At 52.8% G+C, this 114497-nt stretch carries 113 protein-coding genes, 1 tRNA gene, 1 pseudogene and 1 riboswitch (2 of these 116 only partly in view); of the genes and pseudogenes, 48 read left to right on the forward strand and 67 right to left on the reverse strand.

Annotated elements, in window-relative coordinates; genetic code table 11:
• The 3 genes from RHJ31_RS08050 to RHJ31_RS08060 all read left to right on the forward strand — a co-directional run.
• Positions 1–687: the 3' portion of a photosystem II manganese-stabilizing polypeptide gene (locus RHJ31_RS08050; RefSeq protein ID WP_149818320.1), read on the forward strand. 132 nt of this gene lie to the left of the window's left edge; the window shows 687 of its 819 coding nt (coding positions 133–819); its start codon lies beyond the left edge, outside the window; it ends in the stop codon at positions 685–687.
• 13 nt (positions 688–700) lie between these two features.
• On the forward strand, positions 701–2293 hold the full coding sequence (locus tag RHJ31_RS08055; protein ID WP_302676233.1) for an ABC transporter ATP-binding protein: 1593 nt from the start codon (positions 701–703) through the stop codon (positions 2291–2293).
• Positions 2294–2400: 107 nt separating this feature from the next.
• Entirely contained in the window at positions 2401–4281 is a 1881-nt protein-coding gene (locus tag RHJ31_RS08060) for a PhoX family phosphatase (RefSeq protein WP_302676234.1), read from the forward strand.
• Here the strand turns inward: RHJ31_RS08060 and RHJ31_RS08065 are convergent.
• The gene (locus RHJ31_RS08065) at positions 4278–5558 is read right to left on the reverse strand and encodes an FtsW/RodA/SpoVE family cell cycle protein (RefSeq protein WP_302676235.1); all 1281 of its coding nucleotides are present in this window, start codon (positions 5556–5558) and stop codon (positions 4278–4280) included. The two genes, RHJ31_RS08060 and RHJ31_RS08065, sit on opposite strands and share 4 nt — an antisense overlap.
• Positions 5559–5651: 93 nt before the next feature.
• On the opposite strand from RHJ31_RS08065, the gene trpA reads away from it, so the two are divergent.
• Complete coding sequence (trpA, locus tag RHJ31_RS08070) at positions 5652–6446, forward strand: tryptophan synthase subunit alpha (protein ID WP_302677804.1); 795 nt, start codon at positions 5652–5654, stop codon at positions 6444–6446.
• Here trpA and RHJ31_RS08075 read toward each other — a convergent pair.
• The 12 genes from RHJ31_RS08075 to RHJ31_RS08130 all read right to left on the reverse strand — a co-directional run bounded on the left by RHJ31_RS08075 (position 6443) and on the right by RHJ31_RS08130 (position 18732).
• A complete protein-coding gene (locus RHJ31_RS08075) occupies positions 6443–8167 on the reverse strand; it encodes a ShlB/FhaC/HecB family hemolysin secretion/activation protein (RefSeq protein WP_302676236.1) in 1725 nt (574 codons plus the stop codon). The genes trpA and RHJ31_RS08075 overlap by 4 nt on opposite strands.
• Positions 8168–8364: 197 nt before the next feature.
• Entirely contained in the window at positions 8365–10323 is a 1959-nt protein-coding gene (gene nblS, locus RHJ31_RS08080) for a two-component system sensor histidine kinase NblS (RefSeq protein WP_302676237.1), read from the reverse strand.
• Between the two features lie 46 nt (positions 10324–10369).
• A complete protein-coding gene (locus RHJ31_RS08085) occupies positions 10370–12901 on the reverse strand; it encodes a mannose-1-phosphate guanyltransferase (RefSeq protein ID WP_302676238.1) in 2532 nt (843 codons plus the stop codon).
• Between the two features lie 175 nt (positions 12902–13076).
• The gene (gene atpA / locus RHJ31_RS08090) at positions 13077–14588 is read right to left on the reverse strand and encodes a F0F1 ATP synthase subunit alpha (RefSeq protein WP_302676239.1); all 1512 of its coding nucleotides are present in this window, start codon (positions 14586–14588) and stop codon (positions 13077–13079) included.
• A 40-nt stretch (positions 14589–14628) separates the two neighbouring features.
• Positions 14629–15186 carry an ATP synthase F1 subunit delta gene (atpH, locus tag RHJ31_RS08095; RefSeq protein ID WP_302676240.1) on the reverse strand — a complete coding sequence of 186 codons (558 nt, stop codon included), beginning with the start codon at positions 15184–15186 and terminating at the stop codon, positions 14629–14631.
• Positions 15183–15713, reverse strand: coding sequence for a F0F1 ATP synthase subunit B (locus RHJ31_RS08100; RefSeq protein WP_302676241.1), 531 nt, complete (start codon positions 15711–15713; stop codon positions 15183–15185). Before RHJ31_RS08100 ends, atpH begins: the two co-directional genes overlap by 4 nt.
• An 11-nt stretch (positions 15714–15724) precedes the next feature.
• Entirely contained in the window at positions 15725–16141 is a 417-nt protein-coding gene (locus RHJ31_RS08105; protein ID WP_206199672.1) for a F0F1 ATP synthase subunit B', read from the reverse strand.
• A gap of 61 nt (positions 16142–16202) precedes the next feature.
• The gene (atpE, locus tag RHJ31_RS08110; protein ID WP_009767951.1) at positions 16203–16451 is read right to left on the reverse strand and encodes an ATP synthase F0 subunit C; all 249 of its coding nucleotides are present in this window, start codon (positions 16449–16451) and stop codon (positions 16203–16205) included.
• Between the two features lie 74 nt (positions 16452–16525).
• Complete coding sequence (atpB, locus tag RHJ31_RS08115) at positions 16526–17284, reverse strand: F0F1 ATP synthase subunit A (RefSeq protein ID WP_149818298.1); 759 nt, start codon at positions 17282–17284, stop codon at positions 16526–16528.
• 41 nt (positions 17285–17325) lie between these two features.
• Positions 17326–17796 (reverse strand): ATP synthase subunit I, encoded by a 471-nt coding sequence (locus RHJ31_RS08120; RefSeq protein ID WP_149818296.1) that lies wholly within the window; start codon positions 17794–17796, stop codon positions 17326–17328.
• 15 nt (positions 17797–17811) lie between these two features.
• A complete protein-coding gene (locus RHJ31_RS08125) occupies positions 17812–18267 on the reverse strand; it encodes a Mini-ribonuclease 3 (RefSeq protein WP_206199670.1) in 456 nt (151 codons plus the stop codon).
• A gap of 54 nt (positions 18268–18321) precedes the next feature.
• The gene (locus tag RHJ31_RS08130) at positions 18322–18732 is read right to left on the reverse strand and encodes an STAS domain-containing protein (protein WP_225901526.1); all 411 of its coding nucleotides are present in this window, start codon (positions 18730–18732) and stop codon (positions 18322–18324) included.
• A 128-nt stretch (positions 18733–18860) separates the two neighbouring features.
• Between RHJ31_RS08130 and RHJ31_RS08135 the strand changes: the two genes are divergently transcribed.
• The 5 genes from RHJ31_RS08135 to hemB all read left to right on the forward strand — a co-directional run bounded on the left by RHJ31_RS08135 (position 18861) and on the right by hemB (position 23234).
• Positions 18861–19178: a hypothetical protein gene (locus RHJ31_RS08135; protein WP_206199669.1), complete on the forward strand. Its 318-nt coding sequence runs from the start codon at positions 18861–18863 to the stop codon at positions 19176–19178.
• Positions 19179–19196: 18 nt separating this feature from the next.
• Positions 19197–20642, forward strand: coding sequence for a deoxyribodipyrimidine photo-lyase, 8-HDF type (locus RHJ31_RS08140; RefSeq protein WP_315862946.1), 1446 nt, complete (start codon positions 19197–19199; stop codon positions 20640–20642).
• 72 nt (positions 20643–20714) lie between these two features.
• Positions 20715–21539: a type I methionyl aminopeptidase gene (map, locus tag RHJ31_RS08145; protein ID WP_206199667.1), complete on the forward strand. Its 825-nt coding sequence runs from the start codon at positions 20715–20717 to the stop codon at positions 21537–21539.
• A 5-nt stretch (positions 21540–21544) separates the two neighbouring features.
• Complete coding sequence (locus tag RHJ31_RS08150) at positions 21545–22093, forward strand: NUDIX hydrolase (protein WP_149818284.1); 549 nt, start codon at positions 21545–21547, stop codon at positions 22091–22093.
• Positions 22094–22247: 154 nt separating this feature from the next.
• A complete protein-coding gene (gene hemB, locus RHJ31_RS08155; RefSeq protein WP_149818282.1) occupies positions 22248–23234 on the forward strand; it encodes a porphobilinogen synthase in 987 nt (328 codons plus the stop codon).
• Here hemB and RHJ31_RS08160 read toward each other — a convergent pair.
• From RHJ31_RS08160 to RHJ31_RS08170, 3 genes are all read right to left on the reverse strand, one after another.
• Positions 23231–23779, reverse strand: coding sequence for an NADPH-dependent FMN reductase (locus RHJ31_RS08160; RefSeq protein WP_302676243.1), 549 nt, complete (start codon positions 23777–23779; stop codon positions 23231–23233). The genes hemB and RHJ31_RS08160 overlap by 4 nt on opposite strands.
• 61 nt (positions 23780–23840) lie before the next feature.
• Positions 23841–24881: a hypothetical protein gene (locus RHJ31_RS08165; RefSeq protein ID WP_302676244.1), complete on the reverse strand. Its 1041-nt coding sequence runs from the start codon at positions 24879–24881 to the stop codon at positions 23841–23843.
• 59 nt (positions 24882–24940) lie between these two features.
• Entirely contained in the window at positions 24941–25522 is a 582-nt protein-coding gene (locus RHJ31_RS08170) for a PAP/fibrillin family protein (RefSeq protein WP_302676245.1), read from the reverse strand.
• A 105-nt stretch (positions 25523–25627) separates the two neighbouring features.
• Between RHJ31_RS08170 and RHJ31_RS08175 the strand changes: the two genes are divergently transcribed.
• Both RHJ31_RS08175 and RHJ31_RS08180 read left to right on the forward strand, forming a co-directional pair.
• The gene (locus RHJ31_RS08175; protein ID WP_302676246.1) at positions 25628–26767 is read left to right on the forward strand and encodes a glycosyltransferase family 1 protein; all 1140 of its coding nucleotides are present in this window, start codon (positions 25628–25630) and stop codon (positions 26765–26767) included.
• 171 nt (positions 26768–26938) lie between these two features.
• Positions 26939–32029: a DEAD/DEAH box helicase gene (locus tag RHJ31_RS08180; protein ID WP_302676247.1), complete on the forward strand. Its 5091-nt coding sequence runs from the start codon at positions 26939–26941 to the stop codon at positions 32027–32029.
• On the opposite strand, the gene RHJ31_RS08185 is transcribed toward RHJ31_RS08180, so the two are convergent.
• From RHJ31_RS08185 to RHJ31_RS08195, 3 genes are all read right to left on the reverse strand, one after another.
• Positions 32021–33175 (reverse strand): class I SAM-dependent methyltransferase, encoded by a 1155-nt coding sequence (locus tag RHJ31_RS08185; protein ID WP_302676248.1) that lies wholly within the window; start codon positions 33173–33175, stop codon positions 32021–32023. The genes RHJ31_RS08180 and RHJ31_RS08185 overlap by 9 nt on opposite strands.
• Entirely contained in the window at positions 33175–36117 is a 2943-nt protein-coding gene (gene pruA, locus RHJ31_RS08190; RefSeq protein ID WP_302676249.1) for an L-glutamate gamma-semialdehyde dehydrogenase, read from the reverse strand. The genes RHJ31_RS08185 and pruA overlap by 1 nt, the downstream gene beginning before the upstream one ends.
• 67 nt (positions 36118–36184) lie before the next feature.
• Positions 36185–36364 (reverse strand): hypothetical protein, encoded by a 180-nt coding sequence (locus RHJ31_RS08195; protein ID WP_302676250.1) that lies wholly within the window; start codon positions 36362–36364, stop codon positions 36185–36187.
• Positions 36365–36493: 129 nt separating this feature from the next.
• Between RHJ31_RS08195 and priA the strand changes: the two genes are divergently transcribed.
• On the forward strand, positions 36494–38920 hold the full coding sequence (priA, locus tag RHJ31_RS08200; RefSeq protein ID WP_302676251.1) for a primosomal protein N': 2427 nt from the start codon (positions 36494–36496) through the stop codon (positions 38918–38920).
• On the opposite strand, the gene cruF is transcribed toward priA, so the two are convergent.
• The 8 genes from cruF to RHJ31_RS08240 all read right to left on the reverse strand — a co-directional run bounded on the left by cruF (position 38876) and on the right by RHJ31_RS08240 (position 44798).
• Positions 38876–39790 (reverse strand): gamma-carotene 1'-hydroxylase CruF, encoded by a 915-nt coding sequence (cruF, locus tag RHJ31_RS08205; RefSeq protein WP_302676252.1) that lies wholly within the window; start codon positions 39788–39790, stop codon positions 38876–38878. The genes priA and cruF overlap by 45 nt on opposite strands.
• Positions 39791–39869: 79 nt before the next feature.
• A complete protein-coding gene (locus tag RHJ31_RS08210) occupies positions 39870–40556 on the reverse strand; it encodes an energy-coupling factor transporter transmembrane protein EcfT (RefSeq protein WP_302676253.1) in 687 nt (228 codons plus the stop codon).
• A 10-nt stretch (positions 40557–40566) separates the two neighbouring features.
• Complete coding sequence (locus tag RHJ31_RS08215) at positions 40567–41280, reverse strand: TrkA family potassium uptake protein (protein WP_302676254.1); 714 nt, start codon at positions 41278–41280, stop codon at positions 40567–40569.
• Positions 41281–41419: 139 nt separating this feature from the next.
• Positions 41420–41698, reverse strand: a complete 279-nt coding sequence (locus tag RHJ31_RS08220) for a glutaredoxin family protein (RefSeq protein ID WP_206199655.1) — start codon at positions 41696–41698, stop codon at positions 41420–41422.
• Positions 41695–42162: a VOC family protein gene (locus tag RHJ31_RS08225; RefSeq protein WP_302676255.1), complete on the reverse strand. Its 468-nt coding sequence runs from the start codon at positions 42160–42162 to the stop codon at positions 41695–41697. The genes RHJ31_RS08220 and RHJ31_RS08225 overlap by 4 nt, the downstream gene beginning before the upstream one ends.
• A 109-nt stretch (positions 42163–42271) precedes the next feature.
• Positions 42272–42586, reverse strand: coding sequence for a hypothetical protein (locus RHJ31_RS08230; RefSeq protein WP_149818256.1), 315 nt, complete (start codon positions 42584–42586; stop codon positions 42272–42274).
• A gap of 48 nt (positions 42587–42634) precedes the next feature.
• Positions 42635–43960 (reverse strand): aspartate aminotransferase family protein, encoded by a 1326-nt coding sequence (locus tag RHJ31_RS08235; RefSeq protein WP_302676256.1) that lies wholly within the window; start codon positions 43958–43960, stop codon positions 42635–42637.
• Between the two features lie 4 nt (positions 43961–43964).
• Positions 43965–44798, reverse strand: coding sequence for a DUF975 family protein (locus RHJ31_RS08240; RefSeq protein WP_302676257.1), 834 nt, complete (start codon positions 44796–44798; stop codon positions 43965–43967).
• Positions 44799–45051: 253 nt separating this feature from the next.
• Between RHJ31_RS08240 and RHJ31_RS08245 the strand changes: the two genes are divergently transcribed.
• The 19 genes from RHJ31_RS08245 to RHJ31_RS08335 all read left to right on the forward strand — a co-directional run bounded on the left by RHJ31_RS08245 (position 45052) and on the right by RHJ31_RS08335 (position 65940).
• Positions 45052–45462, forward strand: a complete 411-nt coding sequence (locus tag RHJ31_RS08245; protein ID WP_302676258.1) for a DUF4351 domain-containing protein — start codon at positions 45052–45054, stop codon at positions 45460–45462.
• 3 nt (positions 45463–45465) lie between these two features.
• Positions 45466–46347, forward strand: coding sequence for an Rpn family recombination-promoting nuclease/putative transposase (locus tag RHJ31_RS08250; protein ID WP_302676259.1), 882 nt, complete (start codon positions 45466–45468; stop codon positions 46345–46347).
• A 3-nt stretch (positions 46348–46350) separates the two neighbouring features.
• Entirely contained in the window at positions 46351–47268 is a 918-nt protein-coding gene (locus RHJ31_RS08255; protein WP_302676260.1) for an Rpn family recombination-promoting nuclease/putative transposase, read from the forward strand.
• 3 nt (positions 47269–47271) lie between these two features.
• Positions 47272–48189 (forward strand): Rpn family recombination-promoting nuclease/putative transposase, encoded by a 918-nt coding sequence (locus RHJ31_RS08260; protein ID WP_302676261.1) that lies wholly within the window; start codon positions 47272–47274, stop codon positions 48187–48189.
• A 3-nt stretch (positions 48190–48192) separates the two neighbouring features.
• Positions 48193–49122: an Rpn family recombination-promoting nuclease/putative transposase gene (locus tag RHJ31_RS08265; protein ID WP_302676262.1), complete on the forward strand. Its 930-nt coding sequence runs from the start codon at positions 48193–48195 to the stop codon at positions 49120–49122.
• Positions 49123–49125: 3 nt separating this feature from the next.
• Positions 49126–50079, forward strand: coding sequence for an Rpn family recombination-promoting nuclease/putative transposase (locus tag RHJ31_RS08270; protein ID WP_302676263.1), 954 nt, complete (start codon positions 49126–49128; stop codon positions 50077–50079).
• Positions 50080–50082: 3 nt separating this feature from the next.
• Positions 50083–51012 (forward strand): Rpn family recombination-promoting nuclease/putative transposase, encoded by a 930-nt coding sequence (locus RHJ31_RS08275; protein ID WP_302676264.1) that lies wholly within the window; start codon positions 50083–50085, stop codon positions 51010–51012.
• A gap of 3 nt (positions 51013–51015) precedes the next feature.
• A complete protein-coding gene (locus RHJ31_RS08280) occupies positions 51016–51993 on the forward strand; it encodes an Rpn family recombination-promoting nuclease/putative transposase (protein ID WP_302676265.1) in 978 nt (325 codons plus the stop codon).
• A gap of 3 nt (positions 51994–51996) precedes the next feature.
• Complete coding sequence (locus RHJ31_RS08285) at positions 51997–52878, forward strand: Rpn family recombination-promoting nuclease/putative transposase (protein ID WP_302676266.1); 882 nt, start codon at positions 51997–51999, stop codon at positions 52876–52878.
• Between the two features lie 3 nt (positions 52879–52881).
• Positions 52882–53799, forward strand: a complete 918-nt coding sequence (locus tag RHJ31_RS08290) for an Rpn family recombination-promoting nuclease/putative transposase (RefSeq protein ID WP_302676267.1) — start codon at positions 52882–52884, stop codon at positions 53797–53799.
• Positions 53800–53802: 3 nt separating this feature from the next.
• A complete protein-coding gene (locus tag RHJ31_RS08295; protein ID WP_302676268.1) occupies positions 53803–54684 on the forward strand; it encodes an Rpn family recombination-promoting nuclease/putative transposase in 882 nt (293 codons plus the stop codon).
• Between the two features lie 3 nt (positions 54685–54687).
• Positions 54688–55581, forward strand: a complete 894-nt coding sequence (locus tag RHJ31_RS08300) for an Rpn family recombination-promoting nuclease/putative transposase (protein ID WP_302676269.1) — start codon at positions 54688–54690, stop codon at positions 55579–55581.
• A 3-nt stretch (positions 55582–55584) separates the two neighbouring features.
• Positions 55585–56490, forward strand: coding sequence for an Rpn family recombination-promoting nuclease/putative transposase (locus RHJ31_RS08305; protein WP_302676270.1), 906 nt, complete (start codon positions 55585–55587; stop codon positions 56488–56490).
• A gap of 3 nt (positions 56491–56493) precedes the next feature.
• On the forward strand, positions 56494–57447 hold the full coding sequence (locus RHJ31_RS08310; RefSeq protein ID WP_302676271.1) for an Rpn family recombination-promoting nuclease/putative transposase: 954 nt from the start codon (positions 56494–56496) through the stop codon (positions 57445–57447).
• A gap of 3 nt (positions 57448–57450) precedes the next feature.
• Positions 57451–58380 carry an Rpn family recombination-promoting nuclease/putative transposase gene (locus RHJ31_RS08315; protein ID WP_302676272.1) on the forward strand — a complete coding sequence of 310 codons (930 nt, stop codon included), beginning with the start codon at positions 57451–57453 and terminating at the stop codon, positions 58378–58380.
• Positions 58381–58598: 218 nt separating this feature from the next.
• On the forward strand, positions 58599–63710 hold the full coding sequence (gene hpsA, locus RHJ31_RS08320) for a hormogonium polysaccharide biosynthesis protein HpsA (RefSeq protein ID WP_302676273.1): 5112 nt from the start codon (positions 58599–58601) through the stop codon (positions 63708–63710).
• Between the two features lie 16 nt (positions 63711–63726).
• Positions 63727–64386: a hypothetical protein gene (locus RHJ31_RS08325; RefSeq protein ID WP_302676274.1), complete on the forward strand. Its 660-nt coding sequence runs from the start codon at positions 63727–63729 to the stop codon at positions 64384–64386.
• An 18-nt stretch (positions 64387–64404) separates the two neighbouring features.
• Entirely contained in the window at positions 64405–65397 is a 993-nt protein-coding gene (locus RHJ31_RS08330; protein ID WP_302676275.1) for a prepilin-type N-terminal cleavage/methylation domain-containing protein, read from the forward strand.
• Between the two features lie 12 nt (positions 65398–65409).
• Positions 65410–65940 (forward strand): type II secretion system protein, encoded by a 531-nt coding sequence (locus tag RHJ31_RS08335; protein ID WP_310445783.1) that lies wholly within the window; start codon positions 65410–65412, stop codon positions 65938–65940.
• Positions 65941–65987: 47 nt separating this feature from the next.
• On the opposite strand, the gene RHJ31_RS08340 is transcribed toward RHJ31_RS08335, so the two are convergent.
• The 5 genes from RHJ31_RS08340 to RHJ31_RS08360 all read right to left on the reverse strand — a co-directional run bounded on the left by RHJ31_RS08340 (position 65988) and on the right by RHJ31_RS08360 (position 71564).
• Positions 65988–68201, reverse strand: coding sequence for a heavy metal translocating P-type ATPase (locus RHJ31_RS08340; protein WP_310445784.1), 2214 nt, complete (start codon positions 68199–68201; stop codon positions 65988–65990).
• Between the two features lie 29 nt (positions 68202–68230).
• Positions 68231–68425 carry a heavy-metal-associated domain-containing protein gene (locus tag RHJ31_RS08345; protein WP_302676278.1) on the reverse strand — a complete coding sequence of 65 codons (195 nt, stop codon included), beginning with the start codon at positions 68423–68425 and terminating at the stop codon, positions 68231–68233.
• Between the two features lie 75 nt (positions 68426–68500).
• A complete protein-coding gene (locus tag RHJ31_RS08350) occupies positions 68501–69829 on the reverse strand; it encodes a cytochrome c biogenesis protein (protein ID WP_302676279.1) in 1329 nt (442 codons plus the stop codon).
• 13 nt (positions 69830–69842) lie between these two features.
• Positions 69843–70859 (reverse strand): oxygen-dependent coproporphyrinogen oxidase, encoded by a 1017-nt coding sequence (hemF, locus tag RHJ31_RS08355; RefSeq protein ID WP_302676280.1) that lies wholly within the window; start codon positions 70857–70859, stop codon positions 69843–69845.
• A 63-nt stretch (positions 70860–70922) separates the two neighbouring features.
• Positions 70923–71564, reverse strand: coding sequence for a cofactor assembly of complex C subunit B (locus RHJ31_RS08360; protein ID WP_302676281.1), 642 nt, complete (start codon positions 71562–71564; stop codon positions 70923–70925).
• Between the two features lie 87 nt (positions 71565–71651).
• Here RHJ31_RS08360 and RHJ31_RS08365 point away from each other — a divergent pair, with 87 nt between their 5' ends.
• Positions 71652–72167, forward strand: a complete 516-nt coding sequence (locus RHJ31_RS08365) for a L,D-transpeptidase (RefSeq protein WP_225901523.1) — start codon at positions 71652–71654, stop codon at positions 72165–72167.
• On the opposite strand, the gene RHJ31_RS08370 is transcribed toward RHJ31_RS08365, so the two are convergent.
• Positions 72164–73528: a CPBP family intramembrane glutamic endopeptidase gene (locus RHJ31_RS08370; RefSeq protein WP_302676282.1), complete on the reverse strand. Its 1365-nt coding sequence runs from the start codon at positions 73526–73528 to the stop codon at positions 72164–72166. The genes RHJ31_RS08365 and RHJ31_RS08370 overlap by 4 nt on opposite strands.
• 125 nt (positions 73529–73653) lie before the next feature.
• On the opposite strand from RHJ31_RS08370, the gene pheS reads away from it, so the two are divergent.
• From pheS to acnB, 3 genes are all read left to right on the forward strand, one after another.
• Positions 73654–74664 (forward strand): phenylalanine--tRNA ligase subunit alpha, encoded by a 1011-nt coding sequence (gene pheS / locus RHJ31_RS08375; protein ID WP_302676283.1) that lies wholly within the window; start codon positions 73654–73656, stop codon positions 74662–74664.
• Between the two features lie 12 nt (positions 74665–74676).
• Positions 74677–75312, forward strand: a complete 636-nt coding sequence (locus RHJ31_RS08380) for a ParA family protein (RefSeq protein WP_302676284.1) — start codon at positions 74677–74679, stop codon at positions 75310–75312.
• 130 nt (positions 75313–75442) lie between these two features.
• Positions 75443–78049: a bifunctional aconitate hydratase 2/2-methylisocitrate dehydratase gene (gene acnB, locus RHJ31_RS08385; protein WP_302676285.1), complete on the forward strand. Its 2607-nt coding sequence runs from the start codon at positions 75443–75445 to the stop codon at positions 78047–78049.
• An 8-nt stretch (positions 78050–78057) separates the two neighbouring features.
• On the opposite strand, the gene crcB (RHJ31_RS08390) is transcribed toward acnB, so the two are convergent.
• The 11 genes from crcB (RHJ31_RS08390) to RHJ31_RS08440 all read right to left on the reverse strand — a co-directional run bounded on the left by crcB (RHJ31_RS08390) (position 78058) and on the right by RHJ31_RS08440 (position 87842).
• A complete protein-coding gene (gene crcB / locus RHJ31_RS08390) occupies positions 78058–78435 on the reverse strand; it encodes a fluoride efflux transporter CrcB (RefSeq protein WP_302676286.1) in 378 nt (125 codons plus the stop codon).
• Positions 78422–78856, reverse strand: a complete 435-nt coding sequence (crcB, locus tag RHJ31_RS08395) for a fluoride efflux transporter CrcB (protein ID WP_302676287.1) — start codon at positions 78854–78856, stop codon at positions 78422–78424. The genes crcB (RHJ31_RS08390) and crcB (RHJ31_RS08395) overlap by 14 nt, the downstream gene beginning before the upstream one ends.
• Positions 78853–79500 carry a universal stress protein gene (locus RHJ31_RS08400; RefSeq protein WP_302676288.1) on the reverse strand — a complete coding sequence of 216 codons (648 nt, stop codon included), beginning with the start codon at positions 79498–79500 and terminating at the stop codon, positions 78853–78855. Before RHJ31_RS08400 ends, crcB (RHJ31_RS08395) begins: the two co-directional genes overlap by 4 nt.
• An 892-nt stretch (positions 79501–80392) precedes the next feature.
• Entirely contained in the window at positions 80393–80632 is a 240-nt protein-coding gene (locus RHJ31_RS08405; RefSeq protein WP_302676289.1) for a hypothetical protein, read from the reverse strand.
• Positions 80633–80706: 74 nt separating this feature from the next.
• Positions 80707–81180: a hypothetical protein gene (locus tag RHJ31_RS08410; RefSeq protein WP_310828385.1), complete on the reverse strand. Its 474-nt coding sequence runs from the start codon at positions 81178–81180 to the stop codon at positions 80707–80709.
• A 22-nt stretch (positions 81181–81202) separates the two neighbouring features.
• A complete protein-coding gene (locus RHJ31_RS08415) occupies positions 81203–81493 on the reverse strand; it encodes a hypothetical protein (protein ID WP_302676291.1) in 291 nt (96 codons plus the stop codon).
• On the reverse strand, positions 81477–82055 hold the full coding sequence (locus RHJ31_RS08420) for a hypothetical protein (RefSeq protein ID WP_302676292.1): 579 nt from the start codon (positions 82053–82055) through the stop codon (positions 81477–81479). Before RHJ31_RS08420 ends, RHJ31_RS08415 begins: the two co-directional genes overlap by 17 nt.
• Positions 82056–82093: 38 nt before the next feature.
• Entirely contained in the window at positions 82094–82309 is a 216-nt protein-coding gene (locus RHJ31_RS08425) for a hypothetical protein (RefSeq protein WP_302676293.1), read from the reverse strand.
• A gap of 325 nt (positions 82310–82634) precedes the next feature.
• The gene (locus tag RHJ31_RS08430) at positions 82635–84230 is read right to left on the reverse strand and encodes a hypothetical protein (RefSeq protein WP_302676294.1); all 1596 of its coding nucleotides are present in this window, start codon (positions 84228–84230) and stop codon (positions 82635–82637) included.
• A 10-nt stretch (positions 84231–84240) separates the two neighbouring features.
• Positions 84241–85731, reverse strand: coding sequence for a hypothetical protein (locus RHJ31_RS08435; protein ID WP_302676295.1), 1491 nt, complete (start codon positions 85729–85731; stop codon positions 84241–84243).
• Between the two features lie 1805 nt (positions 85732–87536).
• Positions 87537–87842, reverse strand: a complete 306-nt coding sequence (locus RHJ31_RS08440) for a hypothetical protein (RefSeq protein WP_302676296.1) — start codon at positions 87840–87842, stop codon at positions 87537–87539.
• 212 nt (positions 87843–88054) lie between these two features.
• Between RHJ31_RS08440 and RHJ31_RS13260 the strand changes: the two genes are divergently transcribed.
• Positions 88055–88609, forward strand: coding sequence for a tyrosine-type recombinase/integrase (locus tag RHJ31_RS13260; RefSeq protein WP_399376026.1), 555 nt, complete (start codon positions 88055–88057; stop codon positions 88607–88609).
• A gap of 505 nt (positions 88610–89114) precedes the next feature.
• On the opposite strand, the gene RHJ31_RS08445 is transcribed toward RHJ31_RS13260, so the two are convergent.
• Together RHJ31_RS08445 and RHJ31_RS13190 are read right to left on the reverse strand one after the other, a co-directional pair.
• Positions 89115–89327 (reverse strand): hypothetical protein, encoded by a 213-nt coding sequence (locus RHJ31_RS08445; protein ID WP_302676297.1) that lies wholly within the window; start codon positions 89325–89327, stop codon positions 89115–89117.
• Positions 89328–89379: 52 nt separating this feature from the next.
• Positions 89380–89634 carry a helix-turn-helix transcriptional regulator gene (locus tag RHJ31_RS13190; protein ID WP_315862891.1) on the reverse strand — a complete coding sequence of 85 codons (255 nt, stop codon included), beginning with the start codon at positions 89632–89634 and terminating at the stop codon, positions 89380–89382.
• A gap of 170 nt (positions 89635–89804) precedes the next feature.
• Here RHJ31_RS13190 and RHJ31_RS08450 point away from each other — a divergent pair, with 170 nt between their 5' ends.
• Positions 89805–90119 carry a hypothetical protein gene (locus RHJ31_RS08450; protein WP_302676298.1) on the forward strand — a complete coding sequence of 105 codons (315 nt, stop codon included), beginning with the start codon at positions 89805–89807 and terminating at the stop codon, positions 90117–90119.
• Positions 90120–90471: 352 nt separating this feature from the next.
• Positions 90472–91602, forward strand: a complete 1131-nt coding sequence (locus RHJ31_RS08455) for a transposase (RefSeq protein ID WP_302676299.1) — start codon at positions 90472–90474, stop codon at positions 91600–91602.
• Positions 91603–91673: 71 nt separating this feature from the next.
• Here RHJ31_RS08455 and RHJ31_RS08460 read toward each other — a convergent pair.
• Positions 91674–92654, reverse strand: a pseudogene (locus tag RHJ31_RS08460) (cation:proton antiporter); the annotation flags it as partial.
• A gap of 138 nt (positions 92655–92792) precedes the next feature.
• On the opposite strand from RHJ31_RS08460, the gene RHJ31_RS08465 reads away from it, so the two are divergent.
• Positions 92793–93584, forward strand: coding sequence for a proteasome-type protease (locus RHJ31_RS08465; protein WP_190278070.1), 792 nt, complete (start codon positions 92793–92795; stop codon positions 93582–93584).
• A gap of 12 nt (positions 93585–93596) precedes the next feature.
• The gene (locus RHJ31_RS08470) at positions 93597–94004 is read left to right on the forward strand and encodes a ferredoxin (RefSeq protein WP_149820658.1); all 408 of its coding nucleotides are present in this window, start codon (positions 93597–93599) and stop codon (positions 94002–94004) included.
• On the opposite strand, the gene RHJ31_RS08475 is transcribed toward RHJ31_RS08470, so the two are convergent.
• The 3 genes from RHJ31_RS08475 to RHJ31_RS08485 all read right to left on the reverse strand — a co-directional run bounded on the left by RHJ31_RS08475 (position 93886) and on the right by RHJ31_RS08485 (position 95960).
• Positions 93886–94467 (reverse strand): helix-turn-helix domain-containing protein, encoded by a 582-nt coding sequence (locus RHJ31_RS08475; RefSeq protein ID WP_302676301.1) that lies wholly within the window; start codon positions 94465–94467, stop codon positions 93886–93888. The two genes, RHJ31_RS08470 and RHJ31_RS08475, sit on opposite strands and share 119 nt — an antisense overlap.
• The gene (locus RHJ31_RS08480; protein WP_302676302.1) at positions 94464–95636 is read right to left on the reverse strand and encodes an ABC transporter ATP-binding protein; all 1173 of its coding nucleotides are present in this window, start codon (positions 95634–95636) and stop codon (positions 94464–94466) included. Before RHJ31_RS08480 ends, RHJ31_RS08475 begins: the two co-directional genes overlap by 4 nt.
• 63 nt (positions 95637–95699) lie before the next feature.
• Positions 95700–95960: a ParB N-terminal domain-containing protein gene (locus RHJ31_RS08485; protein WP_206199621.1), complete on the reverse strand. Its 261-nt coding sequence runs from the start codon at positions 95958–95960 to the stop codon at positions 95700–95702.
• A gap of 145 nt (positions 95961–96105) precedes the next feature.
• Here RHJ31_RS08485 and RHJ31_RS08490 point away from each other — a divergent pair, with 145 nt between their 5' ends.
• A complete protein-coding gene (locus tag RHJ31_RS08490) occupies positions 96106–97440 on the forward strand; it encodes an alkaline phosphatase PhoX (protein ID WP_310445787.1) in 1335 nt (444 codons plus the stop codon).
• Between the two features lie 93 nt (positions 97441–97533).
• Here the strand turns inward: RHJ31_RS08490 and RHJ31_RS08495 are convergent, their stop codons facing one another.
• The 6 genes from RHJ31_RS08495 to RHJ31_RS08520 all read right to left on the reverse strand — a co-directional run bounded on the left by RHJ31_RS08495 (position 97534) and on the right by RHJ31_RS08520 (position 101448).
• A complete protein-coding gene (locus RHJ31_RS08495; RefSeq protein WP_206199619.1) occupies positions 97534–97977 on the reverse strand; it encodes a DUF4278 domain-containing protein in 444 nt (147 codons plus the stop codon).
• A gap of 39 nt (positions 97978–98016) precedes the next feature.
• Positions 98017–98129, reverse strand: a riboswitch (Glutamine riboswitch).
• A 174-nt stretch (positions 98130–98303) separates the two neighbouring features.
• A complete protein-coding gene (gene rpmA, locus RHJ31_RS08500) occupies positions 98304–98567 on the reverse strand; it encodes a 50S ribosomal protein L27 (RefSeq protein WP_206199618.1) in 264 nt (87 codons plus the stop codon).
• Between the two features lies 1 nt (position 98568).
• On the reverse strand, positions 98569–98904 hold the full coding sequence (gene rplU, locus RHJ31_RS08505; protein WP_206199617.1) for a 50S ribosomal protein L21: 336 nt from the start codon (positions 98902–98904) through the stop codon (positions 98569–98571).
• Between the two features lie 118 nt (positions 98905–99022).
• On the reverse strand, positions 99023–99427 hold the full coding sequence (locus tag RHJ31_RS08510) for an FHA domain-containing protein (RefSeq protein ID WP_206199616.1): 405 nt from the start codon (positions 99425–99427) through the stop codon (positions 99023–99025).
• 42 nt (positions 99428–99469) lie between these two features.
• Positions 99470–99916 (reverse strand): Rrf2 family transcriptional regulator, encoded by a 447-nt coding sequence (locus RHJ31_RS08515; RefSeq protein WP_302676304.1) that lies wholly within the window; start codon positions 99914–99916, stop codon positions 99470–99472.
• Entirely contained in the window at positions 99913–101448 is a 1536-nt protein-coding gene (locus RHJ31_RS08520; RefSeq protein WP_302676305.1) for a SagB/ThcOx family dehydrogenase, read from the reverse strand. The genes RHJ31_RS08515 and RHJ31_RS08520 overlap by 4 nt, the downstream gene beginning before the upstream one ends.
• 121 nt (positions 101449–101569) lie before the next feature.
• On the opposite strand from RHJ31_RS08520, the gene RHJ31_RS08525 reads away from it, so the two are divergent.
• Positions 101570–102100: a pentapeptide repeat-containing protein gene (locus RHJ31_RS08525; RefSeq protein ID WP_302676306.1), complete on the forward strand. Its 531-nt coding sequence runs from the start codon at positions 101570–101572 to the stop codon at positions 102098–102100.
• Here the strand turns inward: RHJ31_RS08525 and cbiE are convergent.
• Positions 102091–103338: a precorrin-6y C5,15-methyltransferase (decarboxylating) subunit CbiE gene (gene cbiE, locus RHJ31_RS08530; protein ID WP_302676307.1), complete on the reverse strand. Its 1248-nt coding sequence runs from the start codon at positions 103336–103338 to the stop codon at positions 102091–102093. The genes RHJ31_RS08525 and cbiE overlap by 10 nt on opposite strands.
• The gene (locus RHJ31_RS08535) at positions 103335–103949 is read right to left on the reverse strand and encodes a cobalt-precorrin-8X methylmutase (RefSeq protein WP_302676308.1); all 615 of its coding nucleotides are present in this window, start codon (positions 103947–103949) and stop codon (positions 103335–103337) included. The genes cbiE and RHJ31_RS08535 overlap by 4 nt, the downstream gene beginning before the upstream one ends.
• A gap of 36 nt (positions 103950–103985) precedes the next feature.
• Here RHJ31_RS08535 and RHJ31_RS08540 point away from each other — a divergent pair.
• Positions 103986–104070 (forward strand) — tRNA-Ser (locus RHJ31_RS08540).
• 150 nt (positions 104071–104220) lie between these two features.
• On the forward strand, positions 104221–104517 hold the full coding sequence (locus RHJ31_RS08545; protein WP_302676309.1) for a hypothetical protein: 297 nt from the start codon (positions 104221–104223) through the stop codon (positions 104515–104517).
• Here RHJ31_RS08545 and murQ read toward each other — a convergent pair.
• The 5 genes from murQ to RHJ31_RS08570 all read right to left on the reverse strand — a co-directional run bounded on the left by murQ (position 104514) and on the right by RHJ31_RS08570 (position 108235).
• Entirely contained in the window at positions 104514–105440 is a 927-nt protein-coding gene (gene murQ, locus RHJ31_RS08550; protein ID WP_302676310.1) for an N-acetylmuramic acid 6-phosphate etherase, read from the reverse strand. The genes RHJ31_RS08545 and murQ overlap by 4 nt on opposite strands.
• A complete protein-coding gene (locus RHJ31_RS08555; protein ID WP_302676311.1) occupies positions 105437–106006 on the reverse strand; it encodes a glyoxalase-like domain protein in 570 nt (189 codons plus the stop codon). The genes murQ and RHJ31_RS08555 overlap by 4 nt, the downstream gene beginning before the upstream one ends.
• 469 nt (positions 106007–106475) lie before the next feature.
• Entirely contained in the window at positions 106476–107504 is a 1029-nt protein-coding gene (gene pdhA, locus RHJ31_RS08560) for a pyruvate dehydrogenase (acetyl-transferring) E1 component subunit alpha (protein ID WP_206199607.1), read from the reverse strand.
• 128 nt (positions 107505–107632) lie between these two features.
• A complete protein-coding gene (locus RHJ31_RS08565; RefSeq protein WP_302676312.1) occupies positions 107633–107875 on the reverse strand; it encodes a hypothetical protein in 243 nt (80 codons plus the stop codon).
• Positions 107876–107902: 27 nt separating this feature from the next.
• On the reverse strand, positions 107903–108235 hold the full coding sequence (locus tag RHJ31_RS08570; RefSeq protein WP_206199605.1) for a DUF565 domain-containing protein: 333 nt from the start codon (positions 108233–108235) through the stop codon (positions 107903–107905).
• Between the two features lie 57 nt (positions 108236–108292).
• Here RHJ31_RS08570 and RHJ31_RS08575 point away from each other — a divergent pair, with 57 nt between their 5' ends.
• On the forward strand, positions 108293–109252 hold the full coding sequence (locus RHJ31_RS08575) for an alpha-E domain-containing protein (protein WP_302676313.1): 960 nt from the start codon (positions 108293–108295) through the stop codon (positions 109250–109252).
• Positions 109253–109277: 25 nt separating this feature from the next.
• On the opposite strand, the gene RHJ31_RS08580 is transcribed toward RHJ31_RS08575, so the two are convergent.
• Together RHJ31_RS08580 and coaD are read right to left on the reverse strand one after the other, a co-directional pair.
• Positions 109278–109916 (reverse strand): ATP synthase F0 subunit B, encoded by a 639-nt coding sequence (locus tag RHJ31_RS08580; RefSeq protein ID WP_206199603.1) that lies wholly within the window; start codon positions 109914–109916, stop codon positions 109278–109280.
• On the reverse strand, positions 109871–110377 hold the full coding sequence (coaD, locus tag RHJ31_RS08585) for a pantetheine-phosphate adenylyltransferase (protein ID WP_206199602.1): 507 nt from the start codon (positions 110375–110377) through the stop codon (positions 109871–109873). Before coaD ends, RHJ31_RS08580 begins: the two co-directional genes overlap by 46 nt.
• A 691-nt stretch (positions 110378–111068) precedes the next feature.
• Here coaD and RHJ31_RS08590 point away from each other — a divergent pair.
• A complete protein-coding gene (locus tag RHJ31_RS08590) occupies positions 111069–111761 on the forward strand; it encodes a hypothetical protein (protein WP_302676314.1) in 693 nt (230 codons plus the stop codon).
• A 40-nt stretch (positions 111762–111801) separates the two neighbouring features.
• Here the strand turns inward: RHJ31_RS08590 and RHJ31_RS08595 are convergent, their stop codons facing one another.
• Entirely contained in the window at positions 111802–112527 is a 726-nt protein-coding gene (locus tag RHJ31_RS08595) for a hypothetical protein (RefSeq protein ID WP_206199600.1), read from the reverse strand.
• 145 nt (positions 112528–112672) lie between these two features.
• Between RHJ31_RS08595 and RHJ31_RS08600 the strand changes: the two genes are divergently transcribed.
• Complete coding sequence (locus tag RHJ31_RS08600; RefSeq protein ID WP_206199599.1) at positions 112673–113353, forward strand: response regulator transcription factor; 681 nt, start codon at positions 112673–112675, stop codon at positions 113351–113353.
• A 1-nt stretch (position 113354) separates the two neighbouring features.
• Here the strand turns inward: RHJ31_RS08600 and RHJ31_RS08605 are convergent, their stop codons facing one another.
• A complete protein-coding gene (locus tag RHJ31_RS08605; protein WP_302676316.1) occupies positions 113355–114263 on the reverse strand; it encodes a ChaN family lipoprotein in 909 nt (302 codons plus the stop codon).
• A 113-nt stretch (positions 114264–114376) separates the two neighbouring features.
• Between RHJ31_RS08605 and RHJ31_RS08610 the strand changes: the two genes are divergently transcribed.
• Positions 114377–114497 carry the 5' end (the start) of a bifunctional oligoribonuclease/PAP phosphatase NrnA gene (locus RHJ31_RS08610; protein WP_149820708.1) on the forward strand. It continues 1139 nt past the right edge of the window, so the window shows 121 of its 1260 coding nt (coding positions 1–121); it begins with the start codon at positions 114377–114379; its stop codon lies beyond the right edge, outside the window.

The following is a 114497-nucleotide window of genomic DNA, read 5'->3' on the forward strand; positions in this document are numbered from 1 at the left end:
TGCCCCACGCTTGATGATACGGCACGCGGTGCCTACCCCATTGATAGCTCCCAAACCTATCGCATTGCCCAACTGTGCTTACAGCCCACGACATTTTTGGTCAAGGAAGAGCCTAAGAACAAACGCCAAGAGGCCGAATTTGTCCCCACAAAACTGGTGACCCGCGAAACCACGAGCTTGGATCAAATTCAAGGGGAACTCAAGGTCAACAGCGATGGCAGCCTCACGTTCATAGAAGAGGATGGGATTGATTTCCAACCAGTGACCGTGCAAATGCCCGGTGGCGAGCGTATCCCACTGCTGTTTACGGTGAAAAACTTGGTGGCGAGCACTCAGCCCAACATTAGCAGCATCACCACTTCAACGGATTTCAAAGGGGAATTCACCGTTCCTTCCTACCGCACTGCCAACTTCCTCGATCCCAAAGGACGGGGCTTGGCCTCTGGTTATGATTCGGCGATCGCCATTCCCCAAGGTAAAGAAGAAGAGCTGGCTCGCGCCAATGTCAAACGCTTCTCCCTGACCAAGGGTGAAATTTCTCTGAATGTGGCGAAAGTGGATGGCCGCACGGGTGAAATTGCTGGCACCTTTGAAAGTGAGCAACTCTCCGATGATGATATGGGTGCCCACGAACCTCACGAAGTGAAAATTCAAGGGGTCTTTTACGCCCGCATCGAACCTGCCTAGGATCGACCAGCCCATGGCGACTCTTTTAGAACTCAGGGAACTGCGGGTCGCCTACCCTACAACGGAGACATCATCTGCTGCAACATTTGTGGTGGATGGTGTTTCTTTTTGTGTGGCCGCTGGGGAGCGGTTTGGCTTAGTGGGGGAGTCAGGTTGTGGCAAATCCACGATTGGTAAGGCCATTTTGCAATTATTGCCGACTGGGTCACAGGTTGCTGGGGCGATCGCCCTTCAGGGGCAATCCCTTTTGGGGCTGACCACTTCCCAATTGCGGCGACTGCGGGGCGAGCAAATTGGTTTGGTCTTTCAAGATCCGATGACGCGCCTCAATCCCCTCATGAGCGTCTATGACCACTGCGATGAGCTATTGCGGAGTCATTGCTCTGCTTGGAGTCGCTCCCAACGGCGGCAGCGCATTGTTGAGGTGTTGGATCGGGTGAAAATTTCGGCCAATCGCCTGCATCAGTATCCCCATGAGTTTAGTGGCGGGATGCGGCAACGGGTGGCGATCGCCCTTGCGTTGCTCTTGAACCCACCCCTGATCATTGCCGATGAACCAACAACGGCGCTAGATGTGACTGTCGCGGCGGAAATTCTCGATGAACTCACGCGCCTGTGCCAAGAAGAGCAGCGGGGACTGCTGCTGATTTCCCACGATCTGGCATTGATGGCCAAGTATTGCGATCGCCTTGCGGTCATGCACCAAGGCAAGATTGTTGAACGGGGAGCGGCTCGTCAAGTGCTGCAACAGCCCCAACACCCCTATACCCAGTCCCTACTTGCGGCCACCCAACTCACCGCTAAAGAAACCCCACCCTTGGACACTGCCCCAGAACTGCTGCGGGTTCACAATTTACAGCGGCACTACCGCTTGGGGGGATGGCTACAACCGCAAACCACGATTCGAGCGGTAGATGGCGTCGATCTGACGTTGCGCCGGGGAGAAACCCTTGGCCTTGTAGGCGAATCCGGCTGTGGTAAAAGTACGCTCTCGCGCTTGATTCTGCAACTGATTCCCGCCAACGCCGGTGAAGTGGTCTTTTTGGGGCGCAATTTAACTCAATTACCCGCGGCACAACTGCGCCCAGTCCGCCGCGATCTGCAAATGATTTTCCAAGACCCCCATGCCTGCCTTAATCCCAAAATGACCGTGGAGCAAAACTTGCTGGAGCCACTGCTAATTCATCGGCTGATGGCCAAAGAGGCTGCCCAAGAACGGGTACGCGAGATGCTGGCACAGGTGGAATTGACCCCCCCTGAAGCCTATGTTCATCGCTATCCCTATGCCCTATCGGGGGGACAACGCCAACGGGTGGCGATCGCCCGTGCCCTGATTACCCATCCCCAACTGGTGGTCTGTGATGAGCCGGTGAGCATGCTCGATGCCCATATTCAACGCCAGGTGCTGGCGCTGATGCAGCAGTTAAAAGAGCAATTCCAACTCACGTATCTCTTTATTACCCACGATCTGGGGGTCGCCCGCTATTTTTGCGATCGCATTGCCGTCATGTACGCTGGCAAGATTGTTGAACTGGCGCCCACCGCCCAATTGTTTGCCCAGCCGCAACATCCCTACACGCAAAAATTGTTGGCCGCTGCTCTGTAGCTGGTCTTAACCACTTTTCCCCCATTTCTTAGGCAAACCCTAACCCAACTTCCCTAAGTTATAAACTGGCTGCCCACAGTGGATGAATTTGGAACGAGATACGCTTCATGGCTGAATATTTTGGTGATCTGTTACCCCGTGTCCTAAGCCGACGCACCGTACTAAAAACTGCTCTTTTTGGCGCGGCGGGTTTAACCCTTGCAACCCTGACCAAAGGGTGTGCCACTGCACCGGCTTTAGGCTTTCCAACGATTTACCCCAACACCGACGATAAAATTACGCTGCCTGAGGGCTTTGAGCATGGCGTCGTGATTCGCTGGGGCGATGCCCTCGATGGTGGTGAAAACTTGAATTGGAATCGCATTCACCAAACAGTCACCGCAGCTGATGTCCAGCGGCAGCAGCAGTGCTTTGGCTACAACTGTGATTTTGTTGGCTATCAGACCACACCCGATGGCAAGCATTTGCTCGTTGTGAATCATGAATACACCAATCCCGAACTCATGTTTCAAACGGTGGGCGATCGCCCCAATCAATGGCAAGCCGCACTCCAGCGGGAAGCCCATGGCCTCTCCATTGTCGAAATTGCCAAAAATGCCAATGGCGGCTGGCGGTATGTAAAAGCTTCTGCCTACAACCGTCGAATTACGGGTTCAACCCCCTGCGAAATTTCTGGCCCTGCCAAAGGCCATGCCCTTTTGAAGACGGCTGCGGATCCCACGGGGACACGGGTCAACGGCACCCTCAATAACTGCGCAGCGGGCAAAACCCCTTGGGGCACGGTACTCACCTGCGAGGAAAACTTCCATAGCTATTTTGGCGGCAGCGATGGCAACCTGACAGGGATCGTCAAGGATCTACACAAACGCTACGGTGTTCCCAGTGAGCGAGCCAATCGCTATGGCTTCTATTTCTATGAGGATCGCTTCAACATTGAGAAGGATCCCCAAGAACCCTTTCGCTTTGGCTGGGTCGTAGAGGTAGATCCCCTCTCCCCCAATCGGCCGCCGATTAAACGCACAGCCCTAGGACGGTTCCGCCACGAGGCTGCCACAACAGTGATTGCCCCCGATGGCCGAGTTGTTGTCTATATGGGGGACGATCAGCGCTTTGAGTATGTCTACAAGTTCATCACCAAGGGTAAATATCAACCCAACAATCGCGCCGCCAATTTGACCCTCCTCGATGAAGGGGAACTCTATGTTGCCCGCTTCAAGGATGATCTCAGTGGCCAGTGGCAACTCATTGCCCGGGTGGAAGGCAGGAAAATTACCCCCAACCCCAGTTTACCCGCTGCCTTTCAAGCCGATCCGGCGCTTTGTTTTATCAACACCCGCGCCGCCGCCGATGCCCTAGGGGCAACAAAAATGGATCGCCCAGAGGACTTTGAGTGGAATCCGGTCACCAAAAGTGTTTGGCTGGCCCTGACCTACAATGAGCGCCGCAAGGAGACCGATGGGGTAAATCCCCGCGCTGAAAATGTCATGGGTCATGTGGTTGAGATTGTGGAACAGGGTAACAATCCCGCTGCATTGCAGTTTCAGTGGCGTTTACCTTTGCTTTGTGGAGATCCCTCCGCCCCAGAGAAGAACCGCCAGTTAGTGCTGTATGGTGAACCCACCAACGCAGAGGTACCGCCAATCTCAGCACCGGATAACTTGACCTTCGATCGCGCCGGCAATGTCTGGATTGCCACCGACGGGAACCCAGGATCAAGCCGCCTTGGCAAAAATGACGGCGTTTATGTCCTCAATCCACAGCGCCGCGAACTGAAGATGTTCCTCTCTGGCGTGCCCGGCTGTGAAATTTGTGGGCCAGAGTTTAGTAGTGACTACCGCACCTTTTTCTGCGCGATCCAGCATCCGGGGGAAGGGGCAAAATCCACGGCTGATCTGTCAACACGCTGGCCCTATGGAGAAGAGGTGGTCGTGCCTCGGCCTGCCGTCATTGCTGTATGGCGCTCAGATGGCCGGGAAGTGTCAGCCTAGGGTTTGCGGGAAGAATAGCGATTGATCCCTTCAGGACGCAGGGGTACGACTGGGGCAGCCCGGCGGCGGTGGGTTCTAGACGTTTTGGCGCGAGTGTTTGTGGCAGCGGGGAAGGCAATCACCTCTGCCTGCTGTCCTTCACGGGCACAGCGAATCAACAGGCCAGCGATCGCCATACTGGCCATAATTGAGCTACCGCCATAGCTAAAGAGGGGAAAGGGTAATCCTGTTGTCGGTAGGATACCAATGGCGACACCTATATTAATCAGGGCCTGTAGGAGCATGATCACCGTTGCCCCCAAGGCAATGAGCTGGATCAGGGGATCCCGCGCCTGATTCACTACCCGCATGCCCAGCCAACCGTAGGCCGCCAGCAGTCCTAGGAGCAAGAGGCACCCCAATAGCCCCATTTCCTCGGCATAGACCGCAAAAATAAAATCCGTGTGCTGGATGGGCAAATAGGAGAGCTTTTGCTGTGAAAAGCCATAGCCCGTGCCCAAAACGCCCCCCGAAGCAACCGCCAAGAGACTCTGCACCAGTTGGTAGCCATCCCCCATCGCATCCGCCCAAGGGTTGAGGAAGGACATCACCCGCCGCCGTTGATACTCGTTAATGCTCATGCTGAGGACTGCCAAGCCCAAGCCACTCATGGCTGTTAACAGCAGGGGCGCCAAGGGTAAACCTGCCCCAAAGGCCATCAGCCACAATGTCATGCCGCAGAGGGCGGTGGTACTGAGGTTCGGTTGGATTAAAATTCCCAGCAGCGTCACGGCAAAGGCCGTTAACCAAAAACAGCGTGCCTTGAGATGCAGCCGCCGCCACGAACTAAACACCCAAGCCGCTTGCAGGACTAAAAAAGGCTTCATCATCTCCGAGGGCTGGAGTTGAAAAGGACCAAGACTAATCCAGCGGGTGGCGCCCATCACCGTTGTCCCGACCCCCGGTAGGCGTGTTGCCCAGATCAGCAGCAGAAACAAAAAGAACCCTGGAATGGCCATCTGGAGCGATCGCCGCAGGGGTAGCCGTAGAAACAATTGAAACCCTGCCCAGCCAAGGGCAAGCCACAGCAACTGGCGCGTAAAGTAGTACAGCCCATCCCCTGTTTCGGCCAAACCCACGGGAAAACTAGCGGAAAAGAGGACGACCAACCCAAGACCAATCCACACTAGGGTCAACCAGTGGAGCAATCGTGCTTCTAGAGTCCACTGCCGCAGGTCGCCAACCGCTTCGCTGCGCCGCAGGCGATCGCCAAAGGGGAGAAAACGCCACCAACTCACGCTTAGATGACCCTCACTGGCATCGGCCACTATAGGAACAGTATCTAATCTGGCACAATTATTATGCATCTTTTAGAGCGACTGCCTGTGACTGTGCCTACAATTTCTGAACGCTTTGAGCAATGTCGTGCCCGCCAACGCTGTGCCCTGATTCCCTTTTTGACCGCCGGTGACCCTGATTTAGAAACGACGGTTGCTGCCCTCAAGGCCTTAGATGCCCATGGTGCAGATCTGATTGAACTGGGAATGCCCTATTCCGATCCCTTGGCCGATGGTCCTGTGATTCAGGCAGCCGCTACCCGCGCCCTGCAACGGGGAACTCGCCTCGAAGCAGTCTTAGAAATGACAACGGACTTACACTGCCAACTGAGGGCACCACTCATTTTATTTACCTACTACAATCCCATCTACCATCGAGGGGTCTCTTCATTTCTGAAAGCCGTTGCCCAAGCCGGGATCAAGGGCTTAGTGATTCCGGATTTGCCCCTTGAGGAAGCAGAACCCGTTCTTGCAGAAACAGCGCATCTAGGCTTGGAATTGACACTACTGATTGCGCCCACCACATCGCCCGAACGGATGCAGGCGATCGCCACCGCCTCCCAAGGTTTTATCTACCTTGTCAGCACCACGGGCGTCACAGGGATGCGCCAAAAAATGGTCAGTCGCGTTCAGGAACTATTGGGCACACTGCGGCAAATTACCCCCAAGCCCATTGGTGTCGGGTTTGGCATTGCCAGTCCAGAGCATGCCCGTCAAGTGCGCGATTGGGGCGCCGATGCTGCCATTGTTGGCAGTGCCTTTGTCAAACGGCTGGCAGAACCAGAGCAGGGAGTTGCCGCTGTCGCCGAGTTTTGTCAGTCACTCCGCACAGCCCTCGATACGCCCTAGGGACGCACCGTCAACGTAAAGTAAATGCCATCGGACTGCAAACTGCGGGTTTGACCGGGCAGATCAATCAATGGTGCCGCGTACTGGAACTGAATGTCTAAGTTGGGTGTTGGTTGCACCAAGAGTCCCATGCCTAAACCGGCAATCACATTGTTAGGCACTGCACCCGCAGGATTACGGCTATTGTTCCAGACCACCCCCAGATCAAACAGGGGCCCAATGGAAATAATTGGGCGACGATTGGCAGTGCGCAGGACGGGAAAACGGGCTTCCCCAGAGAACCGCAGGCCATTATCCCCAGAGAGGGCATTGGTTGAGTAACCCCGCACCGACAGGGGGCCACCAATGACAAATTGGTGAAAGGGGAGCAGGCTATTGGGACTCAGTTGCACATCCGTACGCAAAATCAAGAAGTTATCTGCCCAGAGGCGTTGCAGCCGCTGTCCCTGTCCCAGCCAGCTAAAGAAAGTACCATCAGGGGTTGGACTGGGGTTTTCGGTGGCGCCAAAGATCGGCAGGCCAAAGTTGAACTGCGAACGAAAGACCCATGCCCCTTGGGGATCACGGCGGATATATTCTTGGCTCACTTCCAGCACTCGGGTGGCACTATAGCCCGATGGATCAGAACCAATGGAAATGGGGGTTGGCACTCCCAAAACAAAAGTCTGTGCCGACTGCATCAGGAAGCCAATGCCAAAGGCTAGTTCCTCACGGATATTGCGAATCACCGGTTGGCGAAAACTGGCTTCGTAAATAGAAGACTCACTGCGAATATTCAAGCCAGCAAGGGCGGGGGGGCGGGTAATTTCGCTGTCTGCTTGTACGGTGCGAATGGTGAGTGTGCCATTCATGGCATTGAGGGGCAGACTGTAGCCAAACTCCACAGTGTTGGACGCTCCCCAGTCAAACGTGCCTAGGTTATTACCGATGGCGTAGGAACCGTAGACGCTATCGCCGCGACCACTGAGGTTGTTGTATCCCAAAAAGGCCGTGGCCCGATCCGGGGCGATCGCTGGCGGCGTATTGTTATCCAAACCAAAAGCCGCATTAAACCAGCGGGCAGGTACCACCCGTACCACCAAAATACTGTCCTGGGGCGTCGTGCCGGGTCGCAGACTGGCAGAAAGATTGGCAAAGAGAGGATCTGTTCGCAGCAGGCGCAACTGCTCTTCCAGACGATTGGAGTTAAGGGGCACGCCGGCACCGAGGGCAATACGACTGCGAATATAGCGTTGGATAATTCCTTTATTCCCTTCAATACGAATGTCCTCTAGGCGGCCTTCAAGCACTTGAATCGTGATTACCCCATCCCGTGCCACCTGCTCGCCTAAAACGGCGCGAGAGGTCAAATAGCCCCCCTCAAGATAGAGTTTTGTAATCGCATCGGCAGCGCCTTGTAGCTCCGCAAGCGTCACCTGACGCCCTTCCAAGGGCTTAATAATCGGATCAAATTCCGCAGGCCCAAAGATAGTACTCCCTTCAACAACAATTTTTTGTACAGGTATTAAAACATTTTCTGACTCGGAGCCTGGGCTAGGGGGTGAAGGGGGCGGTTCAAGAGCGGGTGGCGAAGGGGAGGGTAGAGGGGGTGGTTCCGGTAGGGGGGGCTGAATATCCTGTTGGGTGGGGGTGATAACTGGAATCGCTAAAGCAGGTAACACCGCTCCCGTACTGCCGAGAACAGAGAGAAGGGCAACGGGTGCAAATAAGTTTGTTTTCACGTCCTCAACCCCAATGCTTAGTTATTTGGTTTTAGATAGGGCAGCAAAATCAATACAAAAATTTGTCTCTTTTCCTGAGGGTCAAGCCCAAGGAACCATTGGCGTGAGGAGTTATTGATTCTTGCCTTCAGATTTTAGCGGATCATTTGTGGTTGTTGGCAACGATCGCCCCCATCAACACTGACTCCGAACCTGTTTCAAGCGGGGGGAAGTGCCGTTTCAGCAGTGCCATCAGGGTTATTAACGAGGGAGGATTCATCAATGGCCAAATCAAACCAAAAGGTACTGCCGACCCCCAATTCACTAATTAAATGAATTTGTGTATTGTGCTTGTGGATAATATCTTGGACAATGGCCAACCCCAGCCCTGTTCCCTCTAGGGTATGCACGCGATTCTCAACGCGGAAAAACCGTTCAAAGACGCGGGGTTGATCCTCTGGGGCAATGCCCATACCCGTGTCGGCGACTTCAATGCGCACCCGTTCCTGCTCTGGATCGCTGGGGGGATGCCAGACATAGGCACGAATGGTTACCCGTCCATTTTCGGGGGTAAACTTCAAAGCATTCCCCACCAAGTTAGTGAGGGCACCAATGAGTAGATCGTAGTTGCCCCAAACCGGTGGCAAGGGGTTTTCCACTTCGGCAGTGAGGGTAATGGACTTATTGGCAGCATTGAGTTGGTAGGTGCGCATGATCTGATCAATCACCTGCGCCATCTGTACCGAGCCAAATTGATAGGGGCGACCCGATTCGAGGCGAGAAATATCGAGGAAATCATTCACAAGGCGGGTCAGGCGATCGGTCTCGTGATTCGCGGTTTCCAGAAACTCCTGCTGCTCTTTTTCACTAAGACTGCTGCCGTACTCTTGAATGGTTTCGATGATCGATTTGATATTGAATAGAGGTGTGCGCAATTCGTGGGAAACATTGCTAATCAATTGCGCTTTGGCTTCGTTGAGTTCCACCTCGCGGGTGATGTCCTGAATCGTAATCGCAATGCCCTTGGGTTTTTCCCGTTGCACATCCATCACCGTTGTCAGCAAAATGCGTACCGATCGCGAGCTGGGTTCTTGGAGCGTGACGCGAAATTCTCCCCCTTCCGATTCGCCCTTGGAGGCTTTGTAGAGAGGGCAGGTGAGTTTTTCACACACCGGTGCTGGAAAACAGTTCAGGGCATTTTGACCAATGACGTTCATCCCTTCCCAATTGAAGAGGCGCTGAGCCGTGGGGTTGACAAGAATAATTCGCATGTCGGTATCCAGCAGAATCGCCCCATCGGCAATGGTGGAAACCAAGGTATCCAGCTTGGCTTTTTCCGCTTGCAGTTCTTCAATGTTTTGCGCTTCGTAGGAAGCAAGCCGCTCTGCCATGTCATTAAAGCTAGCAATCAACTCCCCCAGTTCACCGCCAAAGGGCAGGTTAATGCGTTGCTTAAAATTTCCTGCGGCAATGTTTTTCACCCCCTGTACCAACTCTTTGATGGGTTGGGTAATGGTCAGGGCATTGAACACCCCGCCCAAGATCACCATGATCCAGAGGGAGACAAAGACGGCGATCGTGAGATCCCGCGTGAGATTGGCAGAGGCAATAAGCGTTTGGTTGGGATTAATGCCCAAAGCCACAACTCCTAGATTTTCACCATTAAATATCAATGGCACAAAGACATCGGCCACAAGGCCGTCGGGGGTTTGGTGTTGGCGCACAAGGGGTTCTTGGCTGGCACGGTAGGTGTCCGGCAGTTGAATACGGCGGCGCAGGGTCAGCGCACTTTCCACTTGGGGGGCAGAGTAGGGGAGGCCATAGTAAATTTCGCCATCGGGATCGGCATAAAGGATGTAGCGAATACTGGCACTGCGCTCATAGAACTTACGGGAAAATTCGGCAACAGCGGCGGTATCCCCCTTGGCCACGAGGGGAGCCACATCGGCAGCTAAGAGCAACCCCAAATCGCGGCCATAGCGGGTGTCATTGAGGTGGGCATTGGTTTGAATGGTATTCACCGCCCAAAAGGTGAAACCACTCATGATGATCGAGACCACGAGGGTTGCTGTGGCCATGAGGCGGGTTTGAATTTTGAATTCCGACCACCAACGGGCAATGCCCCGCAATTTATCGCTCAAGTCCCCTTGGGTTTTCTCGGTTTTCAACACCACCATTGCGCCTAACGTACGAAAAATTTTCCCTGATTCTACGGGATTTTGCTCACATTTTTATTGTGGCATCTGAGAGGGGTTCCAAGCGGGCAAACTCTTCAATGCGGCGGCTATAGCGTTGCAGCATCTGCTCACTCCAAGTGGCATCGGGACTATTGACGTAGAGGTGTACCAATGGCTCACTGGCATCGGGCAGAATCAGTACCCAGTGGTCAGTATTGGGTTCACCAATTTTGACGCCATCAATGAGACTCAAGTGATTGCGGGGATGGGTTTCCACCAAGTGGCGCATCAATGACCCTTTGGCAATCCAAGGACAGCGAATCGGGCGATGATAGTAGTGGACGCGGGGCAGTTCTTGGCGCATGACGGTGAGGGGTTTGCCAATCAGTGCCAGCAGTTCGATCAGGGTGGCGATCGTAAACATGGCATCAAATCCCGGATGCAGTTGTGGGAAAATAAATCCCGTTTCCGCAGAACCGCCGAGAACCACACCGCTGTGGTGTTGGCAGGCTTCCATGAGATCAGTGGGGTTGGTGCGACTGCGAATCACTTGTCCGCCCTGTTGATGGGCGATCGCCTCCACCGCACTAGAAGTTGTGACCGGCACCACGACAGTGCCCCCCGGATGGGTCAAGAGGATCAAGTAGGTCATCAACGCTGTGAGTTCTTGATCACTGAACACCTGACCAGCATTGTCCACTAAGGTCAACCGTTCACCATTGGCGGAGACTTGCACCCCCAAACTGGCAGATAGCGCTGTCACCACCTGTCCCAGTTCCCGCAGGAGTCGCTGTCGCTCGAGAATATTGAGGGGGGTTGGGTGCAGGGTGGCATTGAGAACAACCGCATCACAGCCAAACTTACTGAGGATTTGGGGTAAGACAACCCCAGAAACGGCATAGGCATAGTCAATGACAATTTTGGCGGGGCTACCATAAAACAGTTGGGTATTTAGCCACTTTTCAAAGCCTTGGGCATAGGCGGCCACGCAGTTGTTGGGATGGGTCATGACACCGACATCCGTAAGTAGGGCGCGGCGAATATCTTCGCGGAAGTAGGCGGTTTCAATTTGCCGCTCTTTGGCTTTGCTCAGGTTGATGCCCTTATGGTCAAAAAACTCAATCAAGAGTTGATCGGCGCGATCGGGATGGGCACGCACATGAATTCCGCCGCTGACTGAAAGGGTTTGGGCAGCAAAGCGGGCAATCGGTAGGGCGATCGCCTCCAAATTGAGGACATGAATCCCCACCGACATCAAACCCGACATCAGAGCATGGGACACCATCCGCGACACATTGCGCTGATCTCGCGACACCAGCACACTAGTTCCGGGCTCAAGGATTGAAGCATAGGCGGCCGCCAGCCGCACAGCAAACTCCGGTGTAATGTCCACATTGGCCACACCGGCTACCCCCCGCTGGCCAAAGAGATAGCGTTGCCCCGTTGTGCCCCAGATCAGGCTTTCATTGACAATTGCACCCGCTTCAATGCGTTTGCCCGGCCAAAGCCGCACCCCCTGACTGAGGCTAGCTTCCTCCCCGACCACACAGCGACTGCCAATAATTACCCCTTCGTGCACCCTCACATGGCGATCGACATGGACATGGCGAGCCAAAATGCAGTGCTCTAATTCACTGTCATCCCCAATAAAACAGCCACTCCAAGCCACCACTGAGCGCAACCGACTGCCATTACCAACAATCACGTTATCTCCCAAGATCGTCCCTGCCCCAAGGGTGACCCCCGCACCAAAGCGGCAGTTATTGCCCAAGACGAGCGGCGCCTGTAGCTGAACTGTTTGCGGCAATGTGGTGTTGTGCCCTACCCAAATTTGCGGCTGAACTTCGTGCCCCTGAATTTCCAAGTGCACGCGGCCATAGAGGGCATCCTGTTGCACCTGTTGATAGGTTTGCAGACTACCGACATCGCACCAGTAGGCATCGGTGATATAACCATACATCGGCACATCCGCCTGCAATAGCAACGGGAATAAATCCCGCGAAAAATCCCGCTCGATGCCGCTATTGAGATAGTCCATGACAGCAGGGCTGAGGATGTAGATGCCTGTATTCACCGTATCCGTAAAGACTTCCCCCGCTGAGGGCTTCTCGAGAAACCGCCGCACGCGACCATCGCTATCAGTAAAGACAATGCCAAACTCCTTCGGTTGAGGTACACGGGCAAGGATCAGGGTTACGGGAGCACCGTGCTGCTGGTGAAAACGGAGGGCATCGGTTAAATCGATATCGGTAATGCTATCGCCACTGACCACTAAAAAGGGATCCGTAAGGAGCGTGGCAATGTTTTTCACCGAACCGGCTGTCCCCAAGGGCTGCGCTTCCTCAACGACATAGCTTAGGTGCACCCCAAACTCATTCCCATCGCCAAAATAGTCGCGCACGACATCGGGGAGATAGTGCAATGTCATGACCACATCATCAAGGCTATGGCGGCGTAGGAGATTGAGAATATGCTCAGCAATGGGACGATTGACCACCGGCACCATTGGCTTAGGTAGATCACAGGTGAGGGGACGCAACCGAGTACCACTTCCCCCGGCCATGAGGACGACACGCACTGTTTTCTCCTTTGTCAAACCTCGCCCTAGGATCCCAGTGTAGGAGAGGACGGCAGGCTCAGGGGGATGGCTTCAGGAAACTGCAATGATTTTTGACACTTGAGAGTAGCCTAGGCATAAAAAGACCTACCCTGGGTAGAGGGCAGGTTCAGAGCATGATATAACGCGATCGCGCCTAGGCAGTAAAGCCAGCTTTGTATTCGGCGATCGCCTCTTTCAGCAAGGCTTCAGCTTTTTCATCCAGTTTTTGGGTGGTGCGGATGATTTCGCCGTATTCGGGCTTGCTTGTGTGTAGGTAGTCCCGCAGACCGGCAACAAACTTGGCCACTGCCTCAACGGGGATGTCGTCAAGGTAGCCATTGGTACCGGCGTAAATGGTTGCCACTTGGTATTCCACCGGAATGGGTGAGTACTGGGGCTGCTTGAGAATTTCCCGCAGGCGTTGACCCCGCGCCAGTTGGTTTTGGGTGGCTTTATCCAAGTCAGAGGCAAACTGGGCAAAGGCTTGCAGTTCATCAAATTGCGCCAATTCCAGCTTCAGTTTGCCAGCCACCTGCTTCATGGCTTTGATTTGAGCAGCAGAACCCACCCGTGACACGGAAATCCCTGCGTTGATGGCAGGACGCAAGCCAGCGTTGAAGAGGTCAGAGGAAAGGAAGATTTGACCGTCGGTAATGGAAATGACGTTGGTGGGAATGTAGGCAGACACGTCACCGGCTTGGGTTTCAACCACAGGAAGCGCCGTCATGCTGCCACCGCCGAGGGCATCGTTGAGTTTGGCGGCACGCTCCAGCAGGCGGGAGTGGAGATAGAACACATCCCCAGGGTAGGCTTCACGACCGGGGGGACGGCGCAGCAGCAGCGACATTTGCCGATAGGCTTGCGCTTGTTTGGAGAGGTCGTCATAGATGACGAGGGTGTGCTTGCCTTGGTACATGAAGTACTCAGCAATCGTGGCACCGGTGTAGGGAGCGAGATACTGCAAAGCGGCTGGATCACTGGCGTTAGCGGCAATCACAATCGTGTAATCGAGTGCACCCCGCTCCCGCAGCACGTTCACCACTTGAGCCACACTGGACGCTTTTTGACCAATGGCCACATAGACGCAAATCACATCTTGGCCTTTTTGGTTCAGAATCGTGTCAATGGCAACGGCCGTTTTCCCCGTCTGGCGATCGCCAATGATCAGTTCCCGCTGACCACGACCAATCGGGATCATGGCGTCAATGGCGGTGATCCCCGTTTGCAACGGCTCACACACCGATTTGCGCTGGACAATACCGGGGGCAGGGGATTCAATCAGGCGGGTTGCCGTCGTGTGGATCTCCCCTTTGCCGTCAATGGGGCGCACTAGGGCATCCACCACCCGACCAATGACCGCTTCACCTACAGGCACGGAAGCAATTTTGCCAGTGGCCCGCACTGTACTGCCTTCTTCGATACCGAGGCCATCGCCCATCAGCACCACCCCCACGTTATCCTCTTCGAGGTTAAGGGCAATCCCCACGGTGCCGTCTTCAAATTCCACCAATTCTGAGGCCATCACTTTGTCGAGGCCATAGACACGGGCAATGCCATCGCCCACCTGCAAGACAGTACCGACATTATCGACTTTGATCGACTGTTCGTACTGCTCGATTTGCTGGCGAATAATGCTACTGATTTCGTCGGGTCGGATACTTACCATAGAAGTCGCTCTCAAGGGTTGAACAGTTTACAAAGGGACGTTAGGCGGCTTGCGCCAAGGTGAGACTGAGGCGGCGGAGTTGACCCCGCAGGCTGGCATCAAAGATTTGGGAGCCAACTTTAATCACCACACCACCAATTAGTTCGGGATCGCAGGCAGTAACCAGCTCCACATCGGCAGCACCGGTCATGGCTTTGACCTTTTCAACCACGGCACGGCGTTGATCGTCGTTGAGTTCGACGGCACTGGTGACTTCCGCCAAGACCACATTGCGGAGTTTGCGCACAAGGGCACGATACTGCTCACAAATAGGGCCAAGAAAGTTAATTCGCCGCCGATCCACGAGCAACATTAAGAAGTTGAGGAAGTAGCCATGCACCTTCTCCACGGTCAACTGCCGCAGCACGTTCTTTTTGGCCTCAGGCTTGATCAGGGGATTGGCGAGAAACTGTTGCAGTTCACTGGAGCTGGCAAGGAGTTCCAGAATTAACTGCGTGTCCTGCTGAAACTGATCAATGAGGTTGTGGGTTTGCGCTAACGACAGCAGCGCCTCGGCATAGGGTTCAACCAGTTCACCACGGACAGTGGTCTGCATCATTTGCCTCCTAGTAGGGCAATACTGCGATCAACAAGGGTACGCTGAAGGTCTGGATTTTGGCTCAAACGCGCTTTGAGTTGGTTTTCGGCCTCGGCAAGTGCCCTAGCGGCAATCCGCTCACGAATTTCGGCGATCGCCCGCTCAGTGGCGGCACTCGTATCTTGGGAAGCGGTTTCCTTCAAGCGCTCAATTTCCCGCTTGGCTTGGGCAATGAGTTCTTCCTTTGCAGCCTTGGCACGGGCAAGGGCGTCTTCGCGAATGCGTTGTGCCTCCTGCTTGGCCTGAGCCAGTTTTTGCTGCTCTTCGGTAAGGCGGGCAGCGGCCACTTTCTGGCGTTCTTCGGCTTCCGCAATGGCTGTGGCAATTTGTTGCTGGCGATCGCCCAAGGTTTTGCCAAGTACGCCCCGCCCAAAATACACCAATACCCCAATAATGATGGCAAGGTTGATCACATTGGTTTCGAGCAAATTGGTGTTAATGCCAAAATGCCCCGCTTCTTCCGTTGCCAATAAAAATACTGCGTCCATGACCCACACTCCTAGGCCAGTAACTTCGCTAATAACTGTTCACTCAAGCTGGCAACTTGACCCTCAAGCGCTTGCAGTGTCGCCTGCTTTTGCTGATCAATCTCTGCTTGAATCTTGAGTAACTCTGCCTGCACGGCCTGCTGTGCTTCGGCAATTTCGGCGGTGGCAATTTTTTGTGCCTCGGCTCTGGCCTCTTCAATCAAGGCTTGGGCTTGGCGACGGGTACTGGCCAATTCCTGCTCATACTGCTGAGCCAGTTCAGTGGCCTGTTGCAACCGCTCCTTGGCCTGCTGCAAGTTGGTTCGGATATATTCATCCCGATTGTCCAGCGCCTGACCCAAGGGCTTGTACAGCAGCGCATTCAAAATGACGGTCAAGATTAAGAATTGCACAGCCATCAGGGGTAGGGTGGCATCAAAATCAAACATCAGCCTCTCCAGAATGGGGGATCGGGGGAAAGCTCATCCAAGCCTCCCCCACTGGGGTTAATTAGGATGCAAAGGGGTTGGCAAACAGGAGCACCAGCGCAATCACCAGACCGTAGATGGTCAGCGACTCCATGAATGCCAAGGTCAGCAGCAGTGTACCCCGAATTTTACCTTCCGCTTCCGGTTGCCGCGCAATCCCTTCCACGGCTTGACCAGAGGCATTCCCTTGACCAATCCCAGGCCCAAGCGATGCCAAACCAATTGCCAGAGCAGCAGCCAAAACAGAAGCAGAAGCGACTAACGGATCCATAGTTGATTTCCTCGAGACGTAGATAGGACGAAACAAAATTTCCAGAGATAACAATAGCAGGGTATGTACCCCTTTTAGGAGTGCGCCTCTTCGTGCTCGCCGCCATGTCCCTCCATGGCCTCCCCAATATAGGTGGCTGCAAGGGTGGCAAACACAAGGGCTTGAATGGCACTGGTAAAGAGTCCCAAGGCCATCACGGGCAAGGGCACAAACAAGGGCACCAGCAACACCAAGACCCCCACCACCAATTCATCCGCCAAGATGTTGCCAAAAAGACGGAAGCTCAGGGAAAGCGGTTTTGTAAAATCTTCCAAGATGGCAATGGGAAGTAAGACGGGCGTTGGCTCGATGTACTTGGTGAAATACTTCAGCCCCCGCTTGCGTAGCCCGGCGTAGAAATAGGCCAAGGAGACCAGCAAAGCCAAGGCCACGGTGGTATTGATGTCATTGGTGGGTGCTGCTAGCTCCCCTTCTGGCAGTTCGATGAGTTTCCACGGTACCAGTGCGCCTGACCAGTTACAAACAAAAATGAACAGGAACAGTGTCCCCACAAAGGGAACCCAAGCTCGGTACTCGTGCTCACCCATTTGGCTCTTGGTCAAATCGCGGATGAATTCCAGCGCGTATTCCATCAAGTTTTGAATACCACTGGGCACCCGTTGGATATTCCGCGAGGCGGCAAAGGCCGCCGCAATCAGAATGGCCATCACAAACCAAGTGGTGATGAAGACTTGACCGTGAACTTTTAGGTTGCCAATATGCCAGTAGAAATGGTGCCCCACCTCCAACTTGGCAAGGGGAAGAGCTGTCCAAAGGTGTATCAAAGGCATCATGCCTCCGCGCTCGGTTGTCTAAGCACTACAGTGAGCCAGCGTTAAGGGGACGGCAAAACCGTACGAAACATATAGACCAGAATGGCGGCTTTGTAGGTTAAGAACCCCAAGAACACTGGAATAATATGTAGCTCTTGCCAACGGGCTGCCAAAATAATCACAACCACGACGACAAGGAGCTGCGTTTTCCCCAGCTTTTTCTGGTCGTTTCCTAGGCGCTCCACACTGCGGGCGAGGAGCCGCAGATAAATTAGGCTCGCACTTGCCCCCAAAAGGTAATTCAACGCTGTGTTCAGGCCGTAAATCAGCCAAACCGCTCCAAAGGCGATCGCCATCAGCACGAGGCTTGTCGTGAATAATTCGCGACAGAGTTGATAAAACTCGGCCATCGAGCCGCCCTTCTTTGGGGAATTGGCAATGGTTGATGGCACAGAGGGTGCTGAAGCAGAATCGGGAACGGTCACAGCAGAATAGGGAGCATCCGAGGATGCCTTGAACTGGCCACTAAGCATCCTATCACGCAGGGGTTACATTTCATTACGGGATTCTGCTTCGTCGATATTGCTGTTCATTTCATTGCGAATGTGCCGCTCAAGCAGTTGAAAAATCTCCTGTAGGCGTTGCGGATTGGTGAGGTAGAGGTATCCCAGTAGGGCTTCAAAGCCAGTAGCTTGGCGGTAAATTTTTGCGGCAACTCGCTTTGGACCATCGGCAGCCGCATTGCGACCCTGACGAAAAATCGAGCGTTCGGTTTCGGTGCAATGCTGCCAGAGGAAGTCCATATAACGGGCTTGACTTTCAGCACGCACATGCGCCACCACTTGGCGGTGGTAGGTATTGATGCGTTGGGGCGGGGTTAGAAAAAGCCAGCGGATAAAGAGTTCATAAACGGCGTCGCCAACGTAGGCCAAAGCTGCCGGTGGCAGTTGATGGGCGGGAATTTTGGGGGGGACAAGGGGCAATAATCCAGCAGAGTCCAGCATGACGTTTCAGCTAAAGAGACCCCCCTTAGTTTTGCTGCCACAGGAACAGAATGTTTAGGAATGGGTTTCGCCAGTAATTTGGGCGATCGCCGTCGCCAGATCCGGCTGAAGGGGCAAAAAGTTCTCTAAACGCACGAGTTTGACCGTTTGGGTGACGCGGGGATTGGTGACAATTTGCAGTTGACCCTGATGCTCTTGGGCTTTTTTGGCCAGTTGTACCAAAATGCCGAGGCCAGAGCTGTCAATAAACTCAATTTTTGAAAGGTCTAAGATGACGTTGGCAGGCCCATCGTCAAAACACTTACTAATGACCTTGCGAAAGGCCGACTCGGAGAACGCATCAATGAGACCCGTCAGGCGAAACACTTGATAGTTATCGCGAATCTCACGGGTACCCCTTAGGCTTTGGGTGAGGGCAAGTGGTTCAGAAATGAGAGCCTCCTTTGCCGATAACTGGACACACAAAACGATAGAAGACAAGTATAGATAAACGTGGCATCCTTGTCTATGATTTGATCGCTAACTCAACAAAAGTTTGGAAGTGCAGCAACTGCAGGAAGCCCTTTGCCAGAATCGCATCAGGTATCGCCCCAATGAAATTCTCCAAACTCGTGATGAGCCTTCTCAGCAGTAGCGGTCTGGGATTGCTGAGTTTATCTATTTTCGCCCAAGAAACGCCAGCGGCGACTTATCCCCCAGAGGCGATCGCGGTTTTTATGCAGGAGTGTCAAACCAAATTTGCGGCGCAAGCGCCTCCCGGCTTTGGCGATCGCGGCGATCGCTATTGCACTTGCCTGATAAACCGCCTCCAAGAAAAAATGAGCTATGAGGAATTTCAGAAAATGACTGCCGACAATGAACCCCCGGAAGTTAAAGCCGCAATCAATGAATGTATTGGCGCTATTTTCTAGTGCGCCTAGGATGGACGGGTGATGAGCCTGCGCCTCTTTTGGCATCGTCGCGATCTGCGCCTGAGTGACAGTGTGGGGTTGGCGGCTGCCTACACCCAAACTCCCAAAGTGGTTGGCATTTTTTGCTTTGACCCGGCGATTCTCAGTGCCTCGGACATTGCGGCGGTGCGGGTGACATACCTCGTGGGTTGCCTACAGGCCTTGCAAGAAGCCTATCAGCGACTTGGGGGGAGCTTTTTAATTTTTCATGGTGACCCGCGTCAAATTCTGCCCCAAGTGGCCAGTGGCTTAGGGGCGGTGGCGGTGCATTGGCATGAGGATGTGGAACCCTACGGTCGCGATCGCGATCGCGCAGTGGCCGCTGCCCTCAAAGAAAAGGGAATTGCCGTGGAAACCGCATGGGATCAACTCCTACATCCCCCAGAGGCCGTACAAACAAAACAGAGACAGCCCTACACCGTCTATTCCCCCTTTTGGCGCAACTGGTCGAGCCTAGCTAAACCAGAGCCTGTCCCCAGCCCCAGCCACCTCGAACCTCTGACAGAAGCTGAACAAGCGACAGCCACAGCCCTAGGGGCGATACCGCTGCCCACTGCCAAGGATTTGGGATTTCATTGGTCAGGAAAACTGATCCTTGCTCCCGGTGAAGCCGCTGCCCAAGCACAACTGGAGACATTTATTGACCAGCACATTCAAGACTATGGTGAGCAGCGCAACTATCCAGCGCAACCTGGAACCTCCCTCTTAAGCCCTGCCCTCAAGTTCGGTGTCATTGGTATTCGTCGTGTCTGGGCAGCCAGTCAGGCCGCTATGGCCGCAGCCCGCAGTGAAGAGGCACAAACGAGTATTCGCACGTGGCAGCAGGAATTGGCGTGGCGGGAGTTTTATCAGCACGCCCTCTATTGGTTTCCCCACTTGGCGGAGCGTCCCCATCGTGAAGGATTTGCCACTTTTCCTTGGCTGAATCACGCAGAACACTTTGCGGCTTGGTGTGAGGGTCGCACCGGTTACCCAATTGTGGATGCCGCCATGCGCCAACTCAATGAAACGGGTTGGATGCATAACCGCTGCCGCATGATTGTGGCCAGTTTCCTCACCAAGGACTTGATCATCAATCCCCAATGGGGTGAGCGGTACTTTATGCAAAAACTGATTGATGGCGACTTGGCAGCCAATAATGGCGGTTGGCAGTGGAGTGCCTCTAGTGGGATGGATCCAAAGCCGCTGCGGATTTTTAACCCAGCCAGTCAAGCCCAAAAATTTGATCCTGAGGCGGAGTATATTCGCCGTTGGCTGCCGGAGTTGAAATCCCTAGACACGGCAGATTTGGTGACGGGAACTATTTCTCCCCTAGAGCGGCATCGCTGCGGTTATCCCTTGCCAATTGTGGATCACGGCCAGCAACAGCGGCGATTTAAGCAGCTCTATCAAGCGCATTTTCGTTCACCCATCCCTCAAGGATAAAATTGACATTCCCCTGATCAGCGCAACAGCGTTATCCTGAAAAAGAACGATTTTTGCGGTTGCATCGCGCCCATGAATATCCTTGGTAGTCTGCTCACTCCCCCCACCACCCCCATCCAAACCCGTCCCCGCCGTGGTATTGAAATTAAGTCCAAGCGAGAAATTGAGATTATGCGGCAGGCCTCGCGCATTGTGGCGACGGTGCTCAAGGAAATTTCCCAGATGATCGAGCCGGGCATGACGACGGCGGATCTCGATGCCTATGCCGAGAAACGCATCCGCGAAATGGGGGCAACACCGAGCTTCAAAGGCTATCAGGGCTTTCCGGCCTCCATTTGCGCTTGCATCAACAACGAGGTGGTTCATGGCATTCCCAGCCCCCGCAAAGTGATTCGCAATGGCGACATCGTTAAGATTGATACCGGTGCCTACTACAACGGCTTCCATGGCGACTCTTGCATTACGATTCCGGTGGGGGAAATCTCCGAGGAGGCGGCCAAGCTGGTAAAAGTGGCTGAAGAAGCCCTCTACCGCGGCATTGAGCAGGTTAAAGAAGGCAACTACCTCATGGATTTGGCGGGTGCTATTCAAGATTATGTCGAAGCCAATGGCTTTGTTGTGGTCGAGGACTTTACTGGCCACGGCGTGGGGCGCAATCTCCACGAAGAACCCTCGGTATTTAACTTCCGCACCAATGAACTTAAGAATGTGCGGCTACGGGCGGGGATGACCTTGGCCATTGAGCCCATTGTGAATGCGGGTTCAAAACAGGTGCGGATTTTGCGCGATCGCTGGACAGCGGTTACGGTTGATAATTCCCTCTCTGCCCAATTTGAGCACACGGTCTTGGTCACCAAAACGGGCTACGAAATTCTCACCGATCGCACCCTTGTCTAACCCCTATGACGAAAATCCCCCCCGAAGTCCTCGAACGCCACTGCTTTTGCCGCAGTCGTAAGTTTACCTTTGAGGTCAATCAATATCGCTTGCCCCATGGGTCTGTCTCGATCTTGGGAACTGTGCGGCATCCAGGGGGGGCATTAGCTGTGCCGGTGACCCCAGAGGGCAACCTGATCCTTGTCAAACAATACCGCTTTGCCACTGAGGAATATCTGCTGGAGTTCCCAGCGGGCACCGTTGAGGATCACGAAAAGCCTTTTGCCACCATTGAGCGCGAGATTGAAGAGGAAACGGGCTACCGCGCCCACCATTGGCAAAAACTGGGAGAGTTTTACATTGCCCCCGGCTATTCTGATGAAGTGATCTACGCCTACTTGGCCACTGAGCTGGAAAAACTAGAGACACCCCCGCCTCAGGACACCGACGAGCACATTGAAATTGTGGAGTTTTCTCTAGCTGACTTGGCCGCTGCGATTCATAGTGGTCAAGTGAAAGATGCCAAGACCGTCACCAGTTTCTATCTGGCCTTGCCCTATCTGCAACCCGCTTGAACACTGAAGTTGTTCGTAAACGTTTGTAAGCATCCTGCACCGCCCACAGTCTTGATCCCTCAAGGTGAGATAATGCGGAAATAATCCAAAGGTTGTACGTGCTGACTCACAGCCGTTTGAACTGGGACATTACTGAGTTTTTGATTGTTGAATTATGGAGCTAACCCATCGGCCTCGCCGTTTACGCCGCACGGCTCAAATTCGTCGCTTGGTGCGCGAGCATACCCTAACCACAGGGGATTTGATCTATCCGGTCTTTGTCATGGAGGGGGAAGATCAGGTGCAGGAAGTCCCCTCAATGCCCGACTGCTATCGCTATACGCTGGATCGCCTGATTTTAGAGCTGAAGGAGGTCTATGCCTTGGGAATTGGGGCGATCGCGCTATTTCCCCTTGTGCCTGAGCACCTCAAGGACAATGCAGGTACTGAAAGCTACAATCCTGAGGGTCTTGTCCAGCGATCGGTACGTGCCATTAAGGCTGTCTTACCCGACCTGCTGATCTTTACCGATGTCGCCCTTGATCCCTACAGCAGCGAAGGCCACGATGGCATTGTCAAAGATGGCGAAATTCTCAATGACGAAACCGTAGAGGTGCTGGTGAAACAGGCAGTGAGTCAAGCGGCTGCGGGCGCTGATTTTGTTGCTCCGTCAGATATGATGGATGGCCGTGTCGGTGCCATTCGGGCGGGTCTAGATGCCGCAGGCTATACCCACGTGGGGATTCTCGCCTACTCTGCGAAATACGCCTCCGCCTACTATGGCCCTTTTCGTGATGCTTTAGATTCGGCACCGAAGTTTGGTGATAAAAAAACCTACCAAATGGATCCAGCCAATGTCCGCGAAGCAGTGCGGGAGGTCAGCTTGGATATTGAGGAGGGCGCCGATCTGGTGATGGTGAAACCTGCCCTTGCCTACATGGATGTCATTGCCCAACTCAAGCAGGTGAGCGATGTTCCAGTGGCCGCCTACAACGTTTCCGGAGAATACGCAATGGTGAAAGCCGCCGCCCGCAATGGCTGGATTGATGAGAAAAAAGTGGTGCTGGAAACTCTCCTTGGCTTTAAGCGGGCAGGTGCTGATGTCATTCTCACCTACCATGCCAAGCAGGTGGCGCAGTGGCTGCAAGAGGGATTGAATTAGGCGCTTGCTTCTCGTAGTTGACGGGTGGTCTGAATCCAACTGGCAATCATTTTGTCCACTCGCTCATTGAGCTTGGGATCCCTCAATTGCCCCTCGGGCGTGAAGGCTTGCCACGCCTGACCAATGGCCACCTGTTCTGGAATCACCCACGCATGTACCCAGCGCAAGATCACCCGCAGATCATTGAGGGCATTGCTGTTGGTTTGGCCACCGAGGACACTCATCATGGCGACCACTTTGCCGCTGAGGTGTTCAAAGCTGAGGAGATCAAGGGAGTTCTTGAGCACACCGCTAACGCTGCCGTGGTACTCCGGGGTCACCAGCAAAATACCATCGGCTTCCTTGACCTTGGTTTGAAAGATGGCGACATCGGGGTAGTCGGGGTAGCTCTCAGCACCGGTACAAAAGGGGAGCGTCATTTGCCGTAAATCCAGACGTTCAACGGTAACCCCTTGGGCGGCCGCTTTGGCAATGGCAACATCTAGGGCGCTTTGAGAGTAGGAGCCATCCCGCAGACTCCCTGCCCAACCAATGAATTTGAGCATAAACAAACTCGTAATGACTATGGCTTATTATACAAAATTTAGATTTGTTCAAACATCCTCCCTAAGAAGGAACCTCACTCAGGGAAATGGATCCACCCGTGGCCATTTGGGCAATGACGCGTTGTAACTGCGCTAGCGATCGCTCGGCCTCGGTGTAGCGATCCTTCCAGTGTTGAACAGCGGTTTCCTGCTCCCGTGCCTGCTGTGCCTGATGGAGAATTTGCTCTTGGAGTTCGGCAATTTGGGCTTCTAGGTGTTGTAGGCGTTCCTGTTGTTGACTAGTGCGCGCCTCCAGCTCTTGGTTGTAGTGCTGGGTGGTCATATATTGCAGGCGCTGCTGCTGATACTCCCGCTCCAGTTCTTGGAGCTTGGTTTGGGTTTTTAGGAGGGTTTTACTCAGTCCCTGAATAACATTGTTTTTGCTGACCTCTGATCCTTGTGCCTGTTGCAGCGCAGTGATGATCCGTTCTTGGGTTTCAATTAAATGGTTGGCTTGGGTGAGGCGACGGTTGAGATCATCCAGTTGGGTTTGGCGATCGCTCAACTCTGAGCGGGCTTGTTCAAGGCGAGTTTGCAGCAGCGCTTTTTCCTCTTGGACTTGGCGCAGTTGGGATTCAAGGAGTTGATATTCCTGTTCCCGTTGCCGCAGGAGGCGATGGCTATTCACCAATTTAGCCTCGAGGGCATCTTGAGCCTTGAGGAGCCGATCCACCTCCTGATGCAGGTGCTCAATTTCCGTTTGCGATTGCTGAAGAATCGTTTCCAAGGATTGGCGATGGTGGCTCATTTCGGCCAACTCGTGGGCACAGGTGGCTTGGGAGCGCAATTGTTCTTGGAGGGCAACGATTGCCTGTTGTTGAATCTGAGCCGTTTCTTCCGTACGCGCCAGTAAGTCTTCTAAAAATTCTTGATTGCGCAGTTGCTGCTTCAGCTCGTTAATATAGTGTTCGCATTGGTCAATAGCCTGCTCTAAATAACGGATGCGCTCTTGGCTACTATCACTCCCTGCAACAGGAGTAGCCGCTAGGGAACCTTCAGCCAGCGGTTCAGAAGGCATCGGATTCCATGGAAAACTGAGTTGCTGGGGCAGCTGTGCTTCCATTGCAGCAGGGGTGAGAATCGTGCCACTCTTCCCTAGTTTAACGGTACAGGGAATTGTCCCTAAACCCGGCTCAAGACAAAAAGGCTCCCCTCATTGCCGCGGGCAATTCGCAAATCCTCATCAAGGTAAGTGATATCGAGCCAGCCCTGTTGATCATTGCTGTTGAGGGGGACATCTAGGGCAATCAGCGGCTGACGGCTGTGGAGTTGGGGAATGAACTGGGAGGGAGAATAGTAATTGAGCCACTGACGCAACCCAACAATGGAGCGTTCAAAGTACACCTGTACCCGCTGTTGGGTCAAGGGTTCAAACCGCGCCAAGACACTGATAATCCCCTCTAGGAAGGGCAAGCCGTAGAGTTCAGCGATATTGTAGATGCGCTGCTGCTGCGGACGAATGCACTGATAAATTTGCCCAAGCTTGACAATTGGGGAGCGATCTAGAGCAAGCAGCGCCTGACTACTGGTGTAGATGAGTCGCCAATCCCCGGCAAGTTTTTCGAGGGCATTGAGGGGATCGGGGGTGGGATTCATGGTTTCAAGGGAAGCGGCAAGGGCGGCCACCTGTTTGCGATCGCGCGGTGTGGCTAGAATGCCTCGATTCAGGCCAGCGATCGCCCTCAGTAATTCTGTCTTTGCCACAGTTCACCCCTCCTAGTACAAGCAACTTTTTTGCCCCTATGGGTTGCGTCAAGACCCCCCTAATTCGAGAATGGGAAAAACCTCCCTCCCATTCAGGTTAGCGAAATGCGGATCGCGCTATTTACCGAGACCTTTCTTCCCAAGATTGATGGCATTGTGACCCGTTTGTGTCAAACTGTCCGACATCTGCAACGGAATGGCCATCAGGTGTTGGTGGTGGCTCCCGAAGGCGGGCTGGATTATTACGAAGGCGCGCAGATCTACGGTGTCTCTGGTTTTCCCCTCCCATTGTATCCTGAACTCAAACTCGCCCTGCCACGACCCGCCATTGGTCAAGCCCTAGAGGCCTTTGCACCCGATCTGATCCATGTGGCGAACCCAGCGGTCTTGGGGGTAGCGGGTCTGTACTATGCGCAGAAATTCCACTTACCTTTGGTCGCTTCCTACCACACCCATTTGCCGCAATACCTGAAGTACTATGGCTTGGGGTTTCTTGAAGAGGTGCTCTGGTCGCTGCTGCGGTTGGCCCATAACCGTGCTCAACTCAACTTGTGTACCTCAACGGCAATGGTGGCAGAACTGAAAGCGCACGGCATTCACCATCTGGCGCTCTGGCAGCGGGGGGTAGATGTGGAGCTGTTCCATCCACAACGCCAAAGTCAAGAAATGCGCTCCTTTCTCAGCCAAGGGCATCCAGAGGCTCCCCTACTGCTCTATGTTGGTCGCCTCTCCGCGGAAAAGGAAATTGAGCAGATTAAGCCCATTCTGGAGCAGATTCCTCAGGCGCGACTGGCACTCGTGGGCAATGGTCCGCATCGGGAAGCCCTCGAACAGCACTTTGCGGGTACCCCCACGCATTTTGTCGGCTATCTGCGCGGTGAACGCTTGGCAGCAGCTTTTGCCTCGGCGGATGTCTTTGTCTTTCCCTCGCGCACGGAAACCCTTGGCTTGGTTCTTTTAGAAGCGATGGCCGCAGGCTGTCCTGTGGTGGCTGCCAACAGTGGGGGGATTCCGGATATTGTCACTGATGGGGTGAATGGGTTTTTGTTTGACCCAGCGGATTCTACAGGAGCGATTACGGCTTGTCAGCGCCTCTTTGACTCTCCGAGCGATCGCGAGACCCTACGCCAAAATGCCCGCCAAGAAGCTGAACGCTGGAGTTGGGCGGCGGCCACCCAGCAACTAGAGCAGTACTACCAGTCAGTTTTGCCAACCAAACATCAGGATACAGTTTTAACTTGCTAAATGCGGTAAATATTGCTGGCATAGCTAATTTCCTTTATAGGGGGCGATCACAGTCCCTAAGCCATGCAATACACTTGATGATCGCAAGTAAAGATTTCTAAAATTTATGCATATTATTCCTTGAAATTTAGTATGCTATAGCGTGACAAAGCTAAGTTATTAACAAAAATAATGGGAAGAAAAGAGAAAAAGTGGTTCGATAAGCTTACCCAAGTTCGCGCCCAAGCTGCTGATATGCTTGAGCAGCCTTTCATGCGTGGTCTCCAGCGTAGTGTTGTGGACAAATACTCTGACCAAGCACACTTCATTTATGAATTACTGCAAAATGCTGATGATGCTAAGGCAACTATTGCCAAGTTCAGACTTAAAAAAGATGGACTGTACTTTATACACAATGGTTCTATTTGGTTTACTATTTCTGATCCCGACAGAGAAAAAGAGGATAGAGAAAATGGCACTTTAGGCCATATTAACGCAATTACTTCAATTGGAAACTCAAACAAAACTCAAGCTTCAATTGGTAAATTTGGAATTGGCTTTAAGGCAGTTTTTCAGTACACCCAAACACCACACATCTATGATCCACAATTTCAGTTCAAAATTGAACGCTTTATCGTGCCACGTATGCTAGATGCTGATCTTGATTGGCGAGAGTCATCAGAAACAGTTTTTTTCTTTCCTTTTGACCACACAGAAAAACAAGCTCAAGAGAGTTATGACGAGATTCTTAAAAAATTAAAGTCTTTAGAATTTCCTACTCTATTTCTCTCTAACCTAAAATTCATTTCTTTTGAAGCGGGTAATGTTAATGGTCAGTATATTAAAGAAGTTAGAGATGAGACTCAGCAACAAGATATCAGAGTTCAACATCTAAAGCTGTCATTAGTTACAAATGAAAGAAAGAATATCGAATACTTATTAATGTTTAGCAGAACCAATGATAAAGGTCATACTTATTCTATTGGCTACGCTTTAGAAAAAAATAAAGCACTACGCCCCATTCATCGTCCTGCATTTTGTTTCTTTCCAACTAGAGAAGAAACAAATCTCAACTTTATTTTGCATGCACCATTTCTGCTGACGGACAGTCGAGAAGGTATCAAAGCTGGAGAGGAACATAACCAAAAGCTTATTGAGGACTTAGCACAACTTGCTGCTGATAGCTTTCCTGTACTACGAGATGAAAAACTCATAGATGATAGTATCATTGATATTATTCCCTATGATGAATTAATGTTTGATAATCAAGATAATAGTAGTAGAATTTCATTCAGGCCATTTTATACAGCCATCAAGTCTAAGTTTAAGGAAGAAGCATTACTTCCTTCTAGCAAGAACCGATTTGCAAGATCAGACAATGCCTATTGGGCATCTATTCCTAGAATTACACAGATCATTTCTAACGAGCAGTTGGCATTTCTAACAGGTAATCAAGATGCCTGCTGGGTATTTACTTCATTTGGTCGAGATGAATGTCATCGAAAAAATAAGCAACTCGTGAATTATATCGATGAAATTATATCTGATTGGTTAGATGAAGATGACATTCTGAATAATTTTGAGGATACATTTAGTGCTTTCATAAAAAAACAAAACTATAAATGGTTGTATAGATTCTATGAGTGGATATCTGAATCCAAAAAAAGGATGGATATAGCAAAAAATAGAAATATATTTATTGATAATGATGGAAATGTTACTTCAGTATACGATCAAGAAGATAAGCTAGCTCTATTTCTTCCCAATAGTGATCATGACGACTATAAAGCCTTATCATACAAGCTATTTATGGCTATCCAACGAATTATAGGCAATGGTAATAAAAAAAGTGCTAGGGAGTTTTTTGCTCGCTTCTGCATCAGAGAATACACCGTCAAGGATGAAATTGAGGCTGATATTAATAAGATAGCTAGAGGACAGATCTCACCAGATAATTTCTTGGCTAAGTCATTCAAATACTTCAAAAATGAGTGCCCGCATAATGAAATGGATCACTTTATTTCAAGAATTAAGAAGATAGACTTCCTGCCTTATCAAGCAAAAAATGGTCAAAGGGGATATTCTCGGGGAACAGCACTGTATTTTCCAACTGATGCTCTAGTTGCTTTTTATAAATCCAAGCTGGACACCAAGTTCCTAGACTGGGAATATCTTGCTGAGAAATATCCTGAATCTGATCATGAAATCTTAAAAAAATTTTTAGGTTTATTAGGCGTCAATAGTCAAGAACCATCTAAACGTGATGAGATATATGAAATTATCCTACCTCAATATGAAGATGATGAATCTCTACAGAAGCTTAGTATCAATGAGCGACTTACTCATTTAAAGACTTTTTTTGATTATTTCATGTCTCTTCCCCAATATGAGACCAAGATTTTTTTGAATGACATTAAAAAAATTCCCTTTCTTGCTTGCTTTACACAAAATAAAAGTAATAATTCAGAAATTCACTGGAGTAAACCGAACGAAATAATATATTTCCCGACTACTAAATTAAGGAAATGGTTTGAAATTAAACCAGATACAAGGTTTTTACTAGAAGATGAATACAAGAAGTTTATAGATGAAAAAGATGAAGAAAATCTCAAAACATTTCTATGTGAGCTTGGTGTTAATTCTATCCCAAAAATAATTGACGTCCCTAGCTATGAAGTTCACTATAATTGGTTTGGCATAGGAGTGACATGTGATGACAAAAAAATTGATGGTTTAGAGGAATTATTAGAGAAAGTGAATCATGAAAAATCTATTCTCCTTTGGAATATTCTTACTCGCTATTGGTGGAGTAGTTATAAAAGTGCTATGACGGTATCTCGAAGGCATTTTGGACCACGTGGAGGTTACAAAGGAGAATACGAATATGACACAAGTGTTAGTGAGAGGCTACGCAAAAGTAAGTGGCTCCTAAACAAGTCGGGTGATCTGGTTTCTCCTGATGCTATTACAATTCAAGAACTTTCAGATGAATATAATCAACGTGACGCAGGAAATTTTATCGAATTTTTGGGAATAAAAAATAAATCAGAAAAAACTTCTTATTTAAGTGAGGAAGAATCTCGGAAAATTGAGCAAGCTGATAGATTCAATAAAGTACTAGAAGAACTGGGAATTTCCGAAACTGAAGCAATAGATATTCTCAAAAAGGCTGCTCGCAGAGAAAGTACTCAATTAGAGGATAGAAGTTGTCAGTCTTCTCTAATTCAAGAAATTGAAAAGCGTCGCTCTTCGGTTAAGGATCCTAATAAGGATCCTAATAAGGAGGATGATAGTATTCAAGATGTAGATGACTATGCTCCACAATCAGTTAACTATGACAAAAAGTTAGATCGTGCCAAAGATCGCTACGCTAGTGAACTTGATCGCATAGAACGTGAAGAAGCTCTATATCGGAAAGCTAAAAAATTGCCTCGGTACAGCTATGGCTGGTTTATTTCACTACTTGAACTAGAGTGCATGCAAAATCTTGAAAAATTTTCAAATAGCAAGGCTATTTCTATTCGATTTAGTAAAGTAGACTTGGACAATCAGTCATCTAGAACTATTGTTCTAAGGGAGCCGAATCGTTTTATTCCACCCTCGATTGAAGATTTTTCGGATGTACGTCTAGATTTGTGTTTTGCTGATGGGCGAAAGGAAAAACTGCATATTGAATCATTTACGGTAAAAGAATTTATACTTCTTGGTAAGCTTACTTCTGAGGATGACCTGAAGGGTCTTGATCTAAGTAAGGTACTAGAAGCTTGTATTGAAATACAAAATCCATCTTTTGTCTTAAATGAACTAATGAAGCGCTTTCGTGAACTAGGGTTGGACAATCAGTTTGATATGAAGGCGAACCTAACGCCTCATATTGAGTTTGTATTCGGTCCACCTGGTACAGGTAAGACTACTTACCTTGCAGAGAAAGTGCTGATTCCAATGATGCAAGGTGATAATCCAGCCAAGGTACTTGTTCTTACACCTACTAATAAAGCAGCCGATGTTCTAGTAGCTCGTATTATAGAGAAAATGGGCACAAATATTTCCTATCAAAACTGGCTTATTCGTTTTGGAAGCTCTAGTGATGAGTATATTGAAAAAGCAGGTGTGTGTCGCGATCGCTCCTTTGATATTAGCCAGTTAAGTCATTTCATAACAGTCACGACGATTGCCCGTTTTGTCTATGATGGATTTTCTACCAAATCTGGTAGGCAGAAGTTACGTGAAATAGAGTGGGATGCAATAGTGATTGATGAAGCTTCAATGATTCCACTTGTCAACATTATTTATCCACTATACAGCCACCGGTCTTGCAAATTTATTATTGCGGGAGATCCCTTCCAAATTGAACCGATTTCTGAAGTTGAAGATTGGAAAAGTGAAAATATCTATACACTGGTTGGCCTCAGTAAAGTAGGCTCTTTTGCAAGTCCTACTACAGAGCCACATCGGTACCGAGTAATAAATCTAGAAACACAATATCGGAGTATTCCTGCTATTGGCGAAGTTTTCAGTCGATTCACTTATGACGGTATTTTACGGCACCATCGAACAAATGAAATGCAGCGTCCATTAAATTTTGGTAGCCTTACCATTCAGCCAATCAATCTTATTAAGTTTCCCGTTAAACAATATGAAAGTATTTACCGACCTAAGCGACTGGAAAGTGGAACGCCTTACCATATCTACTCAGCGTTGTTCACTTTTGAATTCGTTCGCTGGCTTGCAAGCCAAGTCCATTTAAGTTCCAAGTTACACATCGGAATCATTGCTCCCTATCGTGCCCAAGCTAGCCTATTGAATAGGTTAACTGACTCATGGTCTCCTAAGCCGAGTACTATTGAGATTGAAGTCGGTACCATCCATGGTTTCCAAGGTGATGAGTGCGATATTATTGTTACTCTTTTCAATCCACCACCAAAACTCTCTTCAAGTTCTCAGATGTTCCTTAACAACCAAAATATTCTCAATGTGGCTATCAGCCGAGCGCGAGACTATCTCTTTATTGTGATGCCAGATGATGATACAGAAGGCATAAATTACTTACAGAAGATTCGTGAAATTGAACAACTTGTGAAAGACTCAGGTAGTGGATTCACTGAGTATACCTCTAGCACCATTGAAGAGATAATCTGGGGTAACCCTCAATATCTAGAAGAGAACACTTTTTCAACAACCCATCAAACAGTCAATGTATACCGTCAATCAGAGCATAAATATGAAGTCCGTAGTGATGATTCAGCAATTGATGTTCAAATTCACGAAAAACCGTTAACTTAGTGCTGTATCTAGTTCGCCTAATAGCGGCAGATCGAGGGTGGCTTGCTTGCCTTGGAGGACGACGTAAAAGCCACCGAGGCCAAGGGGGTCAATGAGTTGGTGCAGTGATTGATGGCGGTTGAGAGCTTGGAGGAGATTGCCATTCCTCTGTTGTTGTGCTAGTAGGCGATCGCCCAAACCCAAGGCCATGAGAAATAAACTCTGGCGGGTGACATAGAGGGTTTCAAGGCCAAAGTGCTCACCATAGCGCGTCAAGGCGGTCACATCCACATGAGCCGTAATGTCCTGCTGGCCCACAAAACAGTAGGGATTGTCGTGGTAGCGGTGTTGATAGTAGCACTGCAAGGTACCCTCACAGCGGGCAGGATGATAGTATTGCTGGGCGGGATAACCATAGTCAATGGTGAGAACAAAGCCCCGCTCTAGGTGCTGACTCAGATCCTTGAGCCAGGGGATGAGGTTCAAATTAACCTCGGTACGGTAGCCGTCGCTGTAGCCCTGCTGCTGCGGATTAATGCCAACGGTGGCAAAGTACTTGTGAATGCGATCGCCACTCAAGGGACGCAAAACCTCTTGAAACTCCCCTTGGGCATTGAGGCTGACGTAAATTTCCTGCCAATTGCTCCCCTGCCATTGCAGCCGATGCACTGGGAATGCATCCACGAGTTCATTGCTAAAAATACAGCCAACGATGGGTTCAGCCGCTGTGCTAGAATCCAGCCAGTGCAGGTGATCGCCCCAAGGAGCCAAGCGTTGCCGTTGGCGTTCCCGTAAAGTGGGGGACTGCTCTTGAATCTGGTACTCTAGGGCGGTAAAGAAATCGGGGTAGGTCGCTTGGCTATAGCCCAAGACCCCAGCCGCAAATTGGCCTTCACCCGCCCCCATCTCCAACAGGGTAAACTGCTGCGGTCGCTCCAAGGCGTGCCACATCTGCACAAAAGCCTCAGTGAGCAGTTCCGCAAAATCCCTCGTCAAACAACTAGACGTCATAAAATCGCCCCGCCGACCAATTTGTATTTGGGGACGGTTGTAGTAGCCCCACTGCGGTGCATAGAGAGCCAAGGCCATAAACTCACAGAAGGAAATGGCGCCCGCTGCCCTGATGCGCTCCTGAAGGTCGGCCAATAGCTGAGTGCCCTTTGGCATCAATCATCCACTCCGGCAATGGGGGCAAACCCTTGGCGCTGCACATTCTCGGTAATGACACGCGGTTCCAGAAATTGCAGTAGGTAATCGCGGCCACCCGCTTTGGAACCAATCCCTGAGAGCTTAAAGCCACCAAAGGGCTGCCGATCCACGATCGCCCCCGTAATCCCACGGTTGATGTACAGGTTCCCTACGGCAAATTGGGCTTTGGCCTGCTGAATATGGGACGGCGTCCGCGAATACAGCCCCCCCGTCAGGGCATAGGCCGTGGCATTGGCAATTTCAAGGGCTTGGCTGAAGGTTTCTGCCCGCAGTACCGCTAGCACCGGGCCAAAAATTTCCTCTTGGGCGAGCGTGGCGGTGGGGGGGACGTTGGTAAAGATGGTAGGGGAGACAAAATACCCCACCTCCGGTACCGGTACACTCAAGGTCAGTTCCGCTTCCCGCTGTCCCTTGGCAATGTATTCCTGAATGCGATCGCGGGCGGCTGCGGTCACCACCGGTCCAACACGGGTACTGGGCAAATGGGCGGGGCCAATATTCAGGGACTTGGTGGCCTCCACTAAGCGCTGCACAAAGGGTTGATAGATGGACTCGAGGACAATCACCCGCGAACAGGCGGAGCATTTTTGGCCGCTGTAGCCAAAGGCCGATTGCACCACCCCCGCCACTGCCTGATCTAAGTCGGCACTTTCGTCAATGATGATGGCGTTTTTGCCCCCCATCTCGGCAATCACCCGCTTGATGTGGGTTTGTCCCCGCTGCAACACTGCTGCCTCAGCAATAATGCGGCAACCCACCTCTTGGGAGCCAGTAAAGGCAATGAGATGCACATCGGGGTGTTTTGTCAAATAGGGGCCAATCACCGATCCTCGCCCCGGCAGAAACTGAAATACCCCGCGGGGAAAACCAGCGGCAATGAGAATTTCAGCCAGCTTCGCTGCAACCACAGCCGCCGGATCCGCGGGCTTGAGGATGGTACAGTTGCCTGTGACTAAGGCGGCCACGGTCATACCGGTGGGAATCGCTAGGGGAAAGTTCCAAGGGGAAATGACGACTGCAATGCCGCGACCTTGGTAGTGGTAATGGTTGGTTTCACCGGGAAAGTTGCGGTCATAGCCGCTGCTGAGGCGCTCCATTTCATCGGCGTAGTAGCGGCAAAAATCAACGGCTTCGGAGACTTCGGCATCCCCTTCCGCCACCACCTTGCCCACTTCATAGCACATCCAAGCCACCAGTTCATGGCGTTGTGCCTCGAGGAGATCCGCTGCCCGCCGTAGCAGGATGGCCCGTTCGGCTACGGGAGTCTGTTGCCACTGCGCTTGAGCGGCTTTGGCAGCCCGGATTGCATGATCGGCATCCTCAATGGTGGCCAAGCCAACGCGACCCACGATTTCCTCTGGCTGTGAGGGGTTGAGGGATTCACTGTATTCGAGGGTATTGACGCGATCGCCATTGATGATGGGGGTATAGGTTTGCCCTAGTTGGCGATGGACATGAATTAAGGCCGCTTGAATCGCTTCCCGCTGGCTGGCGCGGGCATAGTCGCTATTGGCGGCATTGACAAAGGTTGAGGTCTTGCCGGTGGTCAGATGAACGTTCACTGCCCTAAAGTCTGCCGTTGGTTCTGGCGGTGCCAAGAGTCCGTCAATATTTACCGCTCCCAATTGTTGGCGCAAAAAGGAACTATTGGCCGTATTTTCCAAGAGCCGCCGAATCAGGTAGGCCATCCCCGGAATCAGCTCACCGTAGGGACAATAGACCCGCACCGTCTGCCCCGCTTCCACAAGAGCCTTGGCAAGTTTATCGGCCATACCATAGAGAACTTGGCATTCCATGGCCGTGGGCGGAATGTGCTGATGTTGGGCGATCGCGATCGCCCGCGCTTGGGAACGCACATTATGACTCGCAACTGCTGTGCGCAAAAGCGTGTGGTGACTCAGGAGCAGTTCAATCACCCGCTCAAAGTTGGCGTCGGTATCTTGCTTGTGTTGATAGACGGGCAATGGCCAGTCATTTTGTACCGCCTTAATCAGTTCTTGATCCCAGTAGGCGCCCTTGACCACCCGCACGGTGATTGGTGTCCCCCGCTGTTGCACCCAAGTAATCAGGTCTTGGGCATCTTGGTAACTATCCCGCAAATAGGCTTGCAGGGTCAGCCCGACATCAGCGCGATCGCGAAACTCTGGCTCTAGCAAAATGTCCTTGAGGATTGCGAGGGTGATGTCTTTGTAGGCATACTGCTCCATGTCAAAGTGCACCGCCACCCCCAATTCTTGGGCACGATGCAACAACCGCCGAATCGGTTCCCCCACCTTGGCACGGCAGCCAGACACATCCAAAGGATCAAACTGCGAGTAGAAGGCCGTCAGCTTCACGGAGACTTGGACTGGATTCACCCCTTCCCGCTGACCCAAGGGGCTGAGTTGCTGCATCAAGTCAAGGTAGCGATCGCAATACTGCTGCGCCTCTGCCTCCGTAATCACCGCTTCCCCAAGAATATCCATCGTCACCAGCATGCCCTGCTTGCGTAGGCGGCCAATGGTTTTCAGCACCTGCTCGGTGGTTTCACCAGCAATGTACTTGTGGGCAAGGGCTTGAACCGCTGTTGTGAAGGTGGTTGCCGCTGCTTGGGCGGGCAGGGAATCCGGCTGAGCAAAGTTCAAGAGTTTTTTTAGGCCTTCCGGCAACTCCACACTGGGGTCACTGAGGTACTCCTGCAAGTGGCGTGCCACCTCGGCTTTACTGCGCAGACTCGGCAGGCAGTCAATGAGGCGAAAGAGTTGCACCCGTAGCCCCGGATGTTCCATCGCCCAGCCGAGGAGTTTATCTTCAATGCGCATTTGCTCCCGCAGTTGACTGAAAAAGTTGCGGGACTCTTGACTAGCCGCCCACAGTTGACGGGCGATCGCGATCGTTTGTGCTTCGTAAAGACCAGTCACGGAGAATCTTGGGTGAGGAGCAGCCTTTCCTATTTTCCCATGTCCTCTAAAGCAAACAACCAAATTCTTAGCAGGGACGAATCAATCGGTGGTTAGCTCGCACCAAGCAAATGTGATTCTCTTCACCAATGGACATCTTGAACCAAGGCAATCCTCGACTATCGGTAATCGTGGCAAAGCCTGCGGGTGTGATATTGGCTCTTAAAACAGTGCCTGTGGGAAAGTGGTGCACCACCGGCCAGCGCATAATCGCCAGCTCCCAGCCTAGGGAGCAAATCTGCGTTGTGGAATAGCGAAAATCTAAAGAGGAAGTATGTACAGTGGTTGGGGACGTTGTTTATCTGCCTGTCTGAGTGAAAACCAATCAAACCATCTGATGGCCTTAGCACCTCAACAACCCTCTCTCTACGCCAGTGTGCTTGTGGACTGTCCGGCGGCAAGCGAGGCTTACACTTACCAAGTTCCTGCGGGTTGGTGTCTCCAAGGGGGCGAGGTGGTGGAAGTACCCTTTGGCTCCCAAGTGGTGCGGGGGATTGTCCTAGAGGTACTAGAAACTGTAGCCCCATCGGTCGATCCACAGCGCTTGCGATCGCTCCTTGAAGTGGTTGACCAGCAGCTTTTTCCCAAGGACTATTGGGCGTTGTTAGAACAAATTGCCACGTACTACTGCACGCCTTTAATTCAAGTGGTGCGCACTGCTCTGCCGCCGGGGGTCTTGGGGCGATCGCAACGGCGGGTGCGCCTGCGGCGCCAACAGGGGATTCCCCCCCTGTCAGAACAGGGGCAACATCTGCTGCGCTTTCTCCAGACCAAGGGTAATGGGGACTACAGTGTGCGCTACCTCCAGCAACAGCTTCCCAAGGTTGAGCGTGCCCTCGCAGAACTCGAACGCCTTGGCTTGGTGGAAACCTACTTAGCGGCACCCGCTAGTCAACAGCCAAAACAGCAACAGGCGGTGATCCTCCTCAATAGTGAAGGCGAGACCTTAACGCAGCGGCAGCGCCAAATCCTCCGCTATTTGCAGCAGCAGGGTCGCGATTGCTGGCTACAAGAGGTGGTCAAGGCCACCGGCACCACCGCCCAAACGCTCCATCGCCTTGCCGCCAAAGGATACATTGCCATTGTCGAGCAGCAGCACTGCCGCATTGAACAGGGGGTAGCGGTGACACCGGATCGGCCAAAAGCCCTCACCCCTGCCCAAGCCACTGTCCTGCAAGCCATTTCAGCACACCTAGACTGTGCCCAAACCTTTCTCCTGCACGGGGTGACGGGGTCGGGCAAAACGGAAGTCTATCTGCAAGCAATAGCTGAGTGCCTAGGGCGAGGGCGATCGGCCTTGCTGCTAGTGCCGGAGATTGGCTTGACGCCTCAACTGACGGATCGCGTGCGTGCTCGCTTTGGTGAACGCCTGTTGGTCTATCACAGTGGTCTCAGTGAGGGGGAGCGCTACGATACTTGGCGGTTGACGCTGATGCCGCAGCCACGGGTAATCATTGGCACGCGATCGGCGGTTCTGCTGCCCTTGGTGGGCTTGGGTTTGATCATTCTGGATGAAGAGCACGACAGCGGCTACAAACAGGATCAACCTCAGCCTTGTTACCATGCCCGTACCGTTGCCCAATGGCGATCGCGCCAGCAACAGTGTCCCCTGATTTTAGGAACCGCTACCCCTGCCCTCAGCACTTGGCAGGCTGTCCAAACCGGCCAGATTCAGATCCTTTCCCTTCCCCAGCGTATCCACGCCACCCCCCTGCCCCCCATCACCCTTGTGGATATGCGCCAAGAATTACACCGTGGCAACCGTTCCATGCTCAGTCGTCCGCTGCAAGACGCTCTAGGGAATCTTCAGGGACAGCAGGCAATTCTCTTTGTACCGCGGCGGGGTCACAGTACCTTTGTCTCCTGTCGCAGTTGTGGCACAGTGATCTACTGTCCCCATTGCAGCGTCTCTCTCACTGGACACCTCTTTGGCGACAAGATGGAAGTGCTGCGCTGTCACTATTGCAACTATAGCCAAGCCGTACCGCAGCGTTGTCCCAATTGTGCCTCCCCCTATCTCAAGCCCTTTGGTGGCGGGACGCAGCGGGTGGTGAGTGAACTGAATCGCCTCTTTCCGCAGTTGCGAGTTCTGCGCTTTGACAGTGATACGACCCAACGCAAGGGTGCCCATCGCCGGTTACTGGCTCAGTTTGCCGCCGGCGAAGCTGATGTGATGGTGGGGACACAAATGCTGACGAAGGGCATTGATCTGCCGCAGGTCGCCCTCGTGGGAATTTTGGCTGCCGATAGTCTCCTGCACTTGCCCGATTATCAGGCGGCAGAACGCACGTTTCAAATCCTCACCCAAGTGGCGGGGCGATCGGGCCGGGGGACACACCCCGGTAAAGTCATTCTCCAAACCTATGTGCCGCAGCATCCAGTGATTACAGCGGTCAAAGCCTATGACTGGGACACCTTTGCTACCCAGGAGCTAAGTAGCCGTGCCCCCTTGGGCTATCCCCCCTATGCCCAACTAATCCTTCTGCGCTTGAGTGGTCCCGATGCTGAGGAGGTGGCCGCAACGGCTCAGGCGATCGCCCAACAGCTCCAAACGTTAGCCCCAGTTTCTCAGGGAGAATGGGAAGTACTTGGCCCCGCCCCGGCCGCGATCGCCAAAATTGCTGGCCGCTACCGCTGGCAAATTTTACTCAAGGGCAAACTAGAACGAGTTTCTCACCTCAGCCCAGCTCTCATGCACCTCAAGGCGCAGTGTCCCCGCTCAACCCGCCTCAGTATTGATGTTGACCCCTTGAACTTTCTCTAGGGGGGCTTCAGTAAACCACCACAGTGCTGTGACCGGCACGACCCCCAAAACAAATCCCAGCGTTGCCGGAATCCAAAAACGTTGATCCAAAGATGTGAGGGTAATCATCGCCCCAAAGGCAAAATTCACCAGATACACCACCAAGGGGGTAATGAGTTGCCCACGGTTCACCACCATTGGCTTTGGCCACCAAGTGATCATCGCCAGCCCCATAAATACGGCTCCTGTGCCCGTCCATCCCAGAATGTTGCGGTAAGGCATCCCAAAGAATTCACCGACATCCTGAAATTGCCAAAAAGGAATGGCAGTTTGACTCATGGCCGGATCAAGGACAAAATCCCAAGCGGTTAAAAAGATTGCTCCCAAGCCCACGGTGATCAGGGCTGCCCCCAAGCCCACGCCCTTGCCTTCCCGCAGCGGACGACTGATGAAGCCACTGTAGGCCAAAAGAAACGTGACTAGCCCCATATAAAACCAAGAGAGGGGAATGGTGAAGGGCACCAGTCCAGCAATTTTGTGCCCCAAACCACTGAGGTAACCATAATGGCCAAAGGGAAAGCCGGTACTCGTCCCCAACAGTTCACTGGTAAGGGAAATGCCCACCGCTGGCAGCAAAAAGCCAAGCAGTTTGCCAAGGCCAAAGTTGCGATAGGTGTGAAGGGCGATCGCCAGTGCGCCGAGGACAATATAAACGACACCCCCACTCCCCATACTCCATTGAAAAAGCTGCTGACCCCAGGCGGGCAACGCCAGAATAAACTCGGGATGGGGAACGACGAGGAGCAACCCCGCTAAGCCAAAGGCCATCGCCACAATATGACCAACTAGGCACACCTGCTCCGCAACGAAAAGCGCGTTCTTGGGTTTCATAGGGGCAATCTCAAAGGGGCAATCGTTTACAAATGTTAATATGTTAATGTACCACTGTTCCCACTGTCGTCTATCCACCTCAAAAAGGCAGTTGGATTTCGCCAAGGGCATCATAGATTGCCAACAATCCTGCCCCCAAGCTAGCACTCAGCGTTAGCCCCCAACTCCAAGGCGCCCCTTCAGAAAATTGCGGACGACGCTGAAGCACTTGCCCATAGCCCCGCAGCCGCATTGCCAGATAGATCTGCTGTGCCCGTTCCTCGGCGCGAATGAGAAAGATACCAATCACCTGTGCCCACGGGCGAAGGCGGCGCCAACTCAAGCGAAATCCCCGCAGAAAGAGTGCCTGCTGCATTTGTGTCAACTGACTCTCTAGCTCAAAGAGATAGCGATAGGTCAAAGCCAGCGTATCCACCAACAAGGGCGGTAGTCCCCACCAGCGACAGACCCGCACCCATTCACTAAACGTCAAGCTTTCTAGCAACACCACGCCAAGGGCAAGACACAAGACCAAGCGCCATGTGAGGAGCAGTGCGATCGGCCACGCCGTAACCGCCAACAGTAACCACAGTCCCAGAAAAAAGAGCCCCATCTGCTGCAGACGTTTGCCCAAGCGCTGCCAAGGGACATGGCTCAGGAGATAGAGGAGCGCCACAAGCAAGGTCGCGATCGCCAGACTGTCTAACCGCCGCAAACTACTAATGCAAAACATCCACAGGAGAATCGCCATCACCCGTGCCGGCGGCGACCAGTAGCGAAAGCTCAAGGGTTATGCCCTAATTAATGTGTTGACTACGCAAAAAGCGATCAATATCGTTATTGGCACCAATCACCACCATAATGTCCCCTTTATTGAGCTTTTGGTTGGGACTGGGATTGATCTCAAACTTATCATCAAAGCGCAGGGCAATGAGGTTGAGGCCATAGCGACTACGGAGTTCCACCTCGGCAACTGTGCGATTGTGAAATGCCTCAGGCACTTTGACTTCGACAATACTTTTTTCGGGGTCAAGGTCAAACCAATCGAGAATCGCTGGGCGGGTGAGCGATCGCGCCAGTTCACAACCCGCCTCATACTCTGGAAAGACCACCCGATCTGCCCCCACTCGCTCTAGGAGTTTTTTATGAATCTCTGAGGAAGCCTTGGCAATGACATTGGGCACGCCTGCCTCCTTTAGGTTCAATGTCGTGATAATACTGGCGTCGAGATGGTTGCCAATGGCCACAATTACCGTTTCAAACTCAAAGAGACCCGCCTCCTTGAGGGCTTGGGGATCCGTGGAATCCAGTTGAATCGCATGATCCACAATGTGATCCTGAAGCACTTGATTCACCAATCGCTCTTGGTTATCACTGCCGAGCACCTCATAGCCCATGCTGTGCAGGGTCTCGCACACCCCCCGGCCAAACCGCCCTAGGCCAATCACCGCATACTGCTGCGAGATCTTGACCCCCCGCCCGCGAAAGAGCATTGCTCCAAAATCCACCATTCCTGAGTTTCCTATTGGCTTTGCGATGCCGATGATGACCCTTTTCTAACATATGGGATACATAGGGGGGATGCAATCTAGCAATTAAATTTTTGGCCGTATTCGATCGCTGTGAAAAGGGCTGTAATTGATCATGCCCTTAAGGAGTGGATGCTGAGCCGCCTGAATGGGTCAGTTCTTGGAGTCGCTGACGAATGTGTGCAGCACTGGCACGGGGAGAAAAGCGCGGTACGGGAAGCACTTGCGTTCCAATCACTAGGTAGAGAACAGGAATCTCGTATTGATAGGCTTGCCACCAATCCTCGCGGCTGGTGATGTCGCGTACCTCAAGGGTAAATTCCTTCAGAGTGGCCAGCTTCTCTTGTAGTCCTTCACAGAGGTGACAGCCGGGCTTGCTATAGAGAATCAGATGGGTCACGGTTGCGGCGCAGAAACGAGGGGGGTATCGCCAATATGACGGTGATCCCGCAGGCCAAAAATGGCTTCTGCATGGCGGTAGTGCTTCATTTCAATCAGGTTGTGGAAGGGGTCTGCGAGAAAGAACGTTTGGTGCTCTAGGGGGGTATTGGCAAAGCGGGTACGCGGTGGCTGGTAAAAGTCAAGTCCCTTCTTGATCACGCGATCGCAGAGGTTTTGCCAGTCGGCCTGTGCCAAGAAAATCAAGCCAAAGTGGTGCGGATAAATGCTCTTGGGTGGGGTTAAGGGTTCATCCGTGACATGAGCCACTAGTTGATGGCCATAGAGCTTCATGATCAGGCAGTGGGGATTTTCGCGCCCCGGTTCACAGCCCAACCCATCAATGTAGTAGGCCTTGGTGTCCGCCAAATTACTGACAGGAAAGGCAAGGTGAAATAAAACGGGAGCGATCGCCAACTGAGCCATAGATTTCTCTCGAACTGAAAATGGCTAAATTAGCCGCTATTTTAGCAGGAGAACCGGCTCTCGGTCTGCTTCCCAAGTCGAGTCAAGTATCAATCCCCAGTATTGTTGTTTATCGGCAACGGAATGGATAACAGGGGTAATAGGGGTAATAAACGGGTGAATAGGGGGGCGGGTAAATTACGGGGCGAGGCGGATAGGGCACTGGCACAATAATGTAGGTTTGAGATTGTCCCGGCGGACGGTAAATGACGGGATTGTAGGGACTGTACTGCGGTGTCCGTGGCCGCCCAAAGGACTCTAGCCCTGGGAAAAAGACATCAACCCCCGGCTGATTAGGAAAGAGGGGATAGGCGGCACGACTGGGGGGAGCGATCGCCACCAGCGTAGCTAGGCTACTGATGGCCAACGGCAGGAAGCGTAACATAGAAGCCTCCAAGGAGAGAGTGATCCTCTGATTCGGACGCTGCGATGCCTAGGGAAGTTCCCGTAGAACACGACTCAAAATATCCACCATTTGATCAATGTGCGATCGCTCCACAATCAGCGGTGGTGAGAGGGCAATAATATCCCCCGTGACACGAATCAGTAGTCCCGCTTCAAAGGCACGACAGAGGGCATCATAGCCCCGTGCCCCTCCTTGCCCCTCCCGTGGCGCCAATTCAATCCCTGCCACCAAGCCTAAGTTGCGAATATCAATGACATGGGGCAGACCCCGTAGGCTGTGGATGGCCTCCTGCCAATAGGGCGCCAGGGAAGCCGCCCGCTCAAATAGGGCTTCTTTCTCGTAGATCTCTAGGGTTGCCAAGGCGGCCGCACAGGCAAGGGGATGTCCCGAATAGGTGTAGCCATGGAAAAACTCAATTTGCCCCGCGGGGCCTTGCATGAAGGTGTCGTAAATCTCATCGCGGACAATCACCGCTCCCATGGGTACAGCGGCATTGGTTAGACCCTTGGCAACCGTGATGAGGTCTGGAGTCACACCAAAGTACTGACTGGCAAAGGGGGCACCGAGACGGCCAAAACCTGTGATCACTTCATCAAAGATCAGCAAAATGCCGTGGCGATCGCAAATGGCACGCAGGCGTTCCAAGTATCCTTGGGGCGGAATCAATACCCCCGTAGAGCCAGCGAGGGGTTCAACAATCACTGCCGCAATCGTCGAGGCATCATGCAGCGCCACCAAGCGTTCTAGCTCATCGGCTAAATGTGCTCCCCAAGCGGGTTGCCCCTTGCTGAAGGCATTGTGCTCAAGGTTGTGGGTGTGGGGCAGATGATCCACTCCTGCCAAGAGAGAACCAAAGAACTTGCGATTGGGCGCAATTCCCCCCACTGAAATTCCACCAAAGCCGACCCCGTGATAGCCCCGCTCACGCCCAATGAGCCGTTGTCGTGTCCCCTCTCCCCGCAGCCGATGGTAGGCAAGAGCCATTTTCAAGGCTGTATCCACGGCCTCAGAGCCAGAGTTGGCAAAAAAGACATGGTTAAGGGGATCAGAGGTAATGGCACGCAGGCGATCGGCCACCTGAAATGGCCCTGGATGTCCCATCTGAAATGTGGGGGCAAAATCCAGTGTTGCTGCCTGTTGGGCGATCGCGCTCACAATTTCTGGACGGCAGTGGCCGGCATTGACACACCACAACCCGGCGGTGCCATCGAGAATCTCACGGCCATCAATGCTCCTGTAGTACATCCCGGCTGCCGAAACAAGGAGCCGAGGGCTTTGCTTGAACTGGCGGTTGGCCGTAAAAGGCATCCAGAAGGGGTCGAGGTTGAGATCCGCAAGGGTGGGCAGCGTCATCAGACTAAAACTGGTTCGTATTATCCGTCGTGGGCATGAGCCCAATAATATCGCGATAGGCCGCCACAATGACACAACTACTCCAAGGAATAGTCACCAGCATCCCCACACAGCAGAGGCAAAAGCCCAAGATATTGAAGAAAATGATTGACACGCTGAGAAAAAAGAAGCTCCACCAATCGCGGGAGACCAAGCGGCGACTCGTTTCCAGGGCTGGCCACACATCAAACCGGTGTTCCACCACCAAAGGCACAGCAAACATATAGGCTACCCCAAAGTAAACCCCCGGCAGCAGCAGGATGGCACCCACCAAGATGAAAACGGGGGTCAGGGCATCCGGCACAGCGGGAAGCTGCTCCAGTAACGCTAGCAGTTGTTCTAAGTCGGCATCGGGTTCCGCTGCTTCAGCCGCCGCCCGCCTTAATATGCTTTGCCAGAAGGGCAACCCCGCAATCATGAATAGAATGCTGGCACTAATCACAAACACATTCGTAATCAAACCGATGATCAAGTTCGTCAGAAAAATTGGCAAAAAGTAGTTGTTTTTGAACGCATTAAAAAAGTCGCTAAATTCGGGTCTTTGGTTGCGGGCAATGCGAAAGCTGAAAAAGTAGTAGCCTGCGGCGAAGAGGCCTACCAAAATCGTGCTAACAATCGGGCCAGCCCCCGGAATGTTGTTGAGCACACCATTGATAATCATTGCCAGAATGAGAAAACCAATGTAGGCAGCGGGTTGAGTGCTGAAAATTTGCCAGCCCTCATTGAGGTATTGACCAATCCGTACTTGATAGGGGCGGTTGGCGATCGCTTGGGGAGTATGTTCTGACTCACTGTACATAATGGCGGTTCCAAGGGGTTGCCTCTAGCCTAGCGATCGCTTCGGGTTGCGCCAATTGTCAATGTGTCACTTCTTCACCTTTCTAAAACATCGGATATAAGTCTTTCCTGTAGCCATGATGTTGAGTGTGTTCAATCCATGGGACAAGACTTGTATTTAATACCAGCTCTTTGTAACATTGAGCTTAATAAATAGGTCTTAAACGAGGGAATTGTCTATCCTAAAACTGAAGTCATCTCAGTAGGAGACCTTCATGGCTCGCCTGCTTGTCCTCACAATTACAGAAAGCTCTGAAGAACTGCAGCGACGCCTACAACATGAAACCGATGCCCGACAGCAGGAACGCTTGCAGATGCTCTACTGGCTGAAGCAAGGACTTGTCCACAGCCGCCCACAAATTGCCCAATTGCTCCATTGCAACGACTCCACCATTACTCGCTGGCTGAACGCCTATCGCCAACGAGGACTCCAGCAGTTATTGGCAGTCAAGACGCCCCCCGGAGCCGCCCGCATCATCCTAAGACAGCGGTTTGGCCAGTTACCAGCTGGCCTTGAGGAGCGCATTCGCCAGCTCCCTCCCCCTCAAATCGAAGCATTGGCAGAGGCTCTCTTGGACTTCACTGCCCTAGAGGAAGTGTTTGCATGGCTAGAGCGCTCCACCTAGCCCATGCGCCGTGACTCTCTTTTTTACCAACTGTTTGCCCAGCTGCCCCAGACCCTCTTTGACCTTTTGGGCAGAGACACACCGCAGGGGTATCGTTTTGACTCCGTGGAGCTGAAGCAAACGGCCTTTCGCATGGATGGCGTCTTCGTGCCCCCTGACCCCTCAGGAATAGTCTATTTCTGTGAGGTGCAGTTTCAGCGCGATAACACCTTCTACGAGCGCTTCTTTGCAGAAATCTTTCTCTACTTGCGTCTGTATCGCCAGACCTTCTCTGATTGGCAAGCGGTGGTCATTTATCCCCATCGTCAAGTGGAACAAGTGTCCTTTGAACCCTATGAGGTGTTGGTGAATAGTCATCGCCTGCATCGGGTCTATCTGAATGAACTCGGGTCACTTGAGGCATTGCCATTGAGCCTAGCCCTGATGCAACTCACCGTGTTACCCGAAGCAGAGATGCCGACAGCAGCACGGTTGCTGGCAGAGCGGACTCGCACAGAGGCAGTGCCAAGGCCAGAAGTGATAATGGAGTTGATCACCACCATTGTGTTGTACAAGTTTACGGAGCTGAGTCGGGAGGAGGTGCTGCGCATGCTGGGGTTTACGACGGAAGAGTTGAAGCGGACGCGGTTTTATCGGGACGTCTATGCTGAGGCACGAGAGGAAGGGTTGCAACAGGGATTGCAGCAGGGATTACAACAGGGATTACAGCAGGGAGAGACCCTTGTTGTTTTACGCCTCCTAAGACGGCGGTTTGGCGAGTTACCAGCTGGTCTTGAGGAGCGTATTCGCCAGCTTTCGCTTCATCAAATTGAAGCTCTGGCAGAGGCTCTCTTGGACTTCACGACCCTTGAGCAAGTCTCTGCTTGGCTAGAGCACTCCAGCTAGCCGATGCGCCGTGACTCCCTTTTTTACCAACTCTTTGCCCAGCTGCCCCAGACCCTCTTTGATCTCTTGGGCAGAGACACGCTTCAGGGGTATCGTTTTGAGTCCGTGGAGCTGAAGCAAACGGCCTTTCGCATAGATGGCGTCTTCGTACCCCCTGACCCCTCGGGAATAGTCTATTTCTGTGAGGTGCAGTTTCAGCGCGATAACACCTTCTACGAGCGCTTCTTTGCAGAAATCTTTCTCTACTTGCGTCTGTATCGCCAGACCTTCTCTGATTGGCAAGCGGTGGTCATTTATCCCCATCGCCAAGCAGAACAAGAGTGTTTTGAGCCGTATCAATTGTTAGTGAATAGCGATCGCCTGCATCGGGTCTATCTGAATGAACTCGGGTCGCTTGAGGCATTGCCATTGAGCCTAGCGCTGATGCAACTCACCGTGTTACCCGAAGTAGAAATGCCGACAGCAGCACGGTTGTTGGCAGAGCGGACTCGCACAGAGGCGGTTCCAAGGCCAGAAGTCATAATGGAGTTAATCACCACCATTGTGTTGTACAAGTTTACGGAGCTGAGTCGGGAGGAGGTGCTGCGCATGCTGGGGTTTACGACGGAAGAGTTGAAGCGGACGCGGTTTTATCGGGACGTCTATGCTGAGGTACGGGAAGAGGTCTATGCTGAGGCACGGGAAGAGGGGTTACAAGAGGGGCGAGCACAAGGGCTAGAAGAAGGACGACAGGAAGGATTACAGCAGGGAGAGACCCTCGTTGTGTTGCGCCTCCTAAGACGGCGGTTTGGCGAGTTACCAGCTGGCCTTGAGGAGCGCATTCGCCAGCTCTCTCCCCCTCAAATCGAAGCATTGGCAGAGGCTCTCTTGGACTTCACTGCCCTAGAGGAAGTGTTTGCATGGCTAGAGCGCTCCACCTAGCCCATGCGCCGTGACTCCCTTTTTTACCAACTCTTTGCCCAGCTGCCCCAGACCCTCTTCGACCTTTTGGGCAGAGACACACCGCAGGGGTATCGTTTTGAGTCCGTGGAACTGAAGCAAACGGCCTTTCGCATTGATGGCGTCTTCGTGCCCCCTGACCCCTCGGGAATAGTCTATTTCTGTGAGGTGCAGTTTCAGCGCGATAACACCTTCTACGAACGCTTCTTTGCGGAAATCTTTCTCTACTTGCGTCTGTATCGCCAGACCTTCTCTGATTGGCAAGCGGTGGTCATTTATCCCCATCGTCAAGTGGAACAAGTGTCCTTTGAACCCTATGAGATGTTGGTGAATAGTCATCGCCTGCGTCGGGTGTATCTGAATGAACTCGGGTCGCTTGAGGCGTTGCCATTGAGCCTAGCCCTGATACAACTCACCGTGTTACCCGAAGCAGAGATGCCGACAGCAGCACGGTTGCTGGCAGAGCGGACTCGCATAGAGGCGGTTCCAAGGCCAGAAGCCATAATAGAGTTAATCACCACCATTGTGTTGTACAAGTTTACGGAGCTGAGTCGGGAGGAGGTGCTGCGCATGCTGGGGTTTACGACGGAAGAGTTGAAGCGGACGCGGTTTTATCGGGACGTCTATGCTGAGGTACGGGAAGAGGTTTATGCTGAGGTACGGGAAGAGGTATTGCAGCAGGGATTGCAGCAGGGACTGCAACAAGGATTGCAACAAGGACTACAGCAAGGAGAAGCAGCCGTTGTCCTACGGCAGTTAAGGCGGCGGTTTGGTAGTGTGCCCAATGACCTTGAAGAACGGATTCGTCAGCTCTCTCCCGATCAAATCGAAGCGTTGGCAGAAGCACTTCTAGACTTCACTGCTCTAGAGGAAGTGTTTGCGTGGCTAGAGCGCTCCACCTAGCCCATGCGCCGCGACTCCCTTTTTTATCAACTCTTTGCCCAGCTACCCCAGACCCTCTTTGACCTCTTGGGCAGAGACACACCGCAGGGGTATCGTTTTGACTCAGTCGAGTTGAAGCAAACCGCCTTTCGCATAGATGGCGTCTTCGTGCCCCCTGACCCCTCAGGAACCGTTTATTTCTGTGAGGTGCAGTTTCAGCGCGATAACACCTTCTACGAGCGCTTCTTTGCAGAAATCTTTCTCTATCTGCGGCTGTATCGCCACACCTTCTCTGATTGGCAAGCGGTGGTCATTTATCCCCATCGCCAAGCTGAACAAGTGTCCTTTGAACCCTATGAGGTGTTGGTGAATAGTCATCGCCTGCATCGGGTCTATTTGAATGAAATCGGGTCACTTGAGGCGTTACCGCTAAATCTTGCGCTGATGCAGTTGATGGTGATGGCAGAGGCAGAGATGCCCGCAGCAGCGCGGTTGCTGGCAGAGCGTACTCGCACAGAGGCAGTGCCAAGGCCAGAAGTGATAATAGAGTTAATCACCACCATTGTGCTGTACAAATTTACGGAGCTGAGTCGGGAGGAGGTGCTGCGCATGCTGGGGTTTACGACGGAAGAGTTGAAGCGGACGCGGTTTTATCAGGAGGTGTATGCTGAGGCATGGGAAGAAGGGCGACAGGAAGGGCGGCAGGAAGGGCGGCAGGAAGGGCGGCAGGAAGGGCGGCAGGAAGGATTACAGCAGGGATTGGAGCAAGGATTGCAGCAGGGAGAGACCCTCGTTGTGTTGCGGCAGTTAAGACGACGCTTTGGTGATTTACCAGCTGGCCTTGAGGAGCGTATTCGCCAGCTTTCGCTTCATCAAATTGAAGCTCTGGCAGAAGCCCTCTTGGACTTTACGACCCTTGAGCAAGTCTCTGCTTGGCTAGAGCGCTCCACCTAGGCCATGCGCCGTGACTCCCTCTTTTACCAACTGTTTGCCCAACTACCCCAAACTCTCTTTGACCTTTTGGGCAGAGACACCCCTCAGGGGTATCGTTTTGAGTCCGTGGAGCTGAAGCAAACGGCCTTTCGCATGGATGGCGTCTTCGTGCCCCCTGACCCCTCGGGAATCGTCTATTTCTGTGAGGTGCAGTTTCAGCGCGATAACATCTTCTACGAACGCTTCTTTGCGGAAATCTTTCTCTATCTGCGGCTGTATCGTCACACCTTCTCTGATTGGCAAGCGGTGGTTATTTATCCCAATCGCCAAGCAGAACAAGAGTGTTTTGAGCCGTATCAATTGTTAGTGAATAGCGATCGCCTGCATCGGGTCTATCTGAATGAACTCGGGTCACTTGAGGCATTGCCATTGAGCCTAGCGCTGATGCAACTCACCGTGTTACCCGAAGCAGAGATGCCGACAGCAGCACGGTTGCTGGCAGAGCGGACTCGCATAGAGGCGGTTCCAAGGCCAGAAGCCATAATAGAGTTAATCACCACCATTGTGTTGTACAAGTTTACGGAGCTGAGTCGGGAGGAGGTGCTGCGCATGCTGGGGTTTACGACGGAAGAGTTGAAGCGGACGCGGTTTTATCGGGACGTCTATGCTGAGGTACGGGAAGAGGTCTATGCTGAGGCACGGGAAGAGGTCTATGCTGAGGCACGGGAAGAGGGGTTACAAGAGGGGCGAGCACAAGGGCTAGAAGAAGGACGACAGGAAGGTCGGCAGGAAGGATTGCAGCAGGGAGAGACCCTTGTTGTTTTACGCCTCCTAAGACGGCGGTTTGGCGAGTTACCAGCTGGCCTTGAGGAGCGCATTCGCCAGCTCCCTGCCCATCAGATTGAAGCGTTGGCAGAGGCTCTCTTGGACTTCACTGCCCTAGAGGAAGTGTTTGCGTGGCTAGAGCGCTCCAGCTAGCCGATGCGCCGTGACTCCCTTTTTTACCAACTCTTTGCCCAGCTACCCCAAACTCTCTTTGACCTTTTGGGCATAGACACGCCTCAGGGGTATCGCTTTGACTCCGTGGAGCTGAAGCAAACGGCCTTTCGCATAGATGGCGTCTTCGTGCCCCCTGACCCCTCGGGAATAGTCTATTTCTGTGAGGTGCAGTTTCAGCGCGATAACACCTTCTACGAACGCTTCTTTGCGGAAATCTTTCTCTATCTGCGGCTGTATCGTCACACCTTCTCTGACTGGCAAGCGGTGGTCATTTATCCCCATCGTCAGGTGGAACAAGTGTCCTTTGAACCCTATGAGATGTTGGTGAAGAGTCATCGTCTGCATCGGGTCTATTTGAATGAATTGGGGTCATTTGAGACATTGCCATTGAGCCTAGCGCTGATGCAACTCACCGTGTTACCCGAAGCAGAGATGCCGACAGCAGCACGGTTGCTGGCAGAGCGGACTCGCACAGAGGCGGTTCCAAGGCCAGAAGTCATAATGGAGTTAATCACCACCATTGTGCTCTACAAGTTCACCAAGCTGAGTCGGGAGGAGGTGCTGCGCATGCTGGGGTTTACGACGGAAGAGTTGAAGCGGACGCGGTTTTATCGGGACGTCTATGCTGAGGTACGGGAAGAGGTCTATGCTGAGGTACGGGAAGAAGTCTATGCTGAGGCACGGGAAGAAGGGCGACAGGAAGGGCGGCAGGAAGGGCGGCAGGAAGGATTGCAGCAGGGAGAGACCCTCGTTGTGTTGCGGCAGTTAAGGCGGCGGTTTGGTGATTTACCAGCTGGTCTTGAGGAGCGTATTCGCCAGCTCCCTCCCCCTCAAATCGAAGCATTGGCAGAGGCTCTCTTGGACTTCACGACCCTTGAGCAAGTCTCTGCTTGGCTAGAGCGCTCCACCTAGGCCATGCGCCGTGACTCCCTCTTTTACCAACTGTTTGCCCAACTACCCCAGACCCTCTTTGACCTTTTGGGCAGAGACACACCGCAGGGGTATCGCTTTGACTCCGTGGAGCTGAAGCAAACGGCCTTTCGCATAGATGGCGTCTTCGTACCCCCTGACCCCTCGGGAATAGTCTATTTCTGTGAGGTGCAGTTTCAGCGGGACACTACCTTCTACGAACGCTTCTTTGCGGAAATCTTTCTCTACTTGCGGCTGTATCGCCACACCTTCTCTGATTGGCAAGCGGTGGTTATTTATCCCAATCGCCAAGCAGAACAAGAGTGTTTTGAGCCGTATCAATTGTTAGTGAATAGCGATCGCCTGCATCGGGTCTATCTGAATGAACTCGGGTCGCTTGAGGCATTGCCATTGAGCCTAGCGCTGATGCAACTCACCGTGTTACCCGAAGCAGAGATGCCGACAGCAGCGCGGTTGCTGGCAGAGCGGACTCGCACAGAGGCAGTGCCAAGGCCAGAAGTGATAATAGAGTTAATCACCACCATTGTGCTGTACAAGTTTACGGAGCTGAGTCGGGAGGAGGTGCTGCGCATGCTGGGGTTTACTACTGAGGAACTGAAGCGGACGCGGTTTTATCGGGACGTCTATGCTGAGGTACGGGAAGAGGTTTATGCTGAGGCACGGGAAGAGGTCTATGCTGAGGCACGGGAAGAGGTCTATGCTGAGGCACGGGAAGAGGGGTTACAAGAGGGGCGAGCACAAGGGCTAGAAGAAGGACGACAGGAAGGTCGGCAGGAAGGATTGCAGCAGGGAGAGACCCTCGTTGTCTTGCGGCAGTTAAGACGGCGGTTTGGCGAGTTACCAGCTGGTCTTGAGGAGCGTATTCGCCAGCTTTCGCTTCATCAAATTGAAGCTCTGGCAGAGGCTCTCTTGGACTTCACGACCCTTGAGCAAGTCTCTGCTTGGCTAGAGCACTCCAGCTAGCCGATGCGCCGTGACTCCCTTTTTTACCAACTCTTTGCCCAGCTGCCCCAGACCCTCTTTGACCTCTTGGGCAGAGACACGCTTCAGGGGTATCGTTTTGAGTCCGTGGAGCTGAAGCAAACGGCCTTTCGCATAGATGGCGTCTTCGTACCCCCTGACCCCTCGGGAATAGTCTATTTCTGTGAGGTGCAGTTTCAGCGCGATAACACCTTCTACGAACGCTTCTTTGCAGAAATCTTTCTCTACTTGCGTCTGTATCGCCAGACCTTCTCTGATTGGCAAGCGGTGGTCATTTATCCCCATCGCCAAGCAGAACAAGAGTGTTTTGAGCCGTATCAATTGTTAGTGAATAGCGATCGCCTGCATCGGGTCTATCTGAATGAACTCGGGTCGCTTGAGGCATTGCCATTGAGCCTAGCGCTGATGCAACTCACCGTGTTACCCGAAGTAGAAATGCCGACAGCAGCACGGTTGTTGGCAGAGCGGACTCGCACAGAGGCGGTTCCAAGGCCAGAAGTCATAATGGAGTTAATCACCACCATTGTGCTCTACAAGTTCACCAAGCTGAGTCGGGAGGAGGTGCTGCGCATGCTGGGGTTTACGACGGAAGAGTTGAAGCGGACGCGGTTTTATCGGGACGTCTATGCTGAGGTACGGGAAGAGGTTTATGCTGAGGTACGGGAAGAGGTATTGCAGCAGGGATTACAGCAGGGAGAGACCCTCGTTGTGTTGCGCCTCCTAAGACGGCGGTTTGGCGAGTTACCAGCTGGCCTTGAGGAGCGCATTCGCCAGCTCTCTCCCCCTCAAATCGAAGCATTGGCAGAGGCTCTCTTGGACTTCACTGCCCTAGAGGAAGTGTTTGCATGGCTAGAGCGCTCCAGCTAGCCCATGCGCCGTGACTCCCTTTTTTACCAACTGTTTGCCCAGCTGCCCCAGACCCTCTTTGACCTTTTGGGCATAGACACACCGCAGGGGTATCGTTTTGAGTCCGTGGAGCTGAAGCAAACGGCCTTTCGCATGGATGGCGTCTTCGTACCCCCTGACCCCTCGGGAATAGTCTATTTCTGTGAGGTGCAGTTTCAGCGCGATAACACCTTCTACGAGCGCTTCTTTGCGGAAATCTTTCTCTACTTGCGTCTGTATCGCCAGACCTTCTCTGATTGGCAAGCGGTGGTCATTTATCCCCATCGTCAAGTGGAACAAGTGTCCTTTGAACCCTATGAGATGTTGGTGAATAGTCATCGCCTGCGTCGGGTGTATCTGAATGAACTCGGGTCGCTTGAGGCGTTGCCATTGAGCCTAGCCCTGATGCAGCTCACTGTGTTACCCGAAGCAGAGATGCCGACAGCAGCACGGTTGCTGGCAGAGCGCACTCGCATAGAGGCAGTGCCAAGGCCAGAAGTCATAATAGAGTTAATCACCACCATTGTGTTGTACAAGTTTACGGAGCTGAGTCGGGAGGAGGTGCTGCGCATGCTGGGGTTTACGACGGAAGAGTTGAAGCAGACGCGGTTTTATCGGGACGTCTATGCTGAGGTACGGGAAGAGGTCTATGCTGAGGCACGGGAAGAGGGGTTACAAGAGGGGCGAGCACAAGGGCTAGAAGAAGGACGACAGGAAGGATTACAGCAGGGAGAGACCCTCGTTGTGTTGCGGCAGTTAAGACGACGCTTTGGTGATTTACCAGCTGGCCTTGAGGAGCGCATTCGCCAGCTCTCTCCCCCTCAAATCGAAGCATTGGCAGAGGCTCTCTTGGACTTCACTGCCCTAGAGGAAGTGTTTGCATGGCTAGAGCGCTCCAGCTAGCCCATGCGCCGTGACTCCCTTTTTTACCAACTCTTTGCCCAGCTGCCCCAGACCCTCTTTGACCTCTTGGGCAGAGACACGCTTCAGGGGTATCGTTTTGAGTCCGTGGAGCTGAAGCAAACGGCCTTTCGCATAGATGGCGTCTTCGTACCCCCTGACCCCTCGGGAATAGTCTATTTCTGTGAGGTGCAGTTTCAGCGCGATAACACCTTCTACGAACGCTTCTTTGCAGAAATCTTTCTCTACTTGCGTCTGTATCGCCAGACCTTCTCTGATTGGCAAGCGGTGGTCATTTATCCCCATCGCCAAGCAGAACAAGAGTGTTTTGAGCCGTATCAATTGTTAGTGAATAGCGATCGCCTGCATCGGGTCTATCTGAATGAACTCGGGTCACTTGAGGCATTGCCATTGAGCCTAGCGCTGATGCAACTCACCGTGTTACCCGAAGCAGAGATGCCGACAGCAGCGCGGTTGCTGGCAGAGCGCACTCGCATAGAGGCAGTGCCAAGGCCAGAAGTCATAATGGAGTTGATCACCACCATTGTGTTGTACAAGTTTACGGAGCTGAGTCGCGAGGAGGTGCTGCGCATGCTGGGGTTTACGACGGAAGAGTTGAAGCGGACGCGGTTTTATCGGGACGTCTATGCTGAGGTACGGGAAGAGGTCTATGCTGAGGTACGGGAAGAGGTATTGCAGCAGGGATTACAGCAGGGAGAGACCCTCGTTGTCTTGCGGCAGTTAAGACGGCGGTTTGGCGATTTACCAACTAGTCTTGAAGAGCGCATTCGCCAGCTCTCTCCCCCTCAAATCGAAGCATTGGCAGAGGCTCTCTTGGACTTCACTGCCCTAGAGGAAGTGTTTGCATGGCTAGAGCACTCCACCTAGCCGATGCGCCGTGACTCCCTTTTTTATCAACTCTTTGCCCAGCTGCCCCAGACCCTCTTCGACCTTTTGGGCAGAGACACACCGCAGGGGTATCGTTTTGAGTCCGTGGAACTGAAGCAAACGGCCTTTCGCATAGATGGCGTCTTCGTACCCCCTGACCCCTCGGGAATAGTCTATTTCTGTGAGGTGCAGTTTCAGCGCGATAACACCTTCTACGAACGCTTCTTTGCGGAAATCTTTCTCTACTTGCGTCTGTATCGCCAGACCTTCTCTGATTGGCAAGCGGTGGTCATTTATCCCCATCGCCAAGCAGAACAAGAGTGTTTTGAGCCGTATCAATTGTCAGTGAATAGCGATCGCCTGCATCGGGTCTATCTGAATGAATTGGGGTCATTTGAGACATTGCCATTGAGCCTAGCGCTGATGCAACTCACCGTGTTACCCGAAGTAGAAATGCCGACAGCAGCACGGTTGCTGGCAGAGCGGACTCGCACAGAGGCAGTGCCAAGGCCAGAAGCCATAATAGAGTTAATCACCACCATTGTGTTGTACAAGTTTACGGAGCTGAGTCGGGAGGAGGTGCTGCGCATGCTGGGGTTTACGACGGAAGAGTTGAAGCGGACGCGGTTTTATCGGGACGTCTATGCTGAGGTACGGGAAGAGGTATTACAGCAGGGACTGCAGCAAGGATTACAACAGGGATTGCAGCAGGGATTGCAACAGGGAGAGACCCTTGTTGTCTTGCGGCAGTTAAGACGGCGGTTTGGCGAGTTACCAGCTGGCCTTGAGGAGCGCATTCGCCAGCTCCCTGCCCATCAGATTGAAGCGTTGGCAGAGGCTCTCTTGGACTTCACTGCCCTAGAGGAAGTGTTTGCGTGGCTAGAGCGCTCCAGCTAGCCGATGCGCCGTGACTCCCTTTTTTACCAACTCTTTGCCCAGCTGCCCCAGACCCTCTTTGATCTCTTGGGCATAGACACGCCTCAGGGGTATCGCTTTGACTCCGTGGAGCTGAAGCAAACGGCCTTTCGCATAGATGGCGTCTTCGTGCCCCCTGACCCCTCAGGAATAGTCTATTTTTGTGAAGTGCAGTTTCAGCGGGACAACACCTTCTACGAGCGCTTCTTTGCAGAAATCTTTCTCTACTTGCGTCTGTATCGCCAGACCTTCTCTGATTGGCAAGCGGTGGTCATTTATCCCCATCGTCAAGTGGAACAAGTGTCCTTTGAACCCTATGAGGTGTTGGTGAATAGTCATCGCCTGCATCGGGTCTATCTGAATGAACTGGGGTCACCAGAGGCATTGCCATTGAGCCTAGCGCTGATGCAACTCACCGTGTTACCTGAAGCAGAGATGCCAACAGCAGCACGGTTGTTGGCAGAGCGGACTCGCATAGAGGCAGTGCCAAGGCCAGAAGTGATAATAGAGTTAATCACCACCATTGTGTTGTACAAGTTTACGGAGCTGAGTCGGGAGGAGGTGCTGCGCATGCTGGGGTTTACGACGGAAGAGTTGAAGCGGACGCGGTTTTATCGGGACGTCTATGCTGAGGTACGGGAAGAGGTCTATGCTGAGGTACGGGAAGAGGTATTGCAGCAGGGATTACAGCAGGGATTGCAACAGGGATTGCAACAGGGAGAGACCCTTGTTGTTTTACGCCTCCTAAGACGGCGGTTTGGCGAGTTACCAGCTGGCCTTGAGGAGCGCATTCGCCAGCTCTCTCCCCCTCAAATCGAAGCATTGGCAGAGGCTCTCTTGGACTTCACTGCCCTAGAGGAAGTGTTTGCATGGCTAGAGCGCTCCAGCTAGCCCATGCGCCGTGACTCCCTTTTTTACCAACTCTTTGCCCAGCTGCCCCAGACCCTCTTTGACCTCTTGGGCAGAGACACGCTTCAGGGGTATCGTTTTGAGTCCGTGGAGCTGAAGCAAACGGCCTTTCGCATAGATGGCGTCTTCGTACCCCCTGACCCCTCGGGAATAGTCTATTTCTGTGAGGTGCAGTTTCAGCGCGATAACACCTTCTACGAGCGCTTCTTTGCAGAAATCTTTCTTTATCTGCGGCTGTATCGCCAGACCTTCTCTGATTGGCAAGCGGTGGTCATTTATCCCCATCGTCAAGTGGAACAAGTGTCCTTTGAACCCTATGAGGTGTTGGTGAATAGTCATCGCCTGCATCGGGTCTATCTGAATGAATTGGGGTCACTTGAGGCATTGCCATTGAGCCTAGCGCTGATGCAACTCACCGTGTTACCCGAAGCAGAGATGCCGACAGCAGCACGGTTGCTGGCAGAGCGGACTCGCACAGAGGCAGTGCCAAGGCCAGAAGTGATAATAGAGTTAATCACCACCATTGTGTTGTACAAGTTTACGGAGCTGAGTCGGGAGGAGGTGCTGCGCATGCTGGGGTTTACGACGGAAGAGTTGAAGCGGACGCGGTTTTATCGGGACGTCTATGCTGAGGTACGGGAAGAGGTATTACAGCAGGGACTGCAGCAGGGACTACAACAGGGATTGCAACAAGGGCTGCAACAGGGATTGCAGCAGGGACTACAACAGGGATTGCAGCAGGGACTACAACAGGGATTACAGCAGGGAGAGACCCTTGTTGTTTTACGCCTCCTAAGACGGCGGTTTGGCGAGTTACCAGCTGGCCTTGAGGAGCGCATTCGCCAGCTCCCAGTCCATCAGATTGAAGCATTGGCAGAAGCTCTCCTTGACTTCACTGACCTTGAACAAGTGTTTGCGTGGCTAGAGCGCTCCCCCTAGCCCATGCGCCGCGACTCCCTTTTTTATCAACTCTTTGCCCAGCTACCCCAAACTCTCTTTGACCTTTTGGGCAGAGACACGCCTCAGGGGTATCGTTTTGAGTCCGTGGAGCTGAAGCAAACGGCCTTTCGCATGGATGGCGTCTTCGTGCCCCCTGACCCCTCGGGAATAGTCTATTTCTGTGAGGTGCAGTTTCAGCGCGATAACATCTTCTACGAACGCTTCTTTGCGGAAATCTTTCTCTACTTGCGTCTGTATCGCCAGACCTTCTCTGATTGGCAAGCGGTGGTCATTTATCCCCATCGTCAGGTGGAACAAGTGTCCTTTGAACCCTATGAGATGTTGGTGAAGAGTCATCGTCTGCATCGGGTCTATTTGAATGAATTGGGGTCATTTGAGACATTGCCATTGAGCCTAGCCCTGATGCAGCTCACCGTTTTACCCGAAGCAGAGATGCCGACAGCAGCGCGGTTGTTGGCAGAGCGCACTCGCACAGAGGCAGTGCCAAGGCCAGAAGCCATAATAGAGTTAATCACCACCATTGTGTTGTACAAGTTTACGGAGCTGAGTCGCGAGGAGGTGCTGCGCATGCTGGGGTTTACTACTGAGGAACTGAAGCGGACGCGGTTTTATCGGGACGTCTATGCTGAGGTACGGGAAGAGGTCTATGCTGAGGTACGGGAAGAGGTATTGCAGCAGGGACTGCAACAAGGATTGCAACAAGGATTGCAACAAGGATTGCAACAAGGACTACAGCAAGGAGAAGCAGCCGTTGTCTTACGGCAGTTAAGGCGGCGGTTTGGTAGTGTGCCCAATGACCTTGAAGAACGGATTCGTCAGCTCTCTCCCGATCAAATCGAAGCGTTGGCAGAAGCACTTCTAGACTTCACTGACTTAGAGGAAGTGTTTGCGTGGCTAGAGCGCTCCAGCTAGCCTAGGCATCATAAATCGCTAGTTGGAACATTTAATGTTGTGTGTTTGATCGTGTGGCAATAAGTATGATTGCTGTGCGCAACAATTTGAAAAATTATCTGGAGGCTGAAATTTTTTACCAAAGAAAAACCATACTAATTACTAGCCTATTTCAGATCTATTGATCGCTCCATAACTAGTGGTAGGTTACTGCTCCCGTGCGTTGACTAGGTGCCCCTATGAAAAAGAATGACCGACGCTTTGGCCTCTCAAAACGGCAGTATCGCAAATTGACCCAAGCAATTCGTCATTTGCTTTACCAGCTGCGCCTCTGGATACGGCGACGGCTGGCACCCCTAGGGAGAGGGGGACGGCAACTGCAGTTTGGGCGCCGGGGGTTTGTGTTGCCGACCGTTATTATCGTTATCTTAGTGCTCACTATTACAGTGGGTGCCTTGATGCTGCGGACACTGAACCGCACTACTCAAGTGGCGGGAGAACGCCAAGATATTCAAGTACTCAATGCTGCTACGCCTGCTATTGATCGCGCCAAGGCCAAACTAGAGTATCTCTTTACTCGGGATCCACGTCGCCCCAGTGGCGTGCCAGGGGAAGATCGCCTACGAGACCTGATGTTGAATGTGGGTGCAAACCCCGATCCCTACACTCTTGCCGATGAACAACGGATTGACATCAATGGTGACGGGAATGTCGATAACGCTTGGGTTTTCCAGCCGACCCCCAACTCAATTGTGGCGTACTCCATTTTAATGACCCGCCCCAACAATACCCAAATTAATCAAAGCGATGCTCAAAAGGCCGCAGCCCTAGTCACTCGCAACCGTCCCCTCAACATTTCAGAAATGAGTGGCCAATGTGCCAGCGCAGGTGGAGTTGCAGCACAAACGGCAGAAGCAGGTTGGGATAGTGTGGGCACAGCTAGCCTGCGCAAAAACTTCCAAGTTAACGCCTTTGTTTATGAAAATCGCAATGGTGGTCAAGCCCTTGCCACCCTTGACTTTGTTCAAGAACGTGAACTCGACCGTGGGAACAAGTGGGGAGCATGGTTTCGAAACGACTTAGAGATTTTCCCGGGGCCTGCCTTCCGTTGGAATGGTGCCATGCACACCGAGGGAAGTATTTTTATGGGTGGTGGTAGCAGTTTCTCGGCCTTTCTCGTGAGCGCTCCCAGTTCATGTATCTATACTCGAGCTGCTTCCGAAATTACTACAGCCCAGGTTCCCGACACATATGATTTTGACAATGACGGCAACACGTCCGAGCCAATATTTCAAGGCCAGTTTATTTCGGGCACCTTACGGGACAATACTATTAGCGGCCGTACTACTGTTCATTCCTACCGTGAATCACCTGCACTTCCCTTCACTACAGGTGACAATGATCCACCCGGACAAAATGTAATCTTTAACGGCAATCGGGATTCAGTTGTTAGCTCTGTTAATCAACCAGCTCAACTAGCCCTCAACCCTGTCTTAATCGTTACTGAAGATCGCAGTCGCTCCCGTGCATCTGACACCAGTAATGCTAGCTACCGTGATCCTAACTGGGTAAACCAATTCTACGGGCCTGCTGACAGTGGTGGTACGGGTCGATTTTCCAATCAGCAGGTTTCAAAGCCATACGTGGATGATACGTACCGTGCCGACGATCGCTACGGCCCCAAGCCAATCTATGCCAATGTTAGCCGTGATGCCCTTGAAAATGATCCCGCTGTAGCCGCAGAATTTGCCGATCGTGTGATTCCGTCTGGAAGCCGCATTGGTGATCAAATTCCCTCCTCTAACCAACTGTTATTGCGTAATACTGTTCCTGAATCTGCTGAAGCGGATCGACGGACAGAAGTTGGTCTAGATGGCTACTGGGAGCGGCGGGCACGCCAAGAAGGCCTACGAATCATTGTGGGAGAACGCTTGGAACTGGGCAAACCTCTTGATCCACCTGCGGGTGATACCGCTGATAACGACCGCCGCAACGAGTTTTATCAGCACCGCACGCTGCGGGATGATTTGGCAGCCGTGCAGGCCACAGCCATTTATCACTACAAAGCGAGGGGAACAACGGTTGACTCCACTATTCCCGATCCGTTTACGGAGCCTTATCCGGGGCAAAACACAGGGGGCTATGAGCCGATCGCCTGCTTGGCGACTACTCACCACCACGGCACACCGCAAACTGCCCTGCGCAGCATCATGTTCAACCAGTACAGTGGCATTCCAGGCTTGTCCTCTGATTTCCGCTTCTTTGACTTCTTTACTGGGCGCGGCACCAATGGTTGGGAGTTTGAGCCTCCTAATTTCAACAGTCTTACTAATCCCAACGATCCGATGCGAAAAGCGATGAAGAACCTCGTGGCCTATGCGAGTGATGGTGTGGATGGGGCGTTTCCGCCCAAACAAGAGATAGGGGGAACCCAAATTCACCCCCGCCCCATTCACCCCCACCCCAAAGAGACCCGTGCTGGGAATTTCTCGAACCTTGCCCGCGCGCTTCAACTCCTAGACCAGAGAGGCAGCTTGAGCGCTCTAAGCTTAGCCGATCAAAGTACAATCCACACCGCAGGCTGTATGTTGGGAATGCTGGCTCATAGTGTGGATACCCTTAACCAAAACCTCAACCTCAACCTGTCTGATCTGAATAATGCGATTAATGCGATCGACAATAAAGTGACTTTCGATAGTGATAGTGGTGCCATCAAGGTCGATCGCAACGGCGCTGAGCCATTGAGGTATCGCGGGGGCTATCTGAACCCAGATGCCTACATCACAGCCCTGATCCCTAATGCTCGCTGGAGTCAGCGCCCGCTGCAAGAAACTAATGCCGATGTCAATGCCCGTCTTGCCCGCTTAATTGCCCTCACGGAGCAGGTGAAATATGACCTTAATCCACAAGGGTACACGTGTGAAATTCCTAATCAGTATAGCAACTTGCGGAATGCTTTTTGCCTAGGGCAAGACAAACGAGGATTTGTGATTGGCGAGGAGTTTAAGATGCCGCGCGCCGGTGACACAGTGATTGTCAATCTTGAAGATGCCCCCAGCTATAACTTTGACCTGCGCAAGTCTGATAAGGGCAAAGTTGTCTATGTCACTGGTGCGGGGTGGATGACTCTGGAGGACTTCGAACCTGAGGACTTCGAAGCTGATGACCATGGCAAAATCCTCAAAGTAAAGTTGAAAAACCTAGGCGTCCTAGGTAATGCGACAGGATCGATTCCAGCAGGAGCTTCTGCTTGGATTATTACTCCGCCTAACAACTCCTCGGAAGACTCCGCTGGTACTATCAGCGTTGCCGTTCCGTTTCCCAATAACCCAAACAACAGTACCCTCCCAATCACAATCACATACACGCTAACGCCCCAACTCCAAGTTGAAGACATTGTGGCAATTCGCAGTCCCATCAATAATCGCATAGAGGGAATCTTTGTGGTCATTGAATCTCCAACTTCAAATACAGCAACTCTACGCTACATTGGCGGCACAGAACGTACGGGTACAGGTACAACTCCCATTGCTGTGGACTCGACACTGGTGGTGCTCAAACGCCAAGGTGACAGTGACCTGCCTCTCGGTACCTTTAATACGGTGATTAAATATCCAGCGTTGCGGGCGATCTTCAACCCGCAGGGGACTCTAAATCTGAGTGAGATTCTGAATGGTATTAGGGCTATTGCAGCAAACCCACGTATGAATCCAACAAATTTCCTTACCCCTACCGAGCCAGCTACTGGGACTCTAGTGAATAATATCCGCTATCCCAGCCGCCTGAATCAAATCATTGGCTTTGACGGCAATGCTCGCAATGTCGCTTTCCTTGATAACACCCTCTTCAATGGTCGTGAAGAGATGGCGGTGCGGGAAATGGATATTGACCTTGACCTGCTGCGGCGCACTTCTATTGGTGGGGATACATGGCTGCCGATGGGGGGCATTGTCTATGCCTTCCGGGAGGATGCAGTGCGCGAAGATGGCATTGCCCGACCTGCCATTACAGGTCAAAACTGGATGAATACTAATCCCAGCAATCCTCATGATCCCATCCGAGCCGCCAACGGCATTTCGACAAAACCAGTGGATTTCTTTGCGGATCCAATGCGGCGACCCAATGGCTTTCGATTGTGGAATGGCCGGCGCCTTGACCGCCAAGGAATTCCTGCCGAGAAGAATATCGCTGGTCTCTCCTTTATCAGCGATAACCCCGTGTATATTCAGGGGAACTTTAACCTCCACAGTACCAACGGCACAACAAACAATCTGGAGGAATTTACCACAACCCTAGACGCAAACTGGAGCAACTTCTATAGCCGTGATACGCTCGATAATCGCTTTGCTCGGCCTAACTCCGACACTTGGCGACCCGCAGAAATCCTCGGGGATGCGGTGACGATTCTCTCTGACAATTTCTGTAATGGCTCTGCCAATGATTATTTTGCCGAGGCTTACAACGATGATATTCAAAGGCTTGACAACAACTCCCCTGAAAACCTCGCCACGAACTATGTGCAAAACACCGGAAGTGGCGCACGGGTTAACAACGGCAACAATCCTGGCCAAATCTACCTGACCTGTGCCAACAATGCAAACCTGCGCACCTCTTTCTTGAATGCCAACCGTCCTAGTGACGACTTACCTAACAATAATACAGTTTGGCTGCGGGAAAGTCCCTTTGATCCCAGTTCACCGATTTACGTGGATCGCAATGGCACGCCTTGGGCGATTAATTACCGAACAGGTGAACGGGTGGATCGCGATGGTAAGGCCCTCACAAGCTATCCCGATGGTGAACAGGGCCAAGCCAGTAACCCTTACAACAGCTACTATGGCTTTGGTTCTCAACGTAGCCGCAACGCAGCAACGGATACCCAAGTCAATGCGGTAATCATCAGTGGCACTGTGCCTTCGCGACCCACACAGTCCTACGGTGGGATGCATAACTTCCCTCGCTTCATTGAAGCTTGGAATAACCTATGGATCCAAGGAGCATTTATTCAACTGAACTTCTCTACTCAAGCCACAGGTCCTTTTGATCAAGATCAGTGGGAAGTACCAAACACGGCTGCGTGTCGAGATGTCAATACCGCATTTAACTGTGCGGCTCAGGATGCTGAGTGGATTAGATATTACTCTCCGCCTAACCGTCGTTGGGGCTATGACGTGGGTCTGCAACTCGCGCCGGCAGGGCCAGTGGCGTCGCGCTTTATTACACCTGCCCGCCAACGTAGCGAATACTATAGGGAATTACCGGCGGATGACCCCTATATCCTGCGGTTGCGCTGCGCTCCCCGTCCAGAAGGCGGTGGTACGGTAGATCCTTCAGTAACAGGTTGTCCGTAAATGGAGGTGGGTTCTGATGAAAATCACGCAAATAAGACAATCACAATTACATAGTGCCGAACAGGGTTTAACACTTGCTGAATGTATTGTTGCCATCCTACTAGTTAACGTTGCGGTTGCCGCGCTTGTGGCGCCCTTGATGTTGGTAGCAGCCACACGGGTGCAGAACGATCGTATCTCCCAAGCAAGCGCTCTTGCTCTTTCTGAGGTCGATCGCATGCGAGTACTCATGGAACAGGGGGTTAATGTTACTACCGCAGTCATCCCACCGCCTAGCTCTGTCACGGCTAGTTTAGGGCAACCCGAACTGCTCTCAAATCAACCTCCACCAACAACAGTGGTTACCTGCACTGGTGGCGGGATGGCACTACCCACTTCAGCAACTGAGGGCTGTCTTCGCGTATTTAATAACAGGGAGTTTGTTGTTCAAATTTATCGGGGTAGCATTACCTTTGGTCCCAATAACCGCATTGTGGGCTATCCAATGCAGGTTCGAGTCTATAATCGCGCAACATTTACAAATGGTTCTCCTAGCACTGCAACTCCAATTGGTCAGCAGCCGGCAACAATGACGACCTCAATTGGAAATTTAGAACTGCCCCTTGCTGTAATCACGACAGATATTGTCCAAGGTGACTCTAGCACAGCGCTTTGCGCAATTAGTCAATGCTCTTAAGAATCAGTTGAGGTGTCTATGAAATGGCGGCAGTGGCGGCGAGCAGCCCAAGGATTTACGATTATTGAGATATTGATCTCACTGTTGATTGGCTCTGTGATCACAGTTTCCCTTGGAGCTATCCTCATTGACATGATTGAAACTGAATCGCGTGAGGCATCCCTCAACGAAGTCAGACAAGAACTACAGTCGGCAATGAATTTTATTATTGCTGATTTATCCCAAGCAACTTTTGTCTATGATGGTGATTGCCTTCAAGGTAGCGGGCTTTGCGCTAACTCAAATGGTAGTGCACGTACACCTATTACTTCTTACTTACCGAACTTTGGTGCAAATATCCGTCCTATTTTAGCAATGTGGATTTTAGAGCATTTGCCCTATGATAACAATCCTGCTTTCGTCATGCCCACGAATTGTCCGCCCGAGAATGCTACGTGCTTGCGGATTCAAAACTCGCGTCGTTCTTACACGTTAGTTGTTTATTACTTAGATACAAATACTAGTAGTGAATGGCAGGGTGCTGCTCGCCTACGGCGCTATCAATTACGACAGTATGCAACTATTAACGGCACAAACATTACACAAACGCCCGGTTACGTAGATCCCACTGAAAACACCAACTTTGTTGCTTGGCCTCTGAATATTAACACGGGGGCAAACCTTCAAGCTACATCTCCCAGTAATGACTTGAGTAATTTACCAGTTGTGGCTGATTTTATTGATGGTAACTGGAGCGAAGTAGATCCTACCCCAATTGCCTGTCAAGATGAGGTTACTAATCCACGAATTGGTGCTTATGTGCGCACACCATTGGAGACAACGACACCACCCAATAGCTTTTATGGATGTGTCCTGAGTCGCGGTTCTAATTTCAATACAGCAACATTCGTCTATTTGCGGGCTAATCCTCGCGGTAAACCAGCAATTCGTCCCCAAGATGAGGCTGTGCGTCCAGTGCTGACAACAACAGTACTGAGTCGGGGAGTGTATCAGAAAGTCCCCAGTAACTAAGGGAGGATAGATATGGCAAGGCTAAGGCTTACCCAACAAGGGTTTACACTCATTGAAATTTTAGTTGTTGTGCTAATTATTGGCCTACTGGGGAGCTTAGCAGGTGTATCTTGGTTTTCATTGCTCAATGAGCAACGCATGCGTTCCGGAGTTAACGAAGCCATGTCTGCAATGCGTTTGGCACAGGCAGGGGCACGGCGAGAAAATTTACGCTGGACAGTAGCTTTTCGTACCCATGATAATCAGGTGCAGTGGACTGTCAATCGAGCCACTATGCCAGTAACTCAGTGGCAGTGGCAAAATTTGCTAGAGAACGATGCTGACAAAATCGAAATTGTCCCTAGTCAGACAACACTGCCCCTAATTGATGGTTCCTATCGGCTCACCTATGAATTTAATGGTCGTGTCGCTATTACTCATACGCCACCGCAACAAATTACATTCCGACCAAAGGGCAATACTGCCGTCGGCAGCCAACGCTGTGTACAAGTAGTGACGCTGTTGGGAACGATCCGATCCCGTATGGGTGCCGCTTGTTCCTAACGTTGTTTTTTGTTATCTTTGTTATCTATGTATTAATTATCTATGTATTAACTGAGAGCTGGCAGTCTTGGTCGAAAAGAGCGCAGGCGCAGGGCATTCATCACCACGGAGAAGGAACTAAAGGCCATTGCTGCACCGGCCAGCATGGGATTGAGGAGCCAGCCGCTCAGGGGGTAAAGGATGCCAGCGGCAATGGGAATGCCAGCCACATTATAGATGAAGGCGAAAAAGAGATTCTGGCGAATATTTTGGATTGTGGCGCGGCTGAGTTGGAGAGCGGTGACAATGCCCTGAAGATGACCGGCAATGAGGGTGATGTCACTGCTGGCGATCGCTACATCGGTACCCGTGCCCAGAGCAATCCCCACATCGGCTTGAGCGAGAGCTGGGGCATCATTAATGCCATCCCCCACCATGGCCACGCACTTCCCTTGCCGTTGCAGTTCAGCAATGATCGCTGCCTTTTGATCGGGGCGGACACTGGCAACGTAATGATCAATTCCCACTTGCTGGGCAATGGCCGCAGCCGTTACGGCCTGATCGCCCGTGAGGAGAATCACCTCTAATCCCATGCGCTTCAGGGCAGCCACTACCGCTGGGGCTTCGGGTTTCAGCGTGTCGGCAAGGGCGATCAACCCCCTGACTTGGGCATCCACCGCTATCCAGATGACCGTTTTCCCCTGCTGTGCAAGGGTTTGAGCTTGAGGCTGCCAAGGGGTGATGTCAATCTTGTGGGCTGCTAGAAAGGCTGGGGTGCCAATGAGCACCCATTGATCCTCAACCATGCCCTGTACCCCTTGACCAATCGTGGCCACAAAGTCGCGAACCGCTTGCGGCGATACCCCCTGCCCTTGGGCATACTCGACCACAGCGGCAGCCAAGGGATGTTCCGAGTGCCATTCCACACTGGCGGCCAGCCGCAAAAGGGTTGTGGCATCCTCCTGCGTATAAAAATCGGTGACGCTGGGATGGCCCTGGGTGAGGGTGCCTGTTTTGTCGAGAACCACAGTTTGCACCCGATCGGCCAGCTGGAGACTGCGGGCATCTTTAATCAAAATGCCATACTCCGCTGCTTTGCCGGTGGCCACCATGATTGAGGTGGGGGTGGCCAAGCCAAGGGCACAGGGACAGGCAATGATCAAAACGCCAATGGTGGTCAACAGGGCTAGGGTGGGATTGCGGCCAATGGTCAGCCACAGCAGCCCCGTCAGGAGAGCGATCGCCAGCACCGTCGGTACAAACCAAGCCGTGATGCGATCCGCCAGTTTTTGAATAGGGGCTTTTGAGGCCTGGGCCTGCTGCACCAGTCGAATCATTTGTGCTAAGAAGGTTTGCTGTCCCACCCGTGTAGCACGCATTTGTAGGCTGCCCGTTTGATTGAGGGTGGCACCAATGACCTCATCCCCCTCGCGTTTTTCCACCGCTAGGCTCTCCCCGGTCACCATGGATTCATCCACCGTCGAAGCCCCAGCCACAATCTCACCATCCACGGGAATTTTCTCGCCGGGACGCACCAGCAATCGATCCCCCACTTGCACTTCAATCAGGGGCACCTCCACGGCTTCCCCGTTACGAATCACCCGTGCCGTTTTCGGTTGCAGGGCGAGGAGTTTGCGAATAGCGGCAGCAGTTTCCCGTTTGGCGCGACTTTCGAGAAAGCGTCCCAAGAGAATCAGGGTAATGACGACGGCTGAGACTTCGTAATAGACCTCTGGCATGCGGCCATGGAAGGCTTGGGGAAAGAGCGTCACAAAAAGAGAGTAGAAAAAGGCGACACTGGTGCCCAGAGCCACGAGGGTGTCCATCGTTGCTGTGCGATAGCGCAGTGCCCGCCAGGCGCCCTCATAAAAGGATTCGCCACTCCAAAACTGAATTGGCGCTGTCAGCAACAGTTGCAGCCAAGGATGGTGCAGCCATGGGGGGATCCAAGGGAGATGCCAGCCCGTCATCATGGGTAGATTCCCCACTAGCAGTAGTAGGGTGGCGCCACCGGCAAAGAGGAGTCGGCGTTTGAGACGGTGCAGCTCAGCCCGATAGGTCAATTCTGCGGTGGCGGTGTCAGTTACCAAGCCTTCTTCAGGCAGTCGCTCTGCGTGATAGCCCGCTTTGGCGATCGCCCCCTGTAGATCTGACCAGGTCACTTGCTGGGGATCGTAGGTGACCGTGGCCTGAGCGGCGGCAAAATAAATTTCACAGTCCCTGACGCCCGGTAGCGATCGCAGGGCAGTTTCAATGACATTGGCGCAAGCGGCGCACTGCATCCCCTGCACCCTGAAGGTGAGCTGGGTGATCATTGGGGCGTATAACCGGCTTGGCGAATGGCACTGCGGATGTCTGCCGCTGCGGCTTGGGTCTCAATGGCTAGCTCTTTGGTTGCGAGATTGGCGCTTACAGTGGCACCGGTGTCAACCGCTTGAATCGCTTGGATAATGGCATCGCGACAGGCGCCACAGGCCATGTCGGGCACGCGCAGTTTGAGAACCATGGTGATCTTCCCCTGACGCTCCTGCGATTCATCGTGAAGTCTCCAGTGAACGAGAGAGTCAAGGGGGAGTGCCGGCTAATTTTGTTCAACGGCTAGGGGCTGGTCTTGGCGGTTTAAGGCATGGGCGATCGCTACGAACTCTTGCTCAAAGGCCAACTGTGCCCGATTGGTGCGGCCACCCACATAGAGGAGATCATTCTCCTGCAGCCCCCACACCTGGGAGTGGGACACATAGCTCATGATCACCCCCGCCATCAACAGGGCAAAGCCCGCATAAAACAGGGGAATCCCCGGATCGGCTTTAATTTGTAGCCCTGTACTGCCCACGAGTTCAATCAACGTCAGCGTCACACCGTTAATCTCTGTACTCATGCCGGTGCGCAAGCTGGTGAGAAACTCGCCCTTGGGGCTGTAGATGAGCACCGTGCCCTGTAAATCCCGCGCAATCAGGGAAATCCCCTCCGAGAGATCGGGTTTCGTCGGCAGCCATGTGCCCCAAAGACGACCTTTGCCTTCTGTGTCCAGCTGGGCCATTGGCAGTTGCAGTACGGGACTGTTGTTCAGGCGAAAGCGAATGGCGGCAATACTCCAGTCCGCTTGATAGAGGGTGACCCCGCCATACTTCAAGGGCTGGTTGACATGGATCGTGCCCCGCTTCACCTCTTGGCCTTGCGCATCCAGTATCGAGAGATCCGAGTAGAATTGGTCAATGTCACCCGCATCAGTGTAATCAATCCAAAAGCGATTTACCTTGACCGACCAGTGTTGGGGGATGCGCGCCAGTGGCCCCGCCTGCACAATGTGCTGAAGATGAAAGGTTTCACCACTGGGAATCAGTTCCTGCGCCATAAAGCCCGTCAGCGCCCCCAAAATCCCCCCCAGCAAAATCAGAATCATACTGGCATGAACCACAATCGGGCCAATGCGACCAACAATGCCTTTGCGGGCATAGAGTTGATTATCGGTTTGCCAGACGCGGTAGCCCTTTGCGCTCAGGGCAGCGGCCAGTTCCTTGAGGGAGCCTTGGGGAATTGTGGTGCTCAGGGCCAGTTTGGTGAATTGACGCGGTTGGTGGTAGTACTGCCAGCGTTGAGCCGTGGTGAGGGCAGGCACCTGCCGAGTGAAGGTACAGGCCGTTAAACTCGCCCCAAAGAGCACCAACAGAGTGAGATACCAAGGGGTGCGATAGACATGATCTAGCCCTAGGGCCAGCAGCACCCGCCAACTGAGAAAACCAAACAGGGCAGGGTCTGCGGGATAGTTTTCTTGGTAGAAGCTGAGGGATTGCCCCTGCTCAATCACAGTGCCAGCGATACTGGCGATCGCAATCACCAGCAGCAGGAGAATCGCTAATCGCAGATCCCCAAGGAGAGCAAGAACACGGCGAAACACAGGGGCGTCCATCTTTAGAGTTGCTTTAGAGTGGCCAATTCACCCAGTCTTGGGGCTTGAGAAAGGTGGTGTACAGTTCCGCTTCGCGGCTGTTGGGTTCCGGGGTATAGCCATATTCCCAGCGGACAAGGGGGGGCAGGGACATCAAAATAGACTCGGTGCGGCCATTGGTTTGCAGGCCGAAGATGGTGCCGCGGTCATAGACGAGGTTGAATTCCACATAGCGGCCGCGCCGATAGAGCTGAAATTGCCGCTCGCGATCGCCATACTCGAGGTGACGCCGCCGTTCCACAATCGGTAGGTAGGCTTCTAGAAACGCTTGGCCACAGCTTTGAATAAAGGCAAACAGGTCTTCCCACGAACGATTGCCGATGGAACCGACCTTTTGACTGTAGCGAGCAGCTTCGCCATGGGGATCAGGGCCGCGGTAAAGCTCGCGATCGCTGCCATCTTGGTAGTCAAAGAAAATGCCGCCCACGCCACGGGTCTCGCCACGATGCTTGAGGTAGAAGTATTCATCACACCAGCGTTTGAACACAGGGTAGTACTCGCTGTGGTGGCGATCGCAGGCAGCCTTATGCACCTGATGAAAGTGTTTCGCATCCTCAGCAAAGGGGTAGTAGGGGGTCAAATCTGCGCCACCGCCAAACCACCACACAGGACCTGCTTCAAAGTAGCGGTAGTTCAAATGCACCGTTGGCACATAGGGATTGCGGGGATGGAGCACCATGGAGGTACCCGTGGCATAGAAGCCATGACCTGCTGCCTCTGGCCGCTGCGCCAAGATTGAGGGCGGCAATTGCTCCCCCCACACCTCTGAGAAATTAACGCCCCCCTGCTCCAGAAGCTGGCCATGTTTCATCACCCGCGAGCGACCACCGCCCCCTTCGGGACGTTGCCAACTGTCCTCTTGAAACTGGGCACCGCCATCGGCTGCCTCTAGGGCCTGACAAATCTGATCCTGGAGGTCTTTCAAAAAAGTCGCTGCCCGTTGACGCGAGTCGCTGGGCACAGCAGGGGTAGCAGAAGTGGCAACAGTCATAGTAAATATCGAAATCCTAATAAACGGTCTTCAGTGTCAAAAAAAAGTCGCTTCAAAGCGTGTCTAGGCTTTATTGTACTGTTCTGCCAGCACCTGGGCGAATTTTGCGGCAAGGGCAGCTACCCACTGTTCATCCTGTTTGGTATAGCGGCGGGGGGCATTGGTGCCGAGAATCATCACCGTTTGCGCATCCACCGGTTGGCAGATCACCCCTTGGGTATTGGGGGGCAAATAGTCAAATTCAATGCGTCCGGGGTAAAGGGCTAAATTCACTAAATAGATGGGGCGTTGGGTTTGCAGGGCGCGCTGCACAATGGCACCCGTGGCCGTCATTGGTTTGGGCCCCAGAATACCGCGCCGCAGGAGGGGGCGATCGGCTCGCCAAATGACAATGGACTTTGTCGGCGTATTCTTCAGCAAGGTATAGGACAGCCACGCCAGCTCTGTTTTCAGGGCAGCATCCAGATCATCGGCAAGTTCGAATCCCTCTTCCCCTTCAAGGATCACCGCTTCCGCAGGACGGGGCTGCACCCGCTGCCAAATCAGCGTCGTCAAAATCAAGACTGCCGCAAGGATCACCCCCACGACATCGGCACGGGCTTGGGAAGGGGTCAGCATGGGGGTCAAGAGGCGATTGATGAGGAGAAGTGTGCCCCCCAAAACCCCCGTTGCAAGGGGTAAATAGCGGAGAACTTGGTCATTCATCTAGAATTTTGAAAAATTTTTCAGTAGCAACGTAGCTATCTATTATTCCCCAATGCCAATCTCACAGTGGTAGGAGTGAATTGCGGAATGAAAGCACAAGGCTTCCTAAAAGCTGGCCAGCGAGCGATCGCGGTTATTGGATGGGTGAGTTTGAGTCTTTGGGGTCGTCTCCCCTTTGCCCTTGCTACTGCTCCTCCACCGGCGGTCACCGCTCCCCTACGTCTAGAAATCAGCCTATCACGGCGCCAATTGACCCTCTATCAAGGACAAACTCCCCTGCGCCGGTATCCAGTGGCCGTAGGTCGTCCGGGGTGGGAAACCCCCACAGGTCAATTTCAAGTGCGGGAGATGATTCGCGATCCCGCTTGGAAAAATCCCTTTACCGGGGCAGTGATTGCTGGTGGACATCCCCGCAACCCCTTGGGGCGGCGTTGGATTGGCTTTTGGAGTGATGGCACCAATTGGGTTGGGTTGCACGGTACCCCCCATCCGGATTCCATTGGTCATGCGGTTTCTCACGGTTGCGTGCGGATGTACAACCGCGACATTGAGGAGCTTTTTGAGAAAGTCAAGCCGGGTGTGCCTGTGATTGTGGTGCGCTAGAAAGGAGTGACGAGGGCAGCGCCAAAAAAGACGACGGCGATCGCATCCACCAGACCATGCAGGAGAACGCCCGCCCAGAGGCGCTGGGTACAGGCAAAGGTGAGGCAGTAAAAGAGGGAGGCCAAGGTTGCCATGATGATATACACCGCTCGGTAGGCCATGAGGGGCAGTTGAATATCGGCATTCGGCTCATTGCCTACATGGAGAATACCAAAAAGCAGCGAACAAATGAGAATGGCACCCCAAGCAATGACCACCGGCCGCTGGCGATCGCCCCCATAGTGCTGCCACAGATCCCGCACGAAAATCATCAAACCACTGCGAAAGAGCACCTCCTCAAAAATGCCCACCCGCATTGCAAAGAGGGTGACATAGACAAACACCGCCAAAGGCGAAGGCGTCAAGTTAAATTTCGCCAAGGGCAAAAAGCCCAATAGACTCCCCAAGGGCACCATGGTTACCAAAGCCGCCAAGAACATTGCCGCCAATAAACGAGCATCGCACCAGCGGGGTTCAAAACTATAGCCAAAGTGCGATCGCCCCAGCCCCCTGCCAAAAATGATCACCAAAATAAACAGTTGCAGTGCCACAAAAGGGCCAAAGCGAAAGTAGGGGGTCGAGAACCAGTAGAGGCTAAAAAGCGAGACCGCAATTAGGGGAATGTCGTGTAGTCCCAATCCCGTGGGGGTCGCCCGTGGCGGGTGTCGCCGCTGCCAATCGCCCCAAGCACATAGGAACAGATAAATGGGCGTAATAATGAATCCTTCAGTGTGCTCCTGGGGGAAGGCTGGCGAAATCAACCCACTGTGGCTGAGCAACAAATAAAGTGCTGCTCCACTGATCCAAGCCCACAACACTGGTGTCGGTGTGGTTTGCTGCTGCAAGAGGACAGGGACGCGCACCATGGCCCAGACGCCTCCGAGAAAGATCAGCAAGTTCAGCCACGGCTGATCAGCAAAGATTAAATTGGTGAGAACCCGCTGCCAAGGAAAGCGCCCTGTTTGGGGGAGAATCAAGCCAATGGCAATGTACAGTGCCAAACTGAGGAGTAACCGCCCCGGCCAGCGTTGGGTCATCTTATTAAAATCCCGCTGGCCACTTGCCCACCATAGCACTGGGAAACCACCAATGATCACGACGGCGGCGGCCTCCACCACACTTTCGAGCCACGGCCAAGGGGTTGCGGACAAATCGTGCAGGTAAAGGAGTTGTGCCCAAAACCACAGCCCACAGGCAGCGATCGCCATCTGTTGCTCGCAGTTCGTAGAAAACCGCGGTGAACGGAGAAAGGCTTGGGGTGCGCTGGCTAGCCACTGACTGACCGTCTGTTTAGGCTGGCTGGTGAGGTTAGGAATCGGCATTCGAGAACCATCGCGATCGCAACTGCGGGCATAGCGTTATAATCAAGGCTTATTCCCAACAGGTGGGAATGCTTTATCTTGACCGAAATTGTTGCCATTTGTGCACCCCGCAACTGCATTTTGCCATGACGACCCCCACCCTTGATCGTGATCGGCTCAGCCAACAACTCAAAGATTTAGAAGCCAAAGCCCTACAGGCGATCGCTGCAGCCCGCACCCTCGATACCCTAGAGCAACTGCGCGTGGCTTACTTGGGCAAAAAAGGCGAACTCTCACAAATTCTCGCCCTTATGGGCAAACTGCCCCCTAGCGATCGCCCCACCATTGGTGCCCTCGCCAACACCCTCAAGGAAAAACTGCTCCAAGAACTAGAAGCCCGCCGCGAAACCCTGCAAGCCGAAAAAATTGCTGCGCAACTGGCGGCTGAAAGCCTTGATGTCACCCTGCCGGGCGTCTATCGGCCCCAAGGGCACATTCATCCCCTCAATAGCACCATTGACCGCATCCTCGATATTTTTGTGGGTCTCGGCTATACCGTTGCCAATGGCCCCGAAATGGAAACTGACTACTACAACTTTGAGGCGCTGAATACACCTGCAGATCACCCGGCGCGCGACATGCAGGACACCTTCTACCTGCCCGATGGCAATCTGCTGCGCACCCACACCTCTTCGGTGCAAATCCGCTACATGGAACTCAATGATCCGCCCATTCGCATTGTTGCTCCCGGCCGTTGTTACCGGCGGGATACGGAGGATGCTACCCACGCGGCTGTGTTCCATCAGGTTGAGATTTTGGCAGTGGATGAGGGGCTGACCTTTACCGACCTCAAGGGTACCGTCACGACGTTTCTAGCGGCACTCTTTGGTGATGTTCCCATTCGTTTCCGAGCCAGCTATTTCCCCTTTACGGAACCCTCGGCGGAGGTGGATGTGCAGTGGCAGGGACGCTGGTTAGAGGTGATGGGCTGTGGCATGGTGGATCCTGCTGTGCTCAAAAATGTCGGCTACGATCCAGAGGTCTACACGGGCTTTGCCGCCGGATTCGGTGTGGAGCGGTTTGCCATGGTGCTGCATCAAATTGATGATATTCGCCGCTTTTACACCAGCGATCTGCGCTTTCTGCGGCAGTTTTAGGAGGATAGGGTCTTGGCTGAACCCCGTCTGCTCGCTGTGCTTAACGGTAAGGGAGGCGTTGGTAAAACCACAACGGCAATCAACCTAGCAGCCACCTATGCCGAGCAGTACAAAGTGTTGTTGGTGGATACGGATCCCCAAGCCTCGGCGACGTGGTGGTTTCAACGCAGTGGCCAATCCATGGGCTTCGATCTCGCCCAGGAGCTTAACCCCAAACTCCTCAGCAGGGTACGCCAGCTTTCTGGCTATGACTTGATTGTTGTCGATACGCCGCCGGCCTTGGCCTCCAGTGCCCTAGCAGCGGTGGTACCGATCGCCGACTATCTGGTGCTGCCCACCCCCCCCGCCCCCATTGACCTTGCCGCCCTCATTGAAACAGTGAAGCAAGTGGTGCAACCGTCTAACGTTCCCCACCGCGTCCTGCTCACCCGCGTTGATCCCCGCTGTGTCAATGAAGCCCTCGAAGCCCAAAATACGCTCTTGCAGTTGGGCGTAGCAGCCTGTCACTCCTTTATCCGCGCCTACAAAGCCCATGAACGGGCGGCTCTCGATGGGGTTCCCATTACCCAATGGAAGGGCAAGCAGGCGAAGGAAGCTCAAGCGGATTACCGCCGCGTTGCTGAAGAGTTACAACGGGACTGGCGATAGGGGCGATCGCCCCTAGGATATCCGTATCTAAAGTAACCAAAGAACCAAACGCGAATCTGTACCTTAGAATTTAGATCCGCATCTAGCGATTTTGTTTTCCTTTGTATTTCTGAATTGAGGTCAACAGCGCGTGGACACAACCGTACTCAGCCAATACCGTCAGCAAACCCAAGAACGTGCTGCCTTGGGAATTCCCCCCTTGCCCCTGACGGCGGCAGAAACCTCGGCGGTTTGTGATCTCCTGCAACACCCCCCAGCGGGCGAAGAAGACTACCTACTGCACCTGATTCGCGATCGCGTGCCCCCCGGTGTCGATGAAGCGGCCTACATTAAAGCTGGCTTTTTGACGGCGATCGCCAAAGGAGAACTCATCAGTCCCCTCATCACTCCCGTTGCAGCGGTGGAACTCCTAGGGACAATGCTGGGGGGCTACAATGTCCAAGCGCTGATTGATCTGCTGTGCCATCAGACCCCTGAATTGGCCGCTGCGGCAGCTAAGGCCCTCAGCCATACCCTCTTGGTCTATGACGCCTTTCACGATGTCCAAGACCTAATGCACCAAGGCAACCCCTACGCCCGTCAGGTGATGGAATCCTGGGCCAATGGGGATTGGTTTACCTGCCGTGAACCCCTTCCAGAAGCGATTACCGTCACTGTCTTCAAAGTGGCGGGTGAAACCAACACCGATGATCTTTCCCCTGCCCCCCATGCCACCACTCGCCCCGATATTCCGCTGCACGCTACGGTGATGCTGGAAAGCCGCTTGCCGGGGGCACTGCAAATCATTGCCGAACTGAAGCAAAAGGGCTACCCCCTTGCCTATGTGGGGGATGTGGTCGGCACCGGTTCCTCCCGCAAGTCCGCCACCAACTCTGTGATTTGGCACATTGGTCGCGACATTCCCTACGTTCCCAATAAGCGCACAGGGGGCGTCTGTCTTGGTGGCAAAATTGCGCCCATTTTCTTCAACACCATGGAGGACTCCGGCGCGCTGCCCATTGAGTGCGATGTCACCCGCATGAATATGGGGGATGTGATCACGATCTACCCCTACCGCGGCGAAATCACCAATGCAGCGGGGGAGGTCATCAGTGTGTTTACCCTCAAACCCGAGACCCTCTTGGATGAAGTGCGAGCGGGGGGGCGCATTCCCCTTCTCATTGGGCGTACCCTCACCGACAAAGCACGGGCTGCCCTTGGCCGAGAACCCAGTCCCCTCTTTACTCGTCCCAAGCCCCCCGTTGAGAGCAGTAAGGGCTATACCTTGGCGCAAAAGATTGTCGGTAAAGCCTGTGGTCTCCCCGGCGTTCGCCCCGGCACCTACTGTGAACCGGTCATGACAACGGTTGGCTCCCAGGATACGACAGGCCCAATGACCCGCGATGAACTCAAGGAGCTGGCCTGCCTTGGCTTTGGTGCGGATTTGGTATTGCAAAGTTTCTGCCATACGGCGGCTTATCCCAAGCCCGTTGACATCAAAACCCACAAAGAACTGCCGGACTTTATGACCTCGCGAGGGGGCGTCTCACTGCGACCGGGGGATGGCATTATTCACTCTTGGCTCAACCGCATGCTACTGCCCGATACCGTGGGCACGGGGGGGGATTCCCATACCCGTTTTCCCTTGGGCATTTCGTTCCCAGCAGGTTCTGGCTTGGTCGCCTTTGCAGCGGCCTTGGGGGTGATGCCTTTGGATATGCCGGAGTCGGTGCTGGTGCGCTTCAAAGGTGCGTTGCAACCGGGGGTGACGCTGCGGGACATTGTCAATGCCATTCCCTATGTGGCCATTCAGCAGGGTAAGCTCACCGTTGCCAAGGAGAATAAAAAGAATGTTTTCTCCGGACGGATCATGGAAATGGAGGGGCTGCCGCACTTGCAACTGGAGCAGGCCTTTGAACTCACCGATGCCACAGCGGAGCGATCGGCCGCAGGGTGCACGATTAAACTCAGTGAAGAAACGGTGGCAACCTACCTGCGCTCCAATGTAGCCCTCCTGAAAAATATGGTGGCTCGTGGCTACGGCGATGCGCGTACGATTCTACGGCGGGTGAAAAAGATGGAGGCATGGCTGGCCAATCCCAGTCTCCTCTCTGCCGATCCGGATGCCGAGTATGCCGATGTGATTGAGGTGGATCTAGATCAAATCAAGGAACCCCTTGTGGCTGCCCCCAATGACCCCGACAATATCAAAACCCTCTCCGAATGTGCTGGCGATCCAGTGCAGGAGGTCTTTATTGGCTCCTGTATGACCAATATTGGCCACTACCGTGCCGCTGCCAAGGTACTGGAAGGAGAGGGGGTGGTGAAGGTTCGCCTCTGGATTGCACCCCCCACCCGCATGGATGAGCAGCAGTTGCGCGAAGAGGGCTACTATAGCATTTTTGCTGCCGCTGGTGCCCGCATGGAAATGCCAGGCTGCTCCCTGTGCATGGGCAACCAAGCCCGCGTTGCTGATCACACCACGGTTTTCTCCACCTCCACCCGCAACTTTAATAACCGCATGGGCAAAGGGGCACGGGTCTATCTTGGTTCTGCAGAGCTAGCAGCAGTTTGTGCCCTACTGGGGCGCATTCCCACCCGCGAGGAGTACCTAGAGATTGTGACGCGGAAAATTGATCCCTTTGCAGCGGATCTCTATCGCTACCTCTACTTTGACCAAATTCCCGACTACGAAAACCAAGGCCGCCTCATTTCCAAGGAGGAGGAAGCGAAGCTACTGGCCAGTATTGGCGGCTAGCCGTTGATCTACATCCAATGGGAAAGGCCAATGCCGGCTTCCACACAGAGAAACCCGAGGATAGGCGTACTCAGCCAGTACAGCCACGCAATGCGGGGGTAGCCTTCACGGCGCAGGTTCGATACCTCGAGGGTAAACGTAGAAAAGGTGGTCAAAGATCCCAAAAAACCGACGGTGATGCCATAGCTGAGCCACAGCGGTGCTTCCCAACGGACTAAAATATGGCTCAAAAAGCCCATAAGAAAGGCACCCATGAGATTCACGCTCAGGGTACCGAAGACAAGGGTGCCAAAGCGGCGATCGCTCCATAAACCGACGTAGTAGCGTGTCAAAGCGCCGGGCACCGCTCCAATGGCAATGGCCAATACACTCTCAGGTGCGATCATCCCACTTCTCCCAATGGGCTAGACTCCGCAGCATGAGGCGGCTGCCCAACTCCAGTGCTAATAATCCCAGCCCTGTACTGCCGAGCCAGTAAAAACCCTCGACTGCCGCATCTGTGATCCCCAAGAGCTTGTCGTTATCCAACTCGTAGGATGAAAAGGTTGTGTAGGAACCAATAAACCCCGTTGTCAATAGCAAGCGCAAATCGGGATGCAGTACAAACGTGCGGGCAAAGGCAAGGGGAGCAATCACCCCCAGCAGAAAGCAACCCGTGACATTGACGACGAGCGTAGCAAAGGGCACATTACCCGTAAGATAGGGTTCCAAATAGGCCTCCAGTAAGAAGCGGCTCAAGGCAGCGGGGATGGCTCCAAGACTAACGGCCAACGCAGGGCGCAACCGACGAGGATGAATCGAGATCACGAGCGTGGCTCCTCCACAATCAACACGGGTCGAGTTGAGGTCTCAAGAATACTCTGACACACAGACCCCATGAGGATACGCTTGAGACCCTTTTGACCATGTTTGCCAAGGATAATTTCGGTCACGTTGTAGAGGGTTGCCGTATCCAAAATGGCTTGGGGAATTGGGCCAGCGGTCACAATGAAACGATAGCGAATGTCTGCGAGGTACTGCTTGACTTGGGCTTCGAGTGTGGCCACTGCCTTGGGATCAGGAACATCCTGCACATGGAGCACAATCACTTCCGCATCAGCACGCCGCGCTAATTCCGCCGTCTTTTGGAGAACGTAGGGGGTGACACTCGAAACATCCACCGGTGCTAAGAGGACTACCCGTGGTTGTAGCAGGACTTTGGTGGCATCCACCTCGCCCTTTTGCAGGAGTTTTGGCGCAAACGTGGGAATTGCCCATGCCCCCAAGGGAGCCGTAATCAGGATCGAGAGAACCGCGATCGCCAGCATCGTTTCACCCCCCGCCACCCCAGCGGATAAGGGTAAAGCACCGATCGCCGCTTGCACCGTTGCCTTTGCGGAATTCCCCGGCAGCAAAAAGAGGCGTTCGGAGAGTGTCCAATGACTGCCAAGGGTGGAAAGATTGCCCACCATATTTTAGAAACGCTCCTTTAAGAGTTCTCTTAACTTAGAGTTAACCTCATTTAAGCTTTTGATTGGTTGTCCATAACGACCAACGCCCCGACTGTTTGGCAGACTAGCCCACTCCCAAGAGATTTTATCCAAAGCGATCGCAACCTGAAGCTTATCGATATTCTCTAGGGCTCCTCTCCTATCAATTAGGTAAAGAGCGGCCTGATCTTGACTCTCCGGCGAAAAGTCCGGCAGCTTTAGGGCTTTTCGACATTCGTCCCAGGTGGTTGAGAGAAACTGGTATTTCCCCGCAGCGTCGCTGCAGTGTTTGCCTGCACAGTACACCTTGCGAGGGTGGTCTTGAAACCCGTCGAACTTGGCAGCAGTAAAAGAGATTCTGTATCCATCTGGGCCGCTGGTTCCCTCGCACCAGCTAATTAACTCCAGCCAAGCCCTGCGCACTCTATCTATAGGGTAGCGGTTGGTAAGCGGTACCATATCTGGCGTATGCCTAACCTCTAGAAAGCTTGGGCGGGCTTGCGATCCCGACCACTTTAGTATCCGATCTAAATCCTTTTGGTGAGGAGTAACTAAGCACCCCGCAGAGCCCCGTCCGTTGGGGGTCCAGTAGTTTGCATCGAGATGAATTCCAAATCCCGATCTTTGGTAAGTTTGGGTATCTGGAAAAGGAATAAGGTCTATCCAGTAATGGCCAATCCCAGCTCCCCAACCTTGGGGATTGTACTCTATTTGGCCTAGGTGGTACTTCCCTGGCGGGATTGGCCGCAAAGAGCCTGGATAGTCAGAGCTCCCGGAGTTGAGTATCTGGGCGGAGGGCGCGCCCGAGTAAACATTTACGCGATCGACCCGGCGATCGCCATTAACTAGCCAAAGATTCCATCGAATTAACCCGTTATCGCGAATTTCCGTTGGAAGGCACAGTAGGTAAATCATTGTTTAACAAACCCTCTACTGATTGAATGGTGTTGTTTTTAAGTAAATTCACTCCGAGCATCGAGCTCAAGAGGATAACTATTATTAACTGCTTAAACTTCGCATCGTTTTTAATTTCGTTCAGATCCGAGTCTAGCTGCTCTAATCGCATATCAAGTCTAGAGAGGATTTCTAGCAGTTTTATTACTTCATCATTCATAGGTAGCTCCCAGTTTCCAACTATCATGCGTCTCCTCTCCAACCCGTTAATCAGTCGCTATTAGTCGATCCGCCTTAATTAGAGAACGGGCTCCCAACGTCTAAAGGGTTATCGATGTAAGCCTGATCAGGTACGAAATACTCTCCAGCCCATTGATAGATCTCGTACTGGCAGTCTCCGAACCAGTAAGGAGGAATAATCTCCCAAACATAAGTCCCGTCATAGGTAGGGGGGAGGTAAACTATCCGATAGTGCCGTAGGTAGAGCTTATACTCCGCGAAGGCAGCAAAGGTCCCGAACTGGCGATCGCGCTGCCCGGCGATCGGGTAGCCGCCGCGCAGAAGGCCGCCATACTGCCAATGGGGTTTTGCTAGGACGGAACCAACACCCACCAGCAAAATATTGACCTCCGTGACAAACGAGTAGACCCCAAGCCTTCCATTTTCGTCGGGATATTCGCTCCACCCGGCGTCGCCGCTAACTCGCGCGAGCAACTGCCAGTTGGCGCGGCGCCAGTTACTCGCTACGTAAGGCCCGCTCACGGTCAATTCACCCTAATTACAATTAATTTCAAAACAAATAAGAGGCAGTTAGGAACGAAAAGCCTTCCTCCCAGCGGCTTGCAAGCTCGTAAGGCTCGGTTACCCCGGTCTCGGCCAGAACGCACGCGAAATCCTCTGGATCGATTTTCCCGTCGATGAAATCGTGAGTAGCTTTAGAACGAGTTAGCATGTTTCGAACTTCTTCTCCCCACTCTTCTTCGTCCATCCAGGGATACCAGAAAGCAGGAACCGCAAGTAAATGGTCAAGGCGCCAAGCCTCTTCTAAGTCAATACCCTGGTCATTAAATTGAGGTTCCATAGCCGCGCAACCTTTCCATAATCAAGTAAGCTCGACCATTCTTCCCCCCGAGCAGCGCTTGTTTGTCCGCACCCTCAAAGATCGTGTTAAATGTTGCAATTTGCTCTGCAGGAGTTACGTGGCTTTGTTTGGCCGAAATAGGAGAAGAATAGTGCGATTGGTTTCCTCCCTGAGCGTTTTCGTAGTATTGAATCCAGGAAGTCCCCCACTGTGTTCTTTTGCGAGACGGAGTGGCGGTTCCTAGGTACCAGCGAACGGTAGTCGGGTAAATAGCCGACTTGCGCACGGAGGGGGCTTCCTTAAACTCGCTAGTTTCAAACAGGCCCAGCTTTACGGCAGTAAGTCCACCCACTTCTGGATACTTGACTTTAAAGACTAGTGAGCTTCTAGAGTTGTTGCTGCCCGCTTTAGTCAACAGGCACGAAGCATAGACTGCCTCTTTCCTGTTTTGCAGTGGGGCATAAGGCTTCTCACTGGGCTGCCGGTTTCGCAAGGCCTGCTCCCGACGTTCAGCAGCATCAGCTTTTCTCTGGTAATACCAAGCCCTCTTGATCCGTCCCATAGCGGACTCCCTCCTAACCCAACTAAGCCAAATTCTGATTACTGTTGTGGCCCGACTGCCGCATTCGGGTCTACCGGCATCTCCGCGACAATGCTAGCGGTCATTCGAGTGCGGATTTGCCCGTCCGCAGCAATTGTGGGAGTCGAAGGTACTAGGGGCGGAAACGCATTGAGCCGCTGACCCGCGGGCGCATTTTGATTAGCAGCCGTCTGAGCTGCACCTGCCGCTCGCACCAGTTTGAATAGCGTCTCCACAACACCGCTATCGCTAAGCTCATCGATGGTATCGCCAGAGATCGCGGAAGGGATTAGGACAAGCCCGTAGTTTTGATCTTCCAAGACGCTACCAGAAGGCAACGCACTGGCAAGCTGGCTAAAGGTTAAATCTGCGGGCATGGTTCAGTACAGAACTCGACACCTCCATCAGTAACTGCCCCTGCAACTGAAATCAATTGGGGTTTGGCACGCCAAACCTAGTGCTACCACACCCCAAAAAAAACTGTGCCCCCCTATGGGTTTGTCAATTCTCCAAAATACGCAAATGCCCACTTGGTGGCCTAACCCCTAGTCTTAAAAAAAATTAACGAACCGTGCCGAAGCGAAGCAAATCCGCGATCGCTTCGTTGGCCCAATCAGGCTTTTGCTTGGGGTAGAGGGGAATCCTAACCCTCCGATCTTGGTAATTTTGGCGCAGGCTTTGACGGGTCTCCCCCTCCCTAGGGGCAAAGTACTCGCGACGGTTGAGGATTGTGAAGTAGGCGGGATACACCCGCACTATGTCCTTCAAGAGTCCAGGCCGCCGCGCCAATTCGCCCTCCCGCTTTTCTTCTGTGATGGAGAGCCTGAGCAGCTCAGCTTGCGTGAGAGTCAAAAGCCTAGCCATGAGTTGCTCTGCTTCTTCCTCGCTGGCACAGTAGCAAGCCATTTGTCGCCCATTGCTCAAAAAGGCGGTCGCGCGAAAGCGCCCATAAAGATACCCATTCTCGCCACCCACGGCGAGCTTGATCTTCTCCCAGTCCAGTTTGGTTCTGTCCAGATCAGGAACGGCGATCGTTACCCTCTTGGCTCGACGGCCGCCCCTTTGGAGATCTGTCCAAGGTGGCTCAGGAACACTCATCATCTCGATGATTATCCGGAGACTTTGCGGGTTAGCCGCAAGATAATCCGGCACTGGCTGGCCAACTATCGCCCCCACATCGCGGTTTTCAACGAGCTGATAGGTTGCCAAGACGGAGGTAATGGCGGGTTTAAGGCTTTGGGTATCGCCCGCTAGGATCACAGATTCCTTCTCTATTTCGCGGTTGGGAATCACTTGCACAACCTTTTGCTGTGCCTGGATTTGCTGCTGCACTCTTTGCTCGGCAATCCAAGCTTCGGCAGACCCACCGACTACGTACAAGGCTTCAAAGCACCCCTCGAAAACTTCCTCGAAAAATTCCTCGAAAAAGGCAGCAGCTACTGGATTTAACGTCTCAACGGACTCTTCGATAAACCCCGCAAACGAAAGGTAGCCTCCGTCGGCTTGTCTCTGTTTTACATATTCTGTCCAACTTAGCTGACCAGGCACGACGCTATCTAAGGCAGTGCCGGCCAAATCCCGCCACAAATGAAATAAGGCGCGATTTGACTGGTAAAGCTTAACAAAAGCGAAGTAGGCGCTAGTCTGAAATGTTGTGCTGGCTAGGGAATAAATGTAACCCAAGAATTCTTCCAAGCCCTCTTCGCCCAGCTCTTTAAGTACGTAGGCCGCCATTTGAGGGTTAAAGACGTAGAGAAGCCCTCCTGCGGTAGCCCCGCAGGTAAGATAACCCGCGAGCTCGCCTGCTGCTCCTCCGAGAAGGCTGGCTATGCCAACTTTGGCGCTTTCTATCTGCTGGGCAATTTCTTGATCCGTCATGCTCCAATTGAAGGTCCAGATGAAGTAAGTGCCCGCTTGGACCCAAGATACTAAGCTAGTCAAGCTGAAGGAAAAAGCACGGGCAAGAGCGCCAGCTCCCCAAACGAGAAAGCCACCAAGCTGCCCCAAAGCCCAACTCAACGCGTTGGACAACCAATTTGAGGAGCCTCCGGTTTCTCTCTTAACGCCGAGGCTAATAGATTTCACTGAAGACTCGCTGCCTTGAAGGCGGATAATAGCTTCACTTAAGGCTTTGCTTTTGATAGCCGAAAGTGCCACTGCGGGTGCTTTAGGGAGAGCCATTATTATTCTTATCCTTCTGCAAATCTACTATACGGGGCCTTTCTTCTGGGCTTCTGCCGTACGGCTTGCCTTGAAGAGTATTGGGCCAAAGGTCAGGATCGCTTGAGAAGCCCTGTTCCACTTGCTCTATAAATCGCCTCCAATCTTCCGCAAGTTCTTCTTGGTTAAGTAGGCCGAGCATATCTTTAATTTGTTTGACAAATTCGGCCTGTGTTTTCGGTAGCTTGCGGGTTAGGTGAGCCTTAACAATGGCAGCGGCTTGGAGCAAGTCCAATAGGGCAGTCTGGAAGTTGGTTTTGCCGCCCGCAAACTCTAGAATGGGGATTTTTTTCTTACTGGGCTGGAGGAAGTTCTCAAGGTTAGCCCAGCGCCTTAGTAATTCTTGCGAGGGCTGAGCGTCCCGCGACAGTTCGTCGGGCAAAGTCGCCAAAATTGGCAATTCAATTACCCTTTCTTTGATCGGGAAGGCTAAATAGTCAATTATCGCGTCTGTCTTAAACTGGGTGGCGATCGCTTCCTTGCGCGCCCCGATCGTTTCAATAAGGGTGCTACTCCCCATTTTAAGCAAGGCCTTTAAGTTAATATTGGCGACTATTAATTGCCCCAGTAACTCAGTGACCGCCTCCGAGAGGTTGGGGATGACTATGCGCGATTTCTGCTGACCGGGTTCGGTGGCGTCCGTATCTTCGACTTCAATAACTTGCTGCCAATGACCGAAGACTGCGTCCAGCTGCTCTAAGTACCACTGGCGATAATCTTGCACGTCTTGGAAAACTCGCTTGGCTTTAAGGTAGCTAAGCTCGGAGTTTGGCGGAAAGTCTTCCACTAGGGAAATTAAACCGCCCTGGACCTCTGCGGGGTACTTCCAGAGACCGGAGCGGAAGTGTGGCACTGCCAACGTCGCTGCGATTAATTCTAGGATATTGGTTACAGTGATGCTTTGAATGCTTGTTTGAACCTGCGGGCGATCGCTATCCCCGGTAACTTCGGGTTGGTAGTGCTCTTCAACGGCCTGCAGGATAAGGGCTTCTGGATTAAGCTGCCAGCCTTGGGCTTGATTATTGCTATCCCACTGCCAGCGATCGCCACCCAGGAGGTTGTAAACTCGTTTTATCGGTGTGATTAGCGGCTTATCAGAAAGAGCCAAATCAGCACTTCGGGTCAGTAAAGGCAGCGCCTCCGGCGGAGGATTCACGACGCTAAGGGTTAATGTGCGCAGCTCGCGCACGTCCTCTGCTGTAGTCTCGGCCACGTAAGGGACAGTTAGAGGAGTTGGCAATGGGTTTTGCCCTGGCTCTACCCTTGCTTTTAAGTTTTCTAGTTCAGCTTTTATGGTCTCCAAGTCTTCAAGAACTTGGACTAAACAAGGTTCTTCGCAGATATTGCCACCCTGTTGTTGCTGATTAATGACCAAATCGAACAACCGATCAAAGTAGTTTCTGATGTAGATGTTGAGTTCATTGCATTTGTTATTCATAAGCTCAACGCAACAATCACAGGTTGGATCTCCCTCTCCCTGATCTGGTGGGGGTTCGACTGGGGTGAGCGGCACTTCCGGAGGAAGCAAGACTACGGGCGGCCAGTAGGGGGGCTGGCCAGTAATGGGAGGCTGCAAATACGGCGGCAGTAGCGGCGGCGCCAGAATTGGGGTCGTTGGCGGTTCTGGCACCGGAGGACGACTAGGGGGGCCAGAGGGGGGCGGATCTAAGACTGGGTTGGGGGGAGCGATCGGCACGCCCGGCGGATCAGGATTCCAGCCGGGGATAGGACTAGGCAGCAAGGGGACCGCCGGAGTGGGCCTAGCAGGAGCTGTCGCAGGCGGTAACTCAGAGGGACGCGGCCACTCTAAGGGCGGCGCGGGTTGCTCTGGCGGATGAAGTCCGGGCAGAGGTTGCGGCGACGGAGGAGCAACCGGCACCGTCGCCGGCGCAGGATCTGGCGGTTGCGAGGGTGCGGGAGTTAGGGGGGTGCTAGGGGAGCTAGGGGAGGGGGCGGGGACTACCGGCGGCGGAGGCAAATTGGGGTCTGGGGGCTGCCGACTAGGGGGTTTCAGCGGGACGTCTTTTTCGGGCTGCTGCGGCTCAGGGGTCTTAGGAACTGCAGGCAGCGGCGGGGGGTAAGGGATTGGCCGGGGTTGGCTAGGAGTTTCCGGCGGGTTTTCTGGCGGGTTTTCCCGCGGCTGCTCTGGATGCTCAGGTCGTTCTACCGGCCGCAGTGGCTGCGGATTTTGAGGCGGCGGCGATTCTTCGGGTGGCCCAGCAGGCGCAGTCTCAGGCAATATTACTGGCAGGGGAAATGTCTGGGGCGATCCAGGGATAGTCGCCGGAGGGGGTTGGGGCTCAGGCTCTGGTTGCTCAGGCTCTTTGGGTCGGGCGGGGTACTCAGGATCTGGAATTCCGGGCGGTAACTTACGCGGAATAAAGTCGGGAACAACAGGGTTTACTGGTTCCTTAGCAGGGGGAGGAACAGGAGGCGCAGGCGCAAAACCCGCAGGCGCCCTCTTGGGACCCTGCTGCGGGATAGTGGCAGGTGGATCACCGCCGGTATCTATTTGGTCATCTGCGCGTGTTATCGAGGATATCGATAGAACGGACCAGTAGATACCTTCACTAGAAAGCCCAGTTACGTGATACTCTCGGACCAAACTAGTGGGACTGGTCTGAATATCCGCAACCCAAATATGGGTCGTATAATAAGGACCACCGGGTAAATTAGGACAATTGATTGGGTTCCTTGTTGTTAGCCGGAATCCCAGTATGCGACCAGGTACAATTGCTTGTGATGTGTATCCTTGGCTGAAAGTAGGACGGCACGACTCAATGATTTGATAACGGCACTTGAACCTAACTCGGTATCGAATTCCATATTCCTGACCCCCCCGAAAGGGGGGGACCATTATAGTCGTCTCTTCCCCATAGAAGGGGGCATAACCGCGGACATAATTCTCCAAGTAAAAGTGCTGGCGGTATGCCCGCTCTAGTAAGTCTTTTAGATGGGCTAGTGAGTTTTCCAGAAAGGCAAGAGAATCTTGTAGAAGCTTGTCGGGTTCGACCCCTAGCTCCCTTGCTCGGGAGATCGTAAACTCAACCGGGTCGAGCACGATTCGATCGTCAGGAGGGGGTTCAAAAGGATAGCCGCTAGGATTAGCCAGCGGGAAGGGAACCATAGGTATGGCAGTCGGGGCTGCCGGAACTACGGGCGGAGGCGGCGCAACGAATCCTAGCGGCGGGGCAAACATCGCGGCGGGGCAAACATCTAGTTCTAGCTCGCGGCAGAGTAGGTTTAGCTCTTGAACTCCGCAGGGATAGCCGCGCTGCTTAGATCCTCAGCAAAAGTCCAGATCTTGGCGCTACCGCGCTGCCAGTTCGGATTCAGGGGAATCGACTGGCGCCCAACGTGCCGCCAACGTGGCGGGTCGGAGTCGACGATATAGAAAATCCCGCTAGTAGCGACTCGAACCGCGGTGTTTGGAGCCTCTATGGCGGTGGTATTTGGGTTCAAGTGGTTGAGCACGATCGCGGTCCACACGGCTAATTTTTCAACGGTGTTAACCGAACTAGGCAAGTCTGTAGGAGCAAAAGCTGTCATAGGTATCACCCTAAACTAACCTAAAATTTTAGTTAGGTTCTTAGCGTTTTTTTCGGGAGAGAAGCAATCTTAATCAAGTTCAGATTTTGGGAAAATTTGAACTCAATCTAAAAGCCCCGAAGCCTCTCCAGAAGAGAGCTGCAGGGCTAAGCAGAAGCAAAATCAAGGGTTTCTAGTTCAATTTTAGAGCCAAATTAAGGAAAATCTGAACCGTGAAGATCAATCGATCTGGCAAAGCAGAACCCCTAAGCCAGGAGCAATTCCTACAACTTTTCCAAGAATTGGAGCAGCCCTACCGGACTATCCTCGCAATTTGCTGGTACACAACCGAGCGGGCAGGGGCAGTCTGCCAGCTAAAGGTAGATGATTGCTACCACGGAGACCGAACTAGGGATGTGATCGTAATACCGGGTAGGATCCGCAAGGACAGAAAGACTAGAGAGGTGCCGATCAGTCGTCGGCTAAAGCAGATTCTGAAAGAGTACCGCCATTGCCGTTCCCCTTGGCTCTTTCCGTCTTTCTTCAACCCAGAAAGACCTTTGCGGCTACAAATCTACGCGCGAAACTTTAAGGCGGCTTGCTTGCGTTTGGGCTGGGTAGGCTATAGTACGCACTCTGTCAGGAGAGGCGCAATCACGCACCTAGCCAAGCTGGGGCTTAACAGCAGGCATATCCAAGCTCTTAGCGGTCACAGCGATCTGAAACTCGTCCAGAGCTACTGTGATGTTCTCGACCAAGACCTGGCCGCGGCGGTGGATCTGCTGTAGGGAGGGGCGATCGCGGGCAGGGGGGGGCGATCGCCGCCGATAGCGGCCAAACGTTAACGGTTGCTGCGCTGACCGTCTTTAATATAAGTGGGATTTTGAACGGCCAGCCGGGGGGCTTAGCGGTTAATTAGGTGGAAGCCGGCATTGGCCTCTCCCAGCCGAATCCTTTTGAATAGGATTTAGGCGTTTTCCTATGTATTTGGATCGGGTTCTGCCACCCGATTTCCAGTAAGCGTACCAATAAGGTCCATGCGGGCAAGACTTGCAACTGGACTTTCCGCAATTGACTACTTCAAGCTGATAGGTGACGTTGCCGCATTGATAGGTCTTTAGAACTCGTGACGACAAAGAAGTCTTATGTAACCTATCAGGACGCGTTACATAAGACTGTGGAAAACCGTCGGAAGCCTCTGGGGGTGAGGCTTTCACGCCTGCAAGAATTTGGGGGGGCGAGAGCGATCGCCCTTCTTCTGGCAGCGGGCTTTTGAAGGACAGTAGAAGTTGCTCAGGTTTCCGCATTTTCTGGCCATAGCTTTTCTAAAAGTTCTTCTATCTCTTCCCGAGTCAGTGTGAAGCCTTCACCGGCTTGCACAAAAGAGTCTTCGAGAAACTCAATGCGAAGTCCGCCGCCCCGACGGCTGATCAATAAAGTCAAATCTTGGGTTAAGCGCTGTTTGCGGCTTAGTTGCCGACTTAAAAGGTAGTGAGGCTGCAGCATAATAAAGTTATCAGGAAACAACTTACCCTTTACTTTAGCGGCGATCGCCGGCTCACTGGCGATCGCTCTCTATTTTGTGCATAGACCTAGTGTTCTCAAAAGCCTCCTTCAACTCATCAAGCGTACAACCGAGCAGTTGACAGAGGTTGTGAGTTTCGGTGGGAGACAAACGCGGTTGGGTTTTACCGCATTCCCAATCTGAAATCGTCCCCTGACGCAGTCCTAGATGGTTAGCCAACTGCGTCTGGGTCAACCCCGATCTCCGCCGCAACTTTTTCAGAGTAAGTACATTTTCATCCTTCTGCATTATCCGCTTGACCGAATAAAGAATCTAAGCTAGAGTGCTCTTATAAACCTAAGCGTATATCAGCTTAGGTGATATTTAGCCAACGCCATGCTTGGCAGTGGCTATGCATTCGCACAATCTGGCAACTATCGCGCGATCGGAGCTAAGAACTCGCGATCGCTAGCATTACCATGGCCATAAAACTCTATCTGGCGCCTTGGTACCGAGTCGATGACGACCGGTACATAAATTTAACAAAACTGACCGATGTCTCGTTTTATGGGGACTTTCATCAAGACGACTTTTACGCAATCTGTCGCTTAGAGAACGGCTCACAGTGCAGGATAGCAGGCAGCGAGGCGAGGGTTTTGAAGACGATGCTTGAAAACTGCAATGCGGCTAACCTGATCAACTGCGTCGAGTATGAGGGTTTAGCCAGAGTGGGCGTGGGAAGACTAGCGGAAATGAAAAGGCAGCTTGAGGAGGAAGAAATCTTCACCGACTAGTTTCCTTCACATCTAGGCGATTGCTTTCCGCCTGACGAGTCTCCTTAGAAGCCGGGAGACGAAATCGCCCCACCCTAGGGGCGATCGCGGATCGGCTTCCACCCCCGGTCCGTCGGTGGGGACAGGCACCTGCCAGTAGACCTCGGAAAGATAAGGGCTTTTGGCCTTCTTGGTATCTCGGTCTCGGCAGTTGCCCCCACCGCCCCTTAGGCCTTCGAGTAGATTTGGGCGACTATGGGACAATCTAGGGCTTTGCACAGGGGGAAAACGGTGGAAAAGTCCCTAATTTACGAAGGAAGCAATGAATAGAGTAGTAGGCCTAGACGTCAGTCGGGGTCGGGTTTCCGTTTGCTTGCTATCTGAATTACCCGACAATCCGAAAAATTGGTTTAGAGCTAACCGGGAGAAGATTATCGACATCCTGCCTAACAAGGAAGGAATCGATACTCTACTAAATTTAGAACCCACCCATGCGGTGTTGGAACCTACCGGCATTCACTACGCTAGGCTTTGGGCCGATTACCTCCACCATGCGGGGGTGAAGGTGTTGTGGGTTGGCCACTCGCAACTATGCGCAACTCGGAAGGCGTACCGCTTACCGGGGAAAAATGACCAAGCAGACGCCCTAGCTCTGGCTTGCTACGGCTTGGCCCATTTGGGAGAGCCAGAGTACTTTCTAAGGTTTGACCTCTGGTCAGAAGCTTACGAGATAAGACAGTACTGCTTAGAAATCCAACATCTCGAACGCAGGACAGTGCCAATAAAAAACCGCCTGCGCCAGCAGTTATCTCACGAGTGGCCAGAAATTGCCGAGGTAAAGACTAAAGGGGCACTATGGAAGTTTCTGGCAGGCAGAGACTTGCCAAAGGCAGCTAGGACGAGATACTCCCACCTAGCTGCGAATTCAGTGGGTTTTGGGTGCTCCGAGTTCACCCGATTTCAGGCAGACCAGCTTTGCGACATCGAGGATCAGATAAAGGCAATCGAACAAAAGCTGGTTGCCCTTACCGGAAAACCTGAGTTCCACAAATACCGGGCAGTCCTATCCCAATTTGGGTTTGGGCCGAGGATAGAAGGCCTTCTACTAGCCCACATCTATCCTTTCGAGAACTTCTTAGGTCCTAACAATCGGGAGATTATAGAGTTTGTGTCAAGAGATAGGCGGAGAACAAAGCGGAACAGATCCCTAAAGAGTTTCAAACTGTTCCTAGGCTTCGGGCTAGTGGAAGATTCCAGCGGAAAGAGCGAAGGGTGGGTTCCCGGCGGCAGCCAGCTATGCAGAAATGCCATTTGGCAGCACATCTTTACAAAAATCGAGCCTAAAGGAAGCAGACCCAAAAGCGCAATTGGTCAAGAATTGGGTCGCTACTGCGACTCGCTCAAAGCGTCGAGGCTAAACCCTAAGCTCGTTCGATCTAAAGTAGGGGTTAAGTTGGTGGAAAAATTGTACCAGGCTCTGCTTCTGACTTTGTGCGAGGGCTAGCAGCTGGCCAGTTGAGGAACCCTACCAGAAAAAATGGTAGGGTATTTTAAGGTTTACTGAAACTCTCTGAGTAGATACCAACCGATGCCCCGCCCAATCAAGGTACCCACCGCCAAAATCACCAAACCCACACCGAGGGAACTTTGCAACACCCCCAACTGGACACTGGCACCCAACAGCACGAAGAGAAAAATCTCTGCCACCTGCCACAGCACATCAAAGCCGCCCCGCAATTGCCGCGCTAGGGGGGCATCCATCTCAATCAAGAAGAAGCCGGCACTCATCACCGCAAGGTAGCCGGAAAACAACGGCAGGCGATCGGCCAAGCCCACTGCTCCCAAGGCCACTGCTGCTGCCACGAGGGTTGTTTGCACCCGATTTTGACTCCAGTTTTGCTTGACCAACAAAAAGACCAGCGCCCAGGCCAAGCCATAGCCCACGATCAAGCCACCACCAATTTCAAGGAGTGCCTGCACACTCACCCCCAAGGCGGGCGGCAAAGCCCCTAGGAATCCTCCCTCATGCTCAGACCCCATCAGCAGACTAAACAGCAGCAGTATGACTACATCGGAAATAGCACTGCCCGAGAGAATCGCATCACTAATCCCCTTGTCCACGCCCCAGCCCAAACTTTTTAGCCGTAGCATGCCCGGCACAATGACAGCCGGGGACTCCGGTGCCACGATCGCCCCCAACAATAGCCCTTGGCGCAAATCAAATCCCAGTAGCAGCATCGCCACCCCAGCCACAACGACCATTTCACACAGTGCGGGTAATACACCGAGGCGTAGCGCCACCGTGCCCTGTTGTGCCAACTTCTGACGATCCAAGCCCAGCCCCGCCTTCATCAAAATCACCATCACCGCAACAGCACGGAAGGTGGGGGCTGCCGTTAGGACATCGGTTTGCAACAGATTCAAGGCCGCAGGCCCGAGGACAATCCCCACGAGGATCATGCCGATCAAGGCCGGTGCCCCTAGTCGCCGTGCCAACTGACCCCCAAAGAATCCCAGCAGGAGAATCAGGGCAAGGGTTTCTAGAATGGCTGACATCGCTGCAAACCTCACTGTGACACCGAACCCTACCCTATCGGATGATCAGGTCAATTTCCAATGCCCAGCGTCCGTAGCGATCGCTGCAAATCCCTTATACACTCTATAGTGCTTGGTTATTGGCGGAGCATAGGCAAAATGACATATTGCTTGGGAATTCTCACCACGTCGGGTCTGGTGATGGCGGCAGACTCTCGCACCAATGCGGGGGTGGATTACATTTCCACCTATCAGAAACTCTTTGATTTTTCGGTGCCGGGGGAGCGGGTGATTGTCATTTGTACCGCTGGTAACCTTTCAATTACTCAGGAAGTGCTCACGCTCATTCGTCGTGATCTCAAGGGTCAGTTGGAGCACAGTCTCAACTCGCTGCCCAATATGTACGAGGTAGCCCGCTATGTCGGTGGTAAGCTGCGGGAGGTCACCGATAGTCATCGCCCTTGGTTGGCCAAAGATAACATTGACTACCAATGCACATTTCTGGTGGGCGGGCAAATTCGTGGCGAGGAACCCTACCTCTACCTGATCTACAGTCAGGGCAACTTTCTGCAAGCGACCCCCGAAACTCCCTTTCTTCAAATTGGTGAAACAAAATATGGCAAGCCGATTTTAGACCGCACGTTGCGCTTCGATACGCCGGTAGATGCGGCGGCAAAGTATGCACTGCTCTCCCTTGATTCAACGATGAAATCCAATATCTCCGTCGGCCCCCCCCTTGACCTGATCATGTACCGCACCGATAGCTTTCAGATCTGTCACCGCGCCGAATTTGTCTTGGGTGATCCTTTTTTGTCGAAGGTGCGGCAGTTCTGGGAGGCCTCCCTGCGGCGGGCTTTTGAGGAAATGCCCGACATTGAATGGAATCGGCGTCAACCCTCCCCCACGTCCTCAATGGTGCTACCAACACCGGAAACCCTTGTTGCAGATTAGAAAAAGCCAACTATGACATCTCCTTCGTTAGCGCAGCAAGTAGCAGCTCTCGGCATTGATCACATTCAGCGGCATCTATTCCTATGTGCTGATCAAACCAAACCCCTGTGCTGTGACAAGGCAGTGGGTTTAGAAGCATGGGAGTATTTGAAAAAACGCCTCAAGGAATTGGGCTTGGATCAACCGCGCCCAGAGGGCTGTATTTTTCGCACAAAGGCCAATTGCCTACGGGTGTGTCAACAGGGCCCCATTTTAGTGGTCTATCCCGATGGCGTCTGGTATCACTCAGCAACGCCAGCAGTTATTGAGCGGGTGATTCAGGAGCATGTGCTGAGGGGGCAGATTGTCCAAGAGTATCTACTGGCGTCACCACCGCCCGAAAGAGCAGGCGATCGCCCCACCAATAGCCCGCATGGGTAATGCGCACAGGGGTGCCTTCCTCTAAGGGCACGCGATCGCTTTGGTGCTGGTGCGGATCAAAGGGCACACAGGCTCCAACCTCACCAATCAACCGAATCCCCCACTGCTCGAGGAGTTGAAACACCGGCTTCACAAGGGGCAAAATTCTCTGGGCGGGGGCGGTGGGGTTTTGGCTAGCGGCGTAGGCGGCAGTGGGCCAGAAACGCAGAAACGGCTCCAGAATCTGAAGAGCTTGGTGTTGCAGGGCAGCCTCAGGGGACGCTTCACCATAAAACCACTGCCAAAACTCCAAGGGCGTCACCCCCAGAACCTGGGCAAGCTGTTCGAGGGTCTCTAGGCGCAAGCGACGCAGCTCCCCTGACCAAATGGCATTGGCTTGGTGGCGGGTAAATCCTTTACGGCGCAGTTGACTCTTGCGGGTAATGCCGGCCATGGCAAGGCGGGCTTGCAGGCGTTGGCTCATGGTTCTAGTCGCTGCCCCGTTTGCTCATCAAAGAAGTGGAAATGCTGGGGATCAGGACGCAAATACAGGCGATCGCCCCGCTGAATCGGCTGTTGTCCTGGTAAGCGCACCCGCAACGTTTCTCCTGTCGCACAGAGGTGAACCGTCAAGCCCGTTTCATGGCCAAGGGCTTCCACGAGATCCACTTGAACGGGCAGGACATCGGTCTCTTCAGCTGTGGCCAGCGCGAAATGTTCTGGACGAATCCCTAACCATGCCTTCGCTGTCGAGGGGAAGGGCGGGTTCAAGGACAACTGCCAATGGTGGTACTGAATCTTCCCTTGGTTAAGGGTCACGGCTAAGAAATTCATTGGCGGTGAGCCAATAAACTCAGCGACAAAGCGATTGGCAGGGCGTTGATACAGGTCGAGGGGGCTGGCAATTTGTTGGATTTGACCTTGGTGCAGCACCACAATGCGATCGCCCATCGTCATCGCTTCCGTTTGATCATGGGTCACATAAATGGTTGTGATGCCCAATTGCTGCTGCAGTTGGACAATTTGAGCGCGGGTTTCGGTGCGCAGCTTGGCATCAAGGTTTGAAAGCGGTTCATCCATCAAAAACACTTGGGGATTGCGGGCCATGGCTCGTCCGAGGGCCACCCGCTGCTTCTGACCACCGGACAGTTGTTTGGGATAGCGGTAGAGCAAGTGACCAATTTGCAACATCGCCGCAATCTGCATCACCCGCTGGTGAATCATGCGTTCGCGGGGAAAAGACAGTTGCAGCGGTTTGGGGAGCGATCGCGTCCAGCGCGTCAAAGTTGCTTCAATGGGGGCGGGGAGGAGGCCATTCATCTGGGCGTTACGGCGCAAGCCAAAGGCCAAGTTGTCATAGACCGTCAAGTGGGGATAAAGAGCATAGCTTTGAAAAACCATGGCAATGTCCCGCGCTTTGGGCGGTAAACCATTGACCACGCGATCGCCCACCCAAATTGTGCCCGTGGTTGGTTCATCCAAACCCGCAATCAGCCGCAGCAGGGTACTTTTGCCACACCCCGAAGGCCCCACCAGCACCAAAAACTCGCCCGCACCGACCCTCAGATCAATCCCTTGCAGCACCGTGACATCATGCCCGCGCTGGGGGTCGCGATAGACCTTGGTCACTTGTTCAAGGCGTACACCGGTCACGATCGCTATCCTAGAGGGGCTAATTGGCTAGAATCCCACACTGAGGCGAATCTGACAAGATGCCTAGGCAAGGTGCAGCTTCAGTACCGAACGGGGCGCCCGGCGGACTCGTGCCCGAATCGTCGGCAGTCCGAGCCGTTGACAGGCTTCGTAGCGATGACACCCCGAAAAACCATAGTACTGCCCTTCGACTTCAAGGACATCAATGGGTTCCTGCTGGCCAATTTCCGCAATGGAGGCCATCAACGCTGCGACTTTTGCAGGATCCGTTTGCCGAATCAGGGGACGACGAATGGCATTGAGGGGCAAATCGATCACTCGCATTGACTTATCCAAACTCATTATGACTTTATTTTAGCAAGCGATCTGCAATCGGCAACACAACGCCCTTGAATAACTTCCTAAGTTTGCAGTAAGACAATAGGGGTCGGCTTTTAGCCGTTGGTTGTGCAGTTTACATGGGTTTTTTATGGGTTTGCAACGTCGTCGCTTCCTCACCCTTGCCGCCGCCGGTATGGGGGCAGCACTGTTTCCCCAAGGATTACAGCTTCTCTATCAACGGGCCGCCCAAGGTGAACTGCTGACCACACGCGGATTTGGCCCCTTGGTCAAGGATCCCAATGGCCTGTTGGATTTGCCGGCAGGCTTTCAGTATCGGGTGTTTTCCAAGCTGGGCGATCGCCTGAGTGATGGTACCCCCGTCCCGACGCTCCATGATGGCATGGCCGCCTTCCCCGGCCCCGATGGCACGACCATCCTTGTGCGCAACCATGAGATGTATCCGGGGCTACCCCGTGCCTTTCAGGGGGTGGTGGCTCCCAAGGAGCGGATGTATGACCCCATTGCCCCCGGCGGCACCACTACACTCGTGGTGAGCAAAGATCGGCAACTCCTCAAGCATTACGTTTCTTTGGCCGGTACCTCGCGCAATTGTGGTGGCGGCAAAACCCTTTGGGGCAGTTGGATTAGCTGCGAGGAAACCATTTCCACGCCCGAACATCCTGCCAACCGCGGTCCGGTGCAAAAACGCCATGGCTACAACTTTGAAGTACCGATCAGTGCCCAAGGCCCCGTGACGCCAGTTCCCCTCAAGGCAATGGGGCGCTTTCAACATGAGGCGATCGCCATCGACCCGCAAACGCATATCGTCTATCAAACAGAGGATCGCGGCGATAGTCTCTTTTATCGCTTTATTCCCAAGGAACCCACCAACCTTGCTGCTGGCGGCCAACTCCAAGCCTTGAAAATCAAACGCCACCCGAAAATTAACACCGGTCAGGATTTTCCCCTGCGCAAACCCTTTGAAGTGGAATGGGTAAATATCACCCAGCCTGACCCCCCCCTCGACACCGTGCGCTATGAGGGCTACGACAAAGGGGCAGCCCAATTTGTACGCGGTGAAGGCCTCTGCTACCACAATGGCGAATTTTACTTTACAGCCACCAGTGGTGGTGAAAAGCGGCTAGGCCAAATCTGGCGATACCGCCCCGGTCGCACCGCAGCAGATGGTGGCACGATTGAGCTGTTTGTCGAGTCCCCCGGCAAAGAGGTTCTTGATTATCCCGATAACTTGACGATGGCTCCTTGGGGAGATCTCATTTGCTGCGAAGATGGCGACGATGCCATTAATCGCCTCATTGGTATCACCCCCCAAGGAGAGCTATACACCTTTGCGCGCAATGCCCTCAATGATCAAGAACTGGCGGGGGTTTGCTTCTCACCCGACGGCCAAACCATGTTTGTCAATCTCTACCATACGGGGATGACCTTTGCCATTTGGGGGCCGTGGGATCGGCGGGGTTAATGCCCACAGCAAAAGGGAGCCAAGAATGACCTGACTCCCTCGTTATTTTCCTACTGACTCAACTCAACACTTCAACCCAGTGTTATTGCTGCCTTAGCTCAGCGCCACAGGGGAGCGATCGTAGGTGGCACCAAAGACGGGGTTAATTTTCCCTTGGATTTGGTTCCAGTAGTGGGCTGCCGTCACCGGCATGCCGATTGCTTCTGCCATCCGGGCAAGGAGGGTTTGTTCACGGCTTTTAATCATCACATGATGTGCCATCGCCAAGGAGCGAGCCATTTCGTTAACCGTTGCTGTCATGGGCACAGAAGCCACATTATCGGCCAAGCGCGCAGCGGGAACACCAGCGGGCTGTTTACCTTTTTGATACTTGACACCCCGATAGGTCATGATTTTTAAGGAGTCTTCCGGTGGATTTGTCGGAGCAGCCACACGATAGGTGCTACCGCGATACTTGGCCACGACATCCGTTGCTTGGGTGTTGATCGCTGGAGGAACGTAGTTGTATTGAACGCCGCGATAAGTAAGAGTCGTCATAGTTTTCGCCCCATTTTTATTACAAGGTGGACTGGCTGAGGCGCGTTCCTTCGGGATCTGTTTCCCTACTTCCGTCCCTCGCGAAGGTACAACGCTGACAATTAAACTCGGTCTGAAAAGCGTTTACTGATGTCCTGCGAGAGATGAACGATTTATTTCTGTATCTAATTTAACAATTTCTCGACCTTAAAGCAAGCTGTTCATAGAAATTTACAATACTCGGGTCAACACTTCCTTAGGGGTGTCATGGGCTAAGACAACAAAAAAGGCCAACCCCGAGGATTGACCCAATTAGATGATTTTTGAATGTTTATCGAGGAGTGGTTTTAGCCCTCGGCTAGGGGATAGACACTCACGCGCTTGCGATTTTTGCCATAGCGCTCAAAGGTGACCACACCCGCGATCGTGGCAAAAAGAGTATCGTCACTGCCGCGACCGACATTGGCGCCGGGGTGAAACTTTGTCCCCCGCTGCCGTACAAGAATGTGACCGGCCTTAACCACTTCACCACCAAAGCGCTTGACACCCAGACGCTGGGCATTGGAGTCACGACCGTTGCGGGTACTACCTGTTCCTTTCTTGTGTGCCATGTTAACCTCCTAGGGATTCACCGTTAAGACGAATCTCGTTGATCATGATGCGGGTCAGTTCTTGGCGATGGCCTTGTTTTTTGCGGGTTTTCTTTTTCGGGCGCATCTTATAGACAATCACCTTGGGGCCGCGACGGTGCCCCATCACCGTACCAGAGACAACCGCACCACTAACGTAGGGTTGACCCACGTGGACTTGGCTATCGGTTTGCACCAGCAACACCCGTTCTAGATCAATTGTGCCCTCTGGCTCGACGGGGAGCCGCTCCACATCGTAAAAGCGCCCGGCTTCAACGCGCAGTTGCTTGCCACCGGTCTCAATGATTGCGTATGCCATAGAAACTAAAAAACTCCTTGCCGTGCAGGTGAGGGGATGCGTGCCTCTTGGAAAACCTGTTCCGTGCAAACTCAACAATTTTCCATCATAAAATTTATCCCCTGTGGCTGTCAAACCCCTAGCCAACCCAAGGCAGACTGCCGGTTGAACGTTTGCTCAGTTTGGGGCGCTCATCGAGGGAGATGTCCTTAAACATGTCTGGATAGTAAAAAACAATGAGGGTGGTACCCACACAAATGACATCTTCATGGTGGAGGAGGGTGCTGTGCTGAATTGGCAGGCCATTGAGGAGCGTGCCATTGCGACTGTGGTAATCACTAATGAAATAGAGGGGCTGCCCCTTAAAGAGAAAGGCGTTGATGACGGCATGCACTCGCGAGACGTAGGTATCTTTGAGGAGAATATTGCAATCCAGTTGGCGACCAATCGTCCACTGGCGATCGGGACTGAGAATAACTTCCCGTTTCGGCAAACCACGTTCGCGAATGATCAGCCATGCTTTGGGGTAGGTTGGTGCTGACATGGGTGTCTCCCCCCACTCTGGGATGCCCTTAGCCTAGATCGCCTAGACGACAAACGTTGCCCCATCCCCTTGAGCCGCTTGCCAACTACGGGCATCAAAGTATAAATCCTCAAGGGAGATACTGGCCAAGGCATCCTGAAGTTTTTGGTGGAGTCGTTGCCAGAGACTCAAGGTCACCCAATCCGCTGTGCCATCTTCCGGTTGGGGAGGATGCAAAAACAGGGGGGTCGGCGATTCACCAACGGCAGTAAGGATATCCCGCAGGGAAATGGCGGCCGGGGGACGGGCCAGTTGATAGCCCCCATAGACGCCTCGCAGCGATCGCACCAAGCCAGCCCGCCGCAATTCAATCAAGAGTTTTTCCAGATAGGGGGCAGGAATCTTTTGCCGCTCAGCAATGGCGCGCACGGAGGCAGGCCCATAGTTGGGTAACAAACTCAAGTCCAATAGAGCCTTGATACTGTAGTGGCCACGGGTGGTGAGGGTCACGCTGCTTTGCCAACGGTGGTAATGTACAGAACCGCTTCTTGCGGGGGAATGCCCAAGAGATCGTTGACCTGATCATCAAAGAAACCGCCAATGCCACTGACCCCTAGCCCCAAAGCGGTGGCAGCCAAATTGATCCGCTGTCCAAGGTGGCCAGCATCCATGTGGAGGTAGCGATAAGCCCGTTCCCCATAGCGAGCGATCGCCCGCTCCAGATTGGCGGTATGGAAAATCACCACAGCGGCATCGCGACCGAGGTCTTGATGGAGGCAGAGGAAATGCAACTGCTCTTGAAAGTTCTTGAAGCGAATTTGGCGTAACTCATGCTCGGCCACAGCATAGTAGTAGCAGCCCTCCTCTAGATCCTTGACCCGCGTCACGGCAATAAAGGTTTCCACCAATGTCGGGTCAAAGAAACTAGGGGCTTCATCTAGGCCTTGATCGCGGTAGTCCTGAGGATGGTAGGCAAAGGTGAGCAGGGCAGCCAGTTGATCCACTTCAATCCCTTGGCCACTGTACTGACGGGTCGAGCGCCGCTGCAGAATGGTTTGCTGGAGAGCGGCTAGATTGGTTTCCCAGTCAATGATGGTTTTGCTGAGACTCACCCGCAGACCAAAGGGAAAGTTGTATTTACTAGCAGGGGGTTCAGTAGGCTCCTTGGCAGGGGGGCTGGGAGTCTCTTTGGCCATGCCGTAGATCATGTCACTATTGGTGAGGGCACTAGCACGATGGTAAGCCTTCAGTAGCTCGCCACTGGCGATCGCCCCATAGTCATAGCAGGTGGCAGAGGCCAACACTGCCGGGAACGTGGACAAGTTTTCACCCACTTCGAGTAAATTGGCAAGGGCAACCACCGCCAACACCCCCTCCTGTTCTGGATCAAGGTAAAGCAGTTCATTCATTTGGGCATCCACAAAACCACCAATGAAGTGAGCGCGAAAGTCATTGATATTGGCGGCCAGTTCCACATTTCCCAAGAGGTGCCCAATGTCGAGGCAAATGCGGCGATAGGCGCGATCGCCATAACGCCAAGCGGAACGGTAAAAGACGGCTGTCACGATCAGCGCAATGTGCGTTCTTTCTAGCGCTGGATGCCAAAGACAAGCGGCCTGTAGGGCTGACCAAGAATAGCTTTGCCACACCTGCACAAGGGCATGGTCTTTCACTTGGTAGTTATAAATGCCAGCGGGAATGGCGGTGTCGTTGCGAGTGAGGAGATAGATTTCCGCTGGATATAGCCCCCCGGCAGAAGGTGCTGCCCGCATATAAAAGGGCTGATCGGGATAGGGAACCACCCCAGTAATGCCATAGGTACAGTACAACAACCGTGAGAGTCGCTGCCAGTGGGGGTGGGCTGCCCCCTGCTCAGGTTCTAAAAACGGCTTGAGGGAGAAGGACTGACCAAGAGGATAGGTTTTGCAGGGACTGGGCTGGCGACTAAAATCGAGCGGTGCTGCCTGTTGGGCTAAGGTCTCAGGGGCGTACTTGGTGCGTTCGTGGTAATGCTGTGCCAAGGAAAGCGGTTGAAACCCCATTGTGTTGCCTCACCAAGTTAAGAAACCATTAAGTAATATGAACTTCCTCAATAAATCCCCCTACAGTCAAAAAGGTTTAGGTAGAAATACTTAGTCACAGTACAACGCTCTTTATACCATTATGGCCAAATTCAGCAATGAGGAACTATTGGCAGCCTATGCAGCGGGGGAACGAGATTTTCGGGGCAGCGATCTGACGGGTCTGAGCCTTTTTGACACCAATCTCAGCGATGCCGATTTCAGTGAGAGCAATTTGGAGAATGCCTATCTGCCCTATTGCCAGTTGAATCGAATTCAGGCAACGGCTGCCAATCTGCGCCATAGTCAGTTGGGCGATGCTCAGTTGTATCAAGCGAACCTTGCAGCAGCGGATCTTGAAGGCGCCAGCTTGGTACGGGTGAATCTGCGCACTGCCAATTTGGAACGGGCAAACCTCAGGGGTGCCAATCTTCAGGGGGCGGATCTGCGCTATGCCAATTTGCGACAAGCGAATCTCCAAGGGGCCAACCTGCAACAGGCCAATTTAGAGCAGGCAGATTTAACGGCAGCACAGGTACAGCGGTGTAATTTTTTTCGGGCAACGGGTGTTGATCTGTCGGCTGCGGTGTGCGATCGCACCACGGTTTATCCCGATGGCTATTTTTACCCCTGACTCAGGGTGATGAGGGTGACTGGATTCAGAGGATGGAGGCGGTGGCCTTGACCCAAGGGAACGGAGCGGCTGAGTTGCACGTGTAGCACTTGCGGGCTGATTTGCTGGGTCTGACACCAGTGGAGAACTTGGCCTTGGTGTTCGAGGGTGGCGATCGCCAGCACCACCCGGCCGCCAGCTTTCAACTGCGACCAGCAATAGTCAAGATTGGCCAGTAATTGGGCACCACTGCCGCCAATAAACACACGATCTGGTTGCGGCAAGCCACTGAGAATTTGCGGCGCTGCCCCTTGGATTGGGATCAGATTGGTCAAACCAAAAGCCTTGCGGTTGCGCTCAATGAGTTGGCAGCCAATAGCCGTTTTCTCAATCGCATAGATGGTGGCTTGGGGAGCAAGGCGGGCGATTTCCACAGCGACACTGCCGGTGCCGGCGCCTATATCCCAAACGGTTTCGACAGTGCTGGTGAGGGCAAGTTCCGCCAAGGCCAATACCCGCACTTCCCGCTTCGTCATCAGGCTGGGGCGATCGCCAAAGGTGAAAAATTGATCATCCCCTAGGCCAAGAACGGGCTGTTTCCGAGGGGGTAGGCGCTGGGATTGACGCAGGAGCACCACCAAATTCAAGGGATGTACTGGCGGCAATTCCGTCACTGGTTGGGCTAAGTCCCACGGCAGAATGGCTTCGTCTGCACTACCCAAGGCCTGACACACCCACGCCCGGTAGGACACAGGCAGGTGCAATGCTTGGTATAAGCGGCTAATGGCAGCAATATTAGCCTCACCATCGGTATAGATGGCAATTTTCTCCACCCCCCGCTGCAACAGCGGCACCAACCCGGCTAAATCGCGACCATGGGCACTGTAGATCACGGCGTCCTGCCAAGGGAGCTTGAGGCGACTAAAGGCCAACTGCACCGCGCTGAGGTGGGGATGAAATGTCAACTGATCGGGAGTAAAGACTTCGAGCAGCCAGCGTCCCAGCCCGTAAAACAGGGGATCGCCACTGGTGAGAATGACCACTTGGGGGTCGGGGGTTGTTGCCAAGTGGGTTTGAATCGCCTTGAGAGTGGCATGAAAGTCTCGTAGAGACAAGCGGGGGGCGTCTCCATGGGGAATCAACTGAAGATGGCGATCGCTCCCCACCAAAAGCGTCGCTGTGCGAATAATTTCCTGAACTGTTGCCCCCAACCCTGCCAGACCCTCTAGGCCAATGCCGACCACATGAATCGGGGTCACGCTGACTCCTCACTATCGGCCAACTCCAGCAGGGCATTCACAATCGCTGCCGCCACAGGCGATCCCCCCTTGCGACCGGCAACACGAATTTGAGGCACGGGCAGTTGGGCAAGGGCTGCTTTTGACTCTACAACATTGACAAAGCCAACGGGGACACCAATGACGCCCGCCGGCGGTACACGGGTTTGTTGCAGGCGATCGCACAGGGCAAGGAGCGCCGTTGGCGCATTTCCAACCACAAACAGGGCATAGGGCCACTGTTGCCAAGCGCGGATCATCCCTGCTTCGCTGCGGGTTTGATCGGGAGCGGTGTGGCTGCCATCGTCGAGGGCGGTAATGATCGGATTCTCGAAGGTACGGCTGACCATGGTTTGAATGCCGACCCTGACCATGGCCACATCGGTAATAATCGGCACACCTGAGCGCAGGGCTTGGGTCATGTGGGCGATCGCCCCCGGCGAAATCTCCAGCAGGTTCTTAAACTCAAAATCTGCCGTGCTGTGGATAATTCGCCGCAAAATCGCATAGCTTGGGGCATCAAAGGGGTGAGGACCGATCTCGCGATCAATGATGGCAAAACTGGCTTGGGCAATGGGATGCAGCAGAGACACAGGACTTCTGATAGGATAGTAGAACTGCCTAAACGTGGAGAGATGGCCGAGTGGTCGAAGGCGCAGCACTGGAAATGCTGTGTGGGGCAACTCACCGAGGGTTCGAATCCCTCTCTCTCCGTCCTATTGTTATCTTGCCACTACAGGGGGTATCCTTTGCTGCAACCAAGGGAGAGGTGGCTGCCCTAGAATAGAAAACATAGAGAATACTCCCAACGCAGTTAGGGGTTCTTAAGTGCTTAATTTCTAACCCCCTTGAGGATTCTTTACTATGCGTTTCTCCTCAATCCCTTGGATAGTAATTGCCAGTATGCTGCCTGCTGTACCTGCCTTTGCTAATTCCGCTGCCATTGGCACGATTCAAGTTAGCCCCGAGTTGCGATCGGCACTGCAATCGGCACCCGATCCTGCGGCAAACCCCAATGCTGTCCCACCTGCGAGTAATATGGCAGAGATTGAAAACAGCCTAGAGATTTCGCCTGTGCCTACTCGCCCCGATCCAAAGGTGTACAGGCAGTTTGAGGAACCCCGCAATAATCGCGGTCTTGGCTTCAAAGTGGGCATTTAGGGGTTCAGGGCAGCACTTTTGGCCGCGTGCAGTTGGCCATTGTGTTGATCGAGTAGAGCTTGAGCGGCAAGGGCATCCAGTCCTGTCCAGTACATGAGCAGGGCACGCTTCACTTGGTAGCCACTGCGTTCGAGGAGAGCTGCTGCTGCTGCGCGATCAATCCCCGTGAGATCCGTGAGAATCCGCAGAGCACGATCCAAGAGCTTACGATTGGTGACCGCCACATCCACCATACGGTTGCCATAGACTTTGCCCAACTGCACCATCACCCCCGTGGAAATGATATTCAGTGCCATTTTTGTGGCAGTACCCGCTTTCAAACGGGTGGATCCAGCAAGGAGTTCAGGCCCCACCAGTAGGCGAATGTCAATGTCGGCAACCCGCTGTACCTGATCCGAGGGAACACAGGCCATAAAGACCGTAAGTGCCCCTACTGCTTGCGCTGCATCCAGTGCCCCATGAACATAGGGAGTGGTTCCGCCAGCGGTAATACCCATCACCACATCTTGGGCAGTAATCTGGCGATCGCCCACCACGGCGGCGCCATCTTCGTAGCGATCCTCAAGGCCTTCGGAACTGCGCACAAGGGCAGCCTCACCGCCGGCCAGAATGCCTTGAACCAAATGGGGCGGCGTACAAAAGGTGGGTGGACATTCCGCAGCATCCAAAACCCCCAAGCGACCACTGGTGCCGGCACCAATGTAGAAGAGGCGTCCCCCTTGGCGGAGGCGGGCTGCTGTGGCGGTAATGGTTTGGGCTAAGGCCTCGCGGGCTTGGGCGATCGCCCGCAGCGTTTGGGCATCTTCCTGATTAAACAGATCAACTAGTTCCAAGGGAGTGAGCTGATCCAGATTCTGGCTGGCGGGATTGATCTGCTCCGTCAAGAGATGACCACGACTAGGGAGTTCTTGGAGGTCTGTCATGGCCGCGCCGAAATTTCTGCCATTTCAATCACGGTGCCGTCGTAGTCCTTGACAAGGAAATTGAGGGGGCGATCGCTGCGCATTTTGTAGCGCAACTGCCGCCGTTGAATCCGCAGCAATAGGAGTTCGAGGCACTCACGGTCAAAGCAGACATGGCGCTGACGGTGGCGTTCCCCCTTGCTGGCACCACTAATGACATGCAGTTGCGTATTTTTCTTGAGTTGGTACCACAACCCATCACTAGGGCTGGGGCGCTTGGGGCTGCTGTAGCTCAAGGCCGAGGGCACATAGAGCGGATCCATCGAAGCCACGCCAAGGGTTTGCTCATAGTTGTAGTAGTAGTGCAGCGGTACATCAGCGATCGGCAAATGCAACTCCTGCTCGTAGAACTGCCGCGCGTGCTCCAAATCCGAGACCATGATCGTATAGACCTTGGGGGCACTGGACAAAAAGAGCCACATCGCCCCTGCGTAGCCCATCAGCAGCATGATCATGATCCCTTGGGTGGAGAATATCCCATCCCAGAGACCATCCAGCCAAGCAAACAAAGGAGGAGTCAACAACATGCCAATGTTCTAGGGAAAGCTCCTTTTATTCTAGTGACTATCCTAGTCAACAGACCCAGCAATGGTTTATTCATTGATAAAAATATATTCTTGACGTTGCTGAGACTGGGATCAGCCAAGGGCTGTAGGGGGGTGGGGCTAGGTTATAATCCTTTAATTTGTAAATAATGTTCTCTTAAACACGGGTTTCCCCTAGAACTGTCGTTGTGAGCTATGCCCCTCAGCGCATTTCGCCAGACGAGTGTTTACCAAAAGACAACACCCCAGCCCCCTGCAACATTCCAAATTCCACTTATTTGTGTTTGCGGTTGCTTCTTAGGCATTTGTTTCCTAGTGTTCAGTGGACTTGGCCAACAGTGGGATATTGCTTTGTCCGAGATTGTCCGAACCGTTTTACCGCGTGAGTTTGCTCCTGTTGCAAAATTGTCCTATTTTTCGGGCAATGCCCCCGTTGCTGGGAGTAGCCAACCTATTCATCCGCAAAGATGTAGTCGTAGAGTTCTTCGGGCTTAGGCTCAGGACTTTCCTCAGCAAAGGCCACAGCATCATCCACAATCGCTTGTACTTTTTGCTCAATGGCACGCAGGTCTTCGCTAGTGGCCAGTTCCTGCTCCACGAGGTAGGCACCCAGCTTTTTGATCGGATCGCGCTTCAGCCAAAATTCTTTCTCTTCTTTGGAGCGCAGTTCATCGGGATCGGCAAGGGAGTGCCCCCGGAAACGGTAGGTCAAAGCTTCAATTAGGGTGGGGCCTTCACCGGCACGGGCGCGGGCGATCGCTGCCTCAGCCACTGTACGCACCGCCAGCACATCCATGCCATCCACTTCCTCACCCACCATGCCAAAGACCTTGGCCTTCTTGTAGATTTCTGTTTCGGAACTGGCACGCTCATGGGCCATACCGATCGCCCACTTGTTATTTTCCACCACGAAAAGAATGGGTAATTTCCAGAGGGCTGCCATATTCAAGCACTCAAAGAACTGGCCATTATTGCTGGCACCATCACCAAAGAAGCAAGCGGTGACCTGATCGGCCTTGGCATCGCCCATCACCTGACGGCGGTACATCGTCTGAAATGCTGCCCCCGTTGCGACTGGAATCCCCTCAGCGACAAAGGCAAAGCCCCCCAAGAGATTATGCTTAGCAGAAAAGAGGTGCATTGAGCCGCCCCGGCCTTTGCTACACCCCGTCGCCTTGCCAAAGAGTTCAGCCATTACTTCACGGGCAGGAACACCGGCGCTCAGGGCATGAACGTGATCGCGATAGGTACTGCACACGTAATCATCGGGACGCATCGCCTTGATCACACCTGTAGAGACAGCCTCTTGACCGTTGTAGAGGTGGACAAAGCCAAACATCCGCCCCCGGTAGTACATTTCGGCACACTTATCTTCAAAGGTGCGCCCCAGTACCATATCTTCATAGAGCATTAACCCCTGCTCACGAGTAATCGTGGTTTGGGGAATGGACAAAGAGGGCAGACTACGCTCTTGAACCATAGCAGGCAGTGATCAACTTAGGGTAAACGCCGTACCAACAGGGCAAGCCGCCGTTGGCATCACACTATTGTACTCAAATTACAGCCCTTTTCTTAAATATGGGAGTGACAAGGGAATGCCAGCCTCTGCTAATCACAGTAAATGAGTATTCCTGCCCCTTGCTGGTTTGCTAAAAAGAGAAGCAGGATAGATGTGGGCAGCAGCCATTGCCTCTGGTCAAAACGTTTTGCTAGGGTCGTTTGCAGACCGTGCCATGCAGTTTCTAGGATGCAACTGGGTAAGTCTCCTTCCTCTGCGGCGGCGATGAGTGCTTCAAGGTCTGCTGGCGGTTCATTGTCGGGAATGGCGATTAAAATTGCCGCAATACTCATTCATGAGGTTTCCAATTGAATTAGCAACTAACTTCCCAGAAGGAAGGCAACGAGGAACAAACCATAGAGGAGACCGAACTTCAAGGCATTGAGAATTTCGCCAAAGAGAGTTTGCCGCAGTTTCCAGCGATCGCTATAGAACATAGCACTAATCACTTCAGCAATAATTGCTACGATGCTCGAGGCCACAATATCTAAATAGCCCAATTGACCTGCACTCGAGGAAATGGCTAAGCCCAAGAACACCCCAAAGAGAAACGCAATACTCAGTGTTGCTAGCCGTCGCCACGGATTTTTTAACTGCTCCTGAATCCCGGCGCCTAAACGATCAAGCAGGGTATTAAGACGGGTTTGCTGCATATACTCAGGACGGGAAAAGGTTGCTAGAGTGGGCAGAGAGTGAATGCTTGCCAGTATATGTTAAGTCGTGTTGCCGATGCGGTCTATTGGTTAAATCGCTACATTGAGCGGGCAGAGAATATTGCTCGTTTTGTTGATGTCAACTTGAACATGCTGCTGGATCTGCCCACGAGTCTTTCCAGTCAATGGGATCCCCTAGTGCTAACAACGGGGGATTTGCCCTTTTTTCAGGAACACTATGGCACGGCCACGGCTGAAAATGTGATTCAGTTCCTCACCTTTGACACCACCTATCCCAACTCGATCATCTCCTGTCTGCGGGCGGCACGGGAGAATGCCACATCCATTCGCGAGGTGATTTCCTCAGAAATGTGGCAGCAGGTGAATGCCTTCTACACAATGGTGCGGGAGGTGGCTAAAGCCCCGGATCAATTGGAGATTGCCAGCTTTTTGAAGCAAGTGAAACAGGCCAGTCACCTTTTTGCCGGCGTGATGGATAGTACGATGAGCCACAATGAAGCGTGGCACTTTGGTCAAATGGGGCGGCTACTGGAGCGAGCCGATAAGACCTCGCGGATTCTCGATGTGAAATACTATCTGCTGTTGCCCTCAGTGGAAGATGTGGGCACGCCCATTGATGAATTGGGTTGGATTGCGCTCCTCAAGTCCGCCAGTGCCTATGAGATGTATCGTAAACGGGGTTCGCATCGGATTACACCCGCAGGGGTCGCAGAGTTTTTGATTCTCGATGCCGAGTTTCCCCGCGCGATCCGCTTTTGTCTGTTGCAGGTGGAAAAATCCCTCTACAAAATTACAGGGACGCCCTTGGGGAGCTGGCACCAGCCCGTGGAACGCCAACTGGGACGCCTGCGATCGCAACTGGACTATTTGACGATTGATGAAATTATTGGTCAAGGCATGCACGAGTTCCTCGATCACTTGCAGCAGCAAATGAATGAGGTGGATACGCAAATTTTTCAAACGTTTTTTACCCTAGAGCCTGTGAAAGCCCGCTAGCGTGACAATTGAATTGGGGTATTGCCTAGGGTTGACGGTGGGCTTGGTGCTGCTTGAGGTATTGGCGCCCATTTTGAATCACCGCTAGCATTTCCTTGAATTGGCGTTCCATTTCCGCAAGGGTGCGATCGGCATAGGCATCCGCTTCCTGTTGCCGCTCTTGACATTCATGGCGGGTCACTTGGCGCAGATGGGCTAGTTCTTTTTCTGTGTTTTGCCGTAGCAGATTGATTTCCTCGATCGCGCGCTGGCGCATAAACTCCACCTCTTGCTGCACCTGCTGGCGAATTTTCTGGGCTTCGAGTTCTGCCTGCTGGCGAATCCGCAGTTCATCGGCAATTTGGGCAGCGCGTTGCTCTGCGGCACGGATAATTTCTTGGGCGCGGTGCTGGGCTTGTTTAATGATCTCATCCCGCTGATTGAGAATCCGCTGCGCTGTCTTCACTGATTCGGGGATCGCCTGTTCAATGTGGGCAAGTTGGTTTAGGATCTGCTCTTCATCAATGAGTTTGCGGCCGGTCAGCGGGATCTTCGTCCCTTCGAGAATCAGGAGTTCTTCCAGCTTTTCCAATTGTTGCAGGAGTTGCAGCGGTACGGAAGGGACATCAAGCGCTTCATTTACTCCAGTGGTCGTTGAGATGCGATCGGCGTTTGAGTAAAGCATGCTTCTAAATCCTTTGCAACAGTGGCTGGTACTAGATGACGAACATTACCGCCAAATCGGGCAATTTCTTTTACTAAGCTACTACTTAAGAAACTATACTCATTGGACGTGGTGAGGAACACGGTCTCAATCTCTGGCCAGAGGCTTTTATTGGTGTGGGACATCTGCAGCTCGTATTCAAAGTCCGACAGAACCCGTAGCCCCCGCAGAAGAACTGTTGCCTGTTGCGATCGCGCGTACTCAACGGTGAGGCCATCAAAGGTATCCACCCGCACATTTTTTAAGTGGACAGTTGCCGCCTGCACTTGTTTGATCCGCTGCGCCACGCTAAAGAGGGCTTTTTTCTGAGGGTTATGGGCGATCGCCACAATCACTTCACTAAAGAGACGAGCACCCCGCTCAATAATGTCCAAGTGCCCTAGGGTAATGGGATCAAAGCTTCCAGGATAAACAGCAAGCATAGGCGGCTCAATAACGAGATGAGAGGTTAAACAGCATCAAGGGTAAGACAATCATCGCTGATTTCTCGGAACAGCGGATACCATTGCTGCATTGGCAGATCACTCGCGATCGCCCCAGAAATTTTCTGACTGTATCTTTGCCGATCAACCCTACAACCAAGGGGATGAATGATCCCCGTCTGTGGATAGAAATGGAGCTGCTGCAATTAATAAAAATTAATGTAAAGAGTTGTAATCAGAATATAAAAAATCAAATCATTTATTGACAACATTTGTAGCCTTAGCTACCAAATTTAGGCTCAATATGAACTAATGTAAACGATTTCTTAAATTTTGCAGTGTCACGTAGCGGCTATGTTACAGAATGGTGACGCAAAACTATTTGTATCAATCAATACTTGACACTATTTGTATCAATCAATACTTGACGATCTCAGATCTGAGCATTTATAACAGAAACATGTTTCATCCAACACAGTTAGAGTTCTCTTTTAACTTAAATACCGCTTTTAACTTAAATACCGTAAATTTACTTGTAAATCTGAAGTGATTGGTGTTTCCCTGATGACGATGATTAGTTTTTTGAATAACTATATTGACTTAACTTCTTACACACCTGAAAGTACGTGCATGTCACGTGCCTCTCTCCCTTTTTCTGCTATGTCCTGTCCTAACTATGAGGGTTCCCGCTATGAATATTTCTCCAGTCACTCGCTATTATATGCGGCGCTTACTGGCAGAGCATCCCGCCATTCAATCCTATGTTGCCCGTGACACACATCCACTGGGCATTGAGGAAGAATACCTAGAGCGTTACATTAATCTAGATCATTTAACCTATCCACAACTGAATCAATTAGAATTTCTCATTGAGTTACATCAAAAAATAAAAGTTAACGAACCACATCACACTCACCAGCTTCAACAGATTGAGCAAAAAATTTTTGACCTCATTGGTATTCAACTTCCTGTCTCCCACAGTGCCTTAACAGATTTGATGTCTTTCTTTAGTCAGGTTGCGGAAACTCAAGAGCAGATTCCTGTGCCTAGGGTAAACCATGAATCGACAAACCTTGCTGATTACTATGAATACTGTCGGCGAATTACAGCAGTAACGGTACGCTACCTTGGCAAAATGATTGTCACTAACTATTGGTTATTGACACGACCCCGTGAAAGCTGGTTGGCGCAAATTCAAGTGGAGCAGTTCCACAACCGTAACTTCACGCCCCACGATCAACTTTTAACCAACTATGAAGTCGAAACCTTGCAACGGTGGATCCATGATTTCATTCGGCATTGCTGTCGTGTCCTGCCCACTCTACCGCGCCTTCTCTTGGCGGCAGGAGTTCCTTCCCACCTGCTCTACGATCTCGTTCGTTAACGGTCAGGTTATTCCCGAAACGGGCTTCCCTATGCAAATATCAATGGAAATCAAAAGGTTCTAGGAGCGTTTGCAGTACGGTGGGCAACTTCTCGGCTAGCTCTTGGGAATGGCTATAGATGAGGCGCTGGCGACTGGGAACTTCAATGGGAAGAGGCGCCCGCTGGCTGGGGTGCTCCTGCTGAATAACAAGGAGTTGATTGCGGCGTTTACTGGCTAGGGCATAGCCCAGTTCGAGGGCAACCATTGCATGCAACTGTTCATTCCCACTCCCATCTGCAATAAAGAGCAGTGAGCGACGCAATTGGGTGATCACGGGACTATCCAGACGCAGAGGAGCCGTGGCTGAGCGTGGGCTTTCGACCAGTTCCAAGGGGAAGCGACTAGGGGTATTGGTCACAAATGCTTTGAGGGCGGTGCGAATCTCGTCACTACTGGGGCTATCGGCGGCACTGAAAAAGAGGGTTGGTTCCAAGTAACTCAGGCGATCGCTCTTGATGAAATAGATTTCATGACTGAGAACATCAATGTTGGCAATTGTATAGCTGCCACTGCCCTCAATATAAAATTCCACCGTTTCCCCAAGGCGATAGCGTTGAAACCACTCCGAACGCTGCACCGTTTCTAAGTCATCGAGAAAATCTGCCCGCAATGCCGTTTTCAGCAAGCTACTTTTGTTGAGCCGTAGATCGTGGGGGCGTTGCTCGATGTGTTCGAGGGGTTCATACTGCGGTAGGTACCATGCCCGCAGCGCAATAATCGCCATTCAATTATTCCACCTAGGTATTGCCAATTATGTTAGAGCATAAATACAGTCCTTTTCTGGGGTACACAGATGAGCACTGGCTGAGCGTATTCCATCCGTGTGAAAAGGGCTGTAAATTAAGTCCTACGGGCATAGGAGACAGCCAATGACAGCAAAATTATTGCTGGTGGATGATGAGCCGGGGGTGCGCGAGGCGGTAACGGCCTATTTAGAGGACAGTGGCTTTGAAGTAACAGCAGTGGCCAATGGTCAAGCGGCTCTGGAGTACCTAGAAACCAATGTGCCCGACCTGATTATTACGGATATTATGATGCCGCAGATGGATGGCTATGCCTTTTTGGAAACAGTGCGCCAACAGCCCCATCTCAACCATATTCCCGTTATCTTCCTCACAGCGCGGGGCATGAAGCGCGATCGCATCCAAGGGTATGATGCTGGCTGTGATGCCTACCTAGCCAAACCCTTTGACCCCGATGAACTGGTGGCCATCATTAAAAATCTGCTGCGGCGGCAAGCGGCTGCTCGCGATGAGGCCGAACCCAATCTGGCCAATCTAGCCCAACAAATTGCCGAACTGCGGGCAATGCTCGTCCAACAGGGCAAACGCAATCCCACGGCTCCCCCAATTCAACTGGATCTCACCCCCCGCGAAGCCAGTGTGCTGCAACTGGTGGTCAAGGGTCTGATGAATAAGGAAATTGCCAGCCAACTGAATACCAGTGTTCGCAATATTGAAAAGTATGTCAGTCGCCTCTTTGTGAAAACCGGTACCAGTAGCCGCACAGAACTCGTGCGCTTTGCCCTTGAACATGGCTTGGCTGATTAGGTTAGAGAGAGGGATCATTTTGCCAGAACCAGTCGGCAATGCGGGGTTGGGCTTTTTCCGTTGCTGTCGGGTTGAGGAGGATAATTGCTTGGCGGAGGTTGGGGGAGAGCCGTCGCTGTACCCGTTGGGGAATGCCATCGCCAAAATAAACATGACCCCGCCCCGTCAGCACCACAATCAGGCGATCGGGATGCCGCTGATGCTGTTTAGCAATGACTTTGGCCATGGTTTCATCCCAAAGGACTTGAGCTTGGTAAAAGAAGTCAAAATTCATACTGTGGCTCATCCCTTGATGGGCAGCAACAAAAATCTCCTGCAGGCGATCGCGATAGGCAGTGTTGCTCAAGTCAATATCTGATAGGGGTGGAATATAGCGAAAATCATCTTCCCCTAAGCTCTCGAGACCTTGGCGTGCCACTTGGCGGGTGACTTCGGTGGGCGTATTCAGGGCAATTAGGGGAATCTGCTGCTCCTTGGCAAAGCGAAAAATCGGTGCATAGAGCGACCAAGGGAAGCCCCAGCGCTGAGCATATTGGGTTTGCTCCAGCAATTCCATTTCCGTAATTTCACCGCCAATGTAGGCATCGAGGGCGGCTTGAAAGGGACGCTGCATCATTTCTAGGGCGATCGCTAGGGGGCGACCCCGCCGTTGCAATTCCTGCAAAATCAACAGTTGCGCCTGATGGTCAGCAGCGCTGTCATGGGTTTCACCCAAATAGAGGATGTGTTTCTGCTGCCACTCATCGTAGGCTCGCTGCAAGGATACCAATTCACTGCCTCGCCACACCTGCTGCGCTTTCACACTGTGGGTTCCCGCCAAAAACAGCGCGATCGCTAAAGTAAAAGCTAAAGGCTGCCAAGCAGGGGAGGATCGCCACTGGCGCAACCGCTGTCCAAGGGGGGATGCCAAACGATAAAATATCTGCCAAGATCGAGATAGAGTCGTTGACGGTATGGTGACGACAATTATCTTCTGCGCGTTCCCCATTGGGTTCAACCCTGTTATCCAACGCTGAAACAACTATGCAATCTCCCTATCCACTTGAACTCAGTGACCCCGCTGCCAGTGACGTCGGTTCTACTCATCCTGAACTGAATGGTAACGCACTGGTGAAATCGGAGACGACCTCTACAGAATTGGCCA

It is taken from the genome of Thermosynechococcus sp. JY1331 (genome assembly GCF_031583475.1).
In the GTDB taxonomy this organism is placed as follows: domain Bacteria; phylum Cyanobacteriota; class Cyanobacteriia; order Thermosynechococcales; family Thermosynechococcaceae; genus Thermosynechococcus.

Excerpts from the sequence above, each read along its gene's own strand:
- RHJ31_RS08280 (WP_302676265.1), top strand. The coding sequence starts at position 51,016 with ATGCGCCGTGACTCCCTCTTTTACCAACTGTTTGCCCAACTACCCCAG.
- RHJ31_RS08125 (WP_206199670.1), bottom strand. The coding sequence starts at position 18,267 with ATGCTGGACTCTGCTGGATTATTGCCCCTTGTCCCCCCCAAAATTCCC.
- RHJ31_RS08415 (WP_302676291.1), bottom strand. The coding sequence starts at position 81,493 with ATGGAACCTCAATTTAATGACCAGGGTATTGACTTAGAAGAGGCTTGG.
- RHJ31_RS08400 (WP_302676288.1), bottom strand. The coding sequence starts at position 79,500 with ATGGTGGGCAATCTTTCCACCCTTGGCAGTCATTGGACACTCTCCGAA.
- RHJ31_RS08345 (WP_302676278.1), bottom strand. The coding sequence starts at position 68,425 with ATGGTTCTCAAACTGCGCGTGCCCGACATGGCCTGTGGCGCCTGTCGC.
- RHJ31_RS08600 (WP_206199599.1), top strand. The coding sequence starts at position 112,673 with ATGACAGCAAAATTATTGCTGGTGGATGATGAGCCGGGGGTGCGCGAG.
- RHJ31_RS08370 (WP_302676282.1), bottom strand. The coding sequence starts at position 73,528 with ATGCCGATTCCTAACCTCACCAGCCAGCCTAAACAGACGGTCAGTCAG.
- RHJ31_RS08265 (WP_302676262.1), top strand. The coding sequence starts at position 48,193 with ATGCGCCGCGACTCCCTTTTTTATCAACTCTTTGCCCAGCTACCCCAG.
- RHJ31_RS08555 (WP_302676311.1), bottom strand. The coding sequence starts at position 106,006 with ATGTTGTTGACTCCTCCTTTGTTTGCTTGGCTGGATGGTCTCTGGGAT.
- RHJ31_RS08180 (WP_302676247.1), top strand. The coding sequence starts at position 26,939 with ATGGGAAGAAAAGAGAAAAAGTGGTTCGATAAGCTTACCCAAGTTCGC.
- RHJ31_RS08565 (WP_302676312.1), bottom strand. The coding sequence starts at position 107,875 with ATGAGTATTGCGGCAATTTTAATCGCCATTCCCGACAATGAACCGCCA.
- RHJ31_RS08490 (WP_310445787.1), top strand. The coding sequence starts at position 96,106 with ATGGGTTTGCAACGTCGTCGCTTCCTCACCCTTGCCGCCGCCGGTATG.
- RHJ31_RS08325 (WP_302676274.1), top strand. The coding sequence starts at position 63,727 with ATGAAAATCACGCAAATAAGACAATCACAATTACATAGTGCCGAACAG.
- pheS (WP_302676283.1), top strand. The coding sequence starts at position 73,654 with ATGACGACCCCCACCCTTGATCGTGATCGGCTCAGCCAACAACTCAAA.
- RHJ31_RS08545 (WP_302676309.1), top strand. The coding sequence starts at position 104,221 with ATGCGTTTCTCCTCAATCCCTTGGATAGTAATTGCCAGTATGCTGCCT.
- coaD (WP_206199602.1), bottom strand. The coding sequence starts at position 110,377 with ATGCTTGCTGTTTATCCTGGAAGCTTTGATCCCATTACCCTAGGGCAC.
- hemF (WP_302676280.1), bottom strand. The coding sequence starts at position 70,859 with ATGACTGTTGCCACTTCTGCTACCCCTGCTGTGCCCAGCGACTCGCGT.
- RHJ31_RS08175 (WP_302676246.1), top strand. The coding sequence starts at position 25,628 with ATGCGGATCGCGCTATTTACCGAGACCTTTCTTCCCAAGATTGATGGC.
- RHJ31_RS08445 (WP_302676297.1), bottom strand. The coding sequence starts at position 89,327 with ATGCTGCAGCCTCACTACCTTTTAAGTCGGCAACTAAGCCGCAAACAG.
- RHJ31_RS08105 (WP_206199672.1), bottom strand. The coding sequence starts at position 16,141 with ATGTTTGATTTTGATGCCACCCTACCCCTGATGGCTGTGCAATTCTTA.
- RHJ31_RS08450 (WP_302676298.1), top strand. The coding sequence starts at position 89,805 with ATGGCCATAAAACTCTATCTGGCGCCTTGGTACCGAGTCGATGACGAC.
- RHJ31_RS08120 (WP_149818296.1), bottom strand. The coding sequence starts at position 17,796 with ATGCTTAGTGGCCAGTTCAAGGCATCCTCGGATGCTCCCTATTCTGCT.
- atpB (WP_149818298.1), bottom strand. The coding sequence starts at position 17,284 with ATGATGCCTTTGATACACCTTTGGACAGCTCTTCCCCTTGCCAAGTTG.
- RHJ31_RS08350 (WP_302676279.1), bottom strand. The coding sequence starts at position 69,829 with ATGGACGCCCCTGTGTTTCGCCGTGTTCTTGCTCTCCTTGGGGATCTG.
- RHJ31_RS08270 (WP_302676263.1), top strand. The coding sequence starts at position 49,126 with ATGCGCCGTGACTCCCTCTTTTACCAACTGTTTGCCCAACTACCCCAA.
- RHJ31_RS08315 (WP_302676272.1), top strand. The coding sequence starts at position 57,451 with ATGCGCCGCGACTCCCTTTTTTATCAACTCTTTGCCCAGCTACCCCAA.
- RHJ31_RS08595 (WP_206199600.1), bottom strand. The coding sequence starts at position 112,527 with ATGGCGATTATTGCGCTGCGGGCATGGTACCTACCGCAGTATGAACCC.
- RHJ31_RS08235 (WP_302676256.1), bottom strand. The coding sequence starts at position 43,960 with ATGACGCTGCCCACCCTTGCGGATCTCAACCTCGACCCCTTCTGGATG.
- RHJ31_RS08520 (WP_302676305.1), bottom strand. The coding sequence starts at position 101,448 with ATGGGGTTTCAACCGCTTTCCTTGGCACAGCATTACCACGAACGCACC.
- priA (WP_302676251.1), top strand. The coding sequence starts at position 36,494 with ATGGCCTTAGCACCTCAACAACCCTCTCTCTACGCCAGTGTGCTTGTG.
- RHJ31_RS08435 (WP_302676295.1), bottom strand. The coding sequence starts at position 85,731 with ATGAATAACAAATGCAATGAACTCAACATCTACATCAGAAACTACTTT.
- hemB (WP_149818282.1), top strand. The coding sequence starts at position 22,248 with ATGGAGCTAACCCATCGGCCTCGCCGTTTACGCCGCACGGCTCAAATT.
- RHJ31_RS08485 (WP_206199621.1), bottom strand. The coding sequence starts at position 95,960 with ATGCGAGTGATCGATTTGCCCCTCAATGCCATTCGTCGTCCCCTGATT.
- RHJ31_RS08215 (WP_302676254.1), bottom strand. The coding sequence starts at position 41,280 with ATGGTGGATTTTGGAGCAATGCTCTTTCGCGGGCGGGGGGTCAAGATC.
- RHJ31_RS08310 (WP_302676271.1), top strand. The coding sequence starts at position 56,494 with ATGCGCCGTGACTCCCTTTTTTACCAACTCTTTGCCCAGCTGCCCCAG.
- RHJ31_RS08465 (WP_190278070.1), top strand. The coding sequence starts at position 92,793 with ATGACATATTGCTTGGGAATTCTCACCACGTCGGGTCTGGTGATGGCG.
- RHJ31_RS08225 (WP_302676255.1), bottom strand. The coding sequence starts at position 42,162 with ATGGCTCAGTTGGCGATCGCTCCCGTTTTATTTCACCTTGCCTTTCCT.
- murQ (WP_302676310.1), bottom strand. The coding sequence starts at position 105,440 with ATGACAGACCTCCAAGAACTCCCTAGTCGTGGTCATCTCTTGACGGAG.
- RHJ31_RS08440 (WP_302676296.1), bottom strand. The coding sequence starts at position 87,842 with ATGACAGCTTTTGCTCCTACAGACTTGCCTAGTTCGGTTAACACCGTT.
- RHJ31_RS08060 (WP_302676234.1), top strand. The coding sequence starts at position 2,401 with ATGGCTGAATATTTTGGTGATCTGTTACCCCGTGTCCTAAGCCGACGC.
- RHJ31_RS08475 (WP_302676301.1), bottom strand. The coding sequence starts at position 94,467 with ATGAGCCAACGCCTGCAAGCCCGCCTTGCCATGGCCGGCATTACCCGC.
- RHJ31_RS08570 (WP_206199605.1), bottom strand. The coding sequence starts at position 108,235 with ATGCAGCAAACCCGTCTTAATACCCTGCTTGATCGTTTAGGCGCCGGG.
- RHJ31_RS08300 (WP_302676269.1), top strand. The coding sequence starts at position 54,688 with ATGCGCCGTGACTCCCTTTTTTATCAACTCTTTGCCCAGCTGCCCCAG.
- RHJ31_RS08100 (WP_302676241.1), bottom strand. The coding sequence starts at position 15,713 with ATGGACGCAGTATTTTTATTGGCAACGGAAGAAGCGGGGCATTTTGGC.
- RHJ31_RS08510 (WP_206199616.1), bottom strand. The coding sequence starts at position 99,427 with ATGTCAGCACCAACCTACCCCAAAGCATGGCTGATCATTCGCGAACGT.
- RHJ31_RS08165 (WP_302676244.1), bottom strand. The coding sequence starts at position 24,881 with ATGGAAGCACAGCTGCCCCAGCAACTCAGTTTTCCATGGAATCCGATG.
- RHJ31_RS08135 (WP_206199669.1), top strand. The coding sequence starts at position 18,861 with ATGAAATTCTCCAAACTCGTGATGAGCCTTCTCAGCAGTAGCGGTCTG.
- hpsA (WP_302676273.1), top strand. The coding sequence starts at position 58,599 with ATGAAAAAGAATGACCGACGCTTTGGCCTCTCAAAACGGCAGTATCGC.
- RHJ31_RS08160 (WP_302676243.1), bottom strand. The coding sequence starts at position 23,779 with ATGCTCAAATTCATTGGTTGGGCAGGGAGTCTGCGGGATGGCTCCTAC.
- cruF (WP_302676252.1), bottom strand. The coding sequence starts at position 39,790 with ATGAAACCCAAGAACGCGCTTTTCGTTGCGGAGCAGGTGTGCCTAGTT.
- RHJ31_RS08250 (WP_302676259.1), top strand. The coding sequence starts at position 45,466 with ATGCGCCGTGACTCTCTTTTTTACCAACTGTTTGCCCAGCTGCCCCAG.
- RHJ31_RS08580 (WP_206199603.1), bottom strand. The coding sequence starts at position 109,916 with ATGCTTTACTCAAACGCCGATCGCATCTCAACGACCACTGGAGTAAAT.
- RHJ31_RS08185 (WP_302676248.1), bottom strand. The coding sequence starts at position 33,175 with ATGCCAAAGGGCACTCAGCTATTGGCCGACCTTCAGGAGCGCATCAGG.
- RHJ31_RS08575 (WP_302676313.1), top strand. The coding sequence starts at position 108,293 with ATGTTAAGTCGTGTTGCCGATGCGGTCTATTGGTTAAATCGCTACATT.
- map (WP_206199667.1), top strand. The coding sequence starts at position 20,715 with ATGAATATCCTTGGTAGTCTGCTCACTCCCCCCACCACCCCCATCCAA.
- RHJ31_RS08360 (WP_302676281.1), bottom strand. The coding sequence starts at position 71,564 with ATGAATGACCAAGTTCTCCGCTATTTACCCCTTGCAACGGGGGTTTTG.
- RHJ31_RS08195 (WP_302676250.1), bottom strand. The coding sequence starts at position 36,364 with ATGCGCTGGCCGGTGGTGCACCACTTTCCCACAGGCACTGTTTTAAGA.
- RHJ31_RS13190 (WP_315862891.1), bottom strand. The coding sequence starts at position 89,634 with ATGCAGAAGGATGAAAATGTACTTACTCTGAAAAAGTTGCGGCGGAGA.
- RHJ31_RS08290 (WP_302676267.1), top strand. The coding sequence starts at position 52,882 with ATGCGCCGTGACTCCCTTTTTTACCAACTGTTTGCCCAGCTGCCCCAG.
- atpH (WP_302676240.1), bottom strand. The coding sequence starts at position 15,186 with ATGATGCAGACCACTGTCCGTGGTGAACTGGTTGAACCCTATGCCGAG.
- RHJ31_RS08240 (WP_302676257.1), bottom strand. The coding sequence starts at position 44,798 with ATGTACAGTGAGTCAGAACATACTCCCCAAGCGATCGCCAACCGCCCC.
- RHJ31_RS08330 (WP_302676275.1), top strand. The coding sequence starts at position 64,405 with ATGAAATGGCGGCAGTGGCGGCGAGCAGCCCAAGGATTTACGATTATT.
- RHJ31_RS08255 (WP_302676260.1), top strand. The coding sequence starts at position 46,351 with ATGCGCCGTGACTCCCTTTTTTACCAACTCTTTGCCCAGCTGCCCCAG.
- RHJ31_RS08260 (WP_302676261.1), top strand. The coding sequence starts at position 47,272 with ATGCGCCGTGACTCCCTTTTTTACCAACTCTTTGCCCAGCTGCCCCAG.
- atpE (WP_009767951.1), bottom strand. The coding sequence starts at position 16,451 with ATGGATCCGTTAGTCGCTTCTGCTTCTGTTTTGGCTGCTGCTCTGGCA.
- RHJ31_RS08525 (WP_302676306.1), top strand. The coding sequence starts at position 101,570 with ATGGCCAAATTCAGCAATGAGGAACTATTGGCAGCCTATGCAGCGGGG.
- RHJ31_RS08495 (WP_206199619.1), bottom strand. The coding sequence starts at position 97,977 with ATGACGACTCTTACTTATCGCGGCGTTCAATACAACTACGTTCCTCCA.
- RHJ31_RS08470 (WP_149820658.1), top strand. The coding sequence starts at position 93,597 with ATGACATCTCCTTCGTTAGCGCAGCAAGTAGCAGCTCTCGGCATTGAT.
- RHJ31_RS08420 (WP_302676292.1), bottom strand. The coding sequence starts at position 82,055 with ATGGGACGGATCAAGAGGGCTTGGTATTACCAGAGAAAAGCTGATGCT.
- RHJ31_RS08230 (WP_149818256.1), bottom strand. The coding sequence starts at position 42,586 with ATGTTACGCTTCCTGCCGTTGGCCATCAGTAGCCTAGCTACGCTGGTG.
- RHJ31_RS08245 (WP_302676258.1), top strand. The coding sequence starts at position 45,052 with ATGGCTCGCCTGCTTGTCCTCACAATTACAGAAAGCTCTGAAGAACTG.
- rplU (WP_206199617.1), bottom strand. The coding sequence starts at position 98,904 with ATGGCATACGCAATCATTGAGACCGGTGGCAAGCAACTGCGCGTTGAA.
- RHJ31_RS08405 (WP_302676289.1), bottom strand. The coding sequence starts at position 80,632 with ATGAATGATGAAGTAATAAAACTGCTAGAAATCCTCTCTAGACTTGAT.
- RHJ31_RS08305 (WP_302676270.1), top strand. The coding sequence starts at position 55,585 with ATGCGCCGTGACTCCCTTTTTTACCAACTCTTTGCCCAGCTGCCCCAG.
- RHJ31_RS08590 (WP_302676314.1), top strand. The coding sequence starts at position 111,069 with ATGAATATTTCTCCAGTCACTCGCTATTATATGCGGCGCTTACTGGCA.
- RHJ31_RS08275 (WP_302676264.1), top strand. The coding sequence starts at position 50,083 with ATGCGCCGTGACTCCCTTTTTTACCAACTCTTTGCCCAGCTACCCCAA.
- RHJ31_RS08335 (WP_310445783.1), top strand. The coding sequence starts at position 65,410 with ATGGCAAGGCTAAGGCTTACCCAACAAGGGTTTACACTCATTGAAATT.
- atpA (WP_302676239.1), bottom strand. The coding sequence starts at position 14,588 with ATGGTAAGTATCCGACCCGACGAAATCAGTAGCATTATTCGCCAGCAA.
- RHJ31_RS08295 (WP_302676268.1), top strand. The coding sequence starts at position 53,803 with ATGCGCCGTGACTCCCTTTTTTACCAACTCTTTGCCCAGCTGCCCCAG.
- RHJ31_RS08285 (WP_302676266.1), top strand. The coding sequence starts at position 51,997 with ATGCGCCGTGACTCCCTTTTTTACCAACTCTTTGCCCAGCTGCCCCAG.
- RHJ31_RS08340 (WP_310445784.1), bottom strand. The coding sequence starts at position 68,201 with ATGCAGTGCGCCGCTTGCGCCAATGTCATTGAAACTGCCCTGCGATCG.
- RHJ31_RS08055 (WP_302676233.1), top strand. The coding sequence starts at position 701 with ATGGCGACTCTTTTAGAACTCAGGGAACTGCGGGTCGCCTACCCTACA.
- crcB (WP_302676286.1), bottom strand. The coding sequence starts at position 78,435 with ATGATCGCACCTGAGAGTGTATTGGCCATTGCCATTGGAGCGGTGCCC.
- nblS (WP_302676237.1), bottom strand. The coding sequence starts at position 10,323 with ATGGTGGTGTTGAAAACCGAGAAAACCCAAGGGGACTTGAGCGATAAA.
- RHJ31_RS08365 (WP_225901523.1), top strand. The coding sequence starts at position 71,652 with ATGAAAGCACAAGGCTTCCTAAAAGCTGGCCAGCGAGCGATCGCGGTT.
- pdhA (WP_206199607.1), bottom strand. The coding sequence starts at position 107,504 with ATGGTTCAAGAGCGTAGTCTGCCCTCTTTGTCCATTCCCCAAACCACG.
- RHJ31_RS08150 (WP_149818284.1), top strand. The coding sequence starts at position 21,545 with ATGACGAAAATCCCCCCCGAAGTCCTCGAACGCCACTGCTTTTGCCGC.
- rpmA (WP_206199618.1), bottom strand. The coding sequence starts at position 98,567 with ATGGCACACAAGAAAGGAACAGGTAGTACCCGCAACGGTCGTGACTCC.